Origin of the sequence: Agrobacterium sp. YIC 4121, assembly GCF_002008205.1 — a bacterium.
Lineage (GTDB): Bacteria > Pseudomonadota > Alphaproteobacteria > Rhizobiales > Rhizobiaceae > Agrobacterium > Agrobacterium leguminum.
Window position 1 is genome coordinate 57,672 of the sequence record NZ_MRDI01000010.1, and the last position, 115,343, is coordinate 173,014.

The window sequence follows — 115,343 nt, forward strand, 5'->3', positions numbered from 1 at the left end:
CGAGGGGCCGATAGCGCCCAGATACATGTCGCCAACGGATTTACCGAGCTGGTCGGCAAGCACGATCAGCACCAGCGAAGGCGGGATGACCTGCGTGATCGTTCCCGATGCGGCGATGACGCCGGTGGCAAGTCGCGGGTTGTAACCATATTTCAGCATGATCGGCAGCGAGATGACGCCCATGGTGATGACCGAGGCGGCAACCGTGCCGGTAATCGCACCAAGGATTGCGCCGACGATGATGACGGCATAGGCAAGGCCGCCGGGAATGGCGCCGAACAGCTTGCCCGTTCCTTCAAGCAGATCCTCTGCAAGCCCGCATCGCTCGAGGATCGCGCCCATGAAGGTGAAGAAGGGGATGGCCAGCAGAAGGTCGTTCGAGACGATGCCGAAGATGCGCAGCGGCAGGGCCTGAAGAAAGGCCGGCGAAAAATGCTCCGTGAAGATGCCGATGACGCCGAAAACGAGACCGACGGTGGCGAGCGAAAAAGCAACCGGAAATCCGTAAAGCATGAAGATGATCATGCCGAGGAACATCAGTGGCGGAAGAATACCATATTCGAACATGGGAAATATCCTGAAGGTTCAGATCGGTGCGATCATTGCAGGGGTTTTTCGTACTTCGTATCGAGCGCATAAAGCCCGTTGAGGGCGCCTATGCGCTTGATGAGTTCGGAAAAACCCTGAAGAACCAGAAGTGCGAAACCGGCGAAGATGATGAATTTCACCGGCCAGCGGATGAGGCCGCCGGCATTGGAGGACATTTCGCTCTGATGCCAGGATAGCGTGAACATGGGCCAGGAAAGCCAGGCGAGGTAAAAGCAGCCGGGAAGCAGGAAGAGCACGATGCCGATAATGTCCACCCAGATGCGGCTGCGCGGTGAAATCGCGCCATAAATGATGTCCACTCGCACATGTTCATTCATGCGCAGCGTGTAGGATGCGCCGATCAGCACGATGAAAGCGAACATGTACCACTGGATTTCCAGCCAGCCGTTCGAACTGTAATTGAAGGCATAACGGACCATGGCATTGCCGGCGCTGACGAGGCAGCAGATGAGCACGAGATAACCGGCAACCTTGCCCAGAGCTTCGCTTGCAAGGTCTATCAGCGCGCTTAGTTTTAAAAGCGATTTCATAACTTTCCCCTCTTCCCTTTTCGGGCCCTTTGCGGGTTTATGGCGGAGAGTAAAGCCCGGTGCCCCTGCTGCGGCCACGCCTCCACGTGCTTCCGCTGCCACAGGCTCCAGAGTTCCTCCCCACAGAATCCCGTGTATGGTCAGGCGGTTCGAAAAGCAACCAAAACCACCATGAAACAGCTTGGCGGACAGCCGTTTTCAACCGTTTGCGAAAGAATGTTGCCCAATGACATGTTTTGCCCGGTTGCGCTGTCACGGTGCATGCCATTGCCGCTCTTTCGCTGAGAACGCATTGCGCTTTTCGGCGACTTCATGTTACCTCTGGTGACGGAGAATCCGGCATTGGCCCGTGATCGTCCACGGGCAGATTTACCGTGTGACGGGCATGACGGATGGAGCACAAGGGGAAGCGGAATGAGCGAACACCACACGGGTCCTGTCGAAGTCGGCGCCGAGATGAACTATGCCGAGCACGAAAAGACCTATAACGGTTTTCTGGCCTTGACGAAGTACGGCACCATGATGCTGTGCGTGCTGATGCTGGCCATGGTCGCGGGTTTCTTCACCACCGCCGGCTTCCTTGGTGGCCTGGTCGTCTTCGTCGTGCTGTCGGCTGCGGGTTTCTTTTTGCTGCGCTGAACGATCCCGTTCATGAGCGGTTCCCGTTCCGGGGACCGGGCGATGCCGGATAACCGGAAAGGCCAAGCCATGAAGCGTATGTTATATTGTCTGTTTCTGCTGGTGGCGATTGCGCATCCCGCTTTGTCACGCGATCTCTCACCTGCCGAGCAGGATAGTCTTCGTACGCAGATAGAGCGATTTCAGACGGCTTTGAGCACGCAGGATTTCGATGTCGTCGGCAAGACGGTGCCGCCGAAAATCTTTGAATTCATCGCAGGCGAAGCGGGTATTACCGCGGAGCAATTGCGTGGCGCCTTGACCGCGCAGATGCAGATGGCGCTCGCCGCGGTCAAGATAACCGAGTTCACCATGGATACGCAGGCGATCAGCCTTGCGCAAACGTCCGATGGAACGCCCTATGCGCTCATTCCGACCAGGACGGTGATGGAAAACGGCGGCCAGACGATAGAGGCGAAATCCCACACGCTGGCGCTGATGGACGGTGCGGACTGGTATTTGCTGCGGGTGAGCGACCAGCAGCAGGTCACGATCCTGCGCAAGGTCTATCCGTCCTTCGCCGAGGTGGTGTTTCCGGACGGTTCCATGCAGCCGGTGAAATAGCTCCGTCTTCCCGAATTCAGGAAAAACGTCCCGGCCGGAAAGGATCGATCGAGATTTGCGTCTCCTCTCCGCTGGCCAGTTGCGTCACCAGACGGGCGGTTGCTGCCGATTGTGTCAGCCCCAGATGGCCATGGCCGAAGGCATAGATGACGGAGGGCGTGGCGCGTGCCGTGCCGATGACGGGAAGACAGTCCGGCATGGACGGGCGGAACCCCATCCATTGTTTCCCGCCTTCCAGTTTGAGGCCGGGCAGGAAACGTCCTGCTTTCTTCAGCATGGCTTCCGCACGGCGGAAATTCGGCTTCAATTCCAGCCCGCCGAGTTCGACCGCGCCGCCGATACGGATGCCCGTCGATAGCGGAGTGACGACGAAGCCATGATCGTTGAAATAAAGCTGGCGCGTCAGGTTGAAAGCCTCGGGGGAAAGCGTGGTGTTATAACCACGTTCGGTTTCCAGCGGCACGATGTTGCCAAGCGTCGCGGCAAGTTTTCTCGACCAGGCGCCGCAGGCGATCACCACTTTGTCGGCATCGATCTTGTCGCCATTTTCCAGCGTCACGATCGTACTTTCGCCCACGGCATCGATGCGTTCGGCCTCGCCTTTGCGCAGGCTGGCGCCGCGGGCCGTTACCAGATCGAAAATGGCGCGGGTGAAATCGTAAGGGTCGGAGACCTGCAGGCCATCCGGCGAAAACATGGCATGGCGGAACTGGGGCGCGAGACCCGGCTGCAGTTCCTCGATCTCTGGGCGGCCGACGCGCTGAAAGGTGAAACCGGCGTTTTCCTTTTCGTCCCAGTCCCTGCGGGCAGCATTGAGACTTGCCTCGCTGTCATAAAGATCGAGCGTGCCGGTTTTCGAAACGAGATGTGAAAGTTCCGGCATCGCCGCGACATGAGCCATTTCCACGGCAGCCAGGCGGTTGATGTCCGTGAGTGACTTCAGCCCATGGCGAAAGTTGCGCTCGGCGCTCGCGCGCCAGAAACGCCACAGCCAGGGTGCGATCTTCGCCGCATAGGCGGGCGGCACACTGAGCGGGCCGAGCGGATCGAACAGCCAGCGCGGCGCTTTTTTCATGATGCCGGGAGCGGGAATGGGGATGATTTCGGGGAAGGCCAGAATGCCGGCATTGCCGGAACTCGCGCCCCGGGCAACCTCGCCGCGCTCCAGCAGCACCACCTCGCGTCCGGCATTCTGCAGATAAAGCGCCGCCATGGAACCGATAATGCCGGTGCCGATCACCAGCACATCGCATTTCAGGGTTTTGGTCATCGGCGCTCCTGCAACACAAATCTTTCAACCCCGCATAACAATGAATGCCGCCCCGATGAAAGGCCGTATCGTATTGCCGGCGCAGAAATATCAGCACTGTGGCAAATAAGCGGTCCGAAATAAACAAGGCGAATATATTCGCGATGAAGCATACTCGCGGTCGATTGATGTTCCGGATCAATAGTTATAGTTCATTATTAATCGCTATTTAACAGTGTCCGGCTAGTTTCGCGTGCAGGCGGGCCGACCGTTTTTCATCTCTATATTTCGAGGGTGGAGCAGGTCTGCATATGGATTACTGTTTGGGGGTTTCAAAAAGATGTCTTACTTTTCTAAACTTGGTCTTGACGCTTCTGCGGTGCTTGATGCGCTTAGCCGCTCACAGGCCATCATCGAGTTCGATCTGACCGGCAAGATTTTGAAAGCGAACGATAATTTCTGCAAGGCCGTCGGCTATCAGCAGTCTGAAATCGTTGGGCGTACCCACAGCATGTTCCTGTCTCCCGAAGATGCGGCCTCGCCTGAATACAAGAGCTTCTGGGCGAGGCTGTCGCGTGGCGAATACGATCAGGGTCAGTATCGACGTCGGGCCCGGAATGGCGACGAAATCTGGATCGAAGCTTCCTACAATCCCGTGTTCCGTTTCGGCAAGCCCTACAAGGTGGTCAAGATTGCAACCGACATCACCTCGATCAAGCGCAAGAGCGCTGAGGATGACGGGAAACTGGCGGCGCTCTCCCACGCGCAGGCCATAATCGAATTTACGCCCGAAGGGAAAATCCTCAGCGCCAACGAAAATTTCCTCGCGACGCTCGGTTACACGGCGGAAGACATCATCGGGAAACATCATTCGATGTTCTGCGAGCCTGCCTATGCCCAGTCTCAGGACTATCGGGATTTCTGGAAGGAACTCGGAAAGGGCCACTTCTCGACGGGGCAGTTCATGCGCCTTGGCAAGGATGGCAAACGCGTCTTCATTCAGGCCTCCTATAATCCGATCATCGATGATCGAGGCCGCGTCTTCAAGGTAGTGAAATTCGCTTTCGATGTGACGGACCGGATGCATGCGGTCGAGGAACTTGGTGCTGCGCTCGAGCGGCTTTCTCAATGCAATATCCGTATTACGCTGGACAAACCCTTCGTCGGCGAGTTCGAACGGCTGCGCCACGATTTCAATAAATCCATCGCCGAATTCCAGAAGACGCTGGAAAACGTTCTCGGCCAGACCGGAGACCTGACCCGCAGCAGCCAGGAAGTCAGCGAAGCCTCCGTCAATCTCGCCGACCGTTCGCGTGAGCAGGCGGTGGCGCTCGAGGAGACTTCGGCAGCACTCGAAGAAATCACCGCGACGGTCCGTTCCTCGACAGAAAATATGCAAGAGACGCGCAAGCTCGTTCAGAGCGCGCGGACATCTACCGTGGCTTCCACCGAGGTCGTGGAGCGGACGGTCGATGCCATGCAGCGTATCGAGACGGCTTCGCGGGAAATCAGCCAGATCATCGGTGTGATTGACGAAATCGCCTTCCAGACGAACCTGCTGGCGCTGAATGCCGGCGTGGAAGCTGCGCGTGCGGGTGACGCGGGCAAGGGTTTTGCTGTCGTGGCGCAGGAAGTGCGCGAGCTGGCGCAGCGTTCCGCCAATGCCGCGAAGGAAATCAAGGCGCTGATCAACAATTCCGGCACCGAGGTTCTGGAAGGCGTCAGGCTGGTGGGCGAAACCGGCGAAGCGCTGAAGCAGATCGACGCGCTGGTCAGGCACATTGACGGCAATGTCGACATGATCGCCAAGGCGGCGGACGAGCAGGCCGTCGGCATCAGCGAGATCAACAAGGCGGTCAGCCGGCTGGACCGGATGACGCAGGAGAATGCGGCGATGAGCGCCCGTACCACGGTGATCAGCACGACGCTGGCGCAGGGCGCGGATGCGCTGGCGCAGCTTGTCAGCCTGTTCAAGCTGAACCGCCGTACGGTGCAGCGGGAAGACGGATCGTCCACCCGCCCGGATGCTCCGAATACGGCCCGGCGCGACCAGACGTCGGCAAGAGCGGCCGCGTAAGGAGCGGGCTCAGGCCCGCTTCAGCTTGAGAATGAGATTCGGTGGATGCGGATGCCTTTGAACGGGCATCCGCATTGCTTTTTCACCGCAGCGCCGGTCGTTCGATACCGAGGTGGTCGCGCAGCGTCGAGCCTTCGTAGTCCTTGCGGAACAGGCCGCGCTCCTGCAGCAGGGGAACGACCTCGCGGTTGAATTCCTCCAGCCCGCCGGGGAAGAAGGGCGGCATGACGTTGAAACCGTCGGCCGCACCGTTTTCGAACCATTCCTGCATTCGGTCCGCCACATCCTTGGCCGTGCCCATGACGATATGGTGGCCGCGGCCGGCGGCGACGCGCAGCGCCAGCTCCCGGATCGTCAACTTTTCGCGGCGCGCCAGTTCGGTCAGAAGTTCGGCGCGGCTGCGCAGCTGGTCGGAAATCGGCAGGTCCGGCAGCGGACCGTCGAGATCGTAATCAGTGAGGCTGTGGCCGATGCGTTCTTCAAGCAGCGGCATTGCGCTCTTGATATCGGTCCAGCGGTTCAGTTCCTTCAGTTTTTCGCCAGCCTCTTCAAAGCTCCTGCCGATGATCGGCATGAAGCCGGGCATCACGGCGACGCTCGCCGGATCGCGGCCGAATTTTTCCACGCGGGCTTTAAGGCTCGTATAGAAGGCCTGCGCTTCGGAAATCGCCTGCTGGGCGGTGAAGACGATATCGGCGGTGCGGGCGGCGAGATCCTGCCCCGGACCGGAAGATCCGGCCTGGATGAGAACCGGGTGGCCCTGCGGCGAACGCGGAATATTGAGCGGTCCCTTGACCGTGAAATATTTGCCCTCGTGGTTGAGGATATGGACCTTTTCCGGATCGACGTAGCGGCCCGCCTGCTTGTCCTTGACAAAGGCGTCGTCATCCCAGCTGTCCCACAGGCCGCGAACGACATTCACATATTCTTCCGCCACCGCATAACGCTCGTCATGCTCGGGATGGTCCTTGGAAAAATTCGCCGCCGTGCGGGCATAGGATGTGGTGACGATGTTCCACGCCGCGCGGCCGTGGCTCAGATGATCGATGGAAGCGAAGGCGCGGGCGGTGTGGTAGGGCTCGCCATAGGTGGTGGAGGCGGTCGCGGCCAGCCCGATCTTGTCGGTGACCATGGCCAGCGCGGCAAGCAGGGTCAACGGCTCGAAACGCGCGATCATCGAGGGATGGGCGTCGACGCCGCTGGTAAGGCCATCGGCCAAGAATACCATGTCGAACTTCGCGGCTTCGGCCATTTTCGTAACACGGGTGAGGAGATCGAAATTTTCGCTGCCGGCTTCGGCATCGGGGTGACGCCAGCCGGAAACGTGGTGCCCCGCGCCCTGCAGGAAAAGGCCGAGATGCATCTGTCTTTTGCGTGTCGTGGTGGTCATGGTGATCATGCCTTCATGTCGGTCGAGTTATATTTGCGATACCAGAAGCGTTTCGAGCTTTCTGAGGTCAGCTGCGGTTTTCATGGACCGCACCAGTGCCGGAATGCCGGCGAATTTCTCATTGCCGCCGGTCGCGTCGGCAAATTTTTCGGTCGGGTCATCGATGCCAGGAAGGCCGTCGACACGGCGCGACAGCACCGTGCCGTCCTTCCTCGTCACGTCGATGACCACGAACCGGGTGGTCGGATCGGGCGAGAGGCGGCGGGCGGTCTCGTCATGCCGGCGTGAGACTTTGGCGGAAAGGGCAAGCAGGTCGTCGCGCGTCGGGCGTTCGTCGAAATGGCCGATGCCGAGCGCTCCCTCCGTCAGCGCTGCGGCAAAGACATATTCGGCGCTGAAGCGCGCATCGATGCCGGTCGTGGGCGCGGCCGGCCCGACGAGGGCGGCATCGCCGCCCGGCGGGAAGGTGATGGTGACCGTCTCTATCTCGTCCGGCGTCAGATTATTGCTGTTGCGCAGCGCCAGCGCGCCGACGGCAACGGGATGGCTGGCGGTGCAGCAGGGAAAGGCCTTTAGGGTGAGGCCGGGCGAGACGATCTGCCAGGGTGCGCCCCAGCCGGAGAGAACGCGTTTCGGCTGCTCGGCGCCAAAGGCGAAGGCGGAATAAAAACCGATGGGGTTTTCCAGAAAATCCGGAGCGCCCTGAAAGCCGGATCGCGCCAGCCGCGCGGCGGTGAGGCCGGCGCGCGTGGCAAGCCCGGCATGCAGTGGCTTGGCGTCATAACCGAATTGCAGGCGAAGCCCGGCCGATTGCGTGGCGGCAAGGCCGAGCGCAACGGCCGTTGTCTGCGGATCGAATTTCAGGAGATGGGCAATCGCTGCCGCGGCACCGATGGGGCCGAGCGTGGCGGTGGCGTGGAAGCCGTTTTCGTAATGCCTGGTGCCGAGCGAGAGGCCGAGACGCGCCATGGTTTCCAGCCCGACGATATAGGCGGCGATGAAGGCATCGGCCGTGGAGCCCTCTTCGACCGCGACAGCCAGCAAAGCGGGAATGATGGCAACGGTCGGGTGGCCGCGCACGCTGCCGTGCACATCGTCATAGTCAAGCACATGCCCGGCGTGGCCGTTGATGAGGGCGGCGGTGAAGGCATCCGTGCGCAGACCGTGGCCGATAATGCCCGCCGTGCCTGACGTGCCGGGTGTAAAGCTGTCGATCAGGATTTTCGTGCTTCGGTCGGCAGCGCCACCCAGCACGCAGGCGAAAAAATCGATGAGCGCCGTGCGGGCGATGGCCACCGCATCCTCGTCACGCAGGGGATCGGAGGCGGCAATCGCTTCGGCAAGATGAAGGGTGAGTTTTTCGTCGGCGGCCATGGCATCAAATCCCTTCGCCGTCATTGACCCGTGCCACCTGTCCGCCGAGACCCTTGACGAAGGCGTTGATGCGCGGATTGGTCGACTTGTAGAAGATGTGTTCCGGCGTACCCTGATCGACGATCAGGCCATTTTCCGTGAAGACGATATTGTCGCTGATTTCTTCGGCAAAACGCATTTCATGCGTGACGAGAATGCTGGTCATGCCGTCATTGACGAGATCGCGGATGACGGCGAGCACTTCGCCCACGGTTTCCGGGTCGAGTGCGGATGTGACCTCATCGAACAACACCAGTTCCGGCCGCATGGCAAGTGCGCGGGCAATCGCCACGCGCTGCTGCTGGCCGCCGGAAAGCTGGCCGGGATAGGCATCGACCTTCTGGGAAAGGCGCACTTTCTCCAGCAATTCGCGGGCATGGCGCTCGGCTTCAGCTTTCGGCGTACCTAGGATTTTGATGGGCGCGATGGTGATATTTTCCATCACCGTCAAATGCGGAAAGAGGTTGAATTGCTGGAACACGATGCCGATGCGCTTGCGCAGCGCGATGCGCTCAGCCTCGGTCTTCAGCAGGTCGACTCGCGTGCCGCCGACGGTGATCTTGCCCGATTGCGGAATGAGCAGGCCGTTGATGCAGCGCAGGATGGTGGACTTGCCGGAGCCGGAAGGGCCGATGATGGAGACGGCGTCGCCCTTGTTCACCGTAAGGTCGATGCCCTTCAGGACCTGATTGTCGCCGAAGGACAGGTGTATGCCTTCCAGTTCAACCAGTGCTTTTGCGGCGGTTTGTGGTGCGGGTGCGGACATGGCTTGTTCCAATCAGCGGGAAGCGAAGCGCCGCTCGAGGCGCTGCGTGAAACGGGAGACGGGATAGCAGAACAGGAAGAACGCCATCAGAACGGTGAGGTAGACCACGACGGTGAAATCGTTGCGCTGCACGGCGGTGCTGGCGTCCGTCGCGGCGTGCAGAAGTTCATGCACGCCGACCAGCGAGGCGAGCGCCGTACCCATGGTGATCGACGCATAAAGGTTCATCCATGGCGGCAGCGAGCGCTTCACGCATTGCGGCAGGATAATCCAGCGCAGTGTCTGGTTGCGCGAAAAGCCCAGCCCCTGCGCCGCTTCCCATTGCGCCGTCGGAATGGACTGGATGGCGCCGCGGGTGATTTCGGCGATATGGGCGCTGGCCGGAATGGCGAGACCGACGACGGCCTTGATCCAGTCCGGGAATGGAATGTAGTTGCCGAAGGCGACGATCTCGAAGGGGAAGATGTAGGTCGCGGCAAAGATCAGCACCAGATGCGGGGCGTTGCGGAATATCTGCACATAGGTGAGCGCCGGCGCGCGCACGAGGCGATAGGGCGTAAGCTCCATGATGCCGAGGAGGACGCCGATGAAGGTGCCGATGGCAATCGCAAGGATGCTGATCAGCACGTTCATGGCAAAACCCTTGGCCAGATAGGGCAGCCATTGCAGCAGCACCTGACCGAGGGACGGGTCGAGGATCAGCCACAGAATGACGGCAATCAGCACGCCGAGCAGCAGAATGGTGCCGAAAGGTGGCTTCCTCACCGCCTGTGTTGGAGAGACCATCGCACTCATTGACCGAACCCCGGAACCGCAAGACGCCGTTCAAGCCACAGACCGGCCCTTGCGACGATAAAATTGATGACGCTGAAGAAGATCAGGATGACGATCATCAGCTCGACCACATTGTCGCGCTGCGTCCAGATCAGTATCGAGGCATAGGTGATTTCACCCACCGCAATTGCCGAGCCGACCGTGGTGAGCTTCACCAGATTGACGAGGTTGTTGATGATGGAGGGCAGCGCCGTGCGGATGGCCAGCGGAAACTCCACATAACGTAAAATCTCGAAGGAGCTGAAACCGATTGCACGCGCCGCCTCGATGGTGGTGGCCGGCACCGCCTCGATGCCGCCGCGCAACGCTTCCGCATGGAAAGCGGCAATGTGCAGGCCGGTGATGGCGACCACCCAGAAAAAGGGTGTCAGCGGATTGTTCTGCGCGCCGCCCAGCGCATTGGAAATCAGCATGTTGAGCACGAGGAAACCGCACATCAGCTGCACCAGCGTCGGCGTGTTGCGCGTCAGTTCCACATAGGCGCGCACGGGGCCGGCGAGCCAGACCTTGCCCGATGTCAGCATGGCCGCGAAAATGAAGCCGAAGACGAGGCTGAGCGGCAAAGTGACGGCGACGAGGATCAACGTCATCTTCATGCCGTCGAGCCAGATCTGAACCTCGTAACCGCTGTTCAGAAAGTCATAGTTGAGGCCGAGATGCGCGGTCAGTTCTATGAAGCGCGCTGTAAATCCATCCTGCATCGGAAATCCATGCTGTTATTGCGGGTGCCGCCCGGCGGGCGGCGCCAGAATGGCCTGCCTTGTTATAAAGCAGAAAAGAACGGCAGGCGAAACCGGCCGTTCCTGATGGTCAGGGGAAATCACTCCACCCTTTTGCCGCCGTCATCACCTGCGATGGGGACGTGCAGATAACGGAAAAGTCCTGCACCTGTCCTTATTGGGCGGCAGAAAGCTTCTTCTGCTGCTCTTCCATATAGCCGATGCTCGGCAGACGGTTGGCCTTGGCGAATTCGAGCATCTTGCCGGAGGCGTGCAGTTCCTTGACGATCTTGTCGAGAGCGGCCTGCGTGTCGCTTTCGCCCTTGCGCAGCCAGATCACGGAATCCGACGGGATCAGGTCGGTGGGGATGAGGATGCCGTAATCCTTCCACTCATCGGCGCGGTCCTGAAGCATCAGGCTGAGCGTGCCGTTGACGTGAACGGAGACGTCGCAATTGCCGCCCTTGAGCGCCAGCAGCGATTCCGGCTGGCTTGGCAGCGCCTTTACCTGCGCGCCATATTGCTCGATCAGCGGCTGGGTGTAGTTGGAGCCTTGCGAAACGCAGGCGATCTTGCCCTTCAGGTCCGACCAGTCCTTGATGCCACTGTCCTTGCGGCCGATGGCGGCGCCGCCCTGGCGGTCATAGGGGGTCGGTACGTAATCGAGCGTTTTGGCGCGCTCTTCCGTGTACTGCATGTTGGCGATCAGAATATCGACCTTGCCCTGCTGCAGGAACTGCACGCGGTTGGGCGGGGTCACGGTTTCGGTGACCAGCTCGACACCGAGGCCGGCGGCCAGCGCCTTGGCGACGTCGATGTTGAGACCCTTCTGCTCCTGCGTCTTCGGATCGATAAAGCCGAAAGGCGCGCCGGAAAGGATAACGCCGACAGTGAGCTTGCCGCGACCCTTAATCCGGTCGAGCGTTGCATCCGCGTGAGCGGCAGTGGCCATCGAAGCGATGACAACGGTTCCGGCAATGAGTTTTGCGGCAAATCTGGAGAAAGAGAGGGCCATGGATATTTCCTTTTGATTGTAGGTGGAAACTACATGAGGCACCCGCCAAGAGCGAGAATTGGCATTGCGTGAAAAATAGTATGAATAAAATCCGGTTCCAATAAATCTTTTGGAGGGAAAAATTATCCTAATAATTTTGAATTGTAGAATCCTGTTCTTTTCCTCCCTTGCTATGTGCCGGTTTGTCAGGAGCGGGAGAGTAGTCCGGATGTCGCTGAGGACCGGATGGCCATGTGCGGAGCGAGCGCATCCGGCTCGTCTCTTCTCCCCGTCGGGGAGAAGGTCGCGGCAGCGGGATGAGGGGGCGAGGCCAGCGATATGCGGAGAGCGTGCCCCCTCATCTGCCCCTTTGGGGCATCTTCTCCCCGGCGGGGAGAAGAAAAAAGCCGCACGCCCTGTTCTTATCGTCCGGCATTATAGGCCGCGATTGCCGCCATGTTGACGATGTCGCTGTCCTTCGCGCCCATCGAGGTGATCTGTACCGATTTGTCGAGACCGACAAGAAGCGGGCCGATGACGGTTGCGCCGCCCAGTTCCTGCAGCATCTTGGTGGAAATGGAGGCGGAATGAATGGCGGGCATGACCAACACATTGGCCGGGCCGGAAAGCCGGGCGAAGGGATACTGGCTCTGCATGCGGTGATGGTTCAGCGCCACATCGGCCGACATTTCGCCGTCGACCTCGAAATTGACGTTGCGCCTGTCGAGAATTTTCACCGCCTCGCGCACCTTGTCGGAGCGTTCGCCGGTCGGCTGGCCGAAGGTGGAATAGGCGAGCATGGCAACGCGCGGCTCGTAACCGAAACGGCGGGCGAGGCCGGCTGCTTCTTCGGCGATATCGGCAAGGTCTTCCGCATTCGGCATATCATGCACGGCGGTATCGGCAACGAAGACGGTGCGGTTGCGCGAGACGACCAGCGAAACGCCGATGACGCGATGGCCAGGCTTGGTGTTGATGCAGCGGCGGATATCCTCCAGCGCCGTTGAATAGTTACGGGTAACGCCGGTCACCACGGCGTCCGCATCGCCCATCGCCACCATGCAGGCGGCGAAATGGTTGCGGTCGTTGTGGACCAGACGCTGCACGTCGCGCAGCAGGAAACCGCCGCGCTGCAAACGCGCATAGAGATAATCGACATAGGCATCGACGCGGCTGGAAAGGCGCGCGTTGGTGATCTCGATATTGGCGCGGTCGAGATCGATGCCGGCGCGCTCCGCATTGGCCTTGATGATATCGTCACGGCCGAGCAGGATGGCGGTGCCGAGGCCCTGCGCGGTGAACGAAATCGCCGCGCGCATGACCTGTTCTTCTTCGGCTTCCGCAAAAACGACCCGCTTCGGCGAGCGGCGCACGCGCTCGTAAAGGCGCTGCGTGGTGGAGGCCATCGGGTCGCGGCGGGCGGAAAGCTCGCGGGCATAGGCGTCGAGATCGGGCAATTCGCGGCGGGCGACGCCGGTTTCGATGGCGGCTTTGGCCACGGCCACCGGAATGGCCGAGATCAGGCGCGGATCGAAGGGAACCGGAATGATATATTGCGATCCGAAGCGCGGGCGGTTGCCCTGATAGGCGGCGGCCACATCATCAGGAACATCCTCGCGGGCAAGATCGGCCAGCGCCTGTGCCGCCGCGATCTTCATCGCGTCATTGATTTGGCTGGCGCGGACATCGAGCGCGCCGCGGAAGATGTAGGGGAAGCCGAGGACATTGTTGACCTGGTTCGGGTAATCCGAACGCCCGGTCGCCATGATGGCGTCGTCGCGGATGCGCGATACTTCCTCGGGGGTGATTTCCGGGTCGGGATTGGCCATGGCGAAGATGATCGGCTTCGGCGCCATGGAACGGATCATCTCTTCGCTGAAAGCGCCCTTCTGGGAGAGGCCGAATACCACATCAGCGCCCTTCATGGCTTCCGCCAGCGTGCGGTTGTTGGTTTTCACCGCGTGGGCGGATTTCCACTGGTTCATGCCTTCGGTGCGGCCCTGATAGATCACGCCCTTGGTATCGCAGAGCGTGATGTTTTCAGGGTTGAACCCCATGGCCTTGATGAGGTCCATACAGGCGATTGCCGCCGCACCCGCGCCGTTGCAGACGAGCTTCGTTGTCTTGAAGTCGCGGCCCGTCAGTTCGATGGCGTTGATGAGGCCGGCGGCGGCGATGATGGCGGTGCCATGCTGATCGTCATGGAAAACGGGAATGTCCATCAGCTCGCGCAGGCGGCTTTCGATGATGAAACATTCCGGCGCCTTGATGTCTTCCAGATTGATGCCGCCAAAGGAGGGGCCGAGATAACGCACGCAATTGATGAACTCATCGGCGTCTTCGGTATCGACCTCAAGATCGATGGAATCGACATCGGCGAAGCGCTTGAAAAGGACCGACTTGCCTTCCATGACCGGCTTGGAGGCGAGCGCGCCGAGATTGCCGAGGCCGAGGATGGCGGTGCCGTTGGAGATGACCGCAACCATGTTGCCGCGCGTTGTATAGTCGTAAGCGGTCGCCGGATTTTCGGCGATGGCTTTCACCGGCACGGCGACGCCCGGCGAATAGGCGAGCGACAGGTCCCGCTGCGTCGCCATCGGTTTGGTCGGGGTGATTTCCAGTTTCCCCGGCCGGCCTTCCGCGTGGAAATCCAGGGCTTCCTGATCCGTAACCGATGTTCTGGTGCTGGCGGGTTTGGTCGTGTCGGACATGGGCTGAGCGTGCTTTCGTGTCGATAACAGTGTAAAAATATCCGCCGTTGTTATTGTATTTTTCGCGCGCCTGCCAAGCCTTGAATGTTGTTCAGTGCAGCAAATTTAAGCGTGATGAAATTTGCGGCCGATTCAATCGATTAATTCCCGCTCACCATCCGCTTCGCGGCCTGCCGTGCCTGTCACGCGTGGAACCTCGCCCGCCGCCTGGCGTTAGCGGGGTGGGTCCGCAGGAAATCGACATGCCTCTAAATGCCCCATCGTCCGTTCACCAAGCTTTCACAAGGCGAATTTATGAGCTTGCGCTTATCCGCCCGTGAACCGATGATGGCGGTATTTTGAAATATGTATATTGTCCGGCGCGCCGGGAAATTTTTAGAGTTGGAAAGGTTTTGTTGTGAAGGAACACTCTCGAAAGATCACGCCGGTTCTTCTTGCTGGCGGCGCTGGTTCGCGGCTTTGGCCGGTATCGCGCGATCAGTTGCCCAAGCAGTTCCAGCCGCTGGTCGGCAATCTTTCGACCTATCAGCAGACGCTGCAGCGGGTGGGCGACAAGGGCCTTTATGCCGAGCCGCTGGTGATCACCAATGAGGATTTCCGGTTCTTCGCCCGCCGTCAGGCCGAAGAGATCGATCTGCCGGCAACCGTGGTGCTGGAGCCCGCCCGCCGCGACAGCGCCGCCGCCATGGCCGCCGCTGCCGTGCTGGCCGAGCGCCGCGAGCCCGGATGCCTGGTGCTGGCGCTTGCCGCCGATCATGTGGTGCTCGATGCCGACAAGTTTTCACAGGCCGTGAAACTCGGCGCAAAAGCCGCCGATCAGGGCAATATCGTCGTCTTCGGCCTGGTGCCCACCGAACCGCGCACCTCCTACGGTTATATCAAGCCGGGCGAGGCGATCGATGGCGAAAAAGACCTCAGCACCGTCGATGCCTTCGTGGAAAAGCCGGATATGAAGACGGCGATCTCCTATCTGGAAAAGGGTTATCTCTGGAATTCCGGCAATTTCCTGTTCCGCTCCAATGTGATGATCGCCGAACTGAAGGCCTTCGCCCCGGAGATTCTTGCGGCGGTGACGCAGGCGGTCGAGCAATATGAAAGCGACCTCGGTTTCGTGCGCCTGCATCAGGCAAGCTTCGAGGCTTCCCCGAAAAACTCCATCGACTACGCGGTGATCGAGAAGACCAGACGCATGGCGGTGGTGCATGGCCATTTCCGCTGGTCGGATATCGGCAGCTGGGATGCGATCTGGGAAATCGCCGACAAGCGCGGCAACGACAATGCGCTGGAAGGCAACGGCGTCTTCATCGATTCCGAAGGCTGCCTCATCCATTCGACGCAATTGCTGACGACGGTGGTTGGCGCCAGGGACATGGTGGTGGTGGCCACCAAGGATGCGGTTCTGGTGGTGCCGAAGAACCGGGTGCAGGATGTGAAGGGTCTGGTGGAGACGCTGAAGGACGGCGAACATGCGCCGCAGACGCAGACCCACAAGCGCGTCTATCGCCCCTGGGGTTATATCGAACACATGTATGTGGACGAGCGTTACCGGGTGGGTCATATCACGGTCGATCCCGGCCACCGCATCTCGTTCCAGAAACATTATCACCGCTCGGAACACTGGATCGTCGTCAAGGGTACGGCGACGGTGACGATCGGCGAAGAGACGAAGTTGCTGACGGAGAACCAGTCGGTCTATATCCCGATCGGCCAGCCGCACCGGCTTGCCAATGAGGGGCAGATCCCGCTCGAACTGGTCGAAATCCAGACCGGAGCCTATATCGGCGAGGATGATGTCATCCGCATCGAGGACGATTATAAAAGGCAATAGAATTGCCGCCAGCACCGAAGGTTTGGAGAAGGTGAGAGGGATATTGTCCGGCTCGCCTTTTCGGCTCAGGCGATCAGCGCGTTCACGCAATGGGCAAGGGTATGGGAAAGCATCGCCGCTTCCAGCCCCCGACGCCAGAACAGCCATCCGAACAGCAGGCCGGGAATGAAATTGGTGAGTAGGACTGCAAGGATCAGCGCCGCCTGCGGCCGAGCGACAATCGCAAACAGAAACGGCAGATGACCTGCGGCGAAGAGCGCCGCCTCCATAAGGATGGCGGCCCACAAAATCACCGGTCGAATCTGTCCTCTTCCTGTCATGCGCCAGAGCGCCCAGGCGAGAAACGACATCAGGCCCCATCGGGTCAATAGCTCCTCCGTGATTCCGCCATAGAGAATCCGGGTCGCCAGCGGGACATTAAACGCGGTCATTTTTGCCATGGTGGCCGCATCCGCGACCGATGGCAGGATCGCCGATGAATAGGCGATCATCAGCAGGCCGACGGCAATGCCCACCGCCAGTGCGGGCGGCACCTGTGTTCCCAGCACCGCGCGCGGGTTGCCGCCCGTCAGCCAGCTATCGACCAAGGGCGCGCCAAGCCCGAGTTTTGCGGCCAGAGCCTGACCGGTTGCAACCGCCGCAACGGTCAGTATTGCCGGCTGGATGAGGATCAGCAGGCGCATTCCGAATGAAACTTGCTGTCCCGGTACAAGCTGCTCAAATGTCGCCAATAAAAGCGATGCGACGCCAGCCAGTCCGATGACCAAAAGAATATGCCAGCGCTTCATGGTCTCTTCGCCTGTTTTATTCACCACGAAGTTTTGTAAGCGACTGGCATTGCGTGTGGATTACACAGCGCAATCCCCTGTGCCGTATACCTATCCGGCGCATTTCCCAATCGTTCGAAATGCCCCCTGACGGCGCTGTGAGATTCGTATTTTAGGCGGTTGCCTAATCAAAAATCTTCGCATACGTTCCAACTGCAACGTTTCAGTGAGGGAGGAGACTCATGCGAATGCGTGTTATTTCTGCGGCTTTTCTGGCCAGCGTCATGATTCCGGCGGGTATCGCCGGGGCCACCGATCTTGAGGTGACCCATTGGTGGACATCGGGCGGCGAAGCCGCAGCGGTCGCCGAATTGGCTAAGGCTTTCGACGCCACCGGCAACAAATGGGTGGATGGCGCGATTGCCGGTTCGGGCGGCACGGCTCGTCCGATCATGATCAGCCGTATCACCGGCGGCGACCCGATGGGCGCGACCCAGTTCAACCACGGCCGTCAGGCGGAAGAGCTGGTGCAGGCGGGCCTGATGCGCGACCTGTCCGATGTTGCCGCAAAGGGCAACTGGAAGGACGTCATCAAGCCGGCAAGCCTGCTCGACAGCTGCACTATCGACGGTAAGATTTACTGCGCGCCGGTAAACATCCATTCCTGGCAATGGCTATGGCTTTCCAATGAAGCCTTCAAGAAGGCGGGCGTCGAGGTTCCGAAGAACTGGACGGAATTCGTTGCCGCCGCGCCGGCGCTGAAAAAGGCCGGCATCCAGCCGCTCGCGCTCGGTGGGCAGGCATGGCAGGCCAACGGCCTCTTCGACACGCTGACGCTTTCGATCGGTGGCAAGGACCTTTATCAGAAGGTCTATGGCGACAAGGATGCCGAGGCGGCAGCCGGGCCCGAGATGGCGAAGATTTTCGCGGCTGCCGTCGAGGCGCGCGACATGGCCAAGGGCACCAATGTTCAGGACTGGAACCAGGCCACCAACATGGTCATCACCGGCAAGGCCGGCGGCCAGATCATGGGTGACTGGGCGCAGGGTGAATTCCAGCTGGCCAACCAGAAAGCCGGCACGGATTATTCCTGCCTTCCCGGTCTTGGCCTCAGTGAATATCTCACCACGGGCGGCGACGCCTTTTATTTCCCTGTTTTGAAGGACGAGGCGAAAACCAAGGCGCAGGACGTTCTCGCCGCAACCATCGTCGATCCAAAAACGCAGGTGGCCTTTAACCTGAAGAAAGGCTCGCTGCCGATCCGCGGCGACGTCGATCTGAATGCAGCCAATGACTGCATGAAAAAGGGTCTGGCAATTCTGGCCAAGGGCAATGCCCTGACCAGCACCGACCAGCTGATTTCCGCCGATACGCAGAAACAGAAGGAAGACCTGATGGCGGAATTCTTCGCGGGCTCGATGTCAGCGGAAGACGGGCAGAAGCGCTTCGCGGACATTATCGGTTCGGCGGACTGAGTGTGATCTCTCCGGGTGGGAAAGCGGTTCGCCGCTTTCCTTTCCAGCGTCCTGCCTGTGCAACAATCACCAGCACGGGCAGGGGTTTCATGCGGTGAGGCTTTTTGCCTGACTGTTGACTGTAACGTTACAGGAGGAGGTAACATGGCAGGTCAAGCGCGCTCGGGGCGCCCCAACCAGCTTTTCCGCAATCTCAATTCCAAGATTGCCTCCATTCCCATGATACTGACCGCCATGGTGATCTTCCTCGGTGGGACGATCTGGACGGTGGTTTATTCCTTCACCAATTCAAAGCTTCTGCCGCGCGCGAGTTTCATCGGTTTCGATCAATATGAGCGTTTGTGGGCAGCACCACGCTGGATCGTATCCATCCAGAATCTGGCGATCTACGGCGTGTTGTCGCTTATTTTCAGCCTCGTCATCGGTTTCGTGCTGGCGGCGCTGATGGATCAGAAAATTCGTTTCGAAAATACCTTCCGCACCATTTTCCTCTATCCTTTCGCCCTGTCCTTCATCGTCACCGGCCTCGTCTGGCAATGGCTGCTGAATCCGGAATTCGGCATCCAGTCCGTGGTTCGCTCGATGGGCTGGGAAAGTTTCACCTTCGATCCGCTCTATAATTCCCAGATCGTTATCTACGGCATCCTGATCGCGGCACTCTGGCAGGGCACGGGGCTCGTCATGTGCCTGATGCTCGCGGGTCTTCGCGGTATCGATGAGGACATCTGGAAGGCGACGCGTGTCGACGGCATTCCGATGTGGAAGACCTATATTCTCATCATCATTCCCATGATGCGGCCGGTCTTCATCACCACGCTGGTCATCATCGCCAGCGGCATCGTCAAGGTCTACGATCTCGTCGTGGCGCAGACGAGCGGCGGGCCGGGTATCGCATCTGAAGTACCGGCAAAATATGTCTATGACTACATGTTTCAGGCGCAGAATCTGGGGCAGGGCTTCGCCGCCTCGACAATGATGCTCCTGACGGTCGCGATCATCATCATTCCATGGGCCTACCTCGAATTCGGAGGCAAGAAGCGTGGCTAATATCAGCACATTGAACACGGTTGTTGCCGCCAGCGATGCGGTTGCCCAGGACCTTTCCGGCCCGCGCGGCAGGAAGCCGAGGAAAACCTTTTCCCGCCGCAACATCATTCTTTACGGCACGCTTTTCGTGGCCGCCGCCTATTACCTGCTGCCGCTTTACGTGATGGTCGTCACCTCGCTGAAGGGCATGCCGGAAATCCGGCTCGGCAACATCTTCGCGCCGCCGGTGGAAATCACTTTCGAACCCTGGGTAAAGGCCTGGGCCAATGCCTGCACGGGCTTGAACTGCGACGGGCTTTCACGCGGCTTCTGGAATTCGGTGCGCATCCTTGTGCCTTCGGTGGTGATCTCGATCGTCGTCGCCTCCGTCAGCGGCTACGCCATGGCGAACTGGAAGTTCAAGGGATCGGAACTGTTCTTCTCCATCCTCATCATCGGTGCCTTCATTCCCTATCAGGTGATGATCTATCCGATCGTCATCGTGCTGCGCGAAATGGGTGTTTATGGCACGCTGACCGGCCTCGTCATCGTGCACACCATTTTCGGCATGCCGATCCTGACGCTGCTGTTCCGCAATTATTTCGCCTCGCTGCCGGAAGAATTGTTTAAGGCGGCGCGCATCGATGGCGCCAATTTCTGGCAGATCTATTTCCGCATCATGCTGCCCATGTCACTGCCGATCTTCGTCGTGGCGATGATCCTGCAGGTGACCGGCATCTGGAACGACTTCCTGTTCGGCGTGGTGTTCACGCGGCCGGAATATTACCCGATGACGGTGCAGCTCAATAATATCGTCAACTCCGTGCAGGGCGTGAAGGAATATAACGTCAACATGGCCGCAACCCTTCTCACGGGTGCCGTGCCGCTGATCGTCTATTTCGTCTCCGGCAGGCTTTTCGTCCGCGGCATTGCCGCAGGCGCAGTAAAAGGTTGATCTATATGAACAAAAGCGTTTCCATCCGCGATCTTTCCCTGTCCTTCGGCGCCGTTACCGTGCTGAAAGACCTCAATCTCGATATTTACGACGGCGAATTCCTCGTGCTGCTCGGCTCTTCCGGCTGCGGAAAGTCGACCCTTCTCAATTGCATCGCCGGCCTTCTGGAGCCGACCGACGGACAGATATTCATCAAGGACCGCAACGTCACCTGGGAGGAGCCGAAAGACCGAGGCATTGGCATGGTGTTCCAGTCCTATGCGCTTTATCCGCAGATGACGGTGGAGAAAAACCTGTCCTTCGGTCTGCAGGTCGCCAAGGTGCCGAAAGAGGAGATCGACCGACGTGTGAAAAGAGCGGCCGGAATATTGCAGATCGAGCCGCTGTTGAAGCGCAAGCCCGCCGAGCTTTCCGGCGGCCAGCGCCAGCGTGTGGCCATCGGCCGGGCGCTGGTGCGGGATGTGGATGTGTTCCTGTTCGACGAGCCGCTCTCCAACCTCGACGCCAAGCTGCGCTCGGAACTGCGCGTCGAAATCAAGCGGCTGCACCAGTCGCTGAAGAACACCATGATCTATGTGACGCATGACCAGATCGAGGCGCTGACGCTGGCGGACCGCATCGCCATCATGAAAAGCGGCGTCATCCAGCAGCTGGCCGATCCCGTCACCATCTACAACAAGCCGCGAAACCTCTTCGTCGCCGGTTTCATCGGCTCGCCGTCGATGAATTTCCTCCGCGGCGAGTTGATCGAAAAGGACGGCAAGGTGGTCTTCACCACCAATGGCGTGACTTTCGCGCTGGACGGTTATCAGGCGGAAACGCCGCTCGCAGCCGGCCGTGCCGTGGTTCTGGGCGTTCGCCCCGAACATGTGCGCGTCGACGCCGATATCGTTGGCGGCGAAGTGCATGAGGCGATTGTCGATATCGAGGAACCGATGGGCGCCGACAATCTGATCTGGCTGAAACATGCCGGGCACACCATGTCCGTGCGTGTCGGCGGCCACAGGCGGTTTTCACCCGGCACCAAGGTGCGCCTCGGCCTCGACATGACGATGGCCTCGCTGTTCGACGCGCAAAGCGAGGACCGGCTCTAGAACAGCTTCCATTTACTCCCACACAATCCCAAGACCCAGATCTCTATGGAGGAGACAATGACAGAACTCGGTTTCCAGCTTTACAGCGCCCGTAATTTCCAGCCTTTTTCCAACATTCTGAAGAAGCTTTCGGCGGTGGGTTATAAACATGTCGAAGGTTATGGCGCGATGTACGCTTCGCTGGATGATGCCGGTTTGAAAGGCCTGCGCGCCGAACTCGACGCCAATGGCCTTGCCATGCCGACCGGCCATTTCGGCCTCGACCTTCTTGAGGGCGACCCGAAAAAGGCGCTGAACATCGCGAAAGTTCTGGGTGTGGAGGCGATCTATTGCCCTTATCTGATGCCTGACCAGCGCCCGACAGATGCCGCAGGCTGGTTCGCTTTCGGCAAGCGCCTGCAGGAAGCCGGCAAGCCTTTCGTCGATGCCGGGCTGGTCTTCGGCTGGCATAACCACGATTTCGAGTTCAAGACGCTTGGCGACGGTTCCACCCCACAGGAACAGATTTTTGCCGGTGGCCCGGATTTGAAATGGGAGGCCGATATCGCCTGGATCATTCGCGGCAATGCCGATCCGCTCGCCTGGATCGAAAGCTACGGCAAGCGCATTACTGCGGTACATGTGAAGGATATCGCACCAGCAGGCGAGAATGCGGATGAGGATGGCTGGGCCGATGTCGGCCATGGGACCGTGGACTGGAAGGGCCTTGTCGCGGCGCTGAAGGCGAAATCGGCCACGAAACATTTCGTGGTCGAGCACGACAATCCCAAGGATATCGACCGGCTGATCACCCGCTCGATCGCATCTTTCAAAACCTACTAAGTTTCAATTTCGGAGTTTCCATCATGGCCAGGGATCTTGGCGTCGGCATCATCGGATGCGGCAATATCTCGTCTGCTTACTTTTCGCTGGCACCGCTCTTCAAGGGCATCAAGGTGCTTGCCTGCGCCGATCTCAACCGCAATGCGGCGGAGCTGAGGGCGGAAGAATTCGGTGTTGTCGCGCAGTCCATCGATGAACTGCTCGCCAACAAGGATATCGATGTGGTGGTGAATCTCACCATTCCCGCCGCGCATTTTCCGGTGTCGAAAGCCGCCCTGGAGGCGGGCAAGCACGTCTATTCGGAAAAGCCGCTGGTGCTTTCGCTCGAGGAAGGCGAGGAGCTGCGGCGCATCGCCCGGGAGAAGAACCTCTCCGTCGGCTGCGCGCCGGATACCTTCCTCGGCGGCGCGCATCAGCTTGCCCGACAGTATATCGATGACGGCAAGGTCGGGCGCATCACTTCCGGCACCTGCCATGTGATGAGCCCCGGCATGGAGATGTGGCACCCCAATCCGGGCTTCTTCTTCCTGAAGGGCGGCGGGCCGATCCTCGATCTCGGCCCCTATTACGTCGCCAATCTCATCAACCTCATCGGACCGGTGAAGCGCGTCGGTGCGCTGACCAGCATGGCGAACCCCACCCGTACGGTGACCAGCCAGCCGTTGAACGGCGAAATCATCCCGGTCGAAACACCGACCAATATCCATGCCCTGCTGGAATTCGTGAACGGCGCGACGATCACGCTTTCGGCAAGCTGGGATGTCTGGTCGCATCGCCACGCCAATATGGAGCTCTATGGCACGGAAGGCTCGATCTATGTGCCGGATCCGAACTTCTTCGGCGGCGTGGTGGAAGCGAGCGGACGGGACAAGAATATCCAGCCGCTGGAAGACTGGGCGCATCCCTTCGGCATCGCCAATCAGGAGAGCCCCAATGGCCCGCGTGCCAATTACCGCACGGCGGGCCTTGCCGATATGGCGATTGCGATTTTGGAGGGGCGTGATGCCCGCTGCTCGCTGGATCGCTCCCTGCACGGTATCGATGTGATGACCTCGATCCTCAAATCCGGGGAGGAGGGCCGTTTCATCGAAATGACGACGACCTGCACCCAGCCGGCGGCACTCGGCATCGAGGAGGCGCAGGCGCTGCTGCGCTGAGCGCAAAGCCAACGAAAAAAGGCCCGGCGCACTGCCAGTTCGCCGGGCCTTTTCCGCTCAGCCATTTAATGGCGAGCGTCGCGTGTTCATCAGATTTTCATAGGCCGACAAAAAGACCCAGCCAGCGCGCAACGGTCCTGACCATCCAGATCAGGAACACGAAAGGGGCTATGCCAACAGCCGCGGCGAGCGCCGCCGCGGCGACAACGAGCGCTGTGGTGAGATTGCGCTTGAACCGGTGGCGTTTTGTGTCGAGAGCCTTATCCATGACGTATGGCGGTGATCAGCCCGCGAATGGTGAGCGTGACATAAAGCATGCCCGCCATCGCCATCAGCAGGCCGGTGCCGAGAGAGCTGAGGTTGCTCAGCGAAAACAGAAATGTATCAGCCGCCACCATTGGCAAGACCCTTCAAGAACAGCAGATTTCGCATCGTTCTAGATCGTGCCGGTTTCCCGCATATGTCCCGATTGTTTCATCTTGTTGCTGCCGAGGGGCGTTTTCGTGATGGCGTGGCTTTGCGCGATTTCCGCAAAGCCCTTCACAAGCCCGTCGGTTTGGTTTAAAGCCGCTCCCCGTAATCCGGTCGCAGCCCACCCGGTCAAAACAAGGGATCCCAAATTATGAAAACCATCGTCATCTGCTCCGGCGGACTGGACTCCGTTTCGCTTGCGCATAAAATCGCGGCGGAACACGAACTTCTTGCTCTCGTCTCCTTCGATTATGGCCAGCGCCACAGGAAGGAGCTGGAATACGCGGCCGATTGCGCAAGGCGTCTCGGCGTGCCGCATCATATCATCGATATCAGAACCATCGGCGCCCATCTCACCGGTTCGGCGCTGACCGACGACGTGGAGGTGCCGGACGGGCATTATGCGGAAGAGACCATGCGCTCCACCGTGGTGCCGAACCGCAACGCCATCATGCTCACCATCGCTTTCGGGCTGGCCGCCGCGCAGCAGGCGGATGCCGTGGCGATTGCCGTGCATGGCGGCGATCACTTCATCTACCCCGATTGCCGGCCGGGTTTCATCGACAGTTTCAATGCCATGCAGGCGCATGCGCTGGAAGGTTATGCCGACGTCAAGCTTTTCGCCCCCTATGTCACCGTTTCCAAGGCGGCAATTGTGACCGATGGTGCGAAATACGGCACGCCCTTTGGCGAAACATGGTCCTGTTACAAGGGCGGCCTTACCCATTGCGGCCGCTGCGGCACCTGCGTCGAACGGCGCGAGGCCTTTCATCTGGCCGGTGTCACCGATCCGACCGACTATGAGGACCCCGATTTCTGGGTGGCGGCCACCCATGCCTATGCGGCGCAGGAGGTGCGCTGATGTTCCGCATCACCAAGGAATTTCACTTCTCCGCCTCGCACCAGTTGAAAAGTCTGCCGTCGGATCACCAGTGCAATCGCCTCCACGGGCATAATTACATCGTCGAGATCGAGCTGGCAGGCGAAGCGCTGAACGAGCACGGTTTCGTGCGCGACTATCACGAGCTTGCACCGCTTAAACGCTATATCGATGATCATTTCGACCATCGCCACCTGAACGACGTTCTCGGCCATGACCGGGTGACGGCGGAATATCTGGCGAAGCATTTCTACGACTGGTGCAAGGATCGCCTGCCGGAAACCAGCGCCGTGCGGGTGAGCGAAACCGCCAAGACCTGGGCGGAATACCGGCCATGACGGCGGCTGCACACAAGATTGCAGCCAAGGAAACCATGATCCGCATCAGCGAAATCTTCGGCCCGACCATTCAGGGTGAAGGCCTGCTGATCGGTCTGCCGACCGTTTTCGTGCGCACCGGCGGCTGCGACTATCGTTGTTCCTGGTGCGATACGCTGCATGCCGTTGACAGCGAGTACCGCGATACATGGAAGCCGATGCCGGTCGAGATGATCTGGCAGGAGGTGCGGCGGCTTTCCGGCGGCGTGCCGCTGACGGTCTCGCTTTCAGGCGGCAATCCGGCCATTCAACCGCTCGGGGCCTTGATTACCAGAGGGCAGGACGAGGGGTATCGCTTCGCGCTGGAAACGCAGGGCAGCATCGCGAAAGACTGGTTTGCCGATCTCGACTACCTCGTTCTCAGCCCCAAGCCGCCATCGAGCGGCATGGAAACGGACTGGCAGGCGTTCGAAGACTGTCTTACCGCCGCCGGCGACGGACCGCAGGTGGCGCTGAAGATCGTGGTGTTCGACGATGCGGATTATGCCTATGCCAAGGCGGCATCCGCGCGTTTCCCGCATTTGCCGGTCTATCTCCAGCCCGGCAACCACACCCCGCCGCCGCCGGATGACGACGATGCGCGGGTGGATATCGACGGGGTGATGGACCGGATGTTGTGGCTGGTGGACAAGGTGAGCGAAGACCGCTGGTTTTCCGCCCGGGTGCTGCCGCAGCTGCATGTGCTGTTGTGGGGGAATAAGCGCGGGGTTTGAGGGAGTTATAAGTTCCCTCCGTCATGACGGACCTGATCCGGCATCCAGCCAAGGCGCGTCTGCGCCGTGGCTGGACCCCGGATCAAGTCCTCGCTGACGGAGAGCGAGGAGCGCCCTTTGCAGCAATCCATGCGGCGGTTTGTGCCGCCGCACTTTCGCAAATCAAGCCGAAACGGCCAGCTCGCGCCGTTCCCGATCCGCAATGATCGACAGATCGAGCACCTTCTGCAGATTGGCGGCATGACGGAAATCCGGATCGGCGGGGCCGCCTTCCATGACGGCCCTGGCGAATTTTTCGTAATTCGTCGGCACCGGGTCGACATCGATTGTCTTCCAGATCGCCTTTTCCACATCCTCGCCGATGCAGGCGCGCAGGCTGGAATAATCCGGGGTGTGGATCACTTCCAATGCGCCCTTGTCGCCATGGATGCGCAGACGAAGTTCGTTGAGGTGACCCGTCGCCCAGCGGCTGGCATGGATGACGCCCATGGCACCGTTTTCAAGCTCGGCGGTCATGGTGAAGCTGTCATTGGCGTCGAGGTCGTAGACGCCAATTTTGTTGCCTTCATATTTGTCGAAGGTCTTCAGCCGCGTGAAGATGCGTTCCACATCGCTGCCCGCGCCATAGGAGGCGAAGTCGAGAATGTGGATGCCGACATCACCAAGCACGCCGTTTGAGCCATGCTTGGTGGAAAGCCGCCACAGCCACTTGCTCTCCGTCATCCAGTCGCCCCAGGCCTTGGAAACGAGCCAGCTCTGGAGATAGGAGGCTTCCAGATGCCGCACCTTGCCGATCTTGCCTGCCAGCACCATCTCACGCGCCGCCTGCAAGGGGGCGACGTTGCGATAGGTGAGGTTGACCATGGCAATGAGGCCGGCTTTTTCGGCGGCATCGGCCATTTCGGCGGCCTTGGCGTAGTTTTCCGCCAGCGGCTTTTCGCAGAAGACATGCTTGCCGGCCGCCAGCAGTTTAAGGCTGGTGGGGTGGTGGATCGCGTCCGGCGTGACATTCGCCGCCGCATCGAATTCACCCCAGGCAATGGCGTCATCCAGTGAGGTGAAGGAGAGCGGAATGTTGTGGCGCAGCGCAAAGCCCCGCACCACCACATCGTCCACATCCACTGCCGCGACCAGTTCGACGCCGGGGATTTGCGAGAAATAGGTGGCATGGTTGTTGGCCATGCCGCCGGTTCCGAGAATGAGAAGTCTCATGGCTTTTTACCTGTAACCTGCTTCGCCTGCCTTGTGCAGCTTGGGGCCGCGTTCTTCGATGGGCTCCAGAGCCTTGTCGACGGGAACATTGGGGGCGTCGTGAATGCTTTTCAGTGCGCCAACCGGATTATAGGCCCATTTCACCGAGTTGCTGATGACCTTCTGGACATTGGCGTCGTGATAGGTGGGATAGGTCTCGTGGCCGGGGCGGAAATAGAAGATATTGCCTGCACCACGGCGCCAGGTAAGACCGGACCGGAAGACTTCGCCGCCCTGGAACCAGGAGATGAAGACGGTTTCCAGCGGCTCCGGCACGGAAAACTGCTCGCCATACATTTCCTCGTTTTCCAGCTCGAAATGCTCGGGCAGGCCGGCTGCAATCGGGTGGCGCGGATTGATGGTCCACAGGCGTTCACGCTCGCCCGCCTCACGCCATTTCAGCGCGCAAGGCGTGCCCATCAGGCGCTTGAACGGCTTGGAGAAGTGGCCGGAATGCAGGACGATGAGGCCCATGCCTTCCCAGACGCGCTTGGCGACACGCTCGACGATCTCGTCCTGCACCGCGCCATGGTCCTTGTGGCCCCACCAGACCAGCACGTCGGTCTTGTCGAGGCGCTCCTGCGAAAGCCCGTGTTCCGGCTCCTGCAGCGTGGCGGTCGTGGCGTTGATCTCAGGATTCTGGTTCAGCGCGTCGGCAATGGTATTGTGCATGCCGTTCGGATAGATAGAACGCACCGTCTCATTGATGTGTTCGTGGATATTTTCGCCCCATACAACGGTGTTGATGGTCATTGTCATGCTCCTCGGTGAAAGCCGGGACCTTGGGTGAGCCCGGCGAAAGTTGAATGTTCAGGCGGCACCCCGGGCAGGGTTGCGGGCAAGCGCCCGGCCGTCTGCGTCGAAACGATGTATCTGCGCCGCATCCGGCGCGATGGCGATGCGTTCACCGGCCGTGCGGCCGGTCACGCCCTCTTCACGAACGACGACGGGTTCACCCGCGCCGATCTCGACATAGATATAGCTGTCCGATCCCAGCATTTCCGAATGCACGATCTCGCCGCTCCAGCCGCTGCCATCGGTGGCGATGGTGATGTGTTCGGGGCGGATGCCGATGGTTTTCGCCCCTTCGGCCTCCGCATATTTGCCGGTGAGGAAGTTCATCTTCGGTGAGCCGATGAAGCCGGCGACGAAGGTGTTGACCGGGCTTTCGTAAAGCTCCAGCGGCGTGCCGATCTGCTCGACCCTGCCGTCCCGCAAAACGCAGATACGGTCGGCGAGTGTCATCGCCTCCACCTGGTCGTGGGTGACGTAGATCATCGTCGTGTCATGCATCGAGCGATGCAGCTTGGCGATTTCCAGACGCGTGGCAACGCGCAATGCCGCATCGAGGTTGGAGAGCGGCTCGTCGAACAGGAAGACCTTCGGATCGCGCACGATGGCGCGGCCGATGGCGACACGCTGGCGCTGGCCGCCGGAAAGCTGCTTCGGCAGACGTTCCAGATAGGGTGTGAGCTGCAGCATCTCGGCCGCCGCTTCCACGCGTTTCCTGCGCTGTTCCTTGTCCGCGCCTGACAGTTTCATGCCGAAGGCCATGTTCTCGAACACGGTCATGTGCGGATAAAGCGCATAGGACTGGAAGACCATGGCGACGCCACGCTTGGCGGGCGGCAGGCGGTTCACCGTCTCGCCATCGAAGGAGAGCGTGCCACTGGTAATTTCCTCCAGCCCGCAGATGAGGCGCAGCAGCGTGGACTTGCCGCAGCCGGAAGGGCCGACGAAGACCATGAACTCGCCGGAGCGGATATCCATGTCGATGCCCTTGATGACATCGAACGCGCCGAAGGATTTGCGAAGATCGCGCAGTTGAATGGTGGTCATTTGTTTTCTCCTAGCCTTTGACGCCGCCGGCGGTGAGGCCGGAGATGATGCGTCGCTGGAAGATCAGAACGAGGACGACGAGGGGTGCTGTGACGATGACGGACGCTGCCATGATCGTTCCCCATGGAATTTCGAACTGCGAGCCGCCCGACAAAAGCGCGATGGCGACAGGCACCGTGCGCTGCTCGTTCGATGAGGTGAAGGTGAGCGCGAAGAGGAACTCATTCCACGCCGCGATGAAGGCGAGAAGCCCTGTGGTAACAAGCGCCGGCCACATCAGCGGCATGAAGACCTGGGTGATGATAACCCATGGCGTTGCACCATCGACAATCGCCGCTTCCTCGATCTCGATCGGCAGGTCGCGCATGAAGGTTGTCAGCACCCAGACCGTGAAGGGCAGGGTGAAGATCATGTAGGAAAAGATCAGCGCCAAGGGCGTATTGAAGATTCCAGCCCAGCGGATCAGTTCGAACAGGCCGGCGAGCACGGCGATCTGCGGGAACATCGAAACCGACAGGATGGTGAGCAGCAGCAGCGCGCGGCCACGGAAGCGGACGCGGGCGAGAGCATAGGAGGCCGTTACCGCAAGAAACAGCGATAGCACGACGACCGAAGATGCAACGAACAGCGAATTGCCGAGATTGCGCAGAAACGTGCCGTTGCCGATGACGAAGCTGTAATTGGTCAGCGAGAAGTCACGCGGCCAATAATTGACCTGGAACAGCGCCGAGCCGGATTTCAGGCTCGTCAGGATCGCGTAATAAAACGGGAATACCGAAATCACCATTATGATGGCGACCAGCGCATAAAAAGCGGTGGTTTTCAGGATGCTTGGCAGGGTCATCGCGCGGCTCCATCGGTGTTGACGCGCCCGAGCCACATATAGATGACCGTGATCGAGGCGATGATGAGGAACAGCATGGTGGAGGCGGCGGCGCCATAGGAGAACTTGTCGAAATCGAACAGGTTCTCACGCGCCAGCACCGACATGGTGCGGGTCTGGGCGTTGTTGGGCGTCAGGATATAGATGAGATCGAAGACGCGCATCGCATCCAGCATGCGGAAGATGACGGCGACCATGAGGGCCGGGCGGATCATCGGCAAAGTGACGCGGAAGAACACCTTGATGGGATGAATGCCATCCACCTTTGCCGCCTCATACATGTCCTTTGGCACCATCTGTAGACCGGCGAGGATGAGCAGCGCCATGAAAGGCGTGGTCTTCCAGATATCGACGATTAGCACGGCGATCATCGCGGTTTCGGGATTGGCGGTCCAGGCGATCTTGTTGGAGATCAGTCCGAGATTGAGGAACAGGTCGTTCAATATGCCGAACTGGTCGTTCAGCATCCACGCCCACATCTGCGCCGAAACGATGGTGGGAATGGCCCAGGGCACGAGGATTGCGGCACGCACGAGGCCGCGTCCCTTGAATTCGGCATTCAGCACCAGCGCGACGATGAGGCCGAGCACGGTTTCGAAGCTGACGGAAAGGATGGTGAATTTGAGCGTGTTGAGAACCGCGCCCCACCATGCGGGATCGGCAAGCAGGCCGCGATAGATGGTGCGGCCGCTGCTGAGCGTGATCCAGGTGAGGTAGTTCTTGAGGCCGACGAACTGCGCCCCGTCGAGATTGGTAAGCGAGGCGTCGGTGAGGCTAAACCACACGGTGCGCACCAGCGGCCAGCCCGCCACAAGCGCCAGCACCAGAAATGTGGGGGCAAGAAACAGCCAGGCGGATTTCAGTCTTTCCGACTGCAGGTCAGAGCCGGTGCCGGCGTCGGATGCCGCGACCGGTCTTTGAAGGGCGATGTCGTTCATGGGGATATCTCGCGGTTGGGGCGCGGGAGACGATCAGTCAAGACCGCCTCCCGCGCGGGCCGGATTACCAGCCGTTGCCTTTGAGATCGGTCAGTTCAACCTCGAGAAGTTCGAGATTTTCCGCTGCCGTGCCGTTGCCGGAGAGCGTGTTGTGCACGGCGCCCCAGAACTTGGCGGAAACCTCGTTATATTTCACCTTGGCCGAGGCGGAAGGACGCGGAACGGCGGTCTGGAAGATCGGCTTCCATGTCGGCATGAAGGGCTGCGCGGCAGCGACGTCCTTGTCGTCGTAAAGGGATGCGATAGTCGGCATGTTGGAGAGCTGAATCGCGCGCATCTTCTGGGTGTCTTTTGATGCCAGGAATTTCACGAGCTGAATGGCCGCTTCCTGATCGTCGGAATATTTCGAAACGGCGAGGTTCCAGCCGCCGAGTGTCGAAGCAGGGGCTTCGCCTTCCGCGCCCGCTGGTAGCGGGGTGACGCCGAACTTGCCCTTGATGGCGCTGTCGTCGCCATTACCCAGTGCATAGGCATAGGGCCAGTTGCGCATGAAGACGGAATTGCCGGTCTGCCAGACGCCGCGCGCTTCCTCTTCCTTATAAGCGAGCACGCCCTGCGGCGCGATGGTGCCGACCCAGCCCTTGGCGGTTTCGATGGCGGCTGCGGCCTTCTCATTGTTGACGGAGATATCGCCGTTGGTCTCGACAATATGGCCGCCGCCTGCGGAAGCGATCCATTCCAGGGCGTTGCAGGTCAGGCCTTCATAGGCGCTGCCCTGGAAAACGAAGCCCCAGAGGTCCTTCTGGCCTGCCTCGCGCTCCTTGTCCTGGATTTCCTTGGCGGTCTCGCTCAGTTCCTTCCAGGTCTTCGGCGGCTGCTTGCCATATTTTTCCAGAAGGTCCTTGCGATAGAAAAGCGCCGGCGCGTCGGTGAACATCGGCATGGCGACGAGCTTGCCGTCAACCGTCTGCGAGGCGACGATGGAAGGGAAATGATCGCCGATGACATCCTTCGTCGCTGCGGTCAAATCCACGAACTGGTCGGCCAGCTGCGGCGCCCAGATCACGTCCGTCTGGTAGACGTCGACATCCTTGTTGCCGGCGGCAAGCCACAGCCGGTACTGGCTGAACTGTTCGCTGGACGATGACGGCATGGTGACGAGATTGACCTTGTGACCGGTCTCTTTCTCGAAGGCGGCGATCCGTTCGCGGAAGAACGCGACGTTCTTGCCTGTCGAATTGGCGGCGATGGAAAGCTCGGCCGCCTCAGCCGAAACAGCGGCGGAAAACGCCGCTCCGCACAGGAACAAAGTCTTCATGGAAATATTCATTGTCAAACTCCTCCGTTGACGCTTCCGATTGTCCTCAAAATTGAAAGCGCTTTTGACCGACGCGAGGCTCTCAAAAGCCGAGCAATCTGTCAATACTCTTTCTAATCCCCCGGAAATCGGCCGTTTTCGCCTGCAATTTTTCGGCGTTTGCCTTTGGGAATGATCAACTGTAAGGTTTCAGGTGGAGGAAAATTGAAATCGTTTTCAATTTTTGTCGGCTTGAAAAATCCGCGGCGGCGACGCATGCAGGGGCAAATTGGCAAAAAATTATGAAGCTCAAGGAATTCGCAGAGAAAGTCGGGCTCTCGCCCACCACCGTCAGCCGGGCGCTGGGCGGCTACCCCGAGGTGCGCGAGGAAACGCGCCAGCGGGTGATGGAGGCTGCGCTGAAATATGGCTACCGGCCGAATGCCAATGCTGTCAGGCTGGCGACGGGCAGGGCGGGCGCCATCGGTGTCGTCATGGGCCGTTCGGGCGGCGGGCACTTCTTCTCCGAATTCATGGGCGGCATGGCGACGCGTCTGGAACGGGAGGAGACCGATATTCTCGTCAGCGTTACCGTCGATAATAATCTCGATGAGGAACTGGCGATTTTCAGCCGGCTGGCGGCGAGCGGCCGGGTGGATGGCATCATCGTGCATTCGCCGCGTCCGGAAGATGAACGCATCGCGCTGCTCAACCGGTTGGGCGTGCCCTTCATCGTGCATGGTCGCTCAAAGACGCCGTTCGAACATGCCTGGCTCGATATCGACAATCACGATGTGACCTATCGTCCGACGATCCATTTTCTGGAGCGCGGACACAGGCGCATCGCCCTTATCAATGGTCCGGTCGGCCGCACCTTTGTGCAGGACCGCGAGCAGGGTTTTCGCGAGGCGCTGGCCACGCACGGCATTACGCCGGATCCGCGTTTCATGATGAATGAGCACTTCAGCGAGGAGACGGCCTTTCGTTTCGCCCGCTCGCTGCTGGAACAGACGCCGCGCCCGACGGCCTTTGTGGCGGGTGCGATGATGACGGCGCAGGGTGTCTATCGCGCTGCGACGCAGATGGGGTTGACGATCGGCAGGGATGTCTCCGTCATCGCCCATGACGACGTGTTTCCTTATCTTACGCCGGAAAGCATGATGCCGCCGCTTTCCACCACCCGCTCGCCCATGCGCATGGCGGGCATGCGGGTGACGGACCTGCTTTTGCAGATCATCGGCGGCCGTCCCGTCCGCGAGGTTCAGGAATTGTGGCCGGTCGAGCTCATCTTGCGGGAATCCGTCGGCCCCGCCTGAACTTGTCGCCATAGCTCACTGATTCCACTCCATTTTGTGAACGTCGTTTGATAACGTTCGCCTTTCGTCATCTATACGTCCGCGCCGTCTCATGTATAATCGGAACAGTCACGGGCGTTATGGAACAGGACCCGGGCCGGCGCGTTGAGGGGACGTGTCTAAGGAGGTGGACGGATGTTTGAATTTTTAAAACCGCAACAGCAGACTGTGATCGATGATGTCGAGGCGACCGGCACCTATGCCGATGCGCTGCTCAACGTTCCGAGCCCGGAACTAAACCGTTCGACCGCCCGCGAGCATGGTCACGAGGCTCACTCCCGCGACTATTGCGAAAATCGAGATATTTCCCGCAGCGCCCTCGGTTTCGCCTGAGCCATTTCAAAAACATTCCTAAAAAAACGGAACGGACAGGCCGTGCCCGCGTTTTCCTGGACGACCCGCAGGGCGGCGCAACCGGACCGAAAGGACCTGACCGGCATTTGACCGGTGGGCGAATTGGGTGTTGCGCCGCCTGATTGACGACAGCGCAAAGGCGCTGTCGCACGAGATAAAAACGCAGCTTGTGCCCATCGTGGCCAAGCGTGTTTATCAGGAGGCCGCGATGCCAGCCGTTCCCGTCGAACCCTATCCCGAACCGCCGATGCCCGTGCCGCCGCAGCCGGATATCCCGCCGGTGGAAGAACCGGAACCCGACCGGTTGCCGGACGAGGTGCCGACACCCAATCCCGACGAAAATGACGGGCCGCCGAAGGTGCTCGCGCCTGTCAGGTCTCTCAGTTCTCGAATTTCTTGCTGACGAAAGCCGAGCCCTTTAGGCCGAAGCGCCACGGATATTCCGTCGCGCGGCTGATGCCGATTCGTCTGCCGCTGGTGACGGCTGCGGCTTCTTTCGGCAACCGCAGCAAAAACGGCGCTGCGTTCAGTGGCGCGCCGTCCATCTCCCCCGTAATCGCCAGCGCCTGACAGAGCCTGCCCGGGCCTGAGCAGAGAAGTTTTGGCTTGTCAGTTCCCCGTCGCAGTTTCATCATGTCTATGCCGGTCAGGGGTTCGATGGCGCGCAGAAGCACGGCGGAACCCGGGGCGCAGACAAAGTTGGCGCACCAGTGAATACCATAGGACCGGTAGACATAAAGACGGCCGGCCGGGCCGAACATTGCCCTGTTGCGCGGGGTCTGCCCGTTAAAACTGTGGGATGCCGGGTCGTCCGGATGATAGGCTTCGGTCTCCACGATGATGCCGCCGGTATTGCCGATGCGGAACTCCGCGCCAATGAGGGCGCGGGCCACATCCAGCGCGTCGCGCAGGAAAAAACTCTCCTGGATTTCCGGGCCAAAGGCCTGATTCATCTGGAACCCTTCCGCTCTGCCGTCGTTTGGAATTCAGGTTCTAACCGTTTTCCAGCATCGGACTCGTACCGGTGCTTTCCAAGCCGGAGGGCATGTCATGCAACTTTCGACGACCTATGTAAAACGCAATAACGGGGTTATCTCAATCGAGTTCGTCGGCAACGACGGCGATCAGGTCTCGGTTCGCCTCGCCGACGGTCTTGAAGGGATCGACGATGCCGAGGCCATCAAGCGGGCGAGCGCGGTGATGGTGCAACTGACCGCGTTCGGAACGCGCCAGGGGGCAGATGCGCCCTCGCAATTTTCCGCTCTAGGTACGGCGCAGGATGAAGCTCCGCACGGACAGGCGAGCGCCCGCACATCGAAGGATCGCGACATTCTGGAGGAAGAGTTGGAAGAGGGGCTGGAGGACAGCTTTCCGGCGAGTGATCCCGTCTCGGCGACGGTCACGTCCATTGCTTCGCGAAAAGGAGGGCGATGACATTGGCTGCTCGCAAAGTTGCACTGGTGACCGGCGCTGGCTCCGGCATTGGGCGCGCCGCCGCCCTTCATCTGTCGGCGCAGGGTTTCGCGGTCGGTCTGTTGGGCCGCACCGAATCGGAATTGAACGATGTCGCCCGGGAGATCGGCGCCGCATCCGGTTCTTCGAAGGTGCTCGTCGCCGATGTGGCGGATGAAGCGGCCATGCGTCACGCGGTCGCAGCGCTGGTTGAGAATTTCGGCCGGCTTGATGTCGTGGTGGCCAATGCCGGCGTTAACGGCGTCTGGGCGCCCATCGATGAGCTGAAACCTTCTGAATGGGACGATACGATCCGCATCAACCTGCGCGGCACCTATCTCACCGTCCACGTCAGCGTGCCGCATCTGAAAGCGGCCGGTGGCGGGTCCATCGTCATCATTTCGTCGATCAATGGCACCCGCACCTTCACATCGCCCGGTGCTACGGCCTATTCCGTGACGAAGGCCGGGCAATTCGCCATGGCGCAACAATTGGCGCTGGAGCTGGGGCGTCACCGTATTCGCGTCAACGTGGTGTGTCCGGGCGAAATCGAAACGGCAATCGATGAAAATACCGATATACGCGGGCGGGAAAAAACGGAGGTTCCAGTTCGTTTCCCGGCTGGGGATATTCCGGTAACCGGCGGCGTGGCGGGGACGAGCGACGATGTCGCTGTGCTGATCGGTTTCCTGGCGTCGGATGCGTCCCGCCACATTACCGGCACGCCGGTATGGATCGATGGCGGCCAGGGGCTGCTGCGATAATCGCGGCTCGCACTTTCACGGCCACACCATCACGGGCTTGTGTCCTTATGATTAACGAATGGGTAACGTCTGTTCACGAGACTTTGTCCATGGGCGAGGTTGCCGTGTTGTGGCCACCTTCGATAGTTAAGCATCTGCCGGAAAGGCGGGCAAATCAGGCGGGCAGAACGATCCATGGGCATGCAGGCATTGCTGGATTTCGCGGTTGCGGGGTTGCGGCAGAAGGTAAGGGCAGGGGCAAGAATGGCCGCGATCGTTGCGATCGGTGGCGGCCTTGCCGCGTGCACTTCCATGGGGCTGGACAGCGTCAAGAAAGACCCGCCGAAACTGTCGTCCAAGATGATGGCGCAGATGTCGGCCAAGAGCATGCGCCCGGAAAGTCCGGTTCTCGTTCGCATTTTCAAGCAGGAAAGCGAGCTTGAGGTCTGGAAGGTCGACAAGACCGGAAACTACGCCTTGCTCAAGGCCTATCCCATGTGCCGCTGGTCCGGAAAGCTCGGCCCCAAGATGAAGACGGGCGACCGGCAGGCGCCGGAAGGGTTTTATCATGTCTCGGCCGGCATGTTGAACCCGAACTCACAATATTACGTCTCCTTCAATCTCGGTTATCCCAACCGGCTGGAATCGGCGCTCGGTTACACCGGTGAGGCGTTGATGGTGCATGGCGCCTGCTCCTCTTCCGGCTGCTACGCCATGACCGATCAGCAGGTCGGCGAGATCTACGCCATCGTGGCGCGTGCGCTTCAGGGCGGGCAGGACCGCTTTCAGGTACAGGCCTATCCCTTCCGCATGAGCGCCCGGAATATGGTGGCGCATCGGGACGACCCCAATATGCCGTTCTGGAAGACGCTGAAAGAAGGCTATGACTATTTCGAGGTAACGCGCCGGCAGCCCAAGGTTTCCGTCTGCGGCCGTCGTTATGTCTTCAACAGTGAATTTGCCGAAGGCGAACCTGCCGATCCGCTGGCGGCCTGCCCGCCGGCCATCAACCAGCAGGATCCGCTGGTGGCTTCGAGGCTGGCCGAAGAGCAACAAAAATTTGCCGCCGCCATGAGTGAGGGAACTTCCAGCCCGCTCAGCGCGTATGTAGACGGCGGCATGCATCCGAGCTTTCGGGCCATTTTGAAATCGAACGGCGCCAAGGCCATGGCATCGCAGGTTTCCGGCACGAAGTACCCAATCAGCCGCCCAGAGGCGGCGCTGGCAGATCCCTTTGCCGGCGCGAGATGACGTAAATGAGGTTTTTCAATTGAACGAGACGACGACGACCCGGCGGGGTTTCCTGCTTGGAGCAGGTGGACTGGCGCTTGCCGGCCTTGCGGGCTGCAACACAACTGCGCGTGAGGCCGCCCGGCCTGCAGCACCCGCGGACGACCCGATGTATGCCCTGATGTATGGTCCCAAGCCGGACGAGCAGTTCCCGCTGCCGGAAATCCCCTACAAGCGGATTCCGCGTCAGTTCCTGCGGCAGATGGTGGCGAACCCGACGGGTGAACGCCCCGGCGTTATCGTCGTCGATACCGCCAATCATTTCCTCTATCTCACCTATGAGAACAATCAGGCCATGCGTTATGGCGTCGGCCTCGGCCGCGCGGGCTTTGAATGGGCCGGTCGCGGTGTCATTCAGTACAAGCGGCAATGGCCGCGCTGGACGCCGCCCGATGAGATGATCGCGCGCCAGCCGGAACTGGAACCCTATAGCAGCCGCAACGGCGGCATGGAGCCGGGGCTCAAGAACCCGCTCGGTGCGCGCGCGCTCTATATCTTCAAGGATGGCAAGGACACGATCTACCGCCTGCATGGCTCGCCGGAATGGTGGACCATCGGCAAGTCGGTATCCTCCGGCTGCGTGCGCCTGCTCAACCAGGATATCATCGACCTTTACAACCGTGTGCCCGATGGCACGCCGATCGTGGTGACGGCGCTCGGCCCCGCACAGCAGGGCGTGCCGATCGGCCAGGAAGGTGTGCCTGTGGCGCAATATGGTAACGGCGTGATCGGCGACGGCCTCTCGCAACCGATGCAGACTTATTGATCGCTGGAGTTCCACCCACGGCGGAGGCTCGCCGTGGATGCGTGCTGGCTGATTTCCTGCATCTGGCGGAGATATCCGCGCCTCGTCGCAGACATCAAGCTACTCGGCGTGGCTGATCCTGATTGCCGGCCGTTTCCATTTCCAGGCGGAAGCGCGACACCAGGGCACGCAACTTTGCTGTTTCCGAGGCAAGCGTGGCTGACGCGGCGGTGGATTGCTCCACCATGGCCGCATTTTGCTGGGTGGCGTGATCCATGGAGTTCACCGCCGCGTTGATTTCGGACAGACCGGTCGATTGCTCGGTGGCCGATGTGGCGATGGCATTCATATGGCGGTCGATGCCGGCGATGCGTTCACTGATATCCTTCAGTGCTGTGCCGGTATCGAGAACCAGCTTTACGCCGCTCTCGACCTCCACGGACGATTGCCGGATATGGTCACGGATTTCGCTTGCGGCCTTTGCCGAGCGCTGGGCGAGATCACGCACCTCCTGTGCAACAACCGCAAAGCCCTTGCCGCTCTCGCCGGCGCGGGCAGCCTCAACCCCGGCATTCAGCGCCAGAAGATTGGTCTGGAAGGCGATTTCGTCAATGACGCCGATGATGCCGGTGATCTGCCGCGACGAGGCCTCGATACGGCGCATCGCTTCCTCGGCATGGCTTACCACCTCCACCGATTTCAGGGCGCTATGGTTGGCATCGGTGGCAGCGAGCCGCGCTTCTGCGGCCCGCTTGTTGGCATTCGAGACATTGACGGTGATTTCATCGAGCGCCGCTGCCGTCTGCTCAAGGGAGGCGGCTTGATTTTCGGTGCGGCGGGAAAGATCGCCGGCACCTGCGGCGATTTCCCGGCTGCTGCCGTCGATTGTGCCTATCCCGTCGGAAATGGCAAAAAGGGTCTCGGCCAATTGCCGGACCGAGGTGTTGAAATCATGACGCAGGGCCTCGAATTGTGGGGCGAAGGCGTCATTCAACTGGAAGGCCAGATCACCGGAGGCGAGCCGCTTGAGGCCGGCCGCAAGGCCGGAGGTTGCGATGCGCAGCCTTTCCGAAGCGTCTTCTTCCGCCTGCCGCCGCGTTGCTTCCTGATCGGCTTCCGCCTGCCTGCGGGCCGCCGCTGCCTGCTCCTCTAGTGCCCGGTTGGCGATGGCGGCCTGTCGGAAAATCTCGACAGCGCTGGACATGGAGCCGATCTCGTCCTTGCGGTCCGTGCCTGAGGGCGGTTGAGACGTATCGCCGCCCGCCAGCGTCTCCATATTTTTCGACAATTGCAGGATGGGACGGATAATCGATTTGCGGGTGAGCAGAAAAAGCCCGGTGGAGAAAAGCGCCGCCAGAACCAGAAGTCCCTGTAAGGCGAGGTTGATTGCCGCCTTGGTCTTTTCACTTTCGGCCGATGCAGTGTCGGAAAGCGCCTGAATCTGGTCGCCAGCCGCTTCCATCGCTTTTTCAAGCGCGGAGAATTGCTGCATGAATTCCGGCATCAGCTTGATGGCCTCTTCGGGGCTGGATTCGGCAAGTCCGACCACCGCGTTGGCGGCATCAATATAGGCGAGAAGCGGCTTTTCGACCCCGTCTATGACGGCTTTGACATTCGTGTCTGATGACAGTGACTTGTTTGCCTCGATCACTTCGCGAAAACTGGCTTCGTGTTCGGCAAGATCGGCCTTAACGGCCTTGAGGTCGAGGTCCATTCTGGCATCGGCGGAAAGAATGGCGGCAAGCACGTCTGACCGCAGCGCGTCATGCATCATGTCCGCCTGCATGTGGTTGCGAAGCACGTCCGCCGAAAGCGCCACATATTCGCTGTTACGGTTCAACGTCTCCGCCGCCCATATGCCGACACCCGCGGCGCTGCCGGTGATGGAAAAGATTGCAATGCCTGCCAATATTATCTTTTTTTGAATCGAGGCCATATGAGCGTTCCCACGCAATTGTTATACTTTAGGAACATAATAGAACATGCTTAATAAATGTTCTATTTCCGCTGAAGGCTCGATAAATGCAAAAAAGGCTGCATTTTGTATTGCAGCCCTTTCTATATTAGAATTTGTACTTTTATTGCGCGCGTTTCAGGGCGTCGCCGAGGATCGAAACAATATCGTCGAAATGGGATTTTTCGGCGATCAGCGGCGGCGAAAGGGCGATGATGTCGCCGGTGACGCGAATGAGCAGGCCGCGCTCGAAGCAATCCACGAAGACATCATAGGCGCGTGCGCCGGTAGCACCGTCGCGCGATTGCAGCTCGATGCCGGCGATGAAGCCGATGGTGCGGATGTCGATGACATTCGGCAGGCCCTTCAGGGAATGGATGGCGTCGTGCCAGACATCCTGCAATTCGGCCGCGCGGGTGAAAAGGCCCTCATCGCGATAGATGTCGAGCGTCGCGATGCCAGCGGCGCAGGCGACGGGGTGGCCGGAATAGGTATAGCCGTGGAACAGCTCGATCTGGTTTTCCGGCCCATGCATCAGCGCATCGTGCACCTTGCGGCTGGTGAAGACCGCGCCCATCGGGATCGCGCCGTTGGTCAGCCCCTTGGCGGTGGTGACGATATCTGGCGTAACGCCAAAATATTTGGTGGCGAAGGTGGAGCCCATGCGGCCGAAACCGGTGATGACCTCATCGAAGATCAAGAGGATGCCGTGCTTGTCGCAGATGGCGCGCAGCCGCTCCAGATAACCCTTCGGCGGCACCAGCACGCCGGTGGAGCCGGCGACCGGCTCGACGATGCAGGCGGCGATGGTTTCCGCGCCATGCAGGGCGACCAGACGTTCCAGATCGTCCGCAAGCTCGGCGCCGTGCTCGGGCTGGCCCTTCACGAAGCTGTTCTTCGCAGGATCATGGGTATGACGCAGGTGGTCTGCGGGAATTTGCGGGAAAACACGACGGTTGTTGACGAGGCCGCCCACGGAGATGCCGCCGAAACCGACGCCATGATAACCGCGCTCACGACCGATCAACCGGCTGCGGGTGCCTTGGCCGATGGCGCGCTGATAGGCAATGGCGATCTTCAGCGCCGTATCGACCGATTCCGATCCGGAGCCCGTATAGAAGACACGGTCCAGTTTCGCACCTTCCGGGCCGGGCGCAATCTCCGCCAGCCGCTCGGCGAATTCAAAGGCAACCGGGTGGCCCATCTGGAAGGAGGGCGCGTAATCCATTGTCGAAAGCTGGTGCTTGACGGCAGACGCGATCTGCTGGCGGCCGTGGCCGGCATTGACGCACCAAAGGCCAGCCGTGCCGTCGAGAACCTGGCGACCGTCATTGCTGGTGTAATACATGCCTTCGGCGCTCGTCAGCAGGCGGGGATTGGCCTTGAACTGCCGGTTGGCGGTAAACGGCATCCAGTAGCTGTCAAGCGAGGTGGAATTGGATCGGCTCGGGTTGTCCATGGTGGTCTCCTGTTCGTTGCCGGTGATTGAATGCTATTTTCGCGACTGAACAAGCCCTTTTCTCTCTGTGGCCAAGCCATTGAAAATGCTATAGGCCTGAACTCGGGTTTTCGATATTTCGAACAAGGGCAACGGGGGCTCAGGCATGTCGGTGGATATAGGCGGGCGTTTGCGCCATTTGCGGCTGCGCCACAATATTTCCCAGCGAGAACTGGCAAGGCGTGCCGGTGTCACCAATTCGACGATTTCTCTGATCGAATCCAATACCTCGAACCCTTCCGTCGGCGCGCTGAAACGCATTCTCGACGGCATACCGATCGGCCTTGCTGAGTTTTTCGCTTTCGAGCCGGAGACGAGCCGCAAGGCTTTTTACCGGGCGGATGAGCTGGTTGAAATCGGCAAGGGGCCGATATCCTTCCGGCAGGTGGGCGAGAATGTCTTCGGCCGCAGCCTGCAAATCCTCAAGGAATGTTACCAGCCGGGCGCCGATACCGGCAAGGTTCCGCTCGTTCACGATGGCGAGGAAGGAGGAATCATTCTCTCCGGGCGGCTGGAAGTGACGGTCGACGAGGAGAGGCGGGTGCTCGGGCCGGGCGACGCCTATTATTTCGAAAGCCGCAGGCCGCATCGTTTCCGTTGCGTCGGTCCCGTGCCGTGTGAGGTCATCAGCGCCTGCACACCGCCAACCTTCTGATTCCAGCGGTTTTTGCGCTTCGTAACGCGCATAGAACGGCCAGGTCGCGGCGATTCGGTAAAAAATGGCCGGCAGCTACGGCAATTTTGCGTGGCTGCCATGACTAGAATGCAGTTTCTTGCCACTCTTTTGCCGTGTTTGCGCCCTTTTAGCAATTTTTCCATCGCTTTTTCTTGGCGGCTTGGCAATGTCCGGCAAAAAAATCCTTACCGATATGTCAAATTTTATATGCATTGCCACAATCTTGCTGCGATGCAAAAAATTTTTATAGTCTGTTACGGACGCGGCTGTTCTTAACGTTCCTGTCTCATCTCGCCAAGTCATAAGAAACACATAAGAAAAGACTGTCGCCGGCACAAAACCCAATACATGCCGGGCCGGTACCCATGCTCTCAACACATGGCCGCCGGCACATTTGTTGCTTTTTTATGCAACCGTTAATATTGCCCGGACGTTGATCGGCCGCTCGCGCAAGAAATCGCATAGACGGTTATGGCCAATGTGCCTTACAAAAAATCCATTAGCATCAAATTCCGAACACAGACTTGTTATCTCTTTTAGACGGAAAGACGCGCCTCCGGGCACCGACCAATCGCAAAACATAAATGGAGTTCTCTCTATGAAGTCCGCGACCCAATCGGCTGAACAGACACTCAGCAGCTCCGAAGACTTCGATGTCAGTTTCCCTATCGGGGGCATCGCAAAGCGCAGCTTCGATATGACATCGGCTGCGCTTGCGCTGCTCATCTTCAGCCCGATATTCCTGTTGATCGCCGCGCTGGTGAAATTGTCCGATCCCGGCCCGATCTTTTATGGCCACCGGCGTGTGGGACATAATGGCCGCTATTTCCATTGCCTGAAATTCAGGACGATGGCGATGAACGGCGATGAAATTCTGCGGCAGTATCTTGCCGCCAATCCGGAAGCCGCCGAGGAATGGCGCGCTACCCGCAAGCTCAAGAACGACCCGCGTGTTACGGCTGTCGGCGCCGTGCTGCGCAAGCTCTCGCTCGACGAACTGCCGCAGCTCCTCAACATTATTCGCGGTGAAATGAGCGTGGTTGGTCCACGCCCGGTCGTGGATGAGGAACTGAGCTATTATGAAAGCGCTGCCGCTTATTATCTCAGCACCCGTCCTGGCCTGACCGGCCTGTGGCAGATCAGCGGTCGCAACGACGTATCCTACAAGACCCGCGTCGCGTTCGACACGCACTATGTGCAGAACTGGTCGATGCGGCAGGATGTCTTCATCATCGTCAAGACCATTCCCGCCGTGTGCCTTTCACGCGGAAGCTACTGAAAACCGATATTGAGTTCGGCTTTATCGATCTTCGTTTCGACACGCACCCCGACCGGGATCCCAAGTCCGGTCTTTGGGTGCGTCATTGGTGCTAATCATACCGGCCGTTTTCGCGGCACTGTGCAGCCGGCCCTGCCCAGTTGCGCGACGGCCGGATCGCCCGTGTGGCGATCCGCTAACAGGGAGTTTCCCGATGAACGGCTTGTCTGCCGCCCGCCGCCCGTTTGTGGCCTTCGTATTTGCCGCTTCCGTCGCCCTTACCGCGCCGCTCTCCGCCATGGCTGCGGATGGCGCTCAATATAAGCTCGGTACCGCTGACAAGCTGCGTATCCGTGTTGCCGAATGGCAGCCGGCGGATGGCAGCATCCGCAACTGGGATGTGATCAACGGCGATTATTCCGTCGGTCCGTCTGGGGCGCTGTCGCTGCCTTTCATCGGTCAGCTGGATGTTGCGGGCAAGACCCCATCGGAGGTCAGCGAAGAGATTGGAGCCCAGCTTCAGAGCAAGTTCGCCCTTCGCAACCTGCCTTCGGCCTCCGTCGAGATCGCACAGTTCCGACCGATCTTCTTGAGCGGCGACGTGCAGACGCCGGGCGAATATCCCTATGCCGCCAATCTCACCGTGCTGAAGGCCGTCAGCCTTGCCGGCGGCCTGCGGCGCTCGGATGCCGGGCAGCGTTTTGCCCGCGACTTCATCAATGCCCGCGGTGACGCCGCCGTCTATGACAACCAGCGCGCAAGGCTGCTCGCCCGTCAGGCGCGGCTGGTCGCCGAGGTCAAGGGTGACGCGACCATCGCCAAGACGCCTGAAATGGAAAAGATCGGCGAGATCGACGTGCTGCTGGCCAGCGAAAGCGCGCTGATGAAATCGCGCACCGAACGTTACACCCTGCAGCTCAAGGCGCTGACGGACCTGCATGCCCTTCTGCAGAGCGAAGTCGAATCCCTGAAGAAGAAATCAGAGACGCAGAATCGTCAGCTCCAGCTTGCCAACGAGGACCGCGACCGGGTCAACCGGCTGAACGAGCAAGGGCTCGCGTTGTCGCAGCGGCGTATTTCCGCAGAAGAACGCGCGGCCGAAGTGGAATCCAACCTGCTCGATATCGATACGCAGTCGCTGCGCGCCAAACAGGATATCAACAAGGCGACGCAGGACGAGATCAACCTGCGTAACGATTGGGTGGCGCAGCGCTCCAAGGAATTGCAGGACACGGAAGCGGAACTGGACAAGCTCAATCTGCAACTGACCACCAGCCGCGAATTGATGTCGGAAGCGCTGGCGCAATCGGCCGAGGCGATCCGTTTCGATCCCTCGGGCAAATCAGCGACAATCAGCTATGTCGTGGTGCGTGAGGAAAACGGCAAGCCGAAGGAGCTGAAGGTGGATGAAAACGCCATGCTCCAGCCCGGCGATGTCATCAAGGTCTCGTCTGAAATCCTGATGCAGTGAGGTTTCAATGCGGATCGCCAAATCGGCGCTGATCGATCCCGAACGCAATGAGATTTATGGAATGGCAGCGGTTGCGCTGTCATTCTTCGTCTTCGCTTACTCGTCGCGTTTCGGGCAAATCTCGGTTCTGGCCTATTATGGCATGTGGCTGCCGCTGGTGGTGGTCGATTATCGGCGCGTGCTCGGCAATTATCCGCGCTATCTCTGGATATTCGCCTTCGGCATCTTGACGGTTCTGTCCAGCTTCTGGTCGGAAGCGGCGTCGGTGACCATGCGCGCTTCCATCCAGTATATGACACATATCGTCTGCGCGCTGATCGCCATGCGGGTGATCTCCATCCGGACGCTGACGCGCGGTGCGCTGATCGGCATCGCCGTCGTTCTGCTCTATTCGTTGCTGTTCGGCATTTATCTCTTCGATGCGCTGGATGGCACCTATAGTTTCGTCGGCGCTTTCTCTTCCAAGAACCAGCTCGGTTTTTATGCCTCGCTCGGCGTCATTTTTGCCGCCGCATCGGTACTGGTGCTCAAGCAAAGGGGCATCTGGTTGCCGATTGCCGGCGTCACCGGGCTCCTGTCGGCCTATAGCCTCCTTGCGTCCCAATCGGCCACATCCACGATTACCACGGCGGCGGTGGTCGCGCTCATCATCGGCTTCATTCCCATCGGCATGCTTTCGCCGGCGAACCGAAAGATGACGTTTTTTGTGCTCGGTGGTCTCGGCGCATTGCTGGCTGTCGCATCCCTGCAATTCGGCCTGCTGGACGCAATTCTCGGCATTTTCGGCAAGGATTCGACGCTGACCGGCCGAACTTACCTCTGGCAGCAGGGCATCGAGGCGGCGAAACAGACGCCGATCCTCGGCGTCGGTTATCAGGGGTTCTGGGTCGCGGGTTTTCCCGATGCCGAACGTCTGTGGAACGATTTCTTCATTACCGGCCGCAGCGGCTTCCATTTCCATAATACCTATATCGAAACCGTGGTGGAAAACGGCTTCGTTGGCATGCTGCTGCTTGGCATGGTGCTTTACGGAACGTTGCTCGGGCATCTGCGCTCGGTGCTGATGCGCAAGAGCGATCCGCAGGGCGTCATCCTGTTTGCGATCTGCGCCCTATTTGTCGTGCGTTCCTTCGTGGAGATCGACATCATCTTCCCCTACCAGATCGGCTCGTTCCTGCTTTATTTCGCAGCCGGTAAACTGTGCCTCCCGGCAAGGGCTGCGGAAGGGAGCGAGCCTCACCCGGCAATCGGCATGCGGTTACAAACGAGAGCCTAGAGATAATCCGCCGAGACATGCGGACTGGCATGGATGAAACTCCACATGTCCTTGCTGACCTCGACGATGTCGGCTATCGATTTTTCGAGCTGTCCGATTTCCTTCTCGTCCATGCGCTCCACCTTGCCGTAGCGCACCTGGCTGTCATCCTCCACCAGCCGCATGAGCTGCGTGCTGGCGATTTCGCCTTTTTCGTCGAATGAATAGATGCAGTGATTGTATTTGTTGCGCGTCTTCGCTTCCTTCTTCAGCCGCGCCATGATGGAGAGGATGGTCTTGCGGTCCTTCGCATCGGTGGAGGGAAGCTTCGCCAGACGCTCGATCAGATCCATGCGCGCCCGCGTGGTGTTGAGAGTCAGGAAGACGACGATGGCCGCTTCCTTTTCCACTTTCAGGAGATGGACGATCAGATAGATCATCAGGCTTTCCGTGTTGGTCCACACGTAATTCAGCCTGCCGACCAGCAGCAATACATCCGACATCGCCGCCATGCCGCTTCTCCCCCCCCCGACGAAACATATTTGGATATTATATGCCGACCGCTGCGGAAAAGACAGTGTAGGTTACTGATATTTCTTCATCTTTCCTTGAAGGCACGGGACATGCTGTCGGAGATGGGCTTGGTCAGATATTCGAAGAAAGTGCGCTCCGAAGTCTGGATCAGCACGTCGGCCGGCATGCCGGGCACGGGGTGGAAATTGTGAACCTTGGCGATTTCCTCGTCGGGTATCTGCACCCGCACGATGTAGACGTCCTTGACCTGAAGGCCGGCATTTTCCTCGATGCTGTCGGCTGAAACGTAAAAGACCTTGCCGTTCAGAACCGGTGTGGTGCGGCGGTTGAGCGCCGAAAGGCGGATCGCGGCCGTCTGCCCCTCATGCAGTTGGTCGATGGAGGTTCGCAGCACCTGCGCCTCCAGAATAAGGGGCACATGAGCGGGCAGGATTTCCATGATCGGCTTGCCGGTGGTGATGACGCCGCCTGGTGTATGATAATAGGCGCGCACCACGGTTCCGTTGACGGGAGAGCGGATGACGGTGCGTTCCAGCACTTCGGCGGCGCCGCGCACCTGTTCGCGCACGCTGTCCAGATCGGACTCGGCGGTTTCCAGCGCATCGAGCGCGGCCTGCTTGTTGGCGTTGACGGCAATGACCGCTTCCTGCCGGAACTTGGCGATTTCCGCCTCGCTCTGGTTCATTTCGCCGCTCAGCCGTGCGATATCGCCCATGGCGTCGGCGATGGCGCGCTCCAGCGCCAGCATGTCGGTCTTGCGGATGACGCCGTCCTTGGCGAGCCGCTCCTTGGAGTCGCGCTCCTGTGTCAAAAGCGCCAATTGCCGGTCGAAGGACTGTTTTTGGCCGTCATAGCCCGCATAGCGGAACTCAAGAGACCGGATATTCTTGTCGATCAGGTTCATCTGTTCCTCAAGCTTGATGAGCTTGCTGTGGAACACGATGTTCTGGCTCTGGATGATGGAATTGATATCCGGATCGCCGGCTTCCTTCATGACGATATCCGGCACCTTGAAGCTTTTTGCGCCCTGCGCCTCGGCGCGCAGGCGCACCACGATGGTTTCGAGGCGAAGCCGCCGCAACTGCAACATGCGCTCGTTGGCAAGCGCCGTCGTCTTGTCCAGCGTCAGAAGAACGTCGCCTTCCTTGACCGTGTCGCCTTCGCTGACCATCATTTCCTTGATGATGCCGCCTTCCAGATGCTGGACCACCTTGTTGTTGCCGGTGGCGACGAAACTGCCCTGGGCGATGATGGCGGAGGAGAGCGGTGCGGTGCCGGCCCAGAATCCGAAACCGCCGAAGGAGGCGAGCAGCACGGCAAGACCGATCGAGCTGTGCAGGCGGATCGAGCGCGGCACCTCGGTGTACCATTCGAGCTGGCCTTGGGGTTTGACTTCGGCAATGGCGTTTTTCTTTTTGAACATGACGGTTCTCAACCCTCGATCTGCGGGGACTGGTTGGCCTGGCGGCCATTGCCGGAAAGCGCCTTCAGCACGTCCATCCTTTCGCCGAACATGGCGACCGATCCGTCCTTCAGCACCATGATCTTGTCGACGCATTGAAGCAGCGCCGGCCGCTGGGTGATGGTGACGGTGGTGATGCCCTGTCTTTTGGCATGCAGCAGCGCCTTGGCCAGCGCCTGTTCGCCCTGCGTATCCAGATTGGAGTTCGGCTCATCCAGCACCACGAATTTCGGATCGCCGAAAAAGGCGCGGGCAAGCGCGATGCGCTGTTTCTGGCCGCCGGAAAGCGGTGCGCCATCGGCGGCAACCACGGTTTCATAGCCCTGCGGGAAACCGGCGATCAGCTCGTGCACATCGGCCAGCACTGCCGCCTCATAAATCTGCCGGTCCTCGATATCGTCGCGCATGCGGCAGATATTGGCTTTGATGGTGCCGGGGAAAAGCTGCACGTCCTGTGGCAGATAACCGATACTTTCACCGAATTGTCGCTGGTCCCAGTTGCGCAGATCCATTAGATCGAGGCGCACATTGCCTGACGTGGGCAGGATGGAGCCGACCAGCATCTTGCCGAGCGTTGTCTTGCCGGAGCCGGAATTGCCGATGATGGCGAGCGACTCTCCCTTTTTCAGCGAAAAGGAAATGCCGTTCAAAATCACCTTCTTCTGCGGCGGCGGCACGAAGAGGATGCGCTCCACATCAAGACGCCCTTCCGGATTGGGAAGGCGCAGGCGGGGGAAGTTCAGCGGCGAATTGATGAGAAGCTGCTTGATGCGGCCATAGGAAGCGGCAGATTTGTTGAACTGGTGCCAGCCTTCTATCGCGCCTTCGATGGGCGCCAGCGCCCGGCCGGAAATGATGGAGGCTGCAATCACCATGCCGCCGGTGAGTTCGCCGGATAGCGACAGATGCGCGCCCCAGCCGAGCAGCGCCACCTGGGTAATCATGCGCGCCGCCTTGGAAACGCCGGAGAACATGATGTTGCGATCCTGCGCCGCCACATGCGATTTCAGGGAGCCTGCGGTTTCGCGGCCCCACATCTTCACCGCTTCGGGGATCATGGCGAGCGCATTGATGATCTGCGAATTGCGCGACATGGAATCGAGGTGGAAGTTGGCGCGGCTCAAATAACCGGAAGCCTCGGAGAACTGTCTTGCGGTGAAGCGCTGGTTCAGCCAGGCGATGCCGAACAGCACCGCGCAGCAGACCATGATGATGATGCCGAGATGTGGATGGACGAGATAGACCACCACGATGAAGAGCGGCATCAGCGGCGCATCGAGAAAGGCGATGAGCGTGCCGGAGGTGATGAAGGAGCGCAATTGCTGCAGATCCTGCAAGGTCTGGTAGTCCTTGCCGCTGCCATGCAGGGAAGCGCGGGCGGCGGCGGACAGGATCGGCGCGCCAAGCTGCACCTCGAGTTCGACGGCGGTGCGCATCAGGATGAAGCGGCGGATGGCGTCCATGAAGGCCTGCAGTAGAACCGCGCCAAGGACGGCGACCGTCAGCATCACCAGCGTATCCATCGAGCGGCTGGTCAGCACCCGGTCGGAAATCTGGAACAGATAAAGCGGGATGGCGAGCAGCAGGACATTGATGGCGACCGTGAACAGCATCACCACCACCATGTTACGCCGCACGGCGGCGATGCCCTTGGCAAGGCTTGCGGCGAAATTGATCGGCTCGCTGCGTTTGTGAAAACCGCTGTGGCTTCCACCGCCGCCGCCACCACCGCCGCCGCCACCATTGTCCGTCGGCTCCTTGCCGCCGCCGCCCGTCACCGGCCGGCGTTCGTTTTCACGGATCGGTCCGTCATTATTGTCGATGGTCTTGACGAAAGGCAGGTCGGCATTGTCGATCTTGGCCTGCGGTTCCGGCGGGGAGGCGGGTTGCCGGTCCCGTTGCGGTGCCGGCCTTTCTGCGGGAACATCCCGCAACTGTTCCGCCTGCTCCGTTTTTGCATGCGGTTGGGAGAGAACTTGTGGGGAGGCGGTCTGTGCAGGGGTGGAAACTTCTTTTGCCGTATGTTCCGCGCCGGATAATTGGCGCAGGTTTTCGACGGCTTCATTGATTGCTGAAATACAGGCGTCCGTCAGTTTGCTGTCTTCCGCGTCCTGATCCAGCGGCAAGTCCAGCGAGCGTCCGTCGGCAATGGTTTTTCTAGAAATATGATCCATTTTATATCTGTCCCCTCGGTGATCTCACGGTGTTTGCGGTTCGGCCGTGACGGGGCGCGGTTATCGCCCCGCCAGCCAAATCTACGCGGTCACCGCCTGCATGACGTCGGCCGAATGCCCGTTCGACCATGACAGGTCGTGACCGGCATTGATGACGCCATTGGATTCGTTTTCGATGGTGGCGGGATCGTCGTGAAGAAAGGCGATGACCTCGTTCGCGAGTTGGCCTTGCTGGGGTTGCGACGTGTCGTTTTCGATGATGCCGCCCTGTATCAGTATGGCATCGGAATAAACGCCGCCGGCGACATAGGTGGTGGAGCCGAAGCTGTCGTAGTCGACGATCTGCGCCAGATTGACCACGGCGTTGCTGCCGGTATCGATATGAATGGTGGCGCCCTCGTTATTTTCGAGAACCTTGGCGGCGGCCTGCGTCACATCGTCGGAATCGCCGAGCACGCTTACCTGTTTGATGATGCTGACATCGTAGAGATTGCCGGTGATATAGAGGACGTTCAGACCCTCATAGCCGGCGAAATTGACGTCATGGGCAAGCGCATCCGGCATGTTGGGATCGCGCTCGTTGATGGCATTCACCGTCTGGTTCATATAGTCCGGCATGGTTTCGAAACGGTCGTTGCTGCCGACATTGTGAATGGCGGCGTCGTTCCAAAGCAGGTTGTTGCCGGACTGGATGGTGGCGCCTTCCGGCGCATCGGGATTGGCGCGTGCCCAGTCATTGTCGTAGAGCACGGCGATCTGGCTGATGATGTTCATGTCCAGCACATTGCCGCCGACGATGATCAGGTCGTATTGCATGCCGATGCCGAGGAAATTCGCAATGTTGAGCGCGGCGTTGCCGCCTGTCAGCAGGCTGACGGTTGCGCCCGAGGTCGTTATCGTCATCGTGTCGTTGTCGCTGACGAACTGGTATTGCTCGATCCAGTGGACGAAGGAAACGTCGCCTTCCAGCACGCTGACGCGCCAGGCGGTGGGAAATATCGGCGGTTCGCCGTTTTCCTGGCTGCTGTTTTCCGTGTTTTCCGCGCCCGGATAGACGCTGCGCTCGAAGCTGGCGATATTGAAGGCTACCGTCGCCGCCTGATCTTCCGACCGTGTGAAAACGGAGTCGATCTCGTCCCGGTCGCTATAGATATAGGCTTGGGTGATCGCGTCGATCTGGTGATAGTCACCCATGACGGCGGTTACCGACGTCATGACGCCGGTATTGACCAGCGTGGCGATGTTGGCGACCACATTGGCGCCTGCGGCGACATCGAGGCTGTTGCCGGCAGGGCTGTCCTCATGCAGCGAAACATCGCTCTTTTCCGGCTCTTCCGCCGGCTTGGCGATGCCGCGATCGGGCATGTAGTCGTCGAGCATTGGCTTTTCGCTGGCTATCGAGCCATTAATGTAAAGCCCGTCGATGTCATTGCCGGCCAAAACGAAATCCTGATCCGCACCGGTGCCGAGCGACGTCACGTCGTTTTCGCGGGCATGGTCGATATAGTCGTGCGCGGATTTGGCGAGCGCCTGCAGGGCGTCGTAGCTGTCGGTCCGCTGGAAATTGGAAAAAGGTGTGAAGACGGACGCTTCATTGTAGAACTCGACGGTGCGCTCTGTGGCGAAGCTGGTGTCGCGCCACACAAAAGGGCCGTCCGTCATGTTCAGATAGTCGTCGTCCTGAAGAATATTGACCTGCGCCACATGCGCGATGACCGAACCGGGACCGGTGTGAACCACCAGTTCATATTCCTCCTCAAAGGAAAGACGGCCGGGAAAACGGAAATTGACGCCGGAAATATCGACAGGGATGGCATCTGCGAGCCGCTGCATGTCGTGTTCGACCATTCGCGCGAAATGCGGCTGCAGATAATCGAAATCATAATAGCCGGCGCGGTAGTTGACGCCGGGATCGTAGTCCTTGAGCGCAACGTCATAGTTCTTGTCGAGCAGCCTTGCTGCTTCATCGTCCGGCAAACGGTCCGGATTGGAATGCGCCGGGCCTTCGGTATAGTTGGCTCTCAGACGCGCTTCCTCGATCACCGTGTCGAACAGGCCGATGAAATGCGCAATCATGTCCGAAATCTTGTCGATATGCATTGGAGGTCCCTCCCTGATCATCGCGGCAGAGCCTTAAGGCTGCGGATGGCACACGTCCTGGAGGCGGTGCTTCGTTTTACGCAACCCCGGTCCTTCAACCGCGAACTGCACCGGCGGGTGCCGGTGCAGCTCTTTTCGTCAAGAGGTGGTTATCAGGAGTGATCCTCACCGACATCAGACACATTCGAGTTACCGCCTGTGATCGTGACATCAACTGCGTTGGAGAGCATGTTGGCGCCCTGCACCAGTTCCAGATGGAAGCCGGAATTTGCAAGGATTGCCGATGCATCCGCAGTGCTGGTACCTGCTGCGTCGTCGCCGGCCTTGAGATCCCATCCCTTGCCGTCGATGCCCTCGGCGCCATAGGCGTCACCGGCATTGGCGCTCAGGTGGTTTTCCGCACCGCCATTCTGCATCTTGATGTCGTAGGCCTCATCCTGGTCTGCCAGGTGGTTGGCCTGCACCATGCTGAAGCCGGTGTCGTTACCATCGCCGTTGAGCGAGCCGTTGAGGATATTGTCGACATCGAGAGTGAACGAGAAGTCGTCACCCAGATTGAAGGTGAGGTCTCCGCCGGCGATGCCGAGATTGCCGACATCCTTGACGCCCGTGATGTTGCCGAAGTCGTCATCCGACTTGTAGAAACTGTCTGCGGAGTTGAAGCTGTCGGAGGTCGTCGTGGTCTTGGTGGAGGTGTCGTTGTCGGAATAGTTGGACGTCTTTGTGTCCGTATCCGTGATCGTTTTTACATTGGTGTCGTTGTCGCTGTACGACTTGCTTTCATAGCTCCAGTCGTAGTCGACCTTGATATCGGTGTTGGTTTCGGTGCTGGTCTTGGTGGTCGTGTCGTTGTCGCTATAGGACTTGCTGTCATAGCTCCAGTCATAGTCGTTGTCGCGATTGTCACCGTTATTGGCTTCAACATCGATCTTGGCGTCAACATCCACATTGGTGCTGTTGTCGCTGTTGTCGTTGTTGCGGTTTTCACCGTTTGCGGTGCCGACGTTGCTGTCTTCCACCTTGGCGTCATTGGTCGACGTGTTGGCGAAACCATCGGAAAGCGCGCCGATCTTGGTGATGTCGTCGTCGCTGCCGGATGCCTTGTGATCGTAACCCATTTCGATTTCCTCCGAAAAAGCTCGGAGCAGCTTTCGAAATCCCTCTCATCTCAAACGGGATTTTTTCGCGCTTGCCCCGGGTAGCATGAAGATTGATGTTTTGCAGATGCACTCGGTACGCATCATCTGCGGTTCGGTAGTGGCCCGTGATCGGGCTCTTTTCGTTCAGCCCTTGTGCGCTACTCGGTAAAACGGCGCACAAATCCGTTCCTCGCTCCATAAGGAGAGCGCGGTGGCTTCGTCTTTTCGCTTGCATGTTTTCTTGAAAAGGGACCGGCGTTTTTCAAACACACGTCAAGGCCGGAGGTGTCTTTCCATCGGCCGCCGTTCAGCGACGGTCAGACTGTGCCGTAGAAAAATTGCGCTTCCTAGATATCAATTCGGGTTAAACATATCGGCGCTTTACCCGAATATATATGTCGCAGGGGGTTCTCCGGCGGGTCGTTTCGCCGATCTGGCCTCAAAAAATGCCGCTTCGTCAGGGCAAGGCGGCGTTTTCGAGAAACATGGTTTATTTCGGTGGAAAAAGGCCTTTATCCCGAAAAGGAACAGGCTGCAGCGCGCCTCGCCGGCGAGCTATGTAAAGGGATATCAACTAAAAGTTATATTTTCCCGGAAGGCAAAACCACAGCGAAAGCTTTTCCGATGTATTTGTTTTTGCAGCGGTTACAGAATGAATGATTCTATCTCCCCGTAACCTATTTTGTATGTCAATTGTAAAAAATAACCCGTTTGGGCCATTTATTTACACAGCTTTTCGTATTAGCGTGTGTTAATTAACGGGTAATTAATGATAGTTGACATGGCCTAAAGCGGAGAATCGCCCCCAAGTATTCAGGGGAAAGATAGCCGGCGGACGACAGACTGCACAACCAAAAGAAAGTAATGCGTAAGCGCTTGAGGGAGGCGTCAATGTTCATGGGAACGTCAGATTATGCGGCAAAACAAAAAAACGCCGTTGCTCCTATAAATGGAACTTTATTGGTCATAGCGGATCCGGACCTGTTTTCCGAGTGCCTCATGGAGGCGCTGGGCAAAAAGTTCCCCACATTCGCGGTGGTGAGCGTAAGGTCGTCGGCGGGCATCGAGGACGACTACGGTAACAATGTACGGCTGGTTTTGCCTTACAGGATGTCGGGGGACCGTCTTCATGCCGTTCTTTCGGAGGTTCGGGAAAAACATCCCGATGCGCCGATCGCGCTCGTCGTCGAAACCATCGATAAATTCGAGGAGCCGCTGAAAAGGCTGGTGGGAATGCGCGTCATCGATGGCGTGCTGCCGCTCAATCTCAGGCTCGATGTTTTCATGGCGGCTGTCGATCTGCTCATGAAGGGCGGGGAACATTTTCCTGCCGCTCTTCTCGGCAAGCTCACGCCCTATTCGCCTTCGGTCAACAGCAAGAGCGTTCAAAGCGATGCCGTGATCGCCAACCGCGCCGATGCCCTTGCCGCAAGCAGGGGCGACGTGGCGGCGCTGACGACACGCGAGGTGCAAATCCTCGACCTGCTTTGCAAGGGAACGCAAAACAAGATCATCGCTGATCGGCTGCATTTGTCCGAGAACACCGTCAAGGTTCACGTTCGCAATATCTATAAGAAAATGAACGTGCGCAACCGCACGGAGGCGGCGTCGCGCTTCTTCAACAAAGATGAAGACACGACGTTCTCCGGCGGCTGGAAGAACTGAGCGTCAGGGCGGCTAGGGCCGTCCGGACGCCAGTTCCCTCCGGTATTTCTCCAGGAGGCTCAGGGCCTCAGGAAGCAGCGGGATTTCTGCCCGAATCCGCTCGGTGAGCAGATGTAGGGAGAGGAGCCCGAGTAAGACTGCCGAGATACCGCGGGTGCGCCCGAGGCATCGGCAACAAGCGTAACGGCCGCGTTGCCGGGTTTTTGATAACCGTAGGACGCCTTCGCCGGAACGACGCTGCTTTTGGTCGTGGCGGTATTGGCCGACGCGGTCTTGATGAGAACGGCGTCTTCAACCACGGAGCATGAAGCCGTCGCGAAGGTGAAAGTTACAAGTGCTGCGGCAACAAGCGCGAAGCGACAATGGCGGGCTGCTTTGCCGCTATGGGAATAAGGCATTTCATTCGTCATGTGTGTCCCCTGAAATCGACTGTCTGTCGCATCTCGCCGGGCGGTTTTGTTCCCGGTGGACCGAGCCTTACAAAACCAGGATAGCCCCGACTGGTTGAGCGAAGCTTGCGCTAATGCTCAATAAGAAAGGCATAATAGAGGCATAGTTAAAAAGTATTAAATCAAGGGGCTATTTTGGGTAATCAATTGTAATATTTTGATAAAATGAAGTTGACCTGTTTTCTTCTGCGCCTATCATGAAAGTTGAAATTTATCTGACCGAAATATTAAACCTCCAGAAGAAGTAAAAACCGGAGGATGATATTCAGGATATCGTACAATCGGGAGTTTGATCCAGTTTAGATGAATCAGCTGCGCTGATTCCTCATGGGGAGGAGTGTGTAATGCGTAATTTCGTTCCCAACGAACACGACAACGGCGTCACCATCTACTCCGAATGGAGACCTGGCCAACGCGTTCTCGTCAATGGCGGCGCCGGTTTTCTCGGTTCCCATCTTTGCGAACGCCTGTTGAGCTGCGGCCACGAGGTGATCTGTCTCGACGATCTTTCGACCGGACGCACCGCGAATGTGGCGCATTTGCGGGACAATAAGCGGTTTTTGCTGGTCGAGCACGATGTGCGCAAACCGTATGACATCGATGTCTCGCTGATCTTCAACTTCGCTTCGCCGGCTTCACCGCCCGACTATCAGCGCGATCCGGTCGGCACGCTGCTCACCAATGTCCTTGGTGCGGTCAATGTGCTGGAAGTGGCGCGCAGATGTGGTGCAACCGTCGTGCAGTCGTCGACATCGGAAGTCTATGGCGATCCGCACGTCAATCCGCAGCCGGAAACCTATTTCGGCAATGTAAATACAATCGGGCCGCGAGCTTGTTACGATGAAGGGAAGCGCAGCGCCGAAACGCTGTTTTTCGATTACCACCGTAGTTTCGGTGTCGATATCAAGGTGGGACGCATCTTCAACACCTATGGGCCGCGCATGCGACCCGATGACGGGCGTGTGGTTTCGAACTTCATCGTCCAGGCGCTGAAGGGCACCGACATCACCATTTACGGCGATGGCAGCCAGACCCGTTCCTTCTGCTATGTCGATGACCTGATCGACGGTTTCCTGCGCTTTTCGACCAAGCCGAAGGATTGCACCGGGCCGATCAATCTCGGCAACCCGAGCGAAATTCCGGTGCGGCAGCTCGCCGATATCGTCGTCCGCATGACGGGTTCCCGTTCGCGCATCGTGCATCTGCCCGCCGCGATCGACGATCCGCAGCAGCGCCGCCCCGATATTTCGCGGGCAAACGAACTGTTGAGATGGCAGCCGCGCGTGCCGCTCGAAATCGGCCTGGAAAAAACCATCGTCTATTTCGATGCATTGCTGGCCGGCAAGGCTGTGGCGGAGGCCGTATGAGATGCCCCGCACAATCCTCGTCACGGGCGGGGCCGGATTCATAGGCAGCCACATCTGCAAGGCGCTGGCCCAATCCGGCTTCAAGCCTATCGCTTACGATAATCTCTCGACGGGTCACGCGGATTCGGTTCGCTGGGGTCCCTTCATCGAGGGCGACATTCTGGATCGTGGCCTTTTGAAAGCCTCGCTCAAGGAGTTCTCGCCGGCCTTCGTCATCCATTGCGCCGCCAATGCCTATGTCGGTGAGTCCGTCGAGGATCCACGCAAATATTACCGCAACAATGTCGGCGGCAGTCTTGCGCTGCTGGATGCCTGTCTCGACCAGAATATCGGCGGGCTGGTGTTTTCTTCAAGCTGCGCCACCTATGGTGTACCGCCGCAATTGCCCATCCGTGAGGAAACGGCTCAAATGCCGGTCAATCCTTACGGGCGCACGAAGCTGATCTTCGAAATGGCGCTGGAGGATTATGCCGCTGCCTACGGTTTGCGTTTCGTGGCGCTGCGTTATTTCAATGCCGCCGGGGCCGACCCGGACGGTGAGCTTTACGAGCGCCATGAACCTGAAACCCATCTGATCCCGCGGGCACTGATGGCGGCTGCCGCAAGGCTTCCGCAACTGGATGTCTTCGGGGCGGATTACGACACCAGCGACGGCACCTGCATTCGCGATTACATCCATGTCAGCGATCTGGCCGATGCCCATGTGGCTGCCGTCAATTATCTTGCCGAGGGCGGAGAGACGCTGCGCGTCAATCTCGGTTCCGGTCACGGTACATCGGTCGGCGATATCATCCGGGCGATCCATCGCGTAACGGGGCAGGAAGTTCCGGTGCATTTCGGCGCAAGGCGCGCCGGAGATCCGCCAGCCCTGTTCGCAGATATCAAACGTGCGGAAGAAACGCTCGGTTTTACCCCGAAGCGTTCGGATATCGACACCATCATCCGGACGGCAGGTCCCGGTTTCGGACTGGAGGTGCGGTCATGAAAGCCCATTCCACCCCTTCCGTTCCATCGGCCAGTGCGGTTGCAGTCGCCAGTGACTTGCGAATGCTGCCGGTCTTTGCCGGCTGGAACCGCACGGCCTATCTTCTCGGCATTGGCGGCTGGCTGGTGACGCTCGCCTATTTCTGGATCTGGTGGCTCGATCGCGATCGCGTCATCGACTGGCCCTATTATACCGTCGTGACGATAACGCTCGCGTGGATCACGCTTCTGCCATCCTATTTCATCTTCATCTTTCTGAACGCGAAGGTTGTCGACCGGCGCTCCCCTCTGCCACGGGGCAGGGTGGCGATGGTCGTCACCAAGGCGCCGTCGGAACCTTTCGCGGTGGTGCAGAAGACGCTGCTGGCCATGCTCGAACAGAAGGGCCTGGAATTCGATGTCTGGCTCGCGGATGAGGCTCCGGATGCGGAAACGCTGAAATGGTGTGGCGCGCATGGCGTTTTCGTTTCCACCCGACAGGGCGTTGCGGAGTATCATCGCAAGACCTGGCCGCGGCGCACACGCTGCAAGGAAGGCAATCTCGCTTATTTCTACGATCACTACGGTTACGAGCGTTATGATTTCGTCGCCCAGTTCGATGCGGATCATGTTCCGGAACCGGATTATCTGCGCGAGATCATTCGTCCCTTTGCCGATCAGAAGGTTGGATATGTTTCGGCCCCGAGCATCTGCGACGCCAATGCCGGTGAAAGCTGGGCCGCGCGCGGCAGGCTTTATGCCGAGGCGAGCCTGCATGGCGCGCTGCAACTGGGTTACAATAATGGCTGGGCGCCGCTCTGCATCGGTTCTCATTATGCCGTGCGCACGAAAGCCCTGCGGGAGGTCGGCGGCCTTGGGCCGGAGCTTGCCGAGGATCATTCCACCACGCTTTTGATGAATGCCGGCGGCTGGCGCGGCGTTCACGCCGTCAACGCCATCGCCCATGGCGACGGGCCGGTGACCTTTGCCGATCTCATCGTGCAGGAATTCCAGTGGTCGCGCAGCCTGATGACCATTCTGCTGCAATATTCAAGGCACTATGTGCCGAAGCTGCCGCCGCGGCTGAAGTTCCAGTTCCTGTTTTCGCAGCTCTGGTATCCGCTGTTTTCCGGCTTCATGGCGCTGATGTTCGTGCTTCCCGCCGTTGCGTTGATGCGCGGCGATGTGCTGGTCAACGCATCCTATCCGGCATTTCTGGCGCATTTCCTGCCGGTTTCGCTGATCATGATCGTGTTTGCCTTCTTCTGGCGGGCAACGGGCGCGTTCCGTCCGCATGATGCGAAGCTCTTCAGCTGGGAGGCCATGGTATTTCTGTTCCTGCGCTGGCCCTGGTCGCTGATGGGCGTGCTGGCAGCGATACGCGACACGATCCGTGGCGATTTCGTCGATTTCCGCATCACCCCCAAGGGCACGCAGGCAAAACCGCCGCTGCCGCTGAGGGTCGTGGCACCCTACATTCTTCTGGCGGCGCTCAGCCTCGTGGCCATGGTTCTGGCGCCGCGGGAAAACGGGGCGGAGGGCTTCTTCGTCTTCGCCGCCATCAATGTGGCGATCTATGCGGGCCTTTCGGTGTTTCTGCTCATCCGCCATGCGATGGAAAACGGCTTGCCAAAGCTGCCGGCATTGCGCGGGGGAGCGACTGCCGCCGCCTGTTCATTGCTGCTGGTGGCGGGCAGTGCCGTACAGCTCAGCTCCCATGCGATCGGCGGGCTGGAGGCCCTGTCGCACGGGCAGCCCTATGTCAGTTTTACCGAAACGCGGTTCACGGTCGCCGGTGCGGGCGTGGAAGGTGCGAGATCGGTGCGTCTGAAACTGCGCATTACCGTACCGGGACTGCGCGGACCGCAGGAAATGCAGGCGGAACCCATCGTGGCGCCGCCGCCGGCGGTGGCGACCGGAGAGATCATGCTGGCCGACAATAGGGTCGGACAATGAAGGAGGAGGCTGTGATGAAAACAACAATAAGCAAATGCGGATTCTCCGCTTTCGTACTCTGTCTTGCAGTGGTCGTGCCAAGCGCGGTCCACGCTGCAGGCGGCACGAAGACGCCGAAACCGCTCAGAACCAGCGAAGTCGTGGACATGTACTTCGACAAGACCTGGAAATGGGAAACGGGCGGTGGACGCTTCATCGCCCAAGACCGCAAATTCATCGCCGCAACGGAAGAAAAGGGCAAGAAGTCCATCGGTGAAGGCCGCTGGACCGTCGATGCCAACGGCACCCTGTGCATGCGCGCCACCTGGAAAAGCGCGGCAGGAAACGGCAAGGCCGATACCTGCTTCGACCACGGTCGCATTGGCAAGGTGCTCTACCAGCGCAAGCAGGGCGGGCCATGGTACGTGTTCCGGCACAACCCGCCACGCCCTGGCGATGAATTCCTCAAGCTCGTCCGCAAGGACGATGTCACGCCGCAGATCGCCGCCTACGACAAGGCGATGACGGCAACAAGGTAGGGAGTAAGGTGTCATGCAGATAACAAGAAGAAAACTTCTGTTCGCAGGTGGTGCCGCCGCAGCCTTTACCGCCGGCATGTATCCGGTGCTCAAGCTCGACGCGCAGGGTGTCGCCCCCATGACGTCGACGGGCATGAAGACACTTGCCGACAAAAGACCGACATTGCATGCGGACGGCATCCGTTTCGGTGCCTACGATCCGCACGGCGATTTCACGGCCCAGACCGGGGTGGCGACGGAACATCTGTTCCTGCCCTGGGAGGACGTGGATCTCGACAGTCTCGCACTTGCGGATGCCTACGCTCTGGAGCGCAAGCGCAACGTGCTGATCACCGTAGAACCCTGGTCCTGGGACGTTAACTGGCGGCTCACCTCCGACGAGTTGCGCCGCAAGGTGATGAGAGGCGACTATGACCAGAACATGCAGGCGATCGCCGCACGCATGTCGGCGATGAAAAGTCCGCTGATCCTGCGCTGGGGACAGGAAATGGAAGACACGTCCGGCCGCTTCTCGTGGTCGGGCTGGAACCCGCGTGATTACATCACGGCGTATAAACGCATGGTGGATATGACCCGCAAGGCGGTTCCCAGTGTCAAGGTGATGTGGTCACCGAAAGGTCTGGACGGTCTGCAGGCCTACTACCCAGGTGACAGCTACGCCGATCTGGTGGGCCTCTCGGTTTTCGGTCTCGAGGAGTACGACAAGATCGAATATGGCGGACCGAAGACCTTCACTGATCTGCTGCGCAAGGGCTATGGACTTGTCGAAACCTTCAACAAGCCGGTCTGGGTTGCCGAACTGGGTTATGAAGGCGGCGATTCCTATGTTCGTCCGTGGATGAATGATGTGACGCTGAAACAGGCGGATTTTCCGAAGCTGGAAGAGGTCGTCTATTTTAACGACAAGGATGTTCACCCCTGGCCGCACAATCTCGGCAGACCGGACTGGCGCGTCGTGCGCCCGGCCAAGGTCTGATCTACGCCCAAACCGGCGAGCGGCGATGCCGCTCGTCCGGTGGTCCAATATTAGCTAGCCGTCGCCAGCACCGCCTCTGCCTCATATATGGCGCAGACGATGTGATAAAACGTGCTTGCCGGCGCCGGCTCGTCGAGCATCGGCCTGTCGGCCGGCCATTTGTCGAACCACAGGCCCTTGACCGGCGTGTCGAGGAAAGGCTGCAGCGCGCCGATGGCGCTGAGACCGGAGGCGAGGTAACGCTGACGCTCCTCACCGCCCGTGACGCTCGCAAGCCGCACCGAAGCCTTCAGCCATTCCGTCTGCGGCCATAACCGCGCCAGTGCGTCATGCACCGAAAAATCGTCGTAGAGGCTCATGATCGCCACCTTGCGGCGCGGGCAGATGCCGTAGGCCTCGCCGATCTCGAACAGGCGTTTTGCCTTGCTGATCGCTTCGTCGTTTCCACGCAGGCTGCCCCAGCGCACCAGAAGCCACGCCCATTCGAACTGGTGGCCGGGTTCCATGATCCGGCCTTTGTCGCTGTCATGCGGTGTCCAGTCATGGGCGAAGAATTCGCGCAAGCCGCCATTGCCGCCATCGATGAAGCGGTTAAGCGCAAGATCGGCGATCTCGTCGGCCAGCGCCGACCACGGGCCGTCCGGGTCCTGCACCTCCCAGGCCAGCATCGCCTCGAAGAGATGCATGTGCGGATTGGAGCAGAGCGGGGTGCGCGGCGGGTTCGCTTCCTCGAAGCCGGCGACCGGATGTCTGTAGTCGCGTTCGAGGATGGCAAGGATATCGAGCGCCCGGCCGCGCATCTCGTCCCGGCGCTCGGGAAGGCTTGCAGCCGCCTGTGCGGCGGCAAACAGCGCAAAGGCCTGATTGTAGAGATCGAAGGAGGGATCGATTAGCCGGCCCGTCTGGTCGGCAAGGTTGCCGTAAAGGCCGTTTTCAAGGCGATAGACCTTCTCGAACCAGGAAAGCCCGTGCAGGAGCGCGTCCTTCCACGGTCCCTGCCAGCCATGCTGGCCGGCGGCGGCGAAACAATAGGCCTGGCGCGGCTGCACGCGGGCGCGGCGGTCATCGGAAAAAACCGGTTTCGCATCCTGGCCGAGACGTTCGTAAAAGCCGCCATCCGGCCGCGCCGAACCCGCCTCCCACCACAGGGGCAGGGCGTCCTCATCCAGCCATTTGCGTAATCTTCCGATCTCTTCGGCAAGCGTCTGCGCGATGCTCGGAAATTGCAATGTCATGCGTCAACTCTCTGTTTTTACAGTTGAATAAAAAGCGGACCAATAAAAATACGTCATTATGCAGGCAAGTAGACCATGGGACATATTGCGCTGCAACCGTAAAATTATCGACCTGACAGAAAGCCAACCCCCGGCAGCGCGATTGGTTCCACCTTGTTCCGTGGCGAACATGGGCGGCAATGGCGATTCGCCAGCCATAAAGTGTCAGAAATTACAACGCAAATTTGAGATTGCTTATTCGTAGTCCTCACGTATTTCGTAACAATGGTCTGCTCATTAGTGATTCGGTCTCCTTGTAACCTGGGCGGCGTTGGGGAAATAAAGGGGCGTAAGGCAGTGAATTTTTCTGCCTATACTTTATTGCTGTTCTCCATTGCGGTTCTGTCGGGCTGCAATACTCCCGCGGGCGTTCGGTCCTTCGGGGGATCCCAGATGCTGTCTCCTTCCGAGGCGCTGGTTTTCCCGCCGCCCGGTGGTCCTGAAATCGTGACCGTGGTCAACCGCACCTATTCCAATGCCGTGGCGCAGCAGGTCATCTTGCGCTCCGAGGCCACCACCCCCGGGCAGAACTACATCAAGGCGGAGTTTTTCGGCCCGCAACAGGCCGGCGATACCGATGGCGACGCTTTGGCTTTTTCCGGTTTCAGGGCATCTTCCGTCGCGCGGGAAATCCGCGCCGAGTTTCCGGGCGAAAATATCGCCATGTCGGCAAATTACCTGCAGAACGGTTATGGCGCGTTCTCCTATGCCGCCGGCAGCGGCCGTGGCGATGATACCTGCCTTTATGGCTGGCAGGACATACGCTCGCCGGAAAGCATGCGGCAGGATTTCCGAAATCTCGGGCGCATCAAGGTGCGGCTGCGCCTTTGCCAGTCGGGCGCCAGCGTCGAGCGGCTGCTGGCGGTCATGTATAATTACACGATCACCGGCACCTATGCCTCGCCCAGCTGGAACCCTTACGGCACGCCGCAGGCGGTGGATAAAAATCTCGGGCGTCCGGGCCATCCGGTCTATCCCATAAAAGCGGATGAGGTGCCGATGCGGCCCGGCAGCGAGGTGACCGCGAGCGTGCCGCCCCGGCCCGTTCGTCGCACGGCTGCCGTTGCGCCGCCCGCCCAGCCGGAACCGCAGCCGCTTCCACCCGTTGCTGCAGTCAGTATCCCGTCGCCCGCATCGGCTGGCGCACCCCTCCAGCCTGCAAGGCCCACGGTGGCGGGCAGGCGCCTGGATGGTGTGCCGGCAGATAGCGGCCGGCAACCGTCGCAGGTCCCGCAGGTCTCCATTCCGTCGCCCGCATGTCTGTCCGGTTCGGGGGTGGCGTCAGGATGCAGGTGATTGCCGGAACCAGCGGGAAAGAGCACGCCAAGGCGCAGATCGCAAAAATTCCGGACCGAAATTCCGGGTGGGGAAGACAACGGAAAGTTTCTGGATGAGCAAGGCCATCACAATCATTGTCTGGTTACTTGTGTCGCTTTGCGTTCTGGCCATCGTCACGATGCCGGTCAGCCTGCAGACGCATCTGGTCGCCACGGCGATTTCGCTCATCCTGCTGGCGACGATCAAGAGCTTCAATGGGCAGGGGGCCTGGCGTCTGGTAGCGCTCGGTTTCGGCACGGCCATCGTGCTGCGCTATGTCTACTGGCGCACCACCAGCACGTTGCCGCCCGTCAACCAGCTCGAGAACTTCATTCCCGGTTTTCTGCTCTATCTGGCGGAAATGTACAGCGTTGTGATGCTGGCGCTCAGTCTCGTCATCGTGTCGATGCCGCTGCCGTCGCGCAAGACGAGGCCCGGTTCACCCGATTACCGGCCGACGGTCGATGTCTTCGTGCCGAGCTATAACGAGGACGCTGAGCTTCTCGCCAATACGCTCGCAGCGGCCAAGAACATGGATTATCCGGCCGACCGGTTCACCGTCTGGCTGCTGGACGATGGCGGCTCGGTGCAGAAGCGCAACGCCAGCAATATCGTCGAGGCGCAGGCGGCGCAGCGCCGCCACGAGGAGTTGAAGAAGCTCTGCGAGGACCTCGACGTGCGCTATCTGACGCGCGAGCGCAACGTCCACGCCAAGGCCGGAAATCTCAATAACGGTCTTGCCCATTCGACCGGCGAGCTCGTGACCGTGTTCGACGCCGACCACGCGCCCGCCCGCGACTTCCTTCTGGAAACGGTTGGTTATTTCGAAGAGGATCCGCGGCTCTTTTTGGTGCAGACACCGCATTTCTTCGTCAATCCGGATCCCATCGAGCGCAATCTGCGCACCTTCGAGACGATGCCGAGCGAAAACGAGATGTTTTACGGCATCATCCAGCGCGGCCTCGACAAGTGGAACGGTGCATTCTTCTGCGGTTCGGCCGCCGTGCTGCGGCGTGAGGCATTGCAGGATACCGAAGGTTTCAGTGGCGTCAGCATCACGGAAGATTGCGAAACGGCGCTGGCGCTGCATTCGCGCGGCTGGAACAGTATCTATGTCGACAAGCCGCTGATCGCCGGGTTGCAGCCTGCCACCTTCGCAAGCTTCATCGGCCAGCGCAGCCGCTGGGCGCAGGGCATGATGCAGATCCTGATCTTCCGCCAGCCCCTTTTTCGGCGCGGTCTCTCGTTTACGCAGCGTCTCTGCTACATGTCATCGACGCTGTTCTGGCTGTTTCCGTTTCCGCGCACCATCTTCCTGTTCGCACCACTGTTCTACCTGTTCTTCGATCTTCAGATTTTCGTGGCCTCGGGCGGCGAGTTTTTGGCCTATACGGCTGCCTATATGCTCGTGAACCTGATGATGCAGAACTATCTCTATGGCAGCTTCCGCTGGCCGTGGATTTCGGAACTTTACGAATATGTGCAGACGGTTCACCTCCTGCCCGCCGTCGTTTCGGTGATTTTCAATCCCGGCAAGCCCACCTTCAAGGTGACGGCGAAGGATGAATCCATTGCCGAGGCGCGGCTTTCGGAAATCAGCCGGCCGTTCTTCGTCATTTTCGCGCTGCTGCTGGTGGCGATGGCCTTTGCCGCCTGGCGCATCTACAGCGAGCCTTACAAGGCGGATGTCACGCTTGTGGTCGGCGGCTGGAACCTGCTCAATCTCATCTTTGCGGGCTGCGCGCTCGGTGTCGTTTCCGAGCGTGGCGACAAGTCCGCGTCGCGGCGCATCACGGTCAAACGGCGTTGCGAAGTCAAGCTCGAGGGTAGCGACGCCTGGGTGCCGGCTTCCATCGATAACGTCTCGGTGCATGGCCTGCTGATCAATCTCTTCGACAGCGCGACAACCATCGAAAAAGGCGCGACGGCCATCGTGAAGGTCAAGCCGCACAGCGAGGGCGTGCCGGAAACTATGCCTGTCAACGTGGTGCGAACGGTGAAGGGCGAGGGTTTCGTCTCGATCGGCTGTACCTTCTCGCCGCAACGCGCCGTCGATCACCGCCTGATTGCGGACCTGATCTTCGCCAATTCGGAACAATGGAGCGAATTCCAGCGGGTGCGCCGCAAGAACCCCGGCCTTATCCGTGGTACGGCCATCTTCCTCGCCATATCGCTCTTCCAGACGCAGCGCGGCCTTTATTATCTGGTCCGAACGCTTCGGCCTGCTCCCAGAGACGCCAAACCTGTCGGAGCGGTAAAATGATCGGCCGTAAACCCATCCGGGATTCTCTGGCAATGTTGGTATGGGGGGCCGTCGCCACGGGCGCGATGGCGCAGTCCTCGCCCTTCGACATGTCGCCGGAACGGCCCGCCCAGACGGCTCCGACACCCGTGCCGCCGTCCGCCGTCGCGCCTGCCGCGCCGCGTCAGCAGCCACCTGCCCAGATTCCGGCCCAAATTCCGGCCCAGACGCCGTCTCAGCCATCCGCCTCGCCGCCATTTGCGGTTCAGCCCGCGCCGCAGTCGCAACAGCGCCCAGCCGTTCCGTTGCCGCCGCTGGTTGCGGCTCCTCCGCGTCAGGAAGGCGCAAGACCTGTTCCTGCAACGGCCCCGTCGCTCAATGCCGACAGCCGCCGCCGATACATTCTGCCCTATGAAAAGCTCAGTCTTTCCGGGGAGATGGACCGGCGGCAATGGAGCATCTATCTGACGCCGGAGCAGGTAAACGCCGCCGTTTCGCTCAATATCGGGTATCAAAACGCCATCGTGGTCGCGCCGGAAAGCTCGAATTTTCAGGTCAGCCTGAACAATGTCGCGCTGGATCCGGCGCGTATCGAAGCGCCCGACAGCGAGGGCAATGTCTCCTTGAAGATACCGCCCGGCGTCTTGCAGGTCGGCTCAAATGTCGTGAGACTGGGCGTGCAGCAGCGCCACAGAACCGATTGCACGATCCAGTCCACCTACGATCTGTGGACCGATGTAGACCCTGCCAATACCTATATCGGCTTTAATGCGGATGTCGCCGGAAGCTTTGCCAATATCGACGATATTCAGGCAACGGGGCCGGATGGCAAGGCGATGACGTCTATCGAGATTGTCGCACCGGCGCTCGGCAATCCGGCATTTGCGGATTCTCTCCTGCGTCTTTCACAGGCGCTGGCGCTCAGAACCCAGATGCCGAACCAGACGATCCGTTTCGTGGCCGCTCCTTCCGCTGAACGCAAGGCGGGCACGCTGACGGTCTTCGTCGGAACGGCCCGCGAGATTGCCGGAATTGCCGGAACGCTGCCACCCGAGGCTTCGGCGGGGGCTTTTGCCGGCTTTGGCGCCGCCGCGCCGGGCGGTCTTTCGCCGCTTTTCGTCAGCGGCCCCACCCCGCAGGCGGTTCAGGCGGCAATTGAGACGCTATTTTCGTCGATATCGCGCACACCCGGTGCGCAGAGAACGACTTTTTCGACCCGAAGCTGGCATGCGCCGGATGTGCCGCTCGTCATGTCGGATCGCCGTATCGCGCTTTCCGAACTTGGTTTCGAAAGCACCGAATTTGGCGGCCGGCGTTTCCGCAACGAATTTTACGTCGGCATGCCAGCCGATTTTTATGCGTCCGCTTATGGTGAGGCGTCGCTTCTTCTCGATGCCGCCTATTCGTCGCAGGTATTGCCGGGCAGCCATGTCGATATCTACGTCAATGACCAGATCGCCTCGACCGTACCGATTTCCAACAATGGCGGCGGCATTTTCCGGCATCTGCCGATCAATGTGACGATGCGTCATTTCAAGCCCGGGCCGAACAAGGTGACCATCGAGGCAGTTTTGATGACGGCGCAGGATCAGGCCTGCGCGCCGGGCGCCCCTGCCAGCACGACGCCGCGTTTTGCATTGTTCGACACGTCGGAACTTCATATTCCGGACTATGCGCAGATCGGCCGCAAGCCGGATCTTGCCGCGATGGCGGGGGCCGGACAGCCCTATCGGACCGGCGGAGCGCCTGTTGCCCTGTCGCTCGACCGTTTCGACACCGATACCATGTCTGCGGCAGCCACGCTGATCAGCCGGCTGGCAAGCGTGGCGGGGCATCCCATCGACATCGAGACTGTCGCCTCGCCGCTGGTGATCGGCGATCGCGACGCGCTGTTCGTGGGCACGATTTCGCAATTCCCGCAGGCATTGATCGGCCAGTTCAATCTTGTTCCCTCCAGCCAGATATCCTGGAAAATGGGAACCGGCGTCCAGCCGCCCGCCCAAAGCAGCGAAACCCTTTTCAACGACTGGCGAGAGCGGGTGGACGGCGGTGTATGGGAGGGGCAGGTGTCTTCTCTCGAGGAATGGATGAAGCGGAATTTCGACCTGAGTTCGGATACGCTACGCTTCCTGCCGGCAGCCGAACAGCTCTATGCGCCGCCAAGCAATGTTTCCTTCATGCTGGCCCAGGGACTGAGCCCCTCCGGCGAAGGGGTGTGGACGCTTGCCACTGCGCCAACGTCCGCGGAACTTCTTGACGGGATGGCGGCGATGACGCGGGAAAACCGCTGGCGCAGTGTCACTGGACGTGTTGCCGCTTACGATGCCGCTGCCGAAAAACTTGAAACGGTGGAGGTGGAACGGCCGTATTTTTACGTCACGCGGGCGTTTTCCTTTTCCAACTGGAGGCTGGTCGCGGCCAACTGGCTGTCGTCCAACGTTCTTTCCTATTCGCTGGCGTTCATCGGCTTCGTATCTCTCCTCGGCCTCGCCACTTTCACGATGCTGCGCATGATGGGACGGCATCGATGAAGAACGGGATCTCGAAACTGGCCGGCATTTTCTTCCTGTCCATGATGACGGTGATTGCAGGTATTTCCGTCAGCCGCGCCGCTTCGGTTTCGCCGGAGGCGTGGTCTGCCTATAAAGGCGCGTTTCTCGATCCCGGCGGCCGCGTCATCGATACCGGCAACGGCAATATCAGCCATAGCGAAGGCCAGGGCTACGGCATGTGGCTTGCCGTGCTTGCCGACAACCTGTCCGACTTCGAGCTGATCTGGAGTTTCACGCGCACCGAGCTTTTGGTGCGTGACGACGGGCTTTCCGCCTGGAAATGGGATCCGCGCACCAGACCGCATGTAACCGATATCAACAACGCTACGGATGGCGATATTCTGATCGCCTATGCGCTGGCGCTGGCGGCCGGGCAATGGAACCGGCAGGATTATGCCGAAGCATCCGCGGCCATCGCATCCGCCATTCTCAAGAAGACGGTGGTGCAACGCGGCGGACGAACGCTGCTTCTGCCGGCGGCCAGCGGTTTCGACGAGGATGACCGGGAGGACGGGCCAGTGGTCAATCCTTCCTATCTGATTTTCGAGGCGTTTCCGGTGCTCAATCTTGTTGCGCCATCGCCGCTTTGGAAAGCGCTTGCCGATGACGGTGTGGCGCAGATGGGCACATTCGCTTTCAGCGAGAGAAAACTGCCGGCCGACTGGGTATCGGTGAAGACGAAGCCGCAGCCGGCATCGGGCTTCCCGCCGGAATTCGGCTATAATGCGGTGCGCATACCGCTTTACCTCGCAAGGGCGAATATGGGGTCGCCGGAGCTGCTCGCCCGGCTGAAAGGCGGCATGACGCTGGAAAGCGGCGCTGCCGGAACCTTCGACCTGAAGAGCGGAGCGGTCAAGGATGTGCTGTCCGATCCCGGCTATCGCATCATTCCGGCGCTCGCGGCCTGTGTCGGCGGCGGGCCGGCCGTTTCCGCCGAACTTAAAAACTTCCAGCCAACACTTTATTATCCTTCCACATTGCATCTTCTGGCATTGTCCTTTCTGGCAAGGAATAACGGGGAATGCCGATGAACAAGCCACTGTCGACCTCGGCTCTTATTCTGCTTCTGATAGCGCTCGCCGCCTTTCACTGGCGCGATAACATTCTGGGGCGGGTGTCGGACGTGCATACCTCGGCGGTCGGCGACAACCGGGCGGTACAGCGTGTTTTGCCGACGGCGGCCAATCCGGCGCAGATCAACGCTTTCGTCAAGAACCGTGAAATGGCGCAGGTAACGCAGCCCGCGACACCGCCGGTCACGGTGCCCGCGACCGACCCCTTGCCGGTGACACAGGCTGGCGGGCAGGCGCTGCAAACACAGACGGCGCAGGCGCCGGACCCTCGCGCCACCCAGCCTGCATCGGCTGATATGCCCGAGGTCGATCTGAGTGCGTTGCGCTATTTCGCGGCGAGGGGCGATACGCAGCGTCTTCAGGCCGAAATCGCGCGCCTGCGCGCGCTATATCCCAACTGGACGCCGCCTGCCGATCCTCTCGCCATTCCCGAAAATGGCGATCCACGGCTCGACGCCATGTGGCAGCTTTATACCGACGGCCGTTATGCCGAAGTGAGGAAGGCGATTGCCGACCGCCAGCAGGCGGAGCCCGGCTGGCAGCCACCCGACAATCTGACGGGCATGCTTTCCCTTGCCGAAGCGCGCCAACGGCTCGTCAATGCTTCCGATCTCAAGCAATATACGACAGTGGTGGATACAGCCGCCAATAATCCCAGCCTGCTGACATGCGGCGAGGTCGATGTGCTGTGGCGGGTTGCCGATGCCTTCGCCAATACCGACCGGATGGGACGGGCGCGGGACGCCTATCTCTACATCCTCAACAATTGCACGGTCGCCAGCGACAGGCTCGCCACCGTGCAGAAGGCATCCGCGCTTTTGCCGGCGGAAATGATGGACGAACTGCTGGCCAAGGAAAAACCGGGCGCCGATGGTCAGCTGGAATTCGAACCGGTCAAGAACGATCTCGCCCGCCAGTTCGTGGCCAAGGCAGGGGAGAAGGAGGGCATTGCCGTTCCTTCGGCCTATGTGATGCGGCTTCAGCGGCTTGCCGAGACCGACAAGCTTGCAAGCGACGCCCTGTTGCTCGGCTGGTACAATATCCGGCAGAAGAACATGGCGGAGGCGGAAAAATGGTTCCGCAAGGCGCGGGAAGAGGAAGACAGCGCATCGGCTTCGCAGGGGCTGGCGCTGGCGCTGATCGACCGTAACGAGCCGCGTGAGGCCGAGGACGTCATGTATAAATGGCGCAAGGCATCCGACGATGCGCTTGCGACCTATCTCGCCGCAACGGCCAATCTTCTGGCGCTGGAGCCGCCGGTCGTCCTGCCGCCGGAGGTGCTGCAACGTATCGCCGCCGAAACGGTGGCGCAGAAGGATGCGGCGACGGCGCAGCAATTCGGCTGGTATTCGCTTGCCTTCCGGCAGACGCCGCTTGCTTTGCAATGGTTCAGCACGGCCCTTGGCTGGAAACCCGATGATGAGCCGTCAGCCTACGGCATGGCGGTCAGCTATCACGATCTTCGCAATCTCGCCGGCCTGCGTGGCATCCAGCAGCAATGGGGAGGCCGTTCGCAACGTATCGCTGATGTCGGAACGGCGCGCATGGTGGACCAGCCCGGGCAGGCGGTTGCTCCCATAACCGCGCCGCCGGTTGTCGCACAGGTAACGGCGCCGCCCGTGCAGACCAGTGCACCGCAGGGTGAGACGGCGGTGGTTTATAACCCGCCTGTCGTCCAGCAGCCTGAGCCTTCGCGCAAGCAGGCGCGCCGCGCCGTGCAGGTGCAAAGGGAAACCAGCGCCGCATCTCGCCCGCGTTCCTGCGCGACCTATCCCGATCCGCAACGTCTGCCGCCACAGCAGGCGCTCGATCTCGGCTGGTGCCTGATGGAGACGAACCGGCCGGCGGAGGCTCTGAAAGCTTTCGAATCCGCAATTGAAAGCGGTCAATCCAATGTCAAAAGCGACGCAGCCTACGGCCAGAGCCTTGCCTATCTGCGCATGGGCTTGACGGACCATGCAGCCGTCTCGGCGACGAAATCGCGTATGGATCGCCCACGCGCGACGGAGCTGCAGGTTTCGATCCTTGCCGATCGAGCGGTCTCCGCATTCGGGTCGAAGCGATATGCCGAAACGCTTCTCCTGCTCGACCAGCGGGCGCGGCTGGCGGATGAGCGCACGGACCTGATGGTGCTGCGCGGTTATTCCTACCTCGCCATGCGCCGTTATGGTGAGGCCGCCCAGATTTTCGAAAGCCTTACAGCTATCGGAAACAAGGATGGCATCCGGGGGCTGGCTGCGGTGCGCGCCGCCCGGCCGAGCAACGGTCCCCAGGGCGGCTGACGGGCGGCTGATCGCGGCTGGATATAGCAGCAGTCGCTGCTATCCCGCGTCGGTGAGGTTGCGGATGATGCGCATGAAGATGCGCGCGCCGGTGCCGATCAGCGCATCGGGAAAGTCGTAATCCGGATTGTGCAGGTTGGGATAGTCTTGGCCTGCGCCGAGAAAGAACATCGCCGATGACGAAACGGCGCGAAAGCGGCCGAAATCCTCCGAAGCCCGCATGGGCAGCCCCTCCGAACCGTGGGAGATTTTCTCCTCGTCCAGCGCGCGCCGGATATGCCCGACCGCGTCAGGCGCATTTTCGCAATGCAGGAAAATATCGTCATAGGTGATGTCGAGAGTCAGCTGCTGTTCGTCCGCCACCTTTTTAGCCAGAGTTTCCGCAGCCTCGCAGAGTCTTTCCATCCGGTCGTCGGTCAGTGTCCGCAGTGTCGCCCAGATTTCAGCATCGGCCGGGGAAATTCCGAAGGCGGCTTCGCCCATTACGGCATGGGTGATCGTCACCATCGAAAAATCGGGCTCTGGCGGAAAACCGGAGCCCAGTTCGGCCAAGGCCGGCATCAGCCGGGATATTGCCCGCATCGGGGAAATGCCATGTTCAGGTGAAGACGCATGCGCCGTCTTGCCGGAAAGGTGGATTTTGACCCCGCGCGACGCGCAGTTGACCGGTCCTTCCACCACGCTGACATGGCCGAAAGGCAGGCCGGGCAGGTTATGGAGCGAAAAGGAATAATCCGGCTTTATCTGCCCAAAACGCGGGTCGGCGAGGACGGCGGCGGCGCCCGCGCCGGTTTCTTCCGCCGGCTGGTACAGAAGGATGACGCGACCTGTCGCGGGCCGCTGCCGGGAAAGGCCGAGCGCCAGCGCCGTCAGAATGGTGGAGTGGCCGTCATGGCCGCAAAGATGGCCTTTGCCATCAGTGCCGGAGCGGTATTCGGCGTCACTCTTTTCGTGAATGGGCAGGGCATCGAGTTCCGAACGGATGAGGATCGCCGGGCCGCTTTTACCGCTGTCATAGACCGCAGCCACGCCATGGCCGCCGAGATCGGCGAAAAGCCGGTCGGGCTGCGCCTGCTCGAGGAAAGCGCGGATGCGCCGCGCCGTTTCCTTCTCCTCGCCGGAGATTTCCGGATGACGGTGAAGATCATGGCGAAGCTCAATGAGATCGAGCATGTCCTTGTTGGTCAGAAACATCAAAAATCCTTGTAAGTCGTCCGGCCGGTTTTTCCTGCCGCAACTTACAGGGCGTTGCCTTTAATGCAAAACCTTTGGCGGGTGCCAGCGTTTGCCCGCCGCTTTCGGCTTGATGGCGAGCGTGACGACATCGGCTGGCAGCGGAACCTTGGCTTTTGCCAGTTCCAGCCGGGCAAGGGCTGCACGGGCCTTTTCCGCATATTCCAGATGTGCCGCATCGTCCGAATGATAGTGCTGCAGCCTGTCGAGGATTTCCGCACCTTCCATCGTTCTTTCGGCGGCAATCAGCGCCACGGCGCATTTGTAAAGCGCTTCCCGGTGGAAGGGCGCGCGATTGGTCACCTGGCGGAAGGCCTCGGACGCCTCGTGGTAGTGCTGCTGCGCCAGCCGGGCCTCGCCGATACGCAGCCAAAGGACGACGGGTTCCTGCCCGGCGGCCAGAAGGCTGAGAAAGGCGATTTCGGCCTCGCGGAATTCACCCCGGTCGAACAACAGATTGGCGAGCCCGAATTGCGCGCCGAGATGGTCCGGTGCCGCAGTCAGCACCTGGGCGAAGGCAATATTGGCGGCCGCCTTCTGGCCGGTCTTATAGAGTTTGAGGGCCTGTTCGTAGACAAAACGGATGCTGCGCGGGTGCAGCGTGCCGCCGAGATTTTCGCCCGAGCGGGTGCGGAACAGCGTGCAGCTCAGCTTCTGCTCCTCCGGCCCAAAGAAATATTTGTAAGGCTCGTTGCCGCGCAGGAAATCATAGGTTTTGAAACCCTGCTCGATTGCCCTGCGAATGCAATGGCCATGCAGCACGAGCCCGGGGGAAGGGGTCTTCCAGTTCTCGTCGCGGCCGGTAATGTAGAACAGGACCGATTTCTTCTGGCGGTCGATGATATTGGCGAGCGCGCCGAGCGGCTGGTCGTCGAACCACAGCACCGGCACTTCCAGGTCGCCACGGATATAGACGTCCATCAGCATCTGCCGTGTCGCACCGATCAGGAGTTCCGTGCGTTCCTTGCCTTTGTGCGGCGCCCAGCGGATGCGCCAGAAATCGAACAGGATGTCCATGTCCCGCTTGATTGTTTCCCTCGTTGCAAAGGTGATGCGATATTCGTCGCCGCCTTCCACTTTTCTCAGGAAACGCCTCAGCTTCTGCCGGGTCTGGCTGCTCATATGACTGTCGAGATAGCCGTCGAACGTGTCCGGCAGCGTCACCACCGGGCAGATGCAATTGTTGATGTTGTAGGGGTTGGTTGGCATGTTGTCGCGAAACATGACGAGCGGGCCCTGAAGTGCCCGGATCATAGCGTCGCGGCGTTCCGGAGGGCCGGAAAGATAATCGAGCTTCAGCTCGGTCCAGTTTTGCTGGCGGATATAGGAACAGAAACCGGCGACTGCGTGATTTTCATAGTCCGGCAGGGTGATGAAACCGGTGTAATCGGCCGCCGCATTGCCGGCCATGACGATGCTGTCGTGGAAACGTCCGGTTTTTTTGTCCGGTTCGGTGACGATGCGCAGCGGGAAAAACGCAACATAGGGCGAGCCTTCCGCCCGTTCGCGCAGCGCAAGAATGAACCAGCGCCTGCGGCGCGGCATGTAGTCCCTCAGCCACCCCCAGGAGAGGAAATGCCGGGCATGGGGATCGGCCATGAACACCGCATCCCAGTTTTCGCGGATCGCCTCGAAGCCGGCGTCCGTGTCGATGATATCGATACGCATTCGTCCCCCTCCCAATACTGATCACACATTCGGGAGGCTTCATTTTATGGGTAAACGGTCGGCTTCAAATATTCCCTTCGGGTGAAAGCCGTGCATCAAATGGGATTAGCCCGTCGCCGATCCGCCATCGCTGCGCCGCGACAAAAAAGACCTTGTCAGCCGGTGGCAGCGCTCTAACATGCGGGGCTGAATGCGCGGCCGGCTCAACGGTCCGCATGGCACAGGAGTTCTCATATGGCTGTTCCTTATATGCTTCTTACCGGCGCAAGCCGCGGAATAGGGCACGCCACCGTCAAGCTGTTTCAGGAAAAGGGCTGGAGGATTCTCACCGTATCGCGGCAACCCTTCTCCGAGGAATGCCGTTGGCCGTCGGCGCGGGAGAGCCATATTCAGGCCGATCTGGAGGACCTGTCCCGCATTGACGATCTGGCGGACGAGGTGCGTTCACGCCTGCCGGAGGGAAAGCTTGCGGCGCTTGTCAACAATGCCGGAATTTCGCCGAAGGGCGAGGGCGGAAGCCGTCTCGGTGTCATGGATACGACGGCGGAAATCTGGACGCGGGTGCTGAACGTCAATCTCGTTTCGACGGCGTTGCTCGCCCGCGCGCTTTTGCCGGAACTGGAAGCGGCAAAAGGCTCAATCGTCAACGTCACGTCGATTGTCGGCTCACGGGTGCATCCTTTTGCCGGCGTGGCCTATGCCACGTCGAAGGCGGCGCTTGCGGCGCTGACGCGGGAACTTGCGCATGAGTTCGGCCCGCGCGGCGTGCGCGCCAATGCGATTGCGCCGGGCGAGATCAACACCGCCATCCTCTCCCCCGGAACGGCCGAGCTGGTGGAAGCCCAGGTGCCGCTCGGGCGGCTCGGCACCACGGCCGAGGTGGCGCAGACCATCTATTTCCTGTGCTCGGAACAGTCGAGCTACATCAACGGCGCGGAAATTCACATCAATGGCGGCCAGCACGTCTGACACGCCGAGCATCAACCGAAAATGGAGCCTTCATCGATGACCATCCTGCCGAATTCCTTCGAGGCACGCGATATCGCCTATCAGATGCATCCGAACGTCAATCTGCGCAAATTCGAAAAGACCGGCGGTCTGGTGATCGAGAGCGGCGAAGGCATCTATGTAACCGACAGCAGCGGCAAGCGCTATATCGAGGCGATGGCGGGGCTGTGGTCGGTGGCGCTCGGCTTCGGTGAACAGCGGCTGGTGGACGCGGCGACGAAGCAGATGCAGAAGCTGCCCTATTACCACACCTTTTCCTACAAGACGCACGGCCCGTCGGTTGATCTCGCCGAGCTGCTGATCGAGCTTTCACCGGTGCCGATGTCCAAGGTGCATTTCACCTCCTCCGGCTCCGAGGCTAACGATCTTGTCGCCAAGATGGTCTGGTATCGCTCGAACGCGCTGGGCAGACGGGACAAGAAGAAGATCATCGGCCGCATCAAGGGGTATCATGGTGTGACGATTGCCTCGGCCTCAATCACCGGCCTGCCGCGTAACCATGAAAGCTTCGACCTGCCGCTGGACCGCATGTTGCATACGGCCTGCCCCTCCTATGTGCATTTTGGAAAGGAAGGGGAAAGCGAGGCGGATTTCACCGCGCGTATCCTGAAAGAGCTGGAGGATTTGATTCTTCGCGAAGGCCCGGAAACCATTGCCGCTTTCTGGGGCGAGCCGGTAATGGGCGCCGGCGGCGTTCTTTTGCCGCCGGAAGGTTATTGGGCTGGCGTACAGGCGATCCTGAAGAAATACGATATTTTGCTTGTGGTGGATGAGGTGATCTGCGGTTTCGGCCGAACCGGCAAGATGTTCGCCTGCGAGACCTATGGCATCAAGCCGGATGTGCTTGTCGTCTCCAAGCAGATTTCGTCGTCCTATATGCCGCTTTCGGCTATCATCATGAATGACAATTTCTACCAGCCGATTGCCGATGAATCCGACCGTATCGGCTCCTTCGGCCATGGTTACACTGCCTCCGGCCATCCCGTCGCAACAGCTGTGGGACTGGAAAACCTAAAGATCATTCAGGAGCGCGATCTGGTCGGTAACGTCGCCCGGCTGGAAGGCAAGTTTATCGATCATCTTAAGGCGCTCGCCGATCACACGCTCATTCATTCCTCGCGCGGTATCGGCCTGATCGGCGCGCTGGAGGTGAAGCCATGGGAGGGCATGAAGCCCGGCGATACGACGCTGGCTCTTGCTGCGGCCATCGAGGAGGAGGGTGTCATCACGCGGCCTATCGGCGAGTCCATCTGCTTTTGCCCGCCGCTCATCATTACGGCCGAACAGCTGGACGAGCTGTTTGCCGGTGTGAAGCGTGGTCTCGACAAGGTTGCGGCTGCCCGAGGCTGATAACTTCAGCGATTGTGCCGGCCGGTTTATCCGGCCGGCCTATCCCCGATAGGCCACAAGCACCGCGCCGCAGGCGATCAGCACCACGCCGAGCCAGTTGGGCAAAGACAGCCTTTCGCCCAGAAACAGCACCGCAAAGACGGCAACAAACACGACGCTTAGCTTGTCTATGGGCGCGACGCGGGCGGCGTCTCCGAGTTTCAGCGCCCGGAAATAACATATCCACGATGCGCCGGTGGCCAGTCCCGAAAGCACGAGGAACAGCCAGGTTTTACCCGAGATGGTGGAAGGCTGCTGCCAGTTGCCGGTGATGTAAACCATCAGGCCGGCGGCGGCGAGAATGACGACGGTGCGGATGAGAGTGGCGAAATCGGAATTGACGTTCTCGATGCCGACCTTCGCAAAGATGGCGGTGAGCGCCGCAAAGGCTGCCGATAGCAGCGCCCAGAATTGCCAGGCCAGAAACAGGTTCTTCATGCCGCCACTCCGCTTATCGCATTTGTTCCGCTTCGGCTCTACCGCATCTTCCGGCCGATAAAAACCCCGTTTAGTGGGCGCGAGCCTGAACAAAGAAAGCCCGGCGCATCCTGTCGATGCGCCGGGCTTCCATATGTGCCTGCCCGGAGAAACCGGGACAGGCCGGACCTTGGGAGGTCTTATTATTCCGCGGGCTGCACCGAAGCCGGAAGCTGATCCACATCGGCGATGCCGGTGAATTCTTCCTGGCCGCTCAGCACGCGGGCGAGCTGATCCTGATCCAGTTCGCCTTCCCAGCGGGCGACGACGATGGTGGCAACTGCGTTGCCGACGAAGTTGGTGAGGGCGCGGCATTCCGACATGAAACGGTCGATGCCAAGGATCAGCGCCATGCCGGCGACCGGAACCGAAGGCACAACAGAGAGGGTTGCCGCGAGCGTGATGAAGCCCGCGCCGGTGATGCCGGCGGCACCCTTGGAGGAGAGCATGGCCACCAGCAACAGCAGGATCTGTTCGCCGAAGGAGAGGTGGATACCGGTCGCCTGCGCGATGAAGAGGGCCGCCAGCGTCATGTAGATGTTGGTGCCATCAAGGTTGAAGGAATAACCGGTGGGGATGACGAGACCGACGACGGAGCGCTTGCAGCCGGCCTTTTCCATCTTGCTCATCAGGCCCGGCAGGGCAGCTTCGGAAGAAGAGGTGCCGAGAACCAGAAGCAGTTCTTCCTTGATGTAGCGGATGAGCGCGACGATGGAGAAGCCGTTGTAACGGCATACCGCACCGAGAACCACGAACACGAACAGGAAGGACGTGACGTAGAAGGTGCCGATCAGCATCGCGAGGTTGGTGACGGAAGAGATGCCGTATTTGCCGATGGTGAAGGCCATCGCGCCGAAAGCGCCGATGGGGGCGGCCTTCATCAGGATCGCGACCAGCTTGAAGATCGGATACATCAGGGCGTGCATGAAATCGGTGACGGGCTTGCCCTTTTCGCCGACGATGCCGAGCGCGATACCGAACAGAACCGAGAAGAACAGCACCTGCAGAATGTCACCGCTGGCGAAAGCGCCGACGATGGTGGTCGGGATGATGTTCATCAGGAAGCCGGTGATGGTCTGCTCATGGGCCTTGTCGGCGTAGGTCGCGACTGCCTTGGCATCCAGCGTGGCGGGATCGATATTCATGCCCGCGCCCGGCTGCACGGTGTTGGCGACGATGAGGCCAACGATGAGCGCGAGCGTGGAGAATACGAGGAAGTAGATCATGGCCTTACCGGCCACGCGACCCACCTTTTTCATGTCGTTCATGCCGGCGATGCCGGTTGCGACAGTGAGGAAGATGACGGGCGCGATGATCATCTTGACGAGGCGGATGAAGCCGTCGCCGAGCGGCTTCAGCTGTTCGCCGAAGGCCGGATAGAAATGGCCGAGCGCGATACCGGCGATGATGGCCACCAGAACCTGGAAATACAGGTGCTTGTAGAATGGCTGCTTGGCGTGGCCTGCGGCCACGGCTGTCGTATCGATCATGTTTTTTCCTCCTCGGCCTCACCCTGCCTTTATTGGCCTCCCGGGATCGCCGTGACGTTGACGGCTTCGCGCCGATTGCGGAGTCATGTGCAATACGCATGCCAGACTTGCTTATTTGGTGTAACTGGCTGATTTCAAAAGTAGTTTCTATTGGCGCTTCATTGGCCCACATGCGTTTGTGCGGAATTCCGGACAAAATCTCTTGCGGTCTGTGCGTAAATCCGCACAATTGTCGCATGACCTATCAGGATCTGGCATCTCATTCCCATGCGAAGCGGCGGGCCCAATGGCTGGCGCTGGCGGGCCTGTGGCTGCTCGTCAGTCTTGGCGTTCTGCTGGTGGCCGATGAGTTCGCCCGCAATCAGGCGATGCGCATGGCCGGTTCCGAGGCCGCCACGGATGCCGAACTGAAGATCGCGCTCCTGAATGTCGCGCTGGAGCGGCCGCGCGCCATTCCGCTTGTCCTCTCCGGGGATCCCGATCTTGCTGCTGCGCTGGATGGCGGCGGTGCTCCTGCCCTCGACCGGTTGAACCGCAAGCTGGAGGGGCTGATCGAAGGCACACAATCCTCGGTGATTTATGTGACCGGGCCGACCGGATTGACCATCGCGTCGAGCAACTGGCGGCAGGATGACAGCTTTGTCGGCTCCAATTATGCTTTCCGCGAATATTTCCAGGCGGCGATGAAGACCGGCATGTCCGAACATTATGCTCTCGGCAATGTCAGCCGTCGCCCGGGTCTTTATATCTCCCGCCGCATCGATGCCGCCGATGGGCGGCCGCTTGGCGTCGTCATTGCCAAGGTCGAGTTCAACCGGCTGGAGACAGACTGGAACATCGGCGGCAAGCCGGTCTATGTGGTCGACAGAAACGGCGTCGTGCTGATGACCAGCGTGCCGGAATGGCGCTTCAAGACCGTTGCGCCGATCGATGAGGCGCGGCGGAAAATCATCTCCGAGAGCCTGCAATTCGGCAATGAGGCGCTTTCAACGCTGCCGTTTCGCGCGGCGCGGCGCGCGAGCGAGGATGTTCCGCTCATTCATGTCGATGAGCCGGGGAGGGAACGCGGCGATTATCTGCGGCTGGAAGTGCCGGTGCCGACCACTTCATGGACGCTGCACTATCTCCAACCGGTCGCGCCGGCGCTGAATGCCGCCATCCGCGAGGGCAGGGTGGTGGCGCTGGCGACGCTGATGCCGCTGATGGCGCTTTCGGCCCTGTGGCTGTGGCGCAGGCACAAGGCGCTCAAGGAAAAGGAAGAGGAGCAGCGTGCCCGCGCCGAGCTGGAAATGAAGGTGCAGGAGCGGACCCGCGACCTTACGAAGACCCGCGATCATCTGCAGGCCGAAATCGCCCTGCATGAAAAGACCTCGGGCGAGTTGCGCAATGTGCAGCACGAACTGGTGCAGGCCAACCGCCTTTCCATTTTGGGGCAGGTGGCGGCGGGCGTGGCGCACGAAATCAACCAGCCGGTCGCGACCATCCGCGCCTTTGCCGACAATGCCCGCACCCTGCTGAAACGCGACCGCATGTCCGAGGCCAACGAAAATCTCGAAAACATCGCGGCGCTGACCGAGCGTATCGGCACCATTACCGGCGACCTGAAAATATTGGCGCGCAAGGGCCGCACCGCCGCCGAACCTGTCAGCGTTCGACTGGTCATCGAAGGTGCGGTCATGCTGTTGCGCAGCCGTTTTTCCGGGCAGATGGATGCGCTGGATATCGTGTTGCCCGATCAGGACCTGAAAGTGCTCGGCAGCCGTATCCGGCTCGAGCAAATTCTCATCAACCTTCTGCAAAACGCGCTGGAAGCCACTGAAGAGACTGGGGCGGCGCGTGTCGAAGTTCGTGTGCGCGAGGAAGGCGATATGGTCGTGCTTTCCGTCAGCGACAATGGCACGGGCATTCCCGAAGCCATCCGCGCCCAGCTTTTTTCGCCCTTCAACACCTCAAAGGAAAGCGGCCTCGGCCTTGGTCTCGTTATCTCCAACGATATTGCCTCGGATTATGGCGGGCGCATCGAGGTGGCGAGCAGCAAGGCGGGCACATGTTTTTCCGTATTTCTGAAGCGAGCATGACATGACGGTGGACGGAACCATATTCTTGGTGGACGACGACTCCCAGCTGCGCAAGGCGATGGTGCAGACGCTGGAACTCGATGGATTGCCGGTCACGTCGTTTTCCCGCGCAGAACAGGCGCTTGCGGCTTTGAACGAGGATTTCGACGGCGTCGTCATCACCGATGTACGTATGCCCGGCATGACCGGGCTCGAATTTTTCGACCATGTCCGCAAGATCGATGCCGATCTGCCGGTTATTCTCATCACCGGCCATGGCGATGTGCCGATGGCGGTCGATGCGCTTCACAATGGAGCTTATGATTTCATCGCCAAGCCGTTTCCCGCTGAACGCATGGTGGAAAGCGCCCGCCGGGCGCTGGAAAAACGCCGCCTCGTGCTGGAAAACCGGGCGCTTCGCCGGGCGGCGGGACAGGCTGAGGATGATTTACCGCTGATCGGCCAGACGCCCGCCATGGAGCGCCTGCGCACCACGCTCAGGCACATTGCCGATACGGATGTGGATGTGCTGGTGGCGGGCGAGACCGGCAGCGGCAAGGAAGTGGTGGCGACGGCCCTTCACCGCTGGAGCAAGAAACGCTCAAAGGGCAATTTCGTGGCACTGAATTGCGGGGCGCTGCCGGAAACGGTGATCGAGAGCGAGCTCTTCGGCCATGAGCCGGGGGCTTTCACCGGCGCGCAGAAAAAGCGCGTCGGCCGCATCGAACATTCGAGTGGCGGCACCCTGTTTCTGGACGAAATCGAAAGCATGCCGCTTGCGGTGCAGGTGAAGATGCTACGCGTTCTGGAAATGCGTGAGGTCTCGCCGCTGGGGTCGAATGAGGAGCGGCCCGTCGATATTCGCGTGGTCGCGGCGGCCAAGGTCGATCTCGGCGATCCGTCCGAGCGCGGCACGTTTCGTGAGGATCTCTATTACCGGCTGAATGTGGTGACGCTGTCCATTCCGCCGCTGCGCGAACGCAAGGCGGATATTCCGCTGTTGTTTTCCCACTTCGTCACCAAGGCGGCCAACCGTTTCAACATGGCGGTGCCGCAGATCAGCGCCGGCATTTCCCGCCGCCTTAACGACCACGACTGGCCTGGCAATGTGCGCGAACTCGGACATTTCGCCGAAAGGGTGGTTCTGGGGCTGGAGACGGAACCGGCGACGGCGCCTGCGTTGCAATCCACAATCCCCGCTTCCGGAACGCTGCCGGAGCGCATGGATGAGATCGAGGCGCGCATCATCCGCGAAACGCTGGAACAATCGAATGGCGACGTGGCGGAAACCATCGCCACGCTCGGCATCGCACGCAAGACCTTTTACGACAAGCTGCAGCGCCACGGCATCAACCGGGCGGATTATGTGAGGAGCGGCACGGCGTAAGATGGCGCGAAGCGCGCATGAAAAAGCCGCGGACGTTTCCGTCCGCGGCCTGGCAATAACGGTAACCGTGTTGAAGGTCTTCCCGATCAACCTGCGACGCAGAAATGGCGCTGGCCGTCATAATCCGTATAGGTGCCGGTGCGGGTGTTGAAGCTCCGGTAACGCTGCGAGCAATAGTCGTACCAGGCGTTGGTCCAGGGCTCGATGGTGCGATAGGTGCGGCGCTGGTTATAGACAGGGCGGCTGTCGTAAACCGGCTGGGCGCGATAGACGGGTGCCGGGCGGTAAACCGGCTGAGGTGCTGCGCGATAATAACGGTAATCCGGCTCTTCATCGATATAGCTCGGCTCGTCCACATAAACGCGCTCTTCGTAAGCTGGCGCCGGACGCGACATTGCGGAGCCCACGGCGACACCGGCGGCAAGGCCGAGCACGCCACCAAGAATGGCGGCATCGCGACGGTCGCGGCGGTCCCAGTCGCCAGCGGATGCGCTGCTCAAGGGAACGATGGTGGCGGCGGCGACGGCGACGGCCAGAACTGTTTTAGCTGCAAAGGACGACATGGTGTGTTCTTCCATACAGGTGGCAGGGCGCTGCCAGTTGCAAATTCGATGGTTAAGGAAATACAGCCCGGCTGCTGAACGGGCGCTGAATGAATTGTGGCAGACCGGCGGCGGCCCGCAATTCCTGTTTGCGCGCGACGCACTTCGCGCTAGAACTCAAGAACAAACAGGACGCACCGATGAGCCTTTCCCAGATAACCGTCAATTCCGACACCTCGCATGAAGACCGTGCCCAGGCCATTCGCGATACGCTGCGCGACGCCATTGTCGACCGGCGGCTGGCGCCGGGAACCAAACTGTCGGAATCGGAAGTGGGAACGCTGTTCGATGTCAGCCGTACGGTGGTGCGCGCCGCACTTCAGATGCTGGCCTATGAGGGGCTGGTGAAGGCCGAGCGCAACCGGGGCGCCTTCGTCTCCAATCCCACGCCGGATGAAGCGCGGCAGGTGTTCGCTTCGCGCCGGTTGATCGAACCCGGCGTCGTCGATGCCGCAATCGAAAAAATCACGCCTGCGGCGGTGAAGCGGCTGCGTGAGCATCTGGTGCAGGAAAGCCGCCACCAGCATGAGCGCGGCCCGAGCGCCAGACGCGCGGAAATCAAGGCATCGGGCGATTTCCACCTGATGCTGGCCTCGCTTGCCGGCAATGCTATCCTTGAAAAATTCATGGACGAGCTGGTCGCCCGCTCGTCGCTGGTCATTGCGCTTTACGGGCGCTCGGGTGTTTCAAGCTGCGGCCACAACGATCACGCCGATCTCCTTGATGCGCTTGAGGCGAAGGATACGGCAAAGGCCCGCGCGCTGATGTTGCAGCATCTCGACCACATCGAGGCCGATCTCGACCTGCGCATGATGGAAGGTCTGGCGCTGAAGGATGCGCTGGCGCTCTGATTGACCGCCATCCCCGTCGCGGAACGGGAATGGCGGGTTGATTGCGCGTCAGGCGGCGTAACGGCTGATCGCCAGATCGTGCGTGTCGATCTCCGGCTTGTTGCCGCTGATGAGATCGGCAAGCACCCGGGCGGAACCGCAGGACATGGTCCAGCCAAGCGTGCCGTGGCCGGTGTTGAGATATAGATTGCTGTAGCGGGTGGCGCCGATGACAGGCGTGCCGTCCGGCGTCATCGGACGCAGGCCGCACCAGAATTTTGCCTGGGTCTGGTCGCCCGCGCCGCCGAACAGGTCTTCCACCGAATGGGCCAGCGTTTCCTGCCGGGCCGCTGGCAAATCCTTGCTGAAACCGGCGATTTCCGCCATGCCGCCGGCACGGATGCGTGAGCCGAGGCGGGTAATCGCCACCTTGAACGTCTCGTCCATGACCGTGGAAACGGGCGCGCGCTCCTTTTTCACGATTGGAACCGTTATGGAGTAACCCTTGACCGGGTAAACCGGCAGGGTAAGGCCAAGCTGGCGCACGAACTGCGGCGAATAGCTGCCCAGTGCCGCCACGAAAATATCGGCCTCCACCAGCCCGCGGGTGGTCTCCACAGCCTTGACGCGCCCTGCCTCGACGATGGGGCGCATGATGCCGGTATCGTAAAGGAAGGTAACGCCCGCCTCTTCGGCCATGCGGGCAAGTTCTGTCGTGAACATGAAGCAATCGCCGGTCTCGTCGCCGGGCAGGCGCAGGCCACCGACGATCTTTTCCTTCGAAGGAGAAAGACCGGGTTCTATGGCGGCGCAGCCGTCGCGATCGAGAATCTCGAAAGGCACGCCGCCTGCCGTCAGCACGTCGACATCCTTGCCGATGGCATCGAACTGCTTCTGGGTGCGGAACACCTCCAGCGTGCCCTGCATGCGCTGGTCATATTCGATGCCGGTCTCTTCGCGCAGCGCCATCAGACAATCGCGGCTATATTCGGCAACGCGCACCATGCGGCTCTTGTTGATGGCGTAACGCGCCGAGGTGCAGTTGCGCAGCATCTGGCTCATCCAGCGCCATGCGGCCGGATCGGCAGTTGGGCGGATGATGAGAGGCGCGTGTTTCATGAACAGCCATTTCATCGCCTTCACCGGAATGCCGGGCGCAGCCCAGGGCGAGGAATAGCCGGGCGAAACCTCGCCGGCATTGGCGAAGCTGGTTTCGAGCGCTGCGGCCGGCTGGCGGTCGATCACCGTCACCTTGTGTCCGGCTTTGGCCAGATACCAGGCGGATGTCACGCCGACAACGCCGGCTCCGAGGATAGTGACGTTCATGATCGTCTCACTTGTGATTGACTGATGTTGAAGCGGCTGCCGGGGTTTCTCCCGGCTGAATATAAAGGCGTCGATAGCGGCGTCCGAGGCCGGTCAGGATTTCATAGGCGATCGTGCCCGCATCCTCGGCAATGTCTTCCAGCGTCTGGTCCGGACCGATCATCTGCACAAGGCTGCCCTGGGTCAATGTTCCTTCGGGCAGGGCGGATATGTCGAGAATGATGCTGTCCATGGAAACGCGTCCCGCAATCGGCAGTCGCACGCCGTTATACCACGCCGTGCCGCGATTGCTGAGCGAACGCGGCAGGCCGTCAGCGTATCCGGCGGCGATGGTTGCCAGACGCGTCGGCCCGGCCGCTTCGAAGGAGCCACCGTAACCGACCAGCGAACCGGCGGGAACGGTGCGGGTCTGGATGACGGCCAGATCGAGGCGAACGACCGGCTTCATCGGGTTGGGGCGTGCAACGGAGGGCGCGCCGCCATAAAGCGCGATGCCGGGGCGCAGCAGGTGGTTGTGGTAATCATTGCCCAGAAAGATGCCGCCGGAATTCGAAAAGCAGACGGGCGCTGCGGGAAAGGCAATGGCGGCTTTGCGCATCACCGCAAGCTGCGCGGCATTGGAGGCATGGTCCGGTTCGTCGGCGCAGGCGAGGTGGCTCATGACGAAGGTGATGTCGATACCATTCAGCAATTGCGGCCGGGAGGCTAGGATTTCAAGTTCTTCGGGAGAGAGGCCGAGACGGCACATGCCGGTATCGATCTGCACCGCGGCGGTGAGCGTCTTGCCAAGCTTCCTGGCGTGGGCCGACCATTGGGCGATCTGCTCCAGCGAATTCAGAACCGGAGTGATGGCCATGGCGGCGCAGGAAGTCTCGTTGCCGGGCTGAAGACCGTTGAGAACAAAAATCCGCGCTTCTGCCGAAAGCCGCAGTCGCAACGCCAACGCTTCATCGATATGGGCGACGAAGAAATTGCGGCAACCCGCCTCGAACAGGACCTGCGAGACGATATCCGCGCCGAGACCATATGCATCGGCCTTGACCACCGCTGCCGTCTGCGACGCAGGCGCCATGGCCGCAAGGGTCAGATAATTGTCGCGCAATGCGCCGAGATCGATGGTCAGATGACCGCTTGCACCACCGGCGGCCTGCTGGCGGCTGATCTGCATGTCCATGGTCGTTCACCCTCATTTTTATCCCATGAGGGTATTGCAACGATTGTCGAATTTCTTGGCGATTGTTCGAAGAAAATGCGATAGAATTCACAATGGCGCAATTTTCTTTTGCTGATTGGAATCTTCTATGTCGTCACTCGATGCGACCGACCGCCACATCATTCGCCTGCTTCGGCTCAATGCCCGCATCAGCAATGCGAAACTGGCGGCCGAAGTCGGGCTTTCCGCATCCGCTTGTCTGCGCCGGGTCGATATTCTCGAGCGGGAAGGGATTATCCGCGGATATACGGCGCTGACCAGCGGCCTTGCCGGCGGCGAGGTGATTTCGGTTATCGTCCAGATCACGCTCGACCGCCAGACGGAGGATTTTCTCAACCGTTTCGAAAATGCGGTGCGGCGCTATCCGGAAATCCGCGAATGTTATCTGATGACGGGCGGTTCGGATTATTTCCTGCGCTGCGAGGCGGAAAGTGCTGGGGATTTCGAGCGAATTCATAAGGAGATCCTGTCGAAGCTGCCCGGGGTTTCGCGCATTCATTCGAGTTTTGCGATCCGGAATGTGTTAGCGACGCCGAAGGCGCGGTAGCGTCGGAGCTCGCGGCCACCCCCCTCTGTCCTGCCGGACATCTCCCCCTCAAGGGGGGAGATCGACAAGTGGCTTGCCCACCACATTCAGCAACGTCACTTTATTGATAAGATGGCTGCGAGGGGACGAGCGGGCGCTCCATCCAATATCCCCCCTTGAGGGGGAGATGTCCGGCAGGACAGAGGGGGTAAGCCCCACGCTCCGCCCCTTCAAGTCACCCCCACCACCGATAAAAATGATGCACCGGCCCCCGCCCATGCCCAACAGCAAGACCTCGCCCGGCATCGAGCGCCCCATTCAGATAATCCTTCGCAAGCCCCACCGCCTCCCGCAACTCACGACCCTGTGCAAGATGAGCCGTAATCGCCGCCGCCAGCGTGCAGCCGGTGCCGTGGTCGTTCTTCGTCTCCACCCGTGCCGCGGAAAGCGCCTGCATGGCGCCATCCGCAAACAGATAATCCGTGCTCTCCGGCCCATCGCCATGGCCGCCCTTGACGAGCACGGCTTTTGCGCCCGCCTTCAGGATCGCCTCGGCCTGGCGAGCGATCTCCGTCTCCGTTTTCGCCATCGAAGACCCGGTCAGCAGCGCCGCTTCCGGCAGGTTCGGCGTAACGATGGTCGCGAGCGGCAGCAAGTCGCGCCGCAATGTCTCGATGGCGTCTTCATGCAGCAGCCTGTCACCGGAGGTCGCTACCATGACCGGGTCCAGCACCACCGGCTGCGATTGCCGCCGAAGCCGTTCCGCGATGGCGGCGATGGTTTCGATCCGCGAGACCATGCCGATCTTCACCGCATTGACAGCGAGATCGGAGAATACCGCATCCATTTGCGCGATAATGGTGGCGACCGAAATATCCTCAACCGCCGTCACACCCTTGGTGTTCTGGGCGGTGATGGCGGTGATGACGCTGGCGGCATAGGCGCCGAGCGCGGAGAAGGTCTTGATATCCGCCTGAATACCCGCGCCGCCGCCGCTGTCGGAGCCGGCAATGGTCAATGCAATGGCTGTCATGGCTGTCTCGCTTTCAGCGCGGCGTCAATCTTGGAGCGGAAGTCCTTAGTCGCACTGGCAATATCGCCCGCGCGGAAAATGGCGGAAATGACCGCGACACCATCCGCACCGGCGGCAATGACGGGTGGCACGCGGACAAGATCGATGCCGGCGATAGCGCCGACCGGCATATCCGGTTTCCACTCCTTCAGAAGGGCGCGCAGCGTGGTAAAACCGTCGATACCGACCGGCTTGTCCGGATTGATCTTGGAAACGGTTTCGAACACGCCACCAATACAGGCATAGTCGGCGGGCATGGAAGCTGCCCGTTCGGCATCGGACCGGTTCTTGACGGTAAGGCCGATGATCGCCTTTTCGCCGAGAATGCGCCTTGCGGTTTTGGCGTCCATGTCATCGACGCCGAGATGCACGCCATCCGCGCCCGAGGCGAGGGCCACATCCACCCGGTCGTTGATGACCAGCGGCACGCCTGTGCCGGCGATAGCCTCGTGAATGGCGCGGGCGTTTTCGATCATCTCGCGCGTCGAGCCGTGCTTGTCGCGATATTGCAGAATGGTCGCGCCATTCAGCGCAGCGGCGAGAGCAAGCTCCGGCAGCGGCGCGACATCGCCAAGGCTCGCATCGACCAGCGCGTTGAGGCGGTAATCAACCTTGTTCATGCTCTATCCTTGCGTGATTTGTGATGTCTTCACCGGAAATTTCGGAAAGCGCATCCAAAAATGCCGGTTCGAAGCTGCCGGGGCCTCTGGCGTGCTTGGCCGCAAGTTCGGCGGAAACGCCGGTGACGGCAAGGGCGGAGGCCGCCGCCGTCAGCGCGTCTTTTTCGACAGCCATGAAGGCGGCGATGACGCCGCCCGAAAGGCACCCCGTTCCCGTCACCTTCGCCATCCACGGATGACCGTTGACGATCCTGACGCTGCGGGCGGCATCGCGCAGATGATCGACCGGCCCGGTCTCAATCCGCACAGCATCCGGCACATCGCCGATCAGGCTCATTTCGGCGCGATTGCCGCGTACGACGGTGGGGGAAAGTGCAATCAGTTCGCGCGCGAATTCCAGCCGCGACGGGGAATAATCGCAATGCACGGGGTCGACGATCCATGGCTTGCCGGATGCATTGGCGATTTTGATCGCCAGCCGGATGACCTTTCGCCGCTCGGCGTCCAGCGTGCCGAGATTGACGGTCAGCGCATCCGCCTTGGTGACAAAACTCTCGATTTCCTCGAGCGAGGTGGTCATGGAGGGGATGCCGCCGACCACGGTGATGCCGTCTGCGGTGAATTTCTGCACCACCGTGTTCATCAGGCAATGCACGCGCGGGCGCGTCTGCCGCACGCGCTCCAGAATCTCGGCGGCCTTTGCCGCTGTCGGAAAAGTCGTCGTCATGGCTGCTGCAGCTCCACGGCGATGTCGTCCGCCGCCGGCGCCTGCTTGATCAGTTGCATTTCCTGCATGAAAGCGCCGAAACGGGCGTAGCGCGCGCGGTCGAGCGCGGCTGGGCGTTTGGCGAAACGCGGCAGCGTGTCGAAGAAGGCCTGCTTGTTCAGCGCATCGTCAAGGTTCGGATAGGCCTTGATGAAAAGCTGCCAAGATTCCTGCGGATGGTTGGTAATGAAGATAGCGGCCTGTTCAACGGCGGAGAGGAAACGCGGCAGGCGGTTGTCTTTTGCGAGATCGCGGTGCGTGACGAAGATCAGCTCGTCATAGGCCGGCACGCCGTGTTCCTCCGGGAAGAAGGAGCGGCCTTCATGTCCCTCGAGCTTCATCTGCGTCAGCTCGAAATTGCGGAAGCCGCCAAGCGTCGCATCCACCTTGCCGGCGATCAGCGACGGCGAGAGCGAGAAGTTGACGTTGATGAGTTCGACATCGTCCTTCGTCAGGCCGTCCTTTTCCAGCATGCGCTTCAGCATGGCATCCTCGAAGCCGGAAACGGAGAAGCCGACCTTCTTGCCCTTCAGGTCCTTCAGGCTCTTGATAGGCCCATCGGCCAGAACGGTGACGGTGTTGAGCGGGGTTTCGACCAGCGTGCCGAAACGCACGAGCGGCAGGCCGGCATCGTGATCGAGATAGAGGTTCGGCTGGTAGTGCACGCCTATATCGGCCTGTTTGGCCGAGACGAGACGCGGCACGGCGGTGGGGTCTGCGGGCGGAACCAGTTCCACCTCTAGCCCCGCATCGGCAAACAGGCCGCGTTCCTTGGCGATCACCATCGGCGCATGATCGGGGTTCACGAACCATTCGAGCAACACGGTCAGCTTGTCTGCCGCATGCGATTGCATGGGTGAAAGCACGCTTGCTGCCGCGACGACGAGGGAAAGAAGAGTTCGTTTCATGGTGCCGAAAGTCTCCGTAAAGATCTGAAAGGAATGGTGTGTTCTGTTTCCTTGGCCCAGGGGGCCAGATTGGCGGTCGCCCGGTCGACAATGAGCCGCAGCAGCACCGCCATGATGGCGAGAATGGCCATGGCGGCGAACATGGTGTCAGTCTGCATGCGGGCATTGGACTGGATCATCACGAACCCAAGCCCTGCCGAAGCGCCCACCCATTCGCCGATGACGGCGCCGAGCGGGGCAAGCGGCGCCGCGACCCTCAAGCCCGAAATCAACGATGGCAACGCCAGCGGCACGCGCAACCGGGTGAGGATCTGCCAGTGGCTCGCCTCAGTCAGCGAGGCGGCGTCGAGGATGGCACGATCGGTGCGGTTGAGCCCGTCAGTGAAAGCGGAGGCAACGGGGAAGAAGATGATGATCGCCGTCATGACCACTTTCGAAGCCATGCCGAAACCGAACCAGAGGACGAGGATGGGGGCGAGCACGAAGACCGGAAAGGCCTGCAACACCAGAACCATGGGCCAGACGAGGCGGCCGAGGCGCGGGATGGCGGCAATGGTGAAAGCGACGAGAATGCCGGCGGTGATGCCCGCCGCAAGCCCGAGCGCCATTTCACCGAGCGTTATCAGCGCCTGCCCGAACAGGAAGCCCGGCTGACGCCAGAAAGCGCCGGCAACATCGGCTGGCGATGGCAGGATGTAGCGGGGCGGTGAAAACAGCCACGTTCCCGCCTGCCAGAAAACCAGCAGAAGACCGACACCGTTCAGCGCATGGGTGGCACGCATGAGCCGGACCTCAGACGCAGACGCACCGTGTGCGAAGGGCGGAAGGGTTCAGCATCATCATTCGTCTCCAGATATGATAATCCCGGAGATCAGGCAAAGCGGAGAAGAGAAAGGGCAGCGCCTCCTGGCGCGGCAGTTCCGTTCCTACGCCGGCATGACCCGGATCAGGTTCAAGGGTCCGGCTCATCGCCATCTCAGCACCGTTCGGTGCTCCCCTCGGAAGAGTTTGTTTTGTAGGTCAAGTTTCATAAATGTCAACGTCCCGCCGGCGATCCGTCGTCAGGCGGGATCGTGAATGCCTGAACGGGCCTGCGCTGGTGCGCATCTCCCATTGGCGTATTAGTTATTAAGGAAATTAGATTTATCGAAAATTAGTTATCTCTTGAAACTGCCTTTCAATATTGTTCGGCTAACGTTCGCTCCGGGGAAAAGTTCCGGGGGCGAATTTGAAGAACATCTGGCAGGATAAATCGGGAAATTTCGGCATTCTCAGCGCCCTGTTGATGGTGCCGCTGATTGGGGCCGCCGGCGTGGCACTCGATGTGACGCATGGCATGGCCGTCAAATCGGACCTGCAGATGGCGGCGGATGCCGCGGCGCTTGCAGTGGTCGCCGATACGTCGGCGAGCGTTCAGAAGGCAAAGGAAATGTCGGGTGACGGTGTCATTTCGCTTGGCAGCAGCGAAGCCTCCGCATTCTTTGAAAGCAATGAGCGGGCCAATCCCGATTATAAGCTCCTGTCTCTTGATGTGTCGGTGATCAAACACGGTAACGCCATCGAATCCTCGGTCAGCTTCAAGGCATCCGTCGGCACCACGCTTTCACGGATACTCGGAGAGGATCTCATCACCATTTCGGGCAAGGCGACGGCAAAATACGAGACAGAAACATTCAGCGACTTCTATGTCCTTCTGGATAACACCCCCTCGATGGGTGTCGGCGCGACGCCAACCGACGTTGCTAAGATGGTTGCGAATACGAGCGACAAATGCGCTTTCGCCTGTCACATCGTGAAAGACGGGGTGGTGGATAAGAACAGCTATTACTACAAAGCCAAAAGCCTCGGGGTCACGACGCGCATCAATGTGGTGGCGCAGGCCACGGCAAGCCTGATGGATACGGCGAAGTCCATGCGCAAAAGCAGCAATCAATATCGTATGGCGGTTTACTCTTTCGGAGAGAAAGCGGAAGATACGAAGCTGCTCGAAGTCGTTCCCTTGACCTCGGATCTGGCGACTGCGAAGAAGAAAGCCGCTGAAGTCGACCTGATGTCGATCCCTAAGCAGGGTTTCAACAACGACCAGCAGACAGATTTTGACCGGGCACTGACCCAGATTGGCGACAGGATCGGCTCTTCGGGCACCGGTGCAAGTTCGGCGAGCCCCGAAAAGATCGTCTTCTTCGTGTCAGACGGCGTCGGCGACAGCTACAAGCCATCCTCCTGTACCAAAAAAACCACCAGCGGCCGCTGCCAGGAACCGATCGATATCAAATATTGCACGAAGCTGAAGGAAAAAGGCTTCCGCATAGCCGTGCTTTATACCACCTATCTGCCGCTGCCGACCAATGGCTGGTACAATAGCTGGATCGCTCCATTTCAGCCGGAAATCGGTGCACGCATGCAGCAATGCGCTTCGCCGGGCCTGTTCTTCGAGGTCAGCCCGTCACAGGGCATAAGCGAGGCGATGACCGCCCTTTTCAAAAAGGCCATCACATCACCCCGCCTGACGGGGTGATGGCAGGGACGATCTCGGCTATCTTTCAGCCGATGGTGCGAAGCTGTTCAAACAGCGGCCGATGGCTGCTATCTGCACGATAGAACGCCGCCGGCTCGCCGAGCGGCGTTTCGACTGTGACGTCCTGTCCGCCGGGATAATGCGCGCCGCTCCACAGGTGCACCCATTCACCGTCGCCCGGAAGATAGAGCGAGCGTTGCGTTTCGCCCGCTTTCCAGACGGGTGCGACAAGCATGTCCGCCCCGTAGAGATAGCAGTCCTGAATGGTATACGTCCGCCGGTCATTCTCGTAGTGAAGAAAGAGCGGACGCTGCACCGGCAGGCCCGTCCTGGCCGCTTCCGCCGAGAGCGATTTCAGATATGGGGCCAGCGCGACATAGATGGACGTCATTCGGGCGAAATGGGCAAGAACCGCCTCATCCTGATCGATCTGGAGATTGTCGCGCGGCCGGTTGCCCTCATGGGTACGCATGACCGGCGTGAAAGCGGCCATTTCCGTCCAGCGCATGATGAGTTCTGCGGTTCTGACATTGCCGAACAGGCTGGTGTAACCGCCAATATCGGAATGATGATAGGCATTGCCCATGAGGCCGGAGGAGAGCGCCCCGCAGATGACGGTGACCAGACCGTCGTGACGGGAGAAGTCGACAGACTGGTCGCCGCCCCAGATCAGTGGGCAATGGGCCTGTACACCGGTGAAGCCGGCGCGCATGAAGAACAGCGCTTCGCCGGTCTTGCCGCGACTTTCGACGGCCTTGGCGTTGACCTCGGCCCAGAGCGTTGGCCAGGCATTGTGCATCAGCTTGGCGTCGACACCGTTGGAAAGGGTAATGTCGATCGGCAGATATTCGCCGAAATCGGCCATCCAGCCGGAGAGGCCGAAATCGAGCATGTTCTTGCCGATGATTTCCTCGGCGAACCAGTCGGCGGCGGCCGGATTGGTGAAATCGACCACGCCGCAATCGAACTCGCCGAAATCCACCAGCGCCGTCTTGCCCTCGGCGTCGGTGGCGAAATAGCCGGCTTTTTCAGCCACCGGGAACAGCGGGCCATCGACGCAGAGATAGGGGTTCACATAACCCAGAAAGCGGATGCCCTGATCGGCAAGCTCGGCGATCTTCTGGCGCAGATGCGGATAACGCGTATCATTCGCCTGCCAGTCCCAGAACAGGCGCGCGCCGAAGGATGTCTGGCGAAGACCCACCCAGTCTTCGCACCAGAGGCCGGACACCTTCGTTCCGGCCGCGCGGATTTTCTCCAGTCGAGCAAAGGAGTTGACGCCGTCCTTTAACCCGATGATCGCACCGTTATAGACCCACTCCGGCAGTTCCGGCTGGCGTCCGAACCGCAGCGACAGGGCGGAAACGATATCGGTGAAATGATCGCCGGCGACGAATTCGATCTTTTCGGGGATGGCCCAGATTTCGATCTCGTGGAAATCGCCGTTGCGGAAATCGAAGACCGAATAGGCGCTTGTTTCCACATGGAGGGCGTATCTGCGCGACGACAGGTAAGTCGGCTGCGGGTAGTTGGTGTTGTAATAATCACCGCCCGCCTTGCCGCTGACATCGGACTTGAAGGTGATCTCGGTGGTCTTGTCGCGGCCGACCCCCGGCTCGGAGGTCCAGAGCGGAAAGCGGCGACCGCGCATGTCGAAATAGGACATCTGCTCGCCGCCGCCCCAGACGTGCTCATCCGTTTCCGCAACGACGCGCAGCCAGAGGCGGTTGATGGTGTCATCCAGCGCCGTTAGCCGCATCGCGCTGCAATCGAGCGTCAGGCGAAGGCGCGGTGCCTGTCCCGGCGCGGATGAGAGCGTGATGCTCTCGCCGCTGACCTCGGCGTGGCGCAGGGCGGTTCGTTCGATAAGGTAGTCCTCGATATCGAAATTGCCGCGATACATATCCATCCTCTCCTTGCCGAAACCGGCGAAGAAGGCCGGGTTTTCGGATGAATGGGAAAGTATGGTGCGATTCCCGATGGTGAGCGCAAAGCCGTCTTTGGTCTTTTCGAAATGCATGACTGTACCTGTTTAGCCCTTGAGACCGCCGGCGGTGAGGCCGGAGACAACCCGTTCCTGAAAGATGACGATCAGGATGGCGACCGGCACGATACCGACCACCAGCGCCGCCGAAATGACCGGCCAGGGGAAGGCGAATTCACCCTGATAAAGCTGGATGCCGACAGGAAGCGTGCGGAGCGCCGGATTGGAATTGAAGGAAAGCGCCAGCAGGAACTCATCCCAGGCATTCACGAAGGCAAGGATGCCGGCGGTGAAAACGCCCGGCGCGCAGAGCGGCACGACGACCTTGAACAGCGCGCCGATGCGGGTGCAGCCATCGATCATGGCGGCGTTTTCGAGATCGCGCGGGATGCTTTCGAAGAAGGAGACCAGCATCAGCGTGCAGACCGGCAGCGAAAGCACCGTGTAGGGCAGGATCAGCGCCGTCCAGCTGTTGAGCAGGTTCAAGGCACGCATGATTTCGAACAGCGGCACCAGCAGCGTCACCAGTGGGAAGGTGGAGACGGCGATGATGAGCGAAAGGATCAGCGCGCGATATTTGAGGTTCAGCCGCGCCAGCGCGTAAGCGGCCAGCACCGATATCAGGATTGTGAGGGCGGTGGAAAGCAGCGCCACCATGAAGCTGTTGAACAGGAAGAGATGCAGCGGCTGGTCGGAAAAGGCCTGCATGTAATTGGCCAGGGTCGGCGCGTGCGGAAACCAGGTGATCGGCTTGACCGTCAGTTCTGCTTCGGTCTTCAGCGAGGTGAAGAGGATCCAGATCGCCGGAAACAGGCCGTTGACCAGAAGAATGGAGGCCGCGATGAAGCGCAGCGGCTTGCCGGAAAAGAAGGAGGACAGACCGGAATTCGCAACGATGCTCATGGGATCAGTCCTTCGTCCTGATAATGCGGAGATAAACGGCGGTGACGCACATGGAAAGCGCAAACATCATGACCGCCAGCGCCGAACCGTAACCGAGATCAAGGAAGGAGACGGTGTTCTGGTGGATATACATGGCAAGCGTCGTGGTGGATGTGCCGGGGCCGCCGCCGGTCATCATGTAAGGAATATCAAAGGTCTGCAGCGCCGTGATCGTGCGGAAGATGAGCGCGACGACAATCGAGGGCTTGAGAAGCGGCAGGGTGATTTCGAAAAATTGCCGGATTTTGCCGGCGCCATCCACATCCGCCGCCTCGTAGAGCGAACGCGGAATGGTCTGCAGGCCGGCAAGAATCATCAGCGCCATGAAGGAGGATGTCTTCCAGATGATCGTCAGGCAGATCGCCGCAAAGGCCCAGTTCGGCGAATTGAACCAGATGATCCCTTCGAAGCCGAAACGGTTGAGCACATCATTGACCACGCCATATTCGTAATGGAAAAACCATGCGAAGATGAGGCCGGCAAAGGACAGCGGCAGCGCCCACGGGATCAGCAGCGAAAGCCGCATCGGCCATTGCATGGAAAAAGGCAGGTTGGCGAGCAGTGCGAGGCCAAGGCCCATGATGAGCGCGCCGGGAACGGTGATCAGCGTGATCAGCACCGTGTTCCAGGTCGTTTCCCAGAAGATCGGGTCGTCGAACATCGCCGTATAGTTTTCAAAGCCGATGAATTCCGCCGGCAGGCCCGATGTCAGCGAAAGGCTGAAAAACGAGGTGTAGACAAGCCGTGCCACCGGATAGACGATGATGAGCGACAGCAGGATCGCCGCCGGCGCCAAGAGAAGCACGGCCAGCGGCCGGTCGCCGAGATCGAGCCACCGCGTCCAGCGCGGCTGCGGTTTCTCGTCCACCCGAACCATGGTTCTTTCCGGCATTGTCACGTCTGCCACTCCCGCAACTGGATTCACGTCGTCGTCTCCCGAGCGGACCGGTTCTACCCGGCCCGTTTATCGCGCCCTTCAGGCGGCCTTATTCCTGTCAGTCGAAGCGGCCGGAAAGGGCATGGCAGGCATGCCGCTTTCCGGCCCATAGCTTAGCGCAGAACGCGCCGCAGACGGCTTTCCATCTGCTTTGCGCCATCCTCCGGCGTCATGACGCCGGCAAGCACGCCGTTGACGGTTGTGCGGATGGTTTCGCTGACCTCGTTGTAACGCGGCGTCACGGGACGGGCCTTGGCGGTCTCGACGACGGGCAGGGCATCCGCGAACCACGGGATCGTCTTGGTTACCTCAGCATCCTTGTAGAGTGCGGCATAGGTCGGCAGAAGCGCGGCGTTGATGGCCATGAACTTCGAAACATCCTGACCGGAGAGATATTCCACCAGCTTCTTGGCTTCCTCCTGCTGCTTGGAATAGGCGGAAACGCCGAATTCCCAGCCGCCGAGGCAGGTCGTCTGCTCGCCGCCCTTGACGGCCGGCAGGCGGGCGACGCCAACCTTGTCGTTCACCTGCGATTCCTTGCCCTGGAAATGGGTCCAGGCATAGGACCAGTTGACCGCGAAGAGCACTTTACCTGCCTGGAATTCCTTGCGGGTGTCGTCGGTCGCCACTTCCGAAATGTTCTTTTTGGAAATGCCTTCGTCCACGAAGCTCTTCCAGAGCTTCAGCGAATCCACCGCCGCCTTGTTGTCGAAATTCAGTTTGCCGTTTTCAACCAGCGACTTGCCTTCGCTCCAATAGGGCAGGAGGAAGGTGCAGACAGCGCCTTCGATCGCCTTGCCCTGGAAGGACAGGCCCTGAAGCTCGGGGTTCTTTTCACCCTCCATCACCTTCTTGGAGGCTTCCTTCAGCTCGTCCCAGGTGGTTGGCGGCTTGATGCCGTATTTGTCGAGCAGGTCCTTGCGGTAATAAAGGAACATGGAATCGGCAAAGGCGGGCAGCGCCACGATCTTGCCGTCCACCGTGTTGGCTTCGGCATAGGTCGGCAGATAGGCCGACATGTCCTTGCCGGAGAAATCGCTTGTCCAGCCGGCCGTGGCGAATTGTGCGGGGCGGATGACGTCGAGCATCAGCACGTCAAGGCTCGAATCCTTGGCCGACATCACGGTGTTGAGATATTGCGCCTGCATTTCCGAGGTGTTGCCGCCGGTCTCGATGACCACCTTCACGCCGGGCGTCTTGGCCTCATATTGATCGAGCGCCTTCCGCCACACATCGGGCTGATGCTGGCTGGAAACGAAGATCTTCAGTTCGGCATCGGCAAAGGCCTGTCCCGAAAAGGCGAGCATGGTTGCGCAGAGCGCGGCACCCATGAGGGCTTTGCCCTTGATGGTTTTAAATGTCATGTGTTCCTCCCGTTATTAAACCTGTTGGCCGCAGCGTTTCCTCGCCCGGCAATCAGTGGATAGAGCGTTCCGTCGCGGCGTCGAAAAGATGGACCTTGGACGGATCGACGCCGATCTTCAGTTCCTCATTCGGCGCAGGCCGCAGATGCGGCGGCATGCGTGCGGTCAGCGCCGCATCACCAAGGCTGAAATGGACGAGCGTGTCCGAGCCCAGCGGCTCTACCACCTGCACCTTGACCGCAAGCTGCGTGTCGAAGCCCTCGACGGGGCCGAAATGTTCCGGGCGAATGCCGATAATGACTTCGCGCCCGTCGAGCCCCGTTTCGCGGGATGGCCGGATGGCTGCCAGCGGCAGGGCGTTGCCGTCGGAAAATACCAGCCGGTCGCCGCTCACCTTGGCGCGGGCGAAGTTCATCGCCGGCGCGCCGACGAAACCGCCGACGAAGACGCTTTCCGGACGGTTATAGACCTCGTCCGGCGTGCCGACCTGCTCGATATCGCCGCCGCGCAGGATGACGATGCGGTCGGCCAGCGTCATGGCCTCCACCTGGTCATGGGTAACGTAGATGATGGTCGTGCCGAGCTGCTGGTGCAGCCGCTTGATTTCCGTGCGCACCTGTCCGCGCAGCTTGGCGTCGAGGTTGGAAAGCGGCTCGTCGAACAGGAAGACCTGTGGGCGGCGCACGATGGCGCGGCCCATGGCGACGCGCTGACGCTGGCCTCCGGAAAGCTGGCCGGGCCGCCGGTCGAGAAGATGCTCGATGCCGAGCATCTTGGCCGCCTCATCGATGCTGGCATTGGCCTGCGATGCGCTGACACCCCGCACCTTCAGGCTGAAACCCATGTTTTCGCGCACCGTCTTGTGCGGATAAAGCGCATAGTCCTGAAACACCATGGCGATGTCACGCTCGCGCGGCGGCAGCTTGTTGACGACGCGGTCGCCAATTTTCACCTCGCCGTCGGTAATGCTTTCCAGCCCCGCGACCATGCGCAGCGTCGTGGATTTGCCGCAGCCGGAAGGGCCGACGAACACGACGAATTCGCCATCGTTGATTTCAAGGTCGATGCCCTTGACGATGCGAAGCGCACCGTAACTCTTGTCCAGCTTGCGCAGGCTGACCGAAGCCATATTTTCCTCCTCACGACCGGCGCGTCCAGAATTCGGATGGACGCCATTGCCGGTATCAACCTTCAAGTTCCACGCATCGCATCGTCGAAAATCGATCCCGATTGTCTGGCGATATCGTGGGATGGCGAAACGCCTGTCTCCCTGAGGTCGTGATATTACCTTTCATAAAAAGGAAATCAATAGTGTATCAATTATATTTCTGACAGAAATCAAAAATTACTAAGCCATTGATTATACGAAATATAACTGCAAAATCCGCCGCGCGGCAGGTCGAGACTTGCTTGCCTCCCGTCAAATTCTTTCATCCATGTAGATCACGCGAAATTTGCGCAGTCTCAACGTATGCGTGAAACGTATCGCGCGACGGTGTGGTCGAACCAGGTCCACGAAACTTCGGCCACGGCGCCATCCTGCGCCTGGCTGAGGCGCAGAACCCGCGGCACCGATGCGCCGGCTTTCTGGCCGAAAACCGCGGGCGTCCATTCGGGCACGTCGCCGAGGTCGATGCGATCCTCCGCCTTCGATATCCAGAGGTTCAGGCGGGTGCGGTAATAGAGATAGAGCGATTCCGACATGTTCTCGATGGTGATGGTGTCGACGTAAGAGCCATCAAGCCAGATTTCCTCGATGGCTGCCGGTTTGCCGGCGATGCGCCGCAGGCGGCGAATCCTGTGTCCTTCGGTCGATGTGCCGAAGGCGGGCAGGTCGGCGGGCTTGGCAAGGCGTGCCACATCCAGAACCTCCGCCGTCGGCAGGCCGCCGCCCTCGATCAGTTCGAGGCGAAAGAAGGCATAGACGCTTTGCGGATCGCTGACGGCGCGGATGTAGTTGCCGGAACCCTGCACGCGCTCCAGGAGGCCGCGCTCCTGCAACTCGGCAAGCGCCTTGCGCAACGTGCCGACGGCGATGCCGAGATCTGCGGCCATATCGCGCTCCGGCGCAAGCTTCTCGCCGTCGATCAACCGCCCCGCCGCCACCTCGCGCACCAGCATTTCAGCGATCTGCATATACATGGGCAGGCTGCCACCAGTGTGTTTCATATGCCGTTTCCTCCCCCGAAACAAAAATTGATACATCATTGATTTACATATTTCTTGATGTTATGCAAGAAAAACGAGAGCGGCCCTGAGGAGGAATTGCATGACCGTCGTACCCGTTACATCCGCTGATCTCGATGCTGCCGAGGTCTCCTGGTTTTCCGCTTTGTGTTCCGATGACTACGCCTATCTCGGCGTGCCGGATGGAAGTCTGCGCTCCAGTTTCGAGCATTGTTCCGATATCGTCAAAAAGGCCGAAGAACTCGGTTTTCGCAACATTCTCTGCCCTTCGTCGTATCAGGTCGGGCAGGATACGCTGAGCTTCGTCGCCGGCTGCGCGCCGATCAGCGACCGCATCAATTTTCTTGCTGCTATCCGCTGCGGCGAGATGCAGCCAATCATGCTGGCGCGCACGGTGGCGACGCTGGACCACATGCTGAAAGGCCGCCTGACGCTCAACGTCATCAGCTCGGATTTCCCTGGCGAAGTGGCCGATAGCGCGTTTCGCTACAAGCGCAGCCATGAGGTCGTTGAGATTCTGCGCCAGGCCTGGACGCGCGACACCATCGACCATGACGGCGAAATATACCAGTTCAAGGGCGTCTCCACCGAGCCGGCAAGACCCTATCAGCAGAATGGCGGACCGCTCCTTTATTTCGGTGGCTACTCGCCGGATGCGCTCGAACTCTGCGGCGCGCAATGCGACGTCTATCTGATGTGGCCGGAAACGAAGGACCAGCTTGCAGACCGCATGCGTGCCGCAAATGAACGCGCCGCCGCCCATGGCCGCACGCTGGATTACGGTCTGCGTGTCCATATGGTGGTGCGCGATACCGAACAGGAAGCCCGCGAATATGCCGAACATCTTGTTTCGAAGCTCGATGACGAATATGGGCAACTGATCCGCAACCGCGCGCATGACAGCGGCTCGCTCGGCGTATCGCATCAGGCGCGTGCCCGCGAACTCGCCGACAAGTTCGGTTATGTCGAACCCAATCTGTGGACCGGCATCGGGCGGGCGCGTTCGGGCTGCGGTGCGGCGCTGGTCGGTTCCACCGACAAGGTGCTTTCGGCGCTGGAGGAATACCAGAAGATGGGCATTCGCGCCTTCATCCTTTCCGGTTATCCGCATCTCGATGAGGCGGAGCACTTCGGCACCAAGGTTCTGCCGCAGATGAAAACCTGCTCCCTGCCGCATGCCTATGGCCGGGTGCCTTCTGAAACGCCGGCCACGCCGCTCGGCAACGGGGAACGCCACTGATGGAACGCATCGCTCTTTCCGACAAACTCGAACTCAGCCGCATCGTCTACGGCATGTGGCGCATAGGCGACGATGCCGATACCTCGCCCGCCCACGTGCAGGCCAAGATCGAGGCTTGCCTCGCGCAGGGCATCACCACCATGGATCAGGCCGATATTTACGGCGGATACACGGCGGAAGCCATTCTGGGTGCCGGCCTGAAAGCCGCTCCGGGGCTGCGTGACAGAATAGAAATCGTCACCAAATGCGGCATCGTTGCACCCGCAGGCCGTCACGCCGCCGCCCGTGTCAAACATTACGACACGACGGCCGGCCACATCAACGCCTCGGTCGAGGCGTCGCTTCGCGACATGGGTACGGATCACCTCGACCTGCTGCTCATTCACCGTCCTGATCCGTTGATCGATGCGGAAGAAACCGGCAAGGCACTCGATGCGCTGGTGGCATCCGGCAAGGTCAAGGCCGTTGGCGTCTCCAACTTCCGCCCGTGGGATTTCTCCCTGCTGCAATCGGCGATGAGCAACCGGCTCGTGACCAACCAGATCGAAATGAGCCTTCTTGCCACGGATTGCTTCACCAATGGCGATCTGGCCTTCCTGCAGGAAAAGCGCGTTTCTCCGATGGCATGGTCGCCGCTTGGCGGCGGCTCGTTGTTCTCCGGTGCTCATGGCGGCACCATGGCCGCCTTGCAGCGCATCGGCAAGGAACAGGGCGTGGATGCCACGGCAGTGGCGATCGCCTGGCTTCTGCGGCATCCGGCCAAAATCGTGCCTGTGCTCGGCACCAACAATATCGAGCGTATCAGAACGGCGGCCGATGCGCTCAACGTGACGATGGACCGCCAGACCTGGTTCGAACTCTACACCCTTGCGATTGGAAAAGAGGTGCCGTGATGACAGTGGCAGAGGCGATCAAAATGCCCAATGAGCATGTATTCGTTCCCGGCGGCGAAAACAGCCGCAGCTTCCGCAATGCGCTCGGCGCTTTCACGACAGGTGTGACGGTGGTGACCGCCACGACGCCGGAAGGGCCGATCGGCATGACGGTCAACAGCTTTGCGTCCGTGTCGCTCGATCCGCCGCTGGTCCTGTGGTCGCCGGCGAAAAGCTCGTCGCGTTATCAGGCCTTCAGCGGTGCGACCCATTTCGCCATCCACGTGCTGAGCGCCGATCAGGATGTGCTGAGCGCCCGCTTTACCCGCAATGGCCGCGCTTTCGACGATCTCGACTGGGAAATGAATGACGAGGGCGTTCCCGTCATTCCCGGCACGCTTGCCCGGTTCGAATGCCGTCAGGCAGCGTCCCACGATGCGGGCGACCACACCATCATCGTCGGCGAGGTGCTGCGCGCCGCCCATCGCGACGGGGACCCGCTGTGCTTTTCGGGCGGAGCCTTTGGAAGGTTTTCGCGGCAGTAACAGACGCTGCCGGTTTGCCTTCCGGCTTCCGGCGAGACAATGTTACTCCAGCCGCCTTCTGAAATATTTCACGGAGCGCGCCATCGCGCTCCGTTTATATTTATTCAGTCAGTAAAAACGACATTTTACGCTCTTCATACTGGAAAATATCTTCCAAACCGGCCTAGTTTACCTTTACGCGCGAACGGTGATTCGTCGGATCGAAGGCCGCCGTCTGTGCGGGTAAGGGAGAGTGAATGTCCGCTTGTTTCTGCCATGTCCTGGAAGGCGAAAGCCGTCCGATAGCGGGGACAGGTCAGGAGCCACGACGCAAAGTCGTCATTCTCGACGCAAAGGGTCTTCTTGTCCTGTTGCTTTCAATGGTCCCGGCACATGTCGCCGTGGCGGAAACGCTGCGCTGGACGGGGCCTGATGGAGGTGACTGGTTCACCGCCACGAATTGGGGGCCAACGCAGCGCGTGCCGAATGCGGACGATGACGCCATCGTCGATAGTTTGGGGCCGGCGATAACGATCGGCAACAGCGGAAGCATTGGCGGATTGTCGGTCGGCCTCGGCGCCGGTGGCAACGGTACGCTTGTGGTCCGTGGTTCACTGGATACGAAATCGTTCTACCTTGGTCTAACGGATGGGGTCTCCGGTACGGCAACTTTTTCCAGCGCGACCTGGAGTAACAGCAATCTTCTTTCCATCGGTGGTAACGGCACGGGAACTCTTGTTCTGTCGAATGGTACAAGGGCGGCGTCGGGCGACATCCACATAGGCGGATTCGGGACAGGAAACGGCTCCCTCACGCTTGATAATTCATCCAGCCTCTCCAGTTCCAATACTATTATTGTCGGTTACGGCAACGGGACTTCGCTTGCGACCGGCCTCACAGGCAGCCTCAAGGTTTTGGCAGGCAGCACGCTGAAAAGCGTGAACAGCGTCATCGGCGACGATGTGGGCTCCCATGGCGTCGCTATTGTCTCCGGCGCCGACAGCCGCTGGGTGACATCGGACGAGATGGTGATCGGCGAAGCCGGTGTCGGCACTCTGACGATTTCGGGCGGCGGTACTGTTATCAATCGGACGACTGTCATCGCCAGTCTGGATTCGGCGGGCGGAAGTGGAGTGAAGGTCAGCGGTCGTGGTTCGTTATTGCAAAGCGATGGGGGGCTGAAGATCGGCGATGGCGGAGCGGGGACGCTTCTGGTTGAGGCCGCCGGAAAGGTCAAAAGCGGCGACGCCGTTATCGGCTTCCAATCGGCCAGTTCGGCAACGGTGACCGGGGATAGTTCCAGCTGGTCGACCGACGATCTGGAGATTGGCAACGGAACGCTTAACATTACGGCGGGCGGTTCCGTAGACAGCGCCAGAGCGCGTCTCGCTTCCGCTGCCGGGGCAACCGGTGAGGCCGTCGTCGATGGTGAGCGTTCCCTGTGGTCCGTGAAGGATGACATGGTGGTAGGCGAGAACGGCGCGGGCTCCCTGGTTGTCACCGGCGGTGGCCGTGTCGATGCCGGATATGTCGTTCTCGGCGAAAATGCCGGCGCGACCGGCTCAATCCGCATCGCTGGTGATGGAAGCATCTTGCGGAGCAAAAGCGATTTAGCCGTCGGTCATTCGGGCAACGGCTCGGCGGCGATCGAGGCTGGAGGTGCGGTGTTTAGCGACGATGGATATGTTGGGGAGCGAAATGGTTCCAATTCGACCGTCGCCGTGGCCGGCGACGGATCCCGCTGGACGATGACCGGAGAGTTTTTCGTCGGCTATGACAAAGGAGCAACCGGAAACGCCACGGTCAGTGCTGGCGGCGGTATCCGGGCGGCGAATATCGTGCTTGGCAATATCGACGGCTCCTCCGGCACGCTGACCGTCACCGGCGCGGGCTCGACCGTTACAGCCGCTTCCGCTGCGCCCGGTTCCGGCGCGATTTATGTCGGCTTTGGCGGTTCCGGCAGCCTGACGGTGACGAATGGCGCGTCACTCGATGCACATAACCTTTATGTTGCCAGTAAAACCGGAGCGGACGGCACTGTTCTGGCAACCGGCGTCGGATCACGGGCCACGGTGGCCGGGGGTATGGTCATCGGCGGTTCCGGAACCGGGGCGCTGGAGGTGACAGGCGGCGCATCCATCGCCACGCCCACCATCATCATCGCCATGTCGGCGGGTTCGACGGGGGTTTTGAACATCGGGGCGGCGGCGGGTCAGACGGCGCGTTCGGCCGGTGCTGTCGATGCGCGGACCATAAGCTTTGGCGCCGGCAATGGCAGCATCGTCTTTAATCATTCCGAGACCGGCTATCTTCTAACCGCCGATATTTCGGGGACGGGCAGGGTGGTGGCAGAGGCCGGCGTCACAACACTTTCGGGCAATAACAGCTATTCCGGCGGCACCACAATTTCGAGTGGTACGCTGAGGGGCACGGCGGGAAGTTTCGGCTCCGGCGGCATTGCCAATGATGCGCAGCTCGTTATCGATGGCGCGGGCACGCTATTCAATAGCATCAGCGGCACCGGCACCCTTAAAAAAACGGGAGATGGCAATCTCGTCCTGACCGGAAACAGCACCTATTCGGGCGTAACCGAGGTTTCCTCGGGCAAGCTAAGCGTCAACGGCTCACTCGCAAGCATGGTGACCGTCGGCAGCGGTGCGGTGCTTGGCGGTTCCGGCACCATCGGCGGCCTGACCGTTGCTTCCGGCGGCACGCTTTCGCCTGGCAATTCCATCGGCACGCTCACCTCCACGGGCGATGTGACATTCGCCAGCGGTTCGGCCTATGCCGTCGAAATCGACGCATCAGGCAGTTCCGACAGGCTTGATATCAATGGCGCTATTACCATCGGTAACAATGTCAGTCTCGTCGTCACACCGCTGTCGAGCCCTTCGGCCTATAGTCTCGGCACCCCATATGCGATCCTGACGGCAACCGGCGGCATTAGCGGCGCATTTTCCAGCGTGGACGAAAATTTCGCCTACCTGATCGTCGGCGTCACAAAAAGCGCCGATAACAGCAAAGCCTATCTCTCTTTCAACCGTGTATCGCCCGAACCCGGGCTTCTTGCCGCGGCGACTTTGACGGAAAACGCACGCAGCGCCGCGAGGGCTGTTGAGGCGAGCGGGGATGCCTCACCGCTTTATCAGACGGCGGTGTTTCTCCAGTCAGACGAAACCCAATCAGCCTTCTCACAGCTTGCCGGTGAACTGCATCCTTCACTTGCCATGGCATTGATAAATCGCAGTCAGTTGACCCGTGATGTCATTCTCAACCGGTTGCGCAGCGCGTTCAAGGGTATTGATGCGCGTCCGATCCTGCCTGCTGTCGAAAGGGCGGGGGCATCGGATCCGATGAATATCGATGAAGGCTCCCTCACTTTCTGGTCAAATGGTTTCGGGTCGCGCGGACATATCGATGGCGATGGCAACGGCTCGTCGGTCAGTATGAAGGGTGGCGGCGTCTTTTTTGGTCTCGATGGTGATTGGGGCGACGGTTGGCGCACCGGTGTTGCTGCCGGTTATGGCCGTGATGTCATCAGCCAGAAGTCTTTTTTGGCGTCAGCAGATGTGGACAGCTTTTATGCGGCTGCCTATGCGGGCGCGGCAATTGGCCCGGCCTCGCTGCGCTTTGGAGCTATTCACGCATTTCAGGACGTCGAAACCCGCCGGGCGGTGTCGTTTTCGACATTGCAGGAAAATCTGGCCGCTGGCTATGACGCCTCCACCACGCAAGTCTTTGCCGAGGCAGCCTGGCGTTTCGATTTTGATCTCGTCCAGTTCGAACCCTACGCCAATATCAGTTATGTGAATACGAAGACGGATGCCTTCGGCGAGAAGGGCGGCATGGCCGCCGTTTCTTCCGGCTCTGCCAGCCATGACCAGCTTTATTCAACGCTTGGTGCGCGTTTCAGCCGTGATATCGCATTTGAGGGTATGGCTGGGCAGGCGATGTTCGATATCGGCTGGCGTCATGCCTATGGCGATCCGGCGGTTGAGAACACCTTGTTCTACACGGGTGGCCAAGGCTTTTCTGTTACAAGTGCGGCGATGGCGCAGGATGCGGCGTTGATCAATCTGGGACTGCGCTACGACCTCAATCCCGCCGCCACTTTGACATTCCGTTATGGCGCTGTTTTCGGAGCAGGCATGCTGGATCAATCCGCCTCTGCCGAACTGGGAGTCCGTTTTTGATGAGGCGTTGTCAAAACTTGGTTGGGAAGACAGCCCTCGCTGCCTTCCTTTCCGCCAATGTTGCAGCGAGTGCGCTTGCGCAGGAGGCAGCGAAGGTTGCTGGGCTCATGCACGAGGTTTATGGAAGCTGGCAGCTCGCCTGCGCGGCGCCAGCGAAAAAGGACGAGGCCGACCCGAACGCTTCAGTGGCGGTGGAAAAGCCGGCCTGCGCCATAGCCCAGGTCCAGCTTGAGGAGAAAACCCGCAAGCTTGTCGTCTCGGTCGAATTCCGGATTGATGATCCGAAAATGCCTGACAAATTGTCCGGCACCATCGTCATGCCTTTCGGCCTTGCCGTCACAAAGTTGTTTTCGGTGAAATCCGGAACTGTGCGGCTGCAGGAAGTGCAGGTTAGCACCTGCCTGCCCGTCGGCTGCATCGTGTCCTTCACGCCCTTTGTCGAGCTTGTCTCGGCGCTTGAGGCGGGAAAGACATTAACGATCGAAGCCCCCGATCTGCAGGGCCGCACGGTGTCGTTCCAGTTGCAGGCGGCGGGTTTTTCCGAGGCGCTGAAGCGCCTCGGAAATCTGCGTTAGAGCGTTTCCAGTGAAAGTGGAAACGCTTTTACGTCCGGACAAGTCGTAAAATCAAAATGATCTAGGCAGCGACGGAATCAGGTTCGCCTTTGCCCTCTGGCTTTTGCGGCTCGGCGTGCTTCCCGGCTGATTTCTTGCGGGAAAACAACCCGGTGAGGAAGTGGCCGAACCGGTCCATTTCCACGAAAATGACAGGCGTGATGAACAACGTCAGCAATTGCGAGACGATAAGGCCGCCAACCACGGCGACGCCGAGCGGCTGGCGCAGTTCCGAACTCGCGCCCGAACCGAGCGCGATGGGAAGCGCCCCAAGCAGCGCGCAGAAGGTCGTCATCATGATCGGCCGGAAACGGCGCACGCAGGCCTCGTGAATGGCGGTTGCGGGCGGCTCGGCCTTTTCGCGCATCAGTTCCACCGCGACATCGATCATCATGATCGCGTTTTTCTTGACGATGCCGATCAGCATCAGCAGGCCGATCAGCGCGATGATCGAGAAATCCATGCCCATCACCTTCAGCGCCACCAGCGCGCCGAAGGCAGCAGCCGGCAGGCCGGAGAGGATGGTCAGCGGATGGATGAAACTCTCGTAAAGCACGCCGAGAACCACATAGATGGTCAGAACCGCCGCCAGAATGAGAATGCCGGTATTGCCCTGGCTCTGCTGGAAGATCGCCGCCGTGCCGCCATAGCTGGTGAAGACATCCTGCGGCAGGCCTATCGTGCTCTTGATCTGATCGATCCGGCTCGTGGCATCGGAAAGCGCCACGCCGTCCGGCAGGTTGAAGGAGATGGTGGTGGAGACGAGCTGGCCCGTCTGGTTGATGGTAACGGGCGCCTGCGTGCGGGTGAGGCTGGCGAAGTTTGAAAGCGGAACCAGAACGCCCGATTTTGCCGAAAGAATGTTGATATCGCTGAGGAAATCATCATTCCACGGTTTCGAGCTGTCGAATTCCACAATCACGTCGTAGCTGTCGCCGGTCGACTGGATCTGTGCCGCCGTATAACCGCCAAAGGACATTTCCAGCGTCTTGCGCAACTGGTCGTTGGTGATGCCGAAGGCAGCCGCCTTTTCCGGGTCGACGGAAATCGTCGCGGCGATCGCGCCGTTCTGGGCGTCGGAGGTGACTGACGTGAAGGTGTGGTCGCGGCGCATCGCTTCCATCAGCTTGTTCGACCATTCATTGGTCGTGTCGGCATTCAGGCCCTGAACGACGAGCTGGTACTGGCTGGCGGAGCTGCGTCCGCCGAAACGCAGGCTCTGCTGCGGATTGATATAGGTGCGGATGCCCGCCACTTTCGATGTGGCCTGCCCCAGTTCCGCCAGCACCTGGCTGAGCGGCGCGCGCTCTTCCTTAGGCTTCAGCTCCACGAACATCGAGCCGTTGTTCAGCGGATTGCGGGAATTGCCGCCGACTATGGAGGTGACGTGCACCACGGCCGGATTCTTGCGAATCTGATCGGCGACCTGGGCCTGGAGATCGCGCATCGCCGTATAGGAAATATCCTCACGCGCCTGCGTCGAAACCGAAAGACGGCCAATATCTTCCTGGGGAAAGAAGCTGGAGGGCAGGGTTTCGAAGAGATAGAGCGATGCCGCGACCGAGGCGAGAAACGATGCCAAAACGATGCGGCGATGGGAAAGGCACCAGCCGACGGCGCGGCCATAGGCGCGCAGCGTGCGTTCGAAACCCGCATCGAACCAGCGGATGATCGCCGGTGGTCTGGAGGAGTGGCCGGAGAGGCGCGAAGCGAGCATAGGCGTCACCGTCAGCGAGACCAGCGCCGAGGCCATGATCGCGAGCGTGACGACCATGCCGAACTCGTTGAAGAGCCTGCCGATGACGCCGCCCATCAACAGGATGGGGATGAAGACGGCCACCAGCGAGATGGACATGGAGAGAATGGTGCTGCTGACCTCTGCCGCGCCCTGAAGGGCCGCTTCGCGCATGGGCAGGCCTTTTTCATGCAGGCGCAGGATGTTTTCCAGCATGACGATGGCATCGTCCACCACCAGCCCCACCGAAAGTGTCAGACCGAGCAGCGAGATATTGTCGATGCTGTAGCCCAGAACATACATCATGCCGAAGGCGGTGATGAGAGACAGGGGGACTGCAAGACCCGGAATGATGGTCGCCGTCAGGTGCCCGGTGAAGAGATAGATGACCGCAACCACCAGCCCGATGGTGAGAAACAGCGTGAACTGCACGTCCGAAATCGCGTCCTTGATGGCGGTCGAGGCGTCATTCATGACGTTGATATTGACCGAAGGCGGCAATTGCTGGTGAAGCGCCGGCAGCTTGGCCTTGATGGCGTCCACCACGTCGACCGTATTGGCGTCCGGTTGGCGCTGCACGGCGAGAACGATGGCCTGTTCGCCGTCGAACCAGCTGCCGGCATTGGTGTTGTCGATGCTGTCGGTGACATTGGCGATATCGCCGAGATGGATCGGCGCGCCATTATTCGTCGAGACGACCAGCGAGCGGAAGGCGGCCGCATTGGTGCGCTGGGTATCGGCCTCGATCGTCAGGCGCTGATTGTCGTTCTGCAAAGCCCCGACGGGCACCTGATTATTCGCCTGGGCTATGGCCGTGGTGACGGTGTCGACGCCAAGCCCTCTTGCCTGAAGCTGGGCCGGATCGAGGCCGATACGCACGGCATAGGTCTGCGCGCCATAGATGCTCACCTGCGCGACGCCCGATATGGTGGAAAGAAGCGGAGAAATGATGTTCTCGGCGATTTCGTCCACCTTGCTAGTCGGCATCTCCTTGCTATTGACGGCAAGCAGCAGCACCGGCGCATCGGCCGGGTTGGTCTTGCGATAGCTTGGTGTTGTCGTCATGTTGCTCGGCAATTGCCGCTGCGCGCGTGAAATCGCGGCCTGCACATCGGCCGCCGCTGCATCGATATCGCGGTTAAGATCGAACTGCAGCACGATCGAGCTGTTGCCGAGCGTGTTGGTGGCGCTGATTTCGCTGACGCCGGGAATGGTCTCGAACTGCTTGACCAGCGGTGTGGTGACCGATGTGGCCATGGTTTGCGGCGAAGCGCCGGAAAGCGACGAGGAAACGTTGATCGTCGGGAAATCCACCTTCGGCAGGGCGGCGACGGGCAGCAGGCGGAAGCCGGCAAGTCCGGCCAGCACCAGGCCGATGGCGAGAAGCGTGGTGGCGACGGGCCGGTTGATGCAGAAATTCGGGATCATTGGCCGCCAACCTTTTCCTGCGGAATATTGGCGGCCAGATTGCCGGCCGCACCGCCCTTGTCGGAAAATTGCTCGACCACGAACTGGCCGTCGGCAAGTTCGGATTGACCCTCGATAATCACATGCTCGCCGCCATTGAGACCGCTTGCGATGGCGGTAAGATCGCCATTCGAGCGGGCGACTTCCACCGGCGTCATATGGGCATGATGCTCGCTATCGACGGTATAGACGAAATTGCCCTTCGGCCCCGGCCGCACGGCAACCGTCGGTACGACGATCATTTCATCGTCCGAAACGAAGTGCGCGGTGACATTGACGGACTGGCCGGGCCATAAAAGACCGCGATCGTTCTTGAATTCCGCCTTGGCCAGCACCGTACCGGAGGTCTGATCCACCGTATTGTCGTAGAACCGCAGTACGCCGCTCATCGGTTCGCCCCCCGTCGCCGCGGGGTCGACATCGACTGCGGTATCCTTCGCCACGCCTTCTCGCAATTGCGGCAGATAGCGCTGGGAGAGCCGGAAACTGACCGAAATCGGATCGTATTTGGTGATCGTCACGATATTGACGCCGGCGCTGAGATAGGCACCGGGGCTGACGCTGATATCGCCGAGCCGCCCATCGAAGGGGGCACGGATTTCCATGTGCTCGAGCGTCACCTGGTCAGAGGCAAGCGTTGCCTTGTCGGCATCGATTTTGGCGCTGGCGCTATCCCGCGCCGCCCTTGCCTGATCCAGCACCTGCTGGGATTCCGCGCTCTGCTTGACGAGATTGGCGGCGCGCTGGAAGGCGGCCTCCGTCTGCTCCAGCGTTGCCTGATCGGCGGCGATATTGGCCTTGTCCTTGTCGACAGCGGCGCGGGCGATGCGGTCATCCATCTTGAGGATAAGGTCGCCCGCCTTGATATGCTGACCGTCCTTCGCCTCGATTTCCATGACGAGGCCGGCCTGAAGCGGCGCGATATTGGTGATGTCGGCCGCAACCGCCCAGCCCGTCGCCGTTGCATCCATTGGCAACGTCGCCTTGCCGACGGCGATGGTGCTGACGGTGGGTGGCCCGCCGTTGCGCCGCCCTCCACCCTGTTTTTGTCCCTGCTGCCGGGCTGGTTGGCCGCTTTGGGAGGACTGCGTCGCCGTTTCGGCGTCGGCCCTGGGAGACACGCTGGCAAATTGCTTGATATAGGGGACTTGATCGAGCGGCAGGCGATCCTTGAAATACCAGGCACCGGCGGCTGCGATGGCAAGAACGCTGAGAGCGGTCCAGAAACGTTTCATCTGACGATTCCGCGTAATGAGAGCGATACATGTTTCCCGAACATGTGCGGTAAGCCTTGGGAGCAGCTTCTCCCCACAAGACACCCAATGCGCTGCGAAATCACCTTAAACTTTTGTAATGGCGGCGACAATGACCGTCGCTATATCGCTTGCCTTTCAGGAGGCAGGCGGTTTCGGTTCATGCCCCAGGCAATGCTTGATCATGTCCCCGTTTCGCCGCTGGTTCCGGCCAAGGAAAAAGCCGCCTCGTTTACGGGGCGGCTTTGGTATGAACGGCGAGAAGCCGCCGATTAGAAGGCCCGGATGGCGTTGCGGGTCGCCAGCACGTCCTCGGCGACATTGCCGGTCGTTGCCGGTACGGAGCCGACGAGATCCAGGAACTTGTAAAGTTCGGTGGCCTGCGAGTTGGTGACATAGATGATGTCGCGATCCTGCATCGGGAACTTCGTAGCGGCGAAGAAGGTCGACGGATCGCGCAGATTGGCGCGGAAAATGACCGGAACGTCCTGTCCGGGGAACTTCGACGTATTGATGCCGAGCTTCACGAGAAGATCGCGCTTGACGATACGATAAACATAGACCTGAGCCGGGTCGGCACGGGAATCGAGCAGTCCGCCCGCTTTGCCGAGTGCATCCGAAAGCTTGAGATCGGCATCCTCGAACTCGAAACGTCCGTTGAGGCCCGAAGCGCCGAAAGCAAGATAAGTGCGGCGCTCACGCTCCACCATGATCGTGTCGCCCGGAACCACATAGATGTTTTCGGACGGCGTGCTGACGAGGTGGTTGTAGTTGACGCGGGCGGTCTTGCCGCGACGGATCAACGTGACATAGGATTCGATATTCGGGGCGCTGAGGCCCTTTGCATAGGAGATGACGTCGAGAACCCGATCGCCCGCTTCCGAAAGCTGAACCTTCGTCGGTTCCTTGACATCGCCCAGCACGGAAGCCTGTGCGGAGCGGCTGGAAATCTTGGTGATAAGAACCTGCGGCTCGATGGCGCGGTTGGCGAGCCGTTCCTCGATTTCGCTCTGCACATCCTCGACATTGCGGCCGGTAGCGCGAATCTTGCCCGCATAAGGAACGCTGATATTGCCTTCCCGGTCCACGGTCTGGTTCGGCAGGCTGATGAAGTTTCCGGGACGGCTGCCCGCGTCGTTCGGAATGAACAGGCCGCCGGCCTGGCTTTCAAAGATCGCGACCTGCACCACGTCACCGACACCCATCGGCAGCGCCGGAACACCGCCCTTGCCGCCGCCGAAACTGCCGAGCAGGGTGGTGGTTGTGGTGTCGCCGACGTAATTGAGGACGGAGCTGTTGATGTCGAGCAGCGCGTAGTCGACACCGGCGGTTTTCTGCTTGTCTTTGGAGGCGAATTTCACGGAAGCGTTAGATTCGATCGAGGCTGCATCGGGGCCGGAGGCCGCAGTAACCGTGCAACCCGCCAGTGCTGCAGAGGCAAGCAGAATCGAAACATTCAATAAACGCATTTGGTCCTCGAAATGAATGCCGTCCGAAAAGCAGAAATAATTCGGACATCGTATAAGTTTTTAAAAATAAGCACTTCATAAATGACACCGGTAAAGGAAATCCAAACCGGCATTACATCCGTTCAGCGGAATCGCATCCCTGGATGTTTACGTCCCCTGTCAGGCATATGCCCAATTTCAGACGATGCTTCAAGTTCATCATCGCTCAACTGCGCCGAAAAATTCCGGGCGAGGCACGATGTTTGAATCCCCTGATGGTGTCAGTATTGTTGCGCTTCAATATTCAGTTGGATGCCATAATCTCTTTGATTGCTGCATTGCGCTAGTGCAGTTTTGTCACGCTTGCACGGTTTCTTTTGTCGTTGACTGACGCGAAGAATAATCAATTGTTTTGTAAATGTTTTTATGTGCCTGTCATGCCCGCTCAGCCAGTGCGAAATTTACCGTATCCGCGAATTCCCGCAGGAAACGCTCGCGTGAGAAGCGGGCGGCATTGTTGATGCAGGCGTTCTTGTCGAAGCGGTCGGAATTGTCGACGAATTCCTGCACGGCAGCGCAGATTGCCTCCGGTGTCTGCTCACCGAAATAAAGGCCGGTCGGATGGTTGGAGGCGCCGAGCGGAACGACGGTTTCCAGCACGCCGCCCTTGCCATAGGCGATGACCGGTGTGCCGAGCGCCTGGGATTCGACGGGTACGATGCCGAAATCGTCTTCCGCTGCAAAAACGAAGGCTTTTGCCTCGGCCATGTATTTGTGAAGCTCGTCATTGCCGACGAAACCGAGAATTTCGACATTCGGCGTGGCGATTTCGCGGATGCGTTTCATGTCCGGCCCGTCGCCGATGACGACCAGCCGTTTGTCGGGCATCTTTGCAAAGGCTTCCACGATCAGGTGAACCTTCTTGTAGGGCACCAGCCGCGACGCCGTGACGAAATAGTCACCCTTAAGCTCGGACGGGGAAAGATGGGACGTGTCCACCGGCGGATAGATCACGGTGGAATCGCGGCCATAACACTTGCGCACCCGGTTACGGATGAATTTGGAGTTGACCGTCATCAGGTCGACGCCGTT

General features: G+C 60.0%; 98 protein-coding genes and 1 riboswitch (2 of these 99 cut by a window edge). Of the genes, 47 read left to right on the forward strand and 51 right to left on the reverse strand.

Annotation, left to right across the window (positions count from 1 at the left end):
* Window positions 1-567: the 5' end (the start) of a TRAP transporter large permease subunit gene (locus BTE54_RS11330; RefSeq protein ID WP_078052517.1), read on the reverse strand. 903 nt of this gene lie to the left of the window's left edge; only the first 567 of its 1,470 coding nucleotides appear in the window; its start codon is at window positions 565-567; its stop codon lies beyond the left edge, outside the window.
* Between the two features lie 32 nt (window positions 568-599).
* On the reverse strand, window positions 600-1,139 hold the full coding sequence (locus tag BTE54_RS11335) for a TRAP transporter small permease subunit (protein ID WP_065657269.1): 540 nt from the start codon (window positions 1,137-1,139) through the stop codon (window positions 600-602).
* 414 nt (window positions 1,140-1,553) lie between these two features.
* Here BTE54_RS11335 and BTE54_RS11345 point away from each other — a divergent pair, with 414 nt between their 5' ends.
* Window positions 1,554-1,778, forward strand: a complete 225-nt coding sequence (locus tag BTE54_RS11345; RefSeq protein ID WP_003524572.1) for an aa3-type cytochrome c oxidase subunit IV — start codon at window positions 1,554-1,556, stop codon at window positions 1,776-1,778.
* 69 nt (window positions 1,779-1,847) lie between these two features.
* Window positions 1,848-2,381, forward strand: a complete 534-nt coding sequence (locus BTE54_RS11350; protein ID WP_198939130.1) for a hypothetical protein — start codon at window positions 1,848-1,850, stop codon at window positions 2,379-2,381.
* A gap of 16 nt (window positions 2,382-2,397) precedes the next feature.
* Here BTE54_RS11350 and BTE54_RS11355 read toward each other — a convergent pair whose 3' ends face one another.
* Window positions 2,398-3,651, reverse strand: a complete 1,254-nt coding sequence (locus BTE54_RS11355; protein ID WP_078052518.1) for an FAD-binding oxidoreductase — start codon at window positions 3,649-3,651, stop codon at window positions 2,398-2,400.
* A 319-nt stretch (window positions 3,652-3,970) separates the two neighbouring features.
* On the opposite strand from BTE54_RS11355, the gene BTE54_RS11360 reads away from it, so the two are divergent.
* Entirely contained in the window at window positions 3,971-5,707 is a 1,737-nt protein-coding gene (locus BTE54_RS11360; protein WP_065657272.1) for a PAS domain-containing methyl-accepting chemotaxis protein, read from the forward strand.
* Window positions 5,708-5,789: 82 nt separating this feature from the next.
* Here BTE54_RS11360 and BTE54_RS11365 read toward each other — a convergent pair whose 3' ends face one another.
* The 7 genes from BTE54_RS11365 to BTE54_RS11395 all read right to left on the reverse strand — a co-directional run bounded on the left by BTE54_RS11365 (window position 5,790) and on the right by BTE54_RS11395 (window position 14,534).
* Window positions 5,790-7,106 carry an LLM class flavin-dependent oxidoreductase gene (locus BTE54_RS11365; protein ID WP_065657273.1) on the reverse strand — a complete coding sequence of 439 codons (1,317 nt, stop codon included), beginning with the start codon at window positions 7,104-7,106 and terminating at the stop codon, window positions 5,790-5,792.
* Window positions 7,107-7,124: 18 nt separating this feature from the next.
* Window positions 7,125-8,471: an MmgE/PrpD family protein gene (locus tag BTE54_RS11370; protein WP_078052591.1), complete on the reverse strand. Its 1,347-nt coding sequence runs from the start codon at window positions 8,469-8,471 to the stop codon at window positions 7,125-7,127.
* 4 nt (window positions 8,472-8,475) lie between these two features.
* Window positions 8,476-9,276 (reverse strand): amino acid ABC transporter ATP-binding protein, encoded by an 801-nt coding sequence (locus tag BTE54_RS11375; protein WP_078052519.1) that lies wholly within the window; start codon window positions 9,274-9,276, stop codon window positions 8,476-8,478.
* A 12-nt stretch (window positions 9,277-9,288) separates the two neighbouring features.
* A complete protein-coding gene (locus tag BTE54_RS11380; RefSeq protein WP_078052520.1) occupies window positions 9,289-10,071 on the reverse strand; it encodes an amino acid ABC transporter permease in 783 nt (260 codons plus the stop codon).
* On the reverse strand, window positions 10,068-10,811 hold the full coding sequence (locus BTE54_RS11385; RefSeq protein ID WP_065657277.1) for an amino acid ABC transporter permease: 744 nt from the start codon (window positions 10,809-10,811) through the stop codon (window positions 10,068-10,070). Before BTE54_RS11385 ends, BTE54_RS11380 begins: the two co-directional genes overlap by 4 nt.
* Before the next feature lie 193 nt (window positions 10,812-11,004).
* Window positions 11,005-11,844 carry a transporter substrate-binding domain-containing protein gene (locus BTE54_RS11390; RefSeq protein WP_065657278.1) on the reverse strand — a complete coding sequence of 280 codons (840 nt, stop codon included), beginning with the start codon at window positions 11,842-11,844 and terminating at the stop codon, window positions 11,005-11,007.
* Window positions 11,845-12,245: 401 nt separating this feature from the next.
* Entirely contained in the window at window positions 12,246-14,534 is a 2,289-nt protein-coding gene (locus BTE54_RS11395) for an NADP-dependent malic enzyme (protein ID WP_003524555.1), read from the reverse strand.
* A gap of 397 nt (window positions 14,535-14,931) precedes the next feature.
* Between BTE54_RS11395 and BTE54_RS11400 the strand changes: the two genes are divergently transcribed.
* Window positions 14,932-16,362, forward strand: coding sequence for a mannose-1-phosphate guanylyltransferase/mannose-6-phosphate isomerase (locus tag BTE54_RS11400; protein WP_078052521.1), 1,431 nt, complete (start codon window positions 14,932-14,934; stop codon window positions 16,360-16,362).
* 65 nt (window positions 16,363-16,427) lie between these two features.
* On the opposite strand, the gene BTE54_RS11405 is transcribed toward BTE54_RS11400, so the two are convergent.
* Window positions 16,428-17,150 carry a CPBP family glutamic-type intramembrane protease gene (locus BTE54_RS11405; protein ID WP_078052522.1) on the reverse strand — a complete coding sequence of 241 codons (723 nt, stop codon included), beginning with the start codon at window positions 17,148-17,150 and terminating at the stop codon, window positions 16,428-16,430.
* 221 nt (window positions 17,151-17,371) lie between these two features.
* Here BTE54_RS11405 and BTE54_RS11410 point away from each other — a divergent pair, with 221 nt between their 5' ends.
* The 6 genes from BTE54_RS11410 to BTE54_RS11435 all read left to right on the forward strand — a co-directional run bounded on the left by BTE54_RS11410 (window position 17,372) and on the right by BTE54_RS11435 (window position 23,658).
* A complete protein-coding gene (locus BTE54_RS11410; protein ID WP_003525113.1) occupies window positions 17,372-18,604 on the forward strand; it encodes an ABC transporter substrate-binding protein in 1,233 nt (410 codons plus the stop codon).
* 144 nt (window positions 18,605-18,748) lie between these two features.
* On the forward strand, window positions 18,749-19,651 hold the full coding sequence (locus BTE54_RS11415) for a sugar ABC transporter permease (protein ID WP_059758547.1): 903 nt from the start codon (window positions 18,749-18,751) through the stop codon (window positions 19,649-19,651).
* Window positions 19,644-20,585, forward strand: coding sequence for a carbohydrate ABC transporter permease (locus tag BTE54_RS11420; RefSeq protein WP_078052523.1), 942 nt, complete (start codon window positions 19,644-19,646; stop codon window positions 20,583-20,585). The genes BTE54_RS11415 and BTE54_RS11420 overlap by 8 nt, the downstream gene beginning before the upstream one ends.
* A gap of 5 nt (window positions 20,586-20,590) precedes the next feature.
* Window positions 20,591-21,679 (forward strand): ABC transporter ATP-binding protein, encoded by a 1,089-nt coding sequence (locus BTE54_RS11425; RefSeq protein ID WP_078052593.1) that lies wholly within the window; start codon window positions 20,591-20,593, stop codon window positions 21,677-21,679.
* A 57-nt stretch (window positions 21,680-21,736) separates the two neighbouring features.
* Window positions 21,737-22,501 (forward strand): sugar phosphate isomerase/epimerase, encoded by a 765-nt coding sequence (locus tag BTE54_RS11430; RefSeq protein ID WP_078052524.1) that lies wholly within the window; start codon window positions 21,737-21,739, stop codon window positions 22,499-22,501.
* A gap of 23 nt (window positions 22,502-22,524) precedes the next feature.
* Window positions 22,525-23,658 carry a Gfo/Idh/MocA family oxidoreductase gene (locus tag BTE54_RS11435; RefSeq protein WP_065656301.1) on the forward strand — a complete coding sequence of 378 codons (1,134 nt, stop codon included), beginning with the start codon at window positions 22,525-22,527 and terminating at the stop codon, window positions 23,656-23,658.
* Window positions 23,659-23,755: 97 nt separating this feature from the next.
* On the opposite strand, the gene BTE54_RS25075 is transcribed toward BTE54_RS11435, so the two are convergent.
* Both BTE54_RS25075 and BTE54_RS25080 read right to left on the reverse strand, forming a co-directional pair.
* Window positions 23,756-23,926, reverse strand: coding sequence for a hypothetical protein (locus BTE54_RS25075; protein ID WP_198939131.1), 171 nt, complete (start codon window positions 23,924-23,926; stop codon window positions 23,756-23,758).
* Complete coding sequence (locus BTE54_RS25080; protein WP_162934174.1) at window positions 23,919-24,056, reverse strand: hypothetical protein; 138 nt, start codon at window positions 24,054-24,056, stop codon at window positions 23,919-23,921. The genes BTE54_RS25075 and BTE54_RS25080 overlap by 8 nt, the downstream gene beginning before the upstream one ends.
* Before the next feature lie 224 nt (window positions 24,057-24,280).
* Here BTE54_RS25080 and queC point away from each other — a divergent pair, with 224 nt between their 5' ends.
* Genes queC through queE form a run of 3 tightly spaced genes read left to right on the forward strand, consistent with a single transcriptional unit; the run spans window position 24,281 to window position 26,099 of the window.
* Window positions 24,281-24,991 carry a 7-cyano-7-deazaguanine synthase QueC gene (gene queC / locus BTE54_RS11440; protein ID WP_078052525.1) on the forward strand — a complete coding sequence of 237 codons (711 nt, stop codon included), beginning with the start codon at window positions 24,281-24,283 and terminating at the stop codon, window positions 24,989-24,991.
* Complete coding sequence (gene queD / locus BTE54_RS11445) at window positions 24,991-25,347, forward strand: 6-carboxytetrahydropterin synthase QueD (RefSeq protein ID WP_003523781.1); 357 nt, start codon at window positions 24,991-24,993, stop codon at window positions 25,345-25,347. Before queC ends, queD begins: the two co-directional genes overlap by 1 nt.
* Window positions 25,344-26,099 carry a 7-carboxy-7-deazaguanine synthase QueE gene (gene queE / locus BTE54_RS11450; RefSeq protein ID WP_078052526.1) on the forward strand — a complete coding sequence of 252 codons (756 nt, stop codon included), beginning with the start codon at window positions 25,344-25,346 and terminating at the stop codon, window positions 26,097-26,099. Before queD ends, queE begins: the two co-directional genes overlap by 4 nt.
* Before the next feature lie 162 nt (window positions 26,100-26,261).
* Here queE and BTE54_RS11455 read toward each other — a convergent pair whose 3' ends face one another.
* The 6 genes from BTE54_RS11455 to BTE54_RS11480 form a co-directional block, all read right to left on the reverse strand.
* Window positions 26,262-27,311, reverse strand: coding sequence for a Gfo/Idh/MocA family oxidoreductase (locus BTE54_RS11455; protein WP_078052527.1), 1,050 nt, complete (start codon window positions 27,309-27,311; stop codon window positions 26,262-26,264).
* 6 nt (window positions 27,312-27,317) lie between these two features.
* A complete protein-coding gene (locus BTE54_RS11460; protein ID WP_046801358.1) occupies window positions 27,318-28,103 on the reverse strand; it encodes a ThuA domain-containing protein in 786 nt (261 codons plus the stop codon).
* Between the two features lie 57 nt (window positions 28,104-28,160).
* On the reverse strand, window positions 28,161-29,189 hold the full coding sequence (locus tag BTE54_RS11465) for an ABC transporter ATP-binding protein (protein ID WP_078052528.1): 1,029 nt from the start codon (window positions 29,187-29,189) through the stop codon (window positions 28,161-28,163).
* 10 nt (window positions 29,190-29,199) lie between these two features.
* Window positions 29,200-30,033 (reverse strand): carbohydrate ABC transporter permease, encoded by an 834-nt coding sequence (locus BTE54_RS11470; protein WP_078052529.1) that lies wholly within the window; start codon window positions 30,031-30,033, stop codon window positions 29,200-29,202.
* The gene (locus tag BTE54_RS11475) at window positions 30,030-31,010 is read right to left on the reverse strand and encodes a sugar ABC transporter permease (RefSeq protein ID WP_078052530.1); all 981 of its coding nucleotides are present in this window, start codon (window positions 31,008-31,010) and stop codon (window positions 30,030-30,032) included. The genes BTE54_RS11470 and BTE54_RS11475 overlap by 4 nt, the downstream gene beginning before the upstream one ends.
* 64 nt (window positions 31,011-31,074) lie before the next feature.
* Entirely contained in the window at window positions 31,075-32,340 is a 1,266-nt protein-coding gene (locus tag BTE54_RS11480) for an ABC transporter substrate-binding protein (protein WP_078052531.1), read from the reverse strand.
* A gap of 269 nt (window positions 32,341-32,609) precedes the next feature.
* Between BTE54_RS11480 and BTE54_RS11485 the strand changes: the two genes are divergently transcribed.
* The 3 genes from BTE54_RS11485 (at window position 32,610) to BTE54_RS11495 (ending at window position 34,419) form a co-directional block, all read left to right on the forward strand.
* Window positions 32,610-33,623 carry a substrate-binding domain-containing protein gene (locus BTE54_RS11485; protein ID WP_078052532.1) on the forward strand — a complete coding sequence of 338 codons (1,014 nt, stop codon included), beginning with the start codon at window positions 32,610-32,612 and terminating at the stop codon, window positions 33,621-33,623.
* 174 nt (window positions 33,624-33,797) lie between these two features.
* A complete protein-coding gene (locus BTE54_RS11490) occupies window positions 33,798-33,995 on the forward strand; it encodes a hypothetical protein (protein ID WP_003523793.1) in 198 nt (65 codons plus the stop codon).
* Window positions 33,996-34,224: 229 nt separating this feature from the next.
* The gene (locus BTE54_RS11495) at window positions 34,225-34,419 is read left to right on the forward strand and encodes a hypothetical protein (protein WP_078052594.1); all 195 of its coding nucleotides are present in this window, start codon (window positions 34,225-34,227) and stop codon (window positions 34,417-34,419) included.
* On the opposite strand, the gene BTE54_RS11500 is transcribed toward BTE54_RS11495, so the two are convergent.
* Window positions 34,397-34,969, reverse strand: a complete 573-nt coding sequence (locus BTE54_RS11500) for a DNA-3-methyladenine glycosylase (protein WP_078052533.1) — start codon at window positions 34,967-34,969, stop codon at window positions 34,397-34,399. The genes BTE54_RS11495 and BTE54_RS11500 overlap by 23 nt on opposite strands.
* A gap of 97 nt (window positions 34,970-35,066) precedes the next feature.
* Between BTE54_RS11500 and BTE54_RS25085 the strand changes: the two genes are divergently transcribed.
* The 4 genes from BTE54_RS25085 (at window position 35,067) to BTE54_RS11520 (ending at window position 38,267) form a co-directional block, all read left to right on the forward strand.
* Window positions 35,067-35,450 (forward strand): hypothetical protein, encoded by a 384-nt coding sequence (locus BTE54_RS25085; RefSeq protein WP_198939132.1) that lies wholly within the window; start codon window positions 35,067-35,069, stop codon window positions 35,448-35,450.
* Window positions 35,447-36,232 (forward strand): SDR family NAD(P)-dependent oxidoreductase, encoded by a 786-nt coding sequence (locus BTE54_RS11510; RefSeq protein ID WP_078052534.1) that lies wholly within the window; start codon window positions 35,447-35,449, stop codon window positions 36,230-36,232. The genes BTE54_RS25085 and BTE54_RS11510 overlap by 4 nt, the downstream gene beginning before the upstream one ends.
* A 174-nt stretch (window positions 36,233-36,406) precedes the next feature.
* Window positions 36,407-37,462 (forward strand): murein L,D-transpeptidase family protein, encoded by a 1,056-nt coding sequence (locus BTE54_RS11515; RefSeq protein ID WP_198939133.1) that lies wholly within the window; start codon window positions 36,407-36,409, stop codon window positions 37,460-37,462.
* 19 nt (window positions 37,463-37,481) lie between these two features.
* Window positions 37,482-38,267, forward strand: a complete 786-nt coding sequence (locus tag BTE54_RS11520; RefSeq protein ID WP_020811492.1) for a L,D-transpeptidase — start codon at window positions 37,482-37,484, stop codon at window positions 38,265-38,267.
* Between the two features lie 94 nt (window positions 38,268-38,361).
* Here BTE54_RS11520 and BTE54_RS11525 read toward each other — a convergent pair whose 3' ends face one another.
* Together BTE54_RS11525 and BTE54_RS11530 are read right to left on the reverse strand one after the other, a co-directional pair.
* Window positions 38,362-40,182 (reverse strand): HAMP domain-containing methyl-accepting chemotaxis protein, encoded by a 1,821-nt coding sequence (locus tag BTE54_RS11525; protein ID WP_078052535.1) that lies wholly within the window; start codon window positions 40,180-40,182, stop codon window positions 38,362-38,364.
* A gap of 142 nt (window positions 40,183-40,324) precedes the next feature.
* A complete protein-coding gene (locus BTE54_RS11530) occupies window positions 40,325-41,659 on the reverse strand; it encodes an aspartate aminotransferase family protein (RefSeq protein WP_078052536.1) in 1,335 nt (444 codons plus the stop codon).
* 145 nt (window positions 41,660-41,804) lie between these two features.
* On the opposite strand from BTE54_RS11530, the gene BTE54_RS11535 reads away from it, so the two are divergent.
* From BTE54_RS11535 to BTE54_RS11555, 4 genes are all read left to right on the forward strand, one after another.
* Complete coding sequence (locus BTE54_RS11535; protein WP_003523802.1) at window positions 41,805-42,353, forward strand: cupin domain-containing protein; 549 nt, start codon at window positions 41,805-41,807, stop codon at window positions 42,351-42,353.
* A 619-nt stretch (window positions 42,354-42,972) separates the two neighbouring features.
* Entirely contained in the window at window positions 42,973-43,653 is a 681-nt protein-coding gene (locus BTE54_RS11545) for a sugar transferase (RefSeq protein ID WP_003523803.1), read from the forward strand.
* A 193-nt stretch (window positions 43,654-43,846) separates the two neighbouring features.
* The gene (locus BTE54_RS11550) at window positions 43,847-45,103 is read left to right on the forward strand and encodes a polysaccharide biosynthesis/export family protein (protein WP_078052538.1); all 1,257 of its coding nucleotides are present in this window, start codon (window positions 43,847-43,849) and stop codon (window positions 45,101-45,103) included.
* A gap of 7 nt (window positions 45,104-45,110) precedes the next feature.
* Window positions 45,111-46,379: an O-antigen ligase gene (locus BTE54_RS11555; protein WP_065656287.1), complete on the forward strand. Its 1,269-nt coding sequence runs from the start codon at window positions 45,111-45,113 to the stop codon at window positions 46,377-46,379.
* Here the strand turns inward: BTE54_RS11555 and BTE54_RS11560 are convergent.
* The 5 genes from BTE54_RS11560 to BTE54_RS11580 all read right to left on the reverse strand — a co-directional run bounded on the left by BTE54_RS11560 (window position 46,376) and on the right by BTE54_RS11580 (window position 53,746).
* Window positions 46,376-46,870 carry a hypothetical protein gene (locus tag BTE54_RS11560; RefSeq protein WP_035262271.1) on the reverse strand — a complete coding sequence of 165 codons (495 nt, stop codon included), beginning with the start codon at window positions 46,868-46,870 and terminating at the stop codon, window positions 46,376-46,378. The two genes, BTE54_RS11555 and BTE54_RS11560, sit on opposite strands and share 4 nt — an antisense overlap.
* Window positions 46,871-46,956: 86 nt before the next feature.
* Window positions 46,957-48,315, reverse strand: coding sequence for an HlyD family type I secretion periplasmic adaptor subunit (locus BTE54_RS11565; RefSeq protein ID WP_065656286.1), 1,359 nt, complete (start codon window positions 48,313-48,315; stop codon window positions 46,957-46,959).
* A gap of 8 nt (window positions 48,316-48,323) precedes the next feature.
* The gene (locus BTE54_RS11570) at window positions 48,324-50,528 is read right to left on the reverse strand and encodes a type I secretion system permease/ATPase (RefSeq protein ID WP_078052539.1); all 2,205 of its coding nucleotides are present in this window, start codon (window positions 50,526-50,528) and stop codon (window positions 48,324-48,326) included.
* Window positions 50,529-50,609: 81 nt separating this feature from the next.
* The gene (locus BTE54_RS11575; protein WP_078052540.1) at window positions 50,610-52,628 is read right to left on the reverse strand and encodes a hypothetical protein; all 2,019 of its coding nucleotides are present in this window, start codon (window positions 52,626-52,628) and stop codon (window positions 50,610-50,612) included.
* Window positions 52,629-52,780: 152 nt separating this feature from the next.
* Complete coding sequence (locus BTE54_RS11580) at window positions 52,781-53,746, reverse strand: fibrinogen-binding protein (RefSeq protein ID WP_065656283.1); 966 nt, start codon at window positions 53,744-53,746, stop codon at window positions 52,781-52,783.
* A gap of 912 nt (window positions 53,747-54,658) precedes the next feature.
* On the opposite strand from BTE54_RS11580, the gene BTE54_RS11585 reads away from it, so the two are divergent.
* Complete coding sequence (locus BTE54_RS11585) at window positions 54,659-55,432, forward strand: response regulator transcription factor (RefSeq protein WP_078052541.1); 774 nt, start codon at window positions 54,659-54,661, stop codon at window positions 55,430-55,432.
* Between the two features lie 59 nt (window positions 55,433-55,491).
* Here the strand turns inward: BTE54_RS11585 and BTE54_RS11590 are convergent, their stop codons facing one another.
* Entirely contained in the window at window positions 55,492-55,842 is a 351-nt protein-coding gene (locus BTE54_RS11590; protein ID WP_065656281.1) for a hypothetical protein, read from the reverse strand.
* A gap of 383 nt (window positions 55,843-56,225) precedes the next feature.
* On the opposite strand from BTE54_RS11590, the gene BTE54_RS11595 reads away from it, so the two are divergent.
* From BTE54_RS11595 to BTE54_RS11615, 5 genes are read left to right on the forward strand one after another with little or no spacing between them, the layout of a single operon-like run.
* On the forward strand, window positions 56,226-57,248 hold the full coding sequence (locus BTE54_RS11595) for a UDP-glucuronic acid decarboxylase family protein (RefSeq protein WP_078052542.1): 1,023 nt from the start codon (window positions 56,226-56,228) through the stop codon (window positions 57,246-57,248).
* Window position 57,249: 1 nt separating this feature from the next.
* Complete coding sequence (gene galE / locus BTE54_RS11600) at window positions 57,250-58,233, forward strand: UDP-glucose 4-epimerase GalE (RefSeq protein ID WP_078052543.1); 984 nt, start codon at window positions 57,250-57,252, stop codon at window positions 58,231-58,233.
* Entirely contained in the window at window positions 58,230-60,167 is a 1,938-nt protein-coding gene (locus BTE54_RS11605) for a glycosyltransferase family 2 protein (protein WP_078052544.1), read from the forward strand. Before galE ends, BTE54_RS11605 begins: the two co-directional genes overlap by 4 nt.
* Window positions 60,168-60,181: 14 nt before the next feature.
* Entirely contained in the window at window positions 60,182-60,685 is a 504-nt protein-coding gene (locus BTE54_RS11610) for a DUF995 domain-containing protein (RefSeq protein WP_003523821.1), read from the forward strand.
* 13 nt (window positions 60,686-60,698) lie between these two features.
* Window positions 60,699-61,661, forward strand: a complete 963-nt coding sequence (locus BTE54_RS11615) for a glycoside hydrolase family 26 protein (protein ID WP_065656277.1) — start codon at window positions 60,699-60,701, stop codon at window positions 61,659-61,661.
* Window positions 61,662-61,711: 50 nt separating this feature from the next.
* On the opposite strand, the gene BTE54_RS11620 is transcribed toward BTE54_RS11615, so the two are convergent.
* Entirely contained in the window at window positions 61,712-62,896 is a 1,185-nt protein-coding gene (locus BTE54_RS11620; RefSeq protein ID WP_078052545.1) for an AGE family epimerase/isomerase, read from the reverse strand.
* A gap of 432 nt (window positions 62,897-63,328) precedes the next feature.
* Between BTE54_RS11620 and bcsN the strand changes: the two genes are divergently transcribed.
* The 5 genes from bcsN to BTE54_RS11645 all read left to right on the forward strand — a co-directional run bounded on the left by bcsN (window position 63,329) and on the right by BTE54_RS11645 (window position 72,401).
* A complete protein-coding gene (gene bcsN, locus BTE54_RS11625; protein WP_078052597.1) occupies window positions 63,329-64,231 on the forward strand; it encodes a cellulose biosynthesis protein BcsN in 903 nt (300 codons plus the stop codon).
* Window positions 64,232-64,325: 94 nt separating this feature from the next.
* The gene (gene bcsA, locus BTE54_RS11630) at window positions 64,326-66,515 is read left to right on the forward strand and encodes a UDP-forming cellulose synthase catalytic subunit (protein WP_065655596.1); all 2,190 of its coding nucleotides are present in this window, start codon (window positions 64,326-64,328) and stop codon (window positions 66,513-66,515) included.
* Window positions 66,512-69,025, forward strand: coding sequence for a cellulose biosynthesis cyclic di-GMP-binding regulatory protein BcsB (locus tag BTE54_RS11635; RefSeq protein WP_078052546.1), 2,514 nt, complete (start codon window positions 66,512-66,514; stop codon window positions 69,023-69,025). Before bcsA ends, BTE54_RS11635 begins: the two co-directional genes overlap by 4 nt.
* Window positions 69,022-70,077 (forward strand): glycosyl hydrolase family 8, encoded by a 1,056-nt coding sequence (locus BTE54_RS11640; protein ID WP_078052547.1) that lies wholly within the window; start codon window positions 69,022-69,024, stop codon window positions 70,075-70,077. The genes BTE54_RS11635 and BTE54_RS11640 overlap by 4 nt, the downstream gene beginning before the upstream one ends.
* On the forward strand, window positions 70,068-72,401 hold the full coding sequence (locus tag BTE54_RS11645; RefSeq protein WP_198939134.1) for a cellulose synthase: 2,334 nt from the start codon (window positions 70,068-70,070) through the stop codon (window positions 72,399-72,401). Before BTE54_RS11640 ends, BTE54_RS11645 begins: the two co-directional genes overlap by 10 nt.
* Before the next feature lie 39 nt (window positions 72,402-72,440).
* On the opposite strand, the gene BTE54_RS11650 is transcribed toward BTE54_RS11645, so the two are convergent.
* Window positions 72,441-73,595, reverse strand: a complete 1,155-nt coding sequence (locus BTE54_RS11650) for an amidohydrolase (protein WP_078052548.1) — start codon at window positions 73,593-73,595, stop codon at window positions 72,441-72,443.
* 60 nt (window positions 73,596-73,655) lie between these two features.
* Window positions 73,656-75,302: a GNAT family N-acetyltransferase gene (locus tag BTE54_RS11655; RefSeq protein WP_078052549.1), complete on the reverse strand. Its 1,647-nt coding sequence runs from the start codon at window positions 75,300-75,302 to the stop codon at window positions 73,656-73,658.
* A 234-nt stretch (window positions 75,303-75,536) separates the two neighbouring features.
* Between BTE54_RS11655 and BTE54_RS11660 the strand changes: the two genes are divergently transcribed.
* Both BTE54_RS11660 and BTE54_RS11665 read left to right on the forward strand, forming a co-directional pair.
* Window positions 75,537-76,271, forward strand: a complete 735-nt coding sequence (locus tag BTE54_RS11660) for an SDR family oxidoreductase (protein ID WP_065655602.1) — start codon at window positions 75,537-75,539, stop codon at window positions 76,269-76,271.
* A 36-nt stretch (window positions 76,272-76,307) separates the two neighbouring features.
* Window positions 76,308-77,660: an aspartate aminotransferase family protein gene (locus BTE54_RS11665; protein WP_078052550.1), complete on the forward strand. Its 1,353-nt coding sequence runs from the start codon at window positions 76,308-76,310 to the stop codon at window positions 77,658-77,660.
* A 39-nt stretch (window positions 77,661-77,699) separates the two neighbouring features.
* On the opposite strand, the gene BTE54_RS11670 is transcribed toward BTE54_RS11665, so the two are convergent.
* Window positions 77,700-78,137 carry an EamA family transporter gene (locus BTE54_RS11670; protein ID WP_078052551.1) on the reverse strand — a complete coding sequence of 146 codons (438 nt, stop codon included), beginning with the start codon at window positions 78,135-78,137 and terminating at the stop codon, window positions 77,700-77,702.
* Window positions 78,138-78,319: 182 nt separating this feature from the next.
* Entirely contained in the window at window positions 78,320-79,666 is a 1,347-nt protein-coding gene (locus BTE54_RS11675; protein WP_003519920.1) for a dicarboxylate/amino acid:cation symporter, read from the reverse strand.
* A gap of 236 nt (window positions 79,667-79,902) precedes the next feature.
* On the opposite strand from BTE54_RS11675, the gene BTE54_RS11680 reads away from it, so the two are divergent.
* Together BTE54_RS11680 and BTE54_RS11685 are read left to right on the forward strand one after the other, a co-directional pair.
* The gene (locus BTE54_RS11680) at window positions 79,903-81,744 is read left to right on the forward strand and encodes a sensor histidine kinase (RefSeq protein WP_143240711.1); all 1,842 of its coding nucleotides are present in this window, start codon (window positions 79,903-79,905) and stop codon (window positions 81,742-81,744) included.
* Between the two features lies 1 nt (window position 81,745).
* The gene (locus tag BTE54_RS11685; RefSeq protein WP_078052552.1) at window positions 81,746-83,110 is read left to right on the forward strand and encodes a sigma-54 dependent transcriptional regulator; all 1,365 of its coding nucleotides are present in this window, start codon (window positions 81,746-81,748) and stop codon (window positions 83,108-83,110) included.
* Between the two features lie 86 nt (window positions 83,111-83,196).
* Here BTE54_RS11685 and BTE54_RS11690 read toward each other — a convergent pair whose 3' ends face one another.
* Window positions 83,197-83,673, reverse strand: a complete 477-nt coding sequence (locus BTE54_RS11690) for a BA14K family protein (protein ID WP_078052553.1) — start codon at window positions 83,671-83,673, stop codon at window positions 83,197-83,199.
* A gap of 179 nt (window positions 83,674-83,852) precedes the next feature.
* On the opposite strand from BTE54_RS11690, the gene BTE54_RS11695 reads away from it, so the two are divergent.
* Complete coding sequence (locus tag BTE54_RS11695) at window positions 83,853-84,563, forward strand: GntR family transcriptional regulator (protein ID WP_003519916.1); 711 nt, start codon at window positions 83,853-83,855, stop codon at window positions 84,561-84,563.
* Window positions 84,564-84,611: 48 nt separating this feature from the next.
* Here BTE54_RS11695 and BTE54_RS11700 read toward each other — a convergent pair whose 3' ends face one another.
* Window positions 84,612-85,868, reverse strand: a complete 1,257-nt coding sequence (locus BTE54_RS11700; RefSeq protein ID WP_078052554.1) for a D-amino acid dehydrogenase — start codon at window positions 85,866-85,868, stop codon at window positions 84,612-84,614.
* A gap of 7 nt (window positions 85,869-85,875) precedes the next feature.
* On the reverse strand, window positions 85,876-87,042 hold the full coding sequence (gene alr, locus BTE54_RS11705; protein ID WP_078052555.1) for an alanine racemase: 1,167 nt from the start codon (window positions 87,040-87,042) through the stop codon (window positions 85,876-85,878).
* Between the two features lie 127 nt (window positions 87,043-87,169).
* On the opposite strand from alr, the gene BTE54_RS11710 reads away from it, so the two are divergent.
* Window positions 87,170-87,628: an Lrp/AsnC family transcriptional regulator gene (locus BTE54_RS11710; protein ID WP_003500727.1), complete on the forward strand. Its 459-nt coding sequence runs from the start codon at window positions 87,170-87,172 to the stop codon at window positions 87,626-87,628.
* 214 nt (window positions 87,629-87,842) lie between these two features.
* Here BTE54_RS11710 and thiD read toward each other — a convergent pair whose 3' ends face one another.
* The 5 genes from thiD to BTE54_RS11735 are packed head-to-tail and all read right to left on the reverse strand — an operon-like array spanning window position 87,843 to window position 91,755.
* Window positions 87,843-88,640, reverse strand: coding sequence for a bifunctional hydroxymethylpyrimidine kinase/phosphomethylpyrimidine kinase (gene thiD / locus BTE54_RS11715; RefSeq protein WP_078052556.1), 798 nt, complete (start codon window positions 88,638-88,640; stop codon window positions 87,843-87,845).
* Window positions 88,637-89,299 carry a thiamine phosphate synthase gene (gene thiE / locus BTE54_RS11720; RefSeq protein ID WP_078052557.1) on the reverse strand — a complete coding sequence of 221 codons (663 nt, stop codon included), beginning with the start codon at window positions 89,297-89,299 and terminating at the stop codon, window positions 88,637-88,639. The genes thiD and thiE overlap by 4 nt, the downstream gene beginning before the upstream one ends.
* The gene (locus BTE54_RS11725; protein WP_078052558.1) at window positions 89,286-90,026 is read right to left on the reverse strand and encodes a hydroxyethylthiazole kinase; all 741 of its coding nucleotides are present in this window, start codon (window positions 90,024-90,026) and stop codon (window positions 89,286-89,288) included. The genes thiE and BTE54_RS11725 overlap by 14 nt, the downstream gene beginning before the upstream one ends.
* Window positions 90,023-90,973, reverse strand: a complete 951-nt coding sequence (locus BTE54_RS11730) for an ABC transporter substrate-binding protein (RefSeq protein WP_174039880.1) — start codon at window positions 90,971-90,973, stop codon at window positions 90,023-90,025. The genes BTE54_RS11725 and BTE54_RS11730 overlap by 4 nt, the downstream gene beginning before the upstream one ends.
* The gene (locus tag BTE54_RS11735; protein WP_065655614.1) at window positions 90,970-91,755 is read right to left on the reverse strand and encodes an ABC transporter permease; all 786 of its coding nucleotides are present in this window, start codon (window positions 91,753-91,755) and stop codon (window positions 90,970-90,972) included. Before BTE54_RS11735 ends, BTE54_RS11730 begins: the two co-directional genes overlap by 4 nt.
* Before the next feature lie 124 nt (window positions 91,756-91,879).
* A riboswitch (TPP riboswitch) is annotated at window positions 91,880-91,982 on the reverse strand.
* A 219-nt stretch (window positions 91,983-92,201) separates the two neighbouring features.
* Here BTE54_RS11735 and BTE54_RS11740 point away from each other — a divergent pair.
* Window positions 92,202-93,491, forward strand: a complete 1,290-nt coding sequence (locus tag BTE54_RS11740; protein ID WP_078052559.1) for a pilus assembly protein TadG-related protein — start codon at window positions 92,202-92,204, stop codon at window positions 93,489-93,491.
* A gap of 25 nt (window positions 93,492-93,516) precedes the next feature.
* Here the strand turns inward: BTE54_RS11740 and BTE54_RS11745 are convergent, their stop codons facing one another.
* The 6 genes from BTE54_RS11745 to BTE54_RS11770 form a co-directional block, all read right to left on the reverse strand.
* Window positions 93,517-95,511 (reverse strand): alpha-glucosidase, encoded by a 1,995-nt coding sequence (locus tag BTE54_RS11745; protein WP_078052560.1) that lies wholly within the window; start codon window positions 95,509-95,511, stop codon window positions 93,517-93,519.
* A gap of 12 nt (window positions 95,512-95,523) precedes the next feature.
* On the reverse strand, window positions 95,524-96,378 hold the full coding sequence (locus tag BTE54_RS11750; RefSeq protein ID WP_065655617.1) for a carbohydrate ABC transporter permease: 855 nt from the start codon (window positions 96,376-96,378) through the stop codon (window positions 95,524-95,526).
* A gap of 4 nt (window positions 96,379-96,382) precedes the next feature.
* The gene (locus BTE54_RS11755) at window positions 96,383-97,294 is read right to left on the reverse strand and encodes a sugar ABC transporter permease (RefSeq protein WP_020810525.1); all 912 of its coding nucleotides are present in this window, start codon (window positions 97,292-97,294) and stop codon (window positions 96,383-96,385) included.
* Window positions 97,295-97,467: 173 nt separating this feature from the next.
* Window positions 97,468-98,718 (reverse strand): ABC transporter substrate-binding protein, encoded by a 1,251-nt coding sequence (locus tag BTE54_RS11760; RefSeq protein ID WP_078052562.1) that lies wholly within the window; start codon window positions 98,716-98,718, stop codon window positions 97,468-97,470.
* Between the two features lie 52 nt (window positions 98,719-98,770).
* The gene (gene ugpC, locus BTE54_RS11765) at window positions 98,771-99,847 is read right to left on the reverse strand and encodes a sn-glycerol-3-phosphate ABC transporter ATP-binding protein UgpC (protein ID WP_078052563.1); all 1,077 of its coding nucleotides are present in this window, start codon (window positions 99,845-99,847) and stop codon (window positions 98,771-98,773) included.
* Window positions 99,848-100,182: 335 nt separating this feature from the next.
* On the reverse strand, window positions 100,183-100,887 hold the full coding sequence (locus BTE54_RS11770; RefSeq protein WP_078052564.1) for a GntR family transcriptional regulator: 705 nt from the start codon (window positions 100,885-100,887) through the stop codon (window positions 100,183-100,185).
* Between the two features lie 100 nt (window positions 100,888-100,987).
* Here BTE54_RS11770 and BTE54_RS11775 point away from each other — a divergent pair, with 100 nt between their 5' ends.
* From BTE54_RS11775 to BTE54_RS11795, 5 genes are all read left to right on the forward strand, one after another.
* Complete coding sequence (locus tag BTE54_RS11775) at window positions 100,988-102,145, forward strand: LLM class flavin-dependent oxidoreductase (RefSeq protein ID WP_003519880.1); 1,158 nt, start codon at window positions 100,988-100,990, stop codon at window positions 102,143-102,145.
* Window positions 102,145-103,038: an aldo/keto reductase family oxidoreductase gene (locus BTE54_RS11780; protein WP_078052565.1), complete on the forward strand. Its 894-nt coding sequence runs from the start codon at window positions 102,145-102,147 to the stop codon at window positions 103,036-103,038. Before BTE54_RS11775 ends, BTE54_RS11780 begins: the two co-directional genes overlap by 1 nt.
* Window positions 103,038-103,562, forward strand: coding sequence for a flavin reductase family protein (locus BTE54_RS11785; RefSeq protein ID WP_003519878.1), 525 nt, complete (start codon window positions 103,038-103,040; stop codon window positions 103,560-103,562). Before BTE54_RS11780 ends, BTE54_RS11785 begins: the two co-directional genes overlap by 1 nt.
* Window positions 103,563-103,798: 236 nt before the next feature.
* Entirely contained in the window at window positions 103,799-107,734 is a 3,936-nt protein-coding gene (locus tag BTE54_RS11790) for an autotransporter domain-containing protein (protein WP_078052566.1), read from the forward strand.
* Complete coding sequence (locus BTE54_RS11795; RefSeq protein ID WP_078052567.1) at window positions 107,734-108,309, forward strand: invasion associated locus B family protein; 576 nt, start codon at window positions 107,734-107,736, stop codon at window positions 108,307-108,309. The genes BTE54_RS11790 and BTE54_RS11795 overlap by 1 nt, the downstream gene beginning before the upstream one ends.
* A gap of 61 nt (window positions 108,310-108,370) precedes the next feature.
* On the opposite strand, the gene BTE54_RS11800 is transcribed toward BTE54_RS11795, so the two are convergent.
* From BTE54_RS11800 to BTE54_RS11815, 4 genes are all read right to left on the reverse strand, one after another.
* A complete protein-coding gene (locus BTE54_RS11800) occupies window positions 108,371-111,511 on the reverse strand; it encodes an efflux RND transporter permease subunit (protein WP_078052568.1) in 3,141 nt (1,046 codons plus the stop codon).
* Window positions 111,508-112,785 carry an efflux RND transporter periplasmic adaptor subunit gene (locus BTE54_RS11805; RefSeq protein WP_078052569.1) on the reverse strand — a complete coding sequence of 426 codons (1,278 nt, stop codon included), beginning with the start codon at window positions 112,783-112,785 and terminating at the stop codon, window positions 111,508-111,510. The genes BTE54_RS11800 and BTE54_RS11805 overlap by 4 nt, the downstream gene beginning before the upstream one ends.
* A 290-nt stretch (window positions 112,786-113,075) precedes the next feature.
* Complete coding sequence (locus BTE54_RS11810; RefSeq protein WP_003519875.1) at window positions 113,076-114,272, reverse strand: polysaccharide biosynthesis/export family protein; 1,197 nt, start codon at window positions 114,270-114,272, stop codon at window positions 113,076-113,078.
* A gap of 414 nt (window positions 114,273-114,686) precedes the next feature.
* Window positions 114,687-115,343 carry the 3' portion of a glycosyltransferase family 4 protein gene (locus BTE54_RS11815; RefSeq protein WP_003519874.1) on the reverse strand. 468 nt of this gene lie beyond the right edge of the window, so only the last 657 of its 1,125 coding nucleotides appear in the window; the start codon falls outside the window, past its right edge; the stop codon is at window positions 114,687-114,689.

Bases quoted from the DNA above. Each gene is read 5' to 3' on its own strand.
- BTE54_RS11800 (WP_078052568.1), bottom strand. From the start codon at position 111,511: ATGATCCCGAATTTCTGCATCAACCGGCCCGTCGCCACCACGCTTCTC.
- BTE54_RS11610 (WP_003523821.1), top strand. From the start codon at position 60,182: ATGAAAACAACAATAAGCAAATGCGGATTCTCCGCTTTCGTACTCTGT.
- BTE54_RS11490 (WP_003523793.1), top strand. From the start codon at position 33,798: ATGTTTGAATTTTTAAAACCGCAACAGCAGACTGTGATCGATGATGTC.
- BTE54_RS11365 (WP_065657273.1), bottom strand. From the start codon at position 7,106: ATGATCACCATGACCACCACGACACGCAAAAGACAGATGCATCTCGGC.
- BTE54_RS11750 (WP_065655617.1), bottom strand. From the start codon at position 96,378: ATGAGCATCGTTGCGAATTCCGGTCTGTCCTCCTTCTTTTCCGGCAAG.
- BTE54_RS11810 (WP_003519875.1), bottom strand. From the start codon at position 114,272: ATGCGTTTATTGAATGTTTCGATTCTGCTTGCCTCTGCAGCACTGGCG.
- alr (WP_078052555.1), bottom strand. From the start codon at position 87,042: ATGGACATGCAGATCAGCCGCCAGCAGGCCGCCGGTGGTGCAAGCGGT.
- BTE54_RS11710 (WP_003500727.1), top strand. From the start codon at position 87,170: ATGTCGTCACTCGATGCGACCGACCGCCACATCATTCGCCTGCTTCGG.
- BTE54_RS11460 (WP_046801358.1), bottom strand. From the start codon at position 28,103: ATGACCATCAACACCGTTGTATGGGGCGAAAATATCCACGAACACATC.
- BTE54_RS11590 (WP_065656281.1), bottom strand. From the start codon at position 55,842: ATGACGAATGAAATGCCTTATTCCCATAGCGGCAAAGCAGCCCGCCAT.
- BTE54_RS11805 (WP_078052569.1), bottom strand. From the start codon at position 112,785: ATGAAACGTTTCTGGACCGCTCTCAGCGTTCTTGCCATCGCAGCCGCC.
- BTE54_RS11555 (WP_065656287.1), top strand. From the start codon at position 45,111: ATGCGGATCGCCAAATCGGCGCTGATCGATCCCGAACGCAATGAGATT.
- BTE54_RS11560 (WP_035262271.1), bottom strand. From the start codon at position 46,870: ATGGCGGCGATGTCGGATGTATTGCTGCTGGTCGGCAGGCTGAATTAC.
- BTE54_RS11570 (WP_078052539.1), bottom strand. From the start codon at position 50,528: ATGGATCATATTTCTAGAAAAACCATTGCCGACGGACGCTCGCTGGAC.
- bcsN (WP_078052597.1), top strand. From the start codon at position 63,329: ATGCTGTCTCCTTCCGAGGCGCTGGTTTTCCCGCCGCCCGGTGGTCCT.
- BTE54_RS11530 (WP_078052536.1), bottom strand. From the start codon at position 41,659: ATGGACAACCCGAGCCGATCCAATTCCACCTCGCTTGACAGCTACTGG.
- BTE54_RS11360 (WP_065657272.1), top strand. From the start codon at position 3,971: ATGTCTTACTTTTCTAAACTTGGTCTTGACGCTTCTGCGGTGCTTGAT.
- ugpC (WP_078052563.1), bottom strand. From the start codon at position 99,847: ATGGCTTCGGTCAGCCTGCGCAAGCTGGACAAGAGTTACGGTGCGCTT.
- BTE54_RS11380 (WP_078052520.1), bottom strand. From the start codon at position 10,071: ATGAGTGCGATGGTCTCTCCAACACAGGCGGTGAGGAAGCCACCTTTC.
- BTE54_RS11565 (WP_065656286.1), bottom strand. From the start codon at position 48,315: ATGTTCAAAAAGAAAAACGCCATTGCCGAAGTCAAACCCCAAGGCCAG.
- BTE54_RS11500 (WP_078052533.1), bottom strand. From the start codon at position 34,969: ATGAATCAGGCCTTTGGCCCGGAAATCCAGGAGAGTTTTTTCCTGCGC.
- BTE54_RS11605 (WP_078052544.1), top strand. From the start codon at position 58,230: ATGAAAGCCCATTCCACCCCTTCCGTTCCATCGGCCAGTGCGGTTGCA.
- BTE54_RS25075 (WP_198939131.1), bottom strand. From the start codon at position 23,926: ATGGATAAGGCTCTCGACACAAAACGCCACCGGTTCAAGCGCAATCTC.
- BTE54_RS11580 (WP_065656283.1), bottom strand. From the start codon at position 53,746: ATGGGTTACGATCACAAGGCATCCGGCAGCGACGACGACATCACCAAG.
- BTE54_RS11510 (WP_078052534.1), top strand. From the start codon at position 35,447: ATGACATTGGCTGCTCGCAAAGTTGCACTGGTGACCGGCGCTGGCTCC.
- BTE54_RS11780 (WP_078052565.1), top strand. From the start codon at position 102,145: ATGGAACGCATCGCTCTTTCCGACAAACTCGAACTCAGCCGCATCGTC.
- BTE54_RS11485 (WP_078052532.1), top strand. From the start codon at position 32,610: ATGAAGCTCAAGGAATTCGCAGAGAAAGTCGGGCTCTCGCCCACCACC.
- BTE54_RS11735 (WP_065655614.1), bottom strand. From the start codon at position 91,755: ATGCGTGCCACCCATGCGCTGAACGGTGTCGGTCTTCTGCTGGTTTTC.
- BTE54_RS11375 (WP_078052519.1), bottom strand. From the start codon at position 9,276: ATGTCCGCACCCGCACCACAAACCGCCGCAAAAGCACTGGTTGAACTG.
- BTE54_RS11725 (WP_078052558.1), bottom strand. From the start codon at position 90,026: ATGACGACGACTTTTCCGACAGCGGCAAAGGCCGCCGAGATTCTGGAG.
- BTE54_RS11640 (WP_078052547.1), top strand. From the start codon at position 69,022: ATGAAGAACGGGATCTCGAAACTGGCCGGCATTTTCTTCCTGTCCATG.
- BTE54_RS11760 (WP_078052562.1), bottom strand. From the start codon at position 98,718: ATGACATTTAAAACCATCAAGGGCAAAGCCCTCATGGGTGCCGCGCTC.
- BTE54_RS11385 (WP_065657277.1), bottom strand. From the start codon at position 10,811: ATGCAGGATGGATTTACAGCGCGCTTCATAGAACTGACCGCGCATCTC.
- bcsA (WP_065655596.1), top strand. From the start codon at position 64,326: ATGAGCAAGGCCATCACAATCATTGTCTGGTTACTTGTGTCGCTTTGC.
- BTE54_RS11755 (WP_020810525.1), bottom strand. From the start codon at position 97,294: ATGGTTCGGGTGGACGAGAAACCGCAGCCGCGCTGGACGCGGTGGCTC.
- BTE54_RS11355 (WP_078052518.1), bottom strand. From the start codon at position 3,651: ATGACCAAAACCCTGAAATGCGATGTGCTGGTGATCGGCACCGGCATT.
- BTE54_RS11475 (WP_078052530.1), bottom strand. From the start codon at position 31,010: ATGAACGACATCGCCCTTCAAAGACCGGTCGCGGCATCCGACGCCGGC.
- BTE54_RS11785 (WP_003519878.1), top strand. From the start codon at position 103,038: ATGACAGTGGCAGAGGCGATCAAAATGCCCAATGAGCATGTATTCGTT.
- BTE54_RS11675 (WP_003519920.1), bottom strand. From the start codon at position 79,666: ATGATCGATACGACAGCCGTGGCCGCAGGCCACGCCAAGCAGCCATTC.
- BTE54_RS11415 (WP_059758547.1), top strand. From the start codon at position 18,749: ATGGCAGGTCAAGCGCGCTCGGGGCGCCCCAACCAGCTTTTCCGCAAT.
- BTE54_RS11515 (WP_198939133.1), top strand. From the start codon at position 36,407: ATGGGCATGCAGGCATTGCTGGATTTCGCGGTTGCGGGGTTGCGGCAG.
- BTE54_RS11620 (WP_078052545.1), bottom strand. From the start codon at position 62,896: ATGACATTGCAATTTCCGAGCATCGCGCAGACGCTTGCCGAAGAGATC.
- BTE54_RS11425 (WP_078052593.1), top strand. From the start codon at position 20,591: ATGAACAAAAGCGTTTCCATCCGCGATCTTTCCCTGTCCTTCGGCGCC.
- BTE54_RS11435 (WP_065656301.1), top strand. From the start codon at position 22,525: ATGGCCAGGGATCTTGGCGTCGGCATCATCGGATGCGGCAATATCTCG.
- BTE54_RS11525 (WP_078052535.1), bottom strand. From the start codon at position 40,182: ATGGCCTCGATTCAAAAAAAGATAATATTGGCAGGCATTGCAATCTTT.
- BTE54_RS11795 (WP_078052567.1), top strand. From the start codon at position 107,734: ATGAGGCGTTGTCAAAACTTGGTTGGGAAGACAGCCCTCGCTGCCTTC.
- BTE54_RS11615 (WP_065656277.1), top strand. From the start codon at position 60,699: ATGCAGATAACAAGAAGAAAACTTCTGTTCGCAGGTGGTGCCGCCGCA.
- BTE54_RS11730 (WP_174039880.1), bottom strand. From the start codon at position 90,973: ATGAAACGAACTCTTCTTTCCCTCGTCGTCGCGGCAGCAAGCGTGCTT.
- BTE54_RS11390 (WP_065657278.1), bottom strand. From the start codon at position 11,844: ATGGCCCTCTCTTTCTCCAGATTTGCCGCAAAACTCATTGCCGGAACC.
- BTE54_RS11645 (WP_198939134.1), top strand. From the start codon at position 70,068: ATGCCGATGAACAAGCCACTGTCGACCTCGGCTCTTATTCTGCTTCTG.
- BTE54_RS11695 (WP_003519916.1), top strand. From the start codon at position 83,853: ATGAGCCTTTCCCAGATAACCGTCAATTCCGACACCTCGCATGAAGAC.
- BTE54_RS11470 (WP_078052529.1), bottom strand. From the start codon at position 30,033: ATGACCCTGCCAAGCATCCTGAAAACCACCGCTTTTTATGCGCTGGTC.
- BTE54_RS11335 (WP_065657269.1), bottom strand. From the start codon at position 1,139: ATGAAATCGCTTTTAAAACTAAGCGCGCTGATAGACCTTGCAAGCGAA.
- queE (WP_078052526.1), top strand. From the start codon at position 25,344: ATGACGGCGGCTGCACACAAGATTGCAGCCAAGGAAACCATGATCCGC.
- BTE54_RS11635 (WP_078052546.1), top strand. From the start codon at position 66,512: ATGATCGGCCGTAAACCCATCCGGGATTCTCTGGCAATGTTGGTATGG.
- BTE54_RS11550 (WP_078052538.1), top strand. From the start codon at position 43,847: ATGAACGGCTTGTCTGCCGCCCGCCGCCCGTTTGTGGCCTTCGTATTT.
- queD (WP_003523781.1), top strand. From the start codon at position 24,991: ATGTTCCGCATCACCAAGGAATTTCACTTCTCCGCCTCGCACCAGTTG.
- BTE54_RS11465 (WP_078052528.1), bottom strand. From the start codon at position 29,189: ATGACCACCATTCAACTGCGCGATCTTCGCAAATCCTTCGGCGCGTTC.
- BTE54_RS11430 (WP_078052524.1), top strand. From the start codon at position 21,737: ATGACAGAACTCGGTTTCCAGCTTTACAGCGCCCGTAATTTCCAGCCT.
- BTE54_RS11745 (WP_078052560.1), bottom strand. From the start codon at position 95,511: ATGCATTTCGAAAAGACCAAAGACGGCTTTGCGCTCACCATCGGGAAT.
- BTE54_RS11770 (WP_078052564.1), bottom strand. From the start codon at position 100,887: ATGAAACACACTGGTGGCAGCCTGCCCATGTATATGCAGATCGCTGAA.
- BTE54_RS25085 (WP_198939132.1), top strand. From the start codon at position 35,067: ATGCAACTTTCGACGACCTATGTAAAACGCAATAACGGGGTTATCTCA.
- thiE (WP_078052557.1), bottom strand. From the start codon at position 89,299: ATGAACAAGGTTGATTACCGCCTCAACGCGCTGGTCGATGCGAGCCTT.
- BTE54_RS11455 (WP_078052527.1), bottom strand. From the start codon at position 27,311: ATGAGACTTCTCATTCTCGGAACCGGCGGCATGGCCAACAACCATGCC.
- BTE54_RS11775 (WP_003519880.1), top strand. From the start codon at position 100,988: ATGACCGTCGTACCCGTTACATCCGCTGATCTCGATGCTGCCGAGGTC.
- BTE54_RS11370 (WP_078052591.1), bottom strand. From the start codon at position 8,471: ATGGCCGCCGACGAAAAACTCACCCTTCATCTTGCCGAAGCGATTGCC.
- thiD (WP_078052556.1), bottom strand. From the start codon at position 88,640: ATGACAGCCATTGCATTGACCATTGCCGGCTCCGACAGCGGCGGCGGC.
- BTE54_RS11690 (WP_078052553.1), bottom strand. From the start codon at position 83,673: ATGTCGTCCTTTGCAGCTAAAACAGTTCTGGCCGTCGCCGTCGCCGCC.
- BTE54_RS11535 (WP_003523802.1), top strand. From the start codon at position 41,805: ATGTCGGTGGATATAGGCGGGCGTTTGCGCCATTTGCGGCTGCGCCAC.
- BTE54_RS11665 (WP_078052550.1), top strand. From the start codon at position 76,308: ATGACCATCCTGCCGAATTCCTTCGAGGCACGCGATATCGCCTATCAG.
- BTE54_RS11670 (WP_078052551.1), bottom strand. From the start codon at position 78,137: ATGAAGAACCTGTTTCTGGCCTGGCAATTCTGGGCGCTGCTATCGGCA.
- BTE54_RS11660 (WP_065655602.1), top strand. From the start codon at position 75,537: ATGGCTGTTCCTTATATGCTTCTTACCGGCGCAAGCCGCGGAATAGGG.
- BTE54_RS11495 (WP_078052594.1), top strand. From the start codon at position 34,225: ATGCCAGCCGTTCCCGTCGAACCCTATCCCGAACCGCCGATGCCCGTG.
- BTE54_RS11595 (WP_078052542.1), top strand. From the start codon at position 56,226: ATGCGTAATTTCGTTCCCAACGAACACGACAACGGCGTCACCATCTAC.
- BTE54_RS11650 (WP_078052548.1), bottom strand. From the start codon at position 73,595: ATGTTTCTGACCAACAAGGACATGCTCGATCTCATTGAGCTTCGCCAT.
- BTE54_RS11685 (WP_078052552.1), top strand. From the start codon at position 81,746: ATGACGGTGGACGGAACCATATTCTTGGTGGACGACGACTCCCAGCTG.
- BTE54_RS11350 (WP_198939130.1), top strand. From the start codon at position 1,848: ATGAAGCGTATGTTATATTGTCTGTTTCTGCTGGTGGCGATTGCGCAT.
- BTE54_RS11395 (WP_003524555.1), bottom strand. From the start codon at position 14,534: ATGTCCGACACGACCAAACCCGCCAGCACCAGAACATCGGTTACGGAT.
- BTE54_RS11545 (WP_003523803.1), top strand. From the start codon at position 42,973: ATGAAGTCCGCGACCCAATCGGCTGAACAGACACTCAGCAGCTCCGAA.
- BTE54_RS11585 (WP_078052541.1), top strand. From the start codon at position 54,659: ATGTTCATGGGAACGTCAGATTATGCGGCAAAACAAAAAAACGCCGTT.
- queC (WP_078052525.1), top strand. From the start codon at position 24,281: ATGAAAACCATCGTCATCTGCTCCGGCGGACTGGACTCCGTTTCGCTT.
- BTE54_RS11480 (WP_078052531.1), bottom strand. From the start codon at position 32,340: ATGAATATTTCCATGAAGACTTTGTTCCTGTGCGGAGCGGCGTTTTCC.
- BTE54_RS11655 (WP_078052549.1), bottom strand. From the start codon at position 75,302: ATGCGTATCGATATCATCGACACGGACGCCGGCTTCGAGGCGATCCGC.
- BTE54_RS25080 (WP_162934174.1), bottom strand. From the start codon at position 24,056: ATGGTGGCGGCTGATACATTTCTGTTTTCGCTGAGCAACCTCAGCTCT.
- BTE54_RS11410 (WP_003525113.1), top strand. From the start codon at position 17,372: ATGCGAATGCGTGTTATTTCTGCGGCTTTTCTGGCCAGCGTCATGATT.
- BTE54_RS11405 (WP_078052522.1), bottom strand. From the start codon at position 17,150: ATGAAGCGCTGGCATATTCTTTTGGTCATCGGACTGGCTGGCGTCGCA.
- BTE54_RS11700 (WP_078052554.1), bottom strand. From the start codon at position 85,868: ATGAACGTCACTATCCTCGGAGCCGGCGTTGTCGGCGTGACATCCGCC.
- BTE54_RS11790 (WP_078052566.1), top strand. From the start codon at position 103,799: ATGTCCGCTTGTTTCTGCCATGTCCTGGAAGGCGAAAGCCGTCCGATA.
- BTE54_RS11345 (WP_003524572.1), top strand. From the start codon at position 1,554: ATGAGCGAACACCACACGGGTCCTGTCGAAGTCGGCGCCGAGATGAAC.
- BTE54_RS11575 (WP_078052540.1), bottom strand. From the start codon at position 52,628: ATGCATATCGACAAGATTTCGGACATGATTGCGCATTTCATCGGCCTG.
- BTE54_RS11680 (WP_143240711.1), top strand. From the start codon at position 79,903: ATGACCTATCAGGATCTGGCATCTCATTCCCATGCGAAGCGGCGGGCC.
- galE (WP_078052543.1), top strand. From the start codon at position 57,250: ATGCCCCGCACAATCCTCGTCACGGGCGGGGCCGGATTCATAGGCAGC.